107 protein-coding genes (1 of these 107 running past the window's edge) are annotated in these 112,157 nt (G+C 70.7%); 44 read left to right on the top strand and 63 right to left on the bottom strand.

Annotation, left to right across the window (positions count from 1 at the left end; genetic code table 11):
* Positions 1–135, top strand: partial view of a DUF192 domain-containing protein gene (locus ACFWZ2_RS19545; RefSeq protein ID WP_384547233.1) — the end only. The gene continues 216 nt to the left of window position 1, outside the view; the window shows 135 of its 351 coding nt (coding positions 217–351); its start codon lies off the left edge, out of view; it ends in the stop codon at positions 133–135.
* Between the two features lie 264 nt (positions 136–399).
* On the opposite strand, the gene ACFWZ2_RS19540 is transcribed toward ACFWZ2_RS19545, so the two are convergent.
* The 3 genes from ACFWZ2_RS19540 to ACFWZ2_RS19530 form a co-directional block, all read right to left on the bottom strand.
* Entirely contained in the window at positions 400–783 is a 384-nt protein-coding gene (locus tag ACFWZ2_RS19540) for a winged helix-turn-helix transcriptional regulator (protein ID WP_384547231.1), read from the bottom strand.
* A gap of 51 nt (positions 784–834) precedes the next feature.
* Entirely contained in the window at positions 835–1,659 is an 825-nt protein-coding gene (locus ACFWZ2_RS19535) for a class I SAM-dependent methyltransferase (RefSeq protein ID WP_384547229.1), read from the bottom strand.
* A 118-nt stretch (positions 1,660–1,777) separates the two neighbouring features.
* Positions 1,778–2,476 (bottom strand): hypothetical protein, encoded by a 699-nt coding sequence (locus ACFWZ2_RS19530; protein WP_384547227.1) that lies wholly within the window; start codon positions 2,474–2,476, stop codon positions 1,778–1,780.
* Between the two features lie 95 nt (positions 2,477–2,571).
* On the opposite strand from ACFWZ2_RS19530, the gene ACFWZ2_RS19525 reads away from it, so the two are divergent.
* Positions 2,572–3,039, top strand: coding sequence for a nuclear transport factor 2 family protein (locus ACFWZ2_RS19525; RefSeq protein ID WP_384547225.1), 468 nt, complete (start codon positions 2,572–2,574; stop codon positions 3,037–3,039).
* Here ACFWZ2_RS19525 and ACFWZ2_RS19520 read toward each other — a convergent pair.
* From ACFWZ2_RS19520 to ACFWZ2_RS19470, 11 genes are all read right to left on the bottom strand, one after another.
* Positions 3,029–3,721 (bottom strand): OmpA family protein, encoded by a 693-nt coding sequence (locus tag ACFWZ2_RS19520; protein ID WP_384547223.1) that lies wholly within the window; start codon positions 3,719–3,721, stop codon positions 3,029–3,031. The two genes, ACFWZ2_RS19525 and ACFWZ2_RS19520, sit on opposite strands and share 11 nt — an antisense overlap.
* 3 nt (positions 3,722–3,724) lie before the next feature.
* Complete coding sequence (locus ACFWZ2_RS19515) at positions 3,725–4,324, bottom strand: hypothetical protein (RefSeq protein WP_384547222.1); 600 nt, start codon at positions 4,322–4,324, stop codon at positions 3,725–3,727.
* Positions 4,325–4,356: 32 nt separating this feature from the next.
* Positions 4,357–4,965 carry a pilus assembly protein TadG-related protein gene (locus ACFWZ2_RS19510; protein ID WP_384547287.1) on the bottom strand — a complete coding sequence of 203 codons (609 nt, stop codon included), beginning with the start codon at positions 4,963–4,965 and terminating at the stop codon, positions 4,357–4,359.
* A complete protein-coding gene (locus ACFWZ2_RS19505) occupies positions 4,962–5,168 on the bottom strand; it encodes a hypothetical protein (protein ID WP_384547285.1) in 207 nt (68 codons plus the stop codon). Before ACFWZ2_RS19505 ends, ACFWZ2_RS19510 begins: the two co-directional genes overlap by 4 nt.
* Positions 5,169–5,455: 287 nt before the next feature.
* A complete protein-coding gene (locus ACFWZ2_RS19500) occupies positions 5,456–6,346 on the bottom strand; it encodes a DUF5936 domain-containing protein (protein WP_384547220.1) in 891 nt (296 codons plus the stop codon).
* 72 nt (positions 6,347–6,418) lie between these two features.
* The gene (locus ACFWZ2_RS19495; protein WP_384547218.1) at positions 6,419–7,366 is read right to left on the bottom strand and encodes a type II secretion system F family protein; all 948 of its coding nucleotides are present in this window, start codon (positions 7,364–7,366) and stop codon (positions 6,419–6,421) included.
* On the bottom strand, positions 7,363–8,700 hold the full coding sequence (locus tag ACFWZ2_RS19490) for a CpaF family protein (protein ID WP_384547216.1): 1,338 nt from the start codon (positions 8,698–8,700) through the stop codon (positions 7,363–7,365). The genes ACFWZ2_RS19495 and ACFWZ2_RS19490 overlap by 4 nt, the downstream gene beginning before the upstream one ends.
* 82 nt (positions 8,701–8,782) lie before the next feature.
* Positions 8,783–9,103: a TadE/TadG family type IV pilus assembly protein gene (locus ACFWZ2_RS19485; RefSeq protein WP_384547215.1), complete on the bottom strand. Its 321-nt coding sequence runs from the start codon at positions 9,101–9,103 to the stop codon at positions 8,783–8,785.
* Between the two features lie 176 nt (positions 9,104–9,279).
* A complete protein-coding gene (locus tag ACFWZ2_RS19480; protein ID WP_384547213.1) occupies positions 9,280–10,896 on the bottom strand; it encodes a CpaE family protein in 1,617 nt (538 codons plus the stop codon).
* Between the two features lie 10 nt (positions 10,897–10,906).
* Positions 10,907–11,617 carry a Flp pilus assembly protein CpaB gene (gene cpaB, locus ACFWZ2_RS19475; RefSeq protein ID WP_384547211.1) on the bottom strand — a complete coding sequence of 237 codons (711 nt, stop codon included), beginning with the start codon at positions 11,615–11,617 and terminating at the stop codon, positions 10,907–10,909.
* A gap of 105 nt (positions 11,618–11,722) precedes the next feature.
* Complete coding sequence (locus ACFWZ2_RS19470; protein ID WP_384547210.1) at positions 11,723–12,643, bottom strand: hypothetical protein; 921 nt, start codon at positions 12,641–12,643, stop codon at positions 11,723–11,725.
* Between the two features lie 265 nt (positions 12,644–12,908).
* Between ACFWZ2_RS19470 and ACFWZ2_RS19465 the strand changes: the two genes are divergently transcribed.
* Complete coding sequence (locus tag ACFWZ2_RS19465) at positions 12,909–13,910, top strand: chitinase (protein ID WP_384547209.1); 1,002 nt, start codon at positions 12,909–12,911, stop codon at positions 13,908–13,910.
* 300 nt (positions 13,911–14,210) lie between these two features.
* Here ACFWZ2_RS19465 and ACFWZ2_RS19460 read toward each other — a convergent pair whose 3' ends face one another.
* Entirely contained in the window at positions 14,211–15,530 is a 1,320-nt protein-coding gene (locus ACFWZ2_RS19460) for an Nramp family divalent metal transporter (RefSeq protein WP_384547208.1), read from the bottom strand.
* A 249-nt stretch (positions 15,531–15,779) separates the two neighbouring features.
* Here ACFWZ2_RS19460 and ACFWZ2_RS19455 point away from each other — a divergent pair, with 249 nt between their 5' ends.
* Positions 15,780–17,120, top strand: coding sequence for a M14 family metallopeptidase (locus ACFWZ2_RS19455; protein ID WP_384547207.1), 1,341 nt, complete (start codon positions 15,780–15,782; stop codon positions 17,118–17,120).
* Between the two features lie 66 nt (positions 17,121–17,186).
* Here the strand turns inward: ACFWZ2_RS19455 and ACFWZ2_RS19450 are convergent, their stop codons facing one another.
* Positions 17,187–17,597: a hypothetical protein gene (locus tag ACFWZ2_RS19450; protein ID WP_384547206.1), complete on the bottom strand. Its 411-nt coding sequence runs from the start codon at positions 17,595–17,597 to the stop codon at positions 17,187–17,189.
* A gap of 390 nt (positions 17,598–17,987) precedes the next feature.
* On the opposite strand from ACFWZ2_RS19450, the gene ACFWZ2_RS19445 reads away from it, so the two are divergent.
* Positions 17,988–19,547, top strand: a complete 1,560-nt coding sequence (locus ACFWZ2_RS19445; protein WP_384547204.1) for an alpha/beta hydrolase — start codon at positions 17,988–17,990, stop codon at positions 19,545–19,547.
* A gap of 9 nt (positions 19,548–19,556) precedes the next feature.
* Here ACFWZ2_RS19445 and ACFWZ2_RS19440 read toward each other — a convergent pair whose 3' ends face one another.
* From ACFWZ2_RS19440 to ACFWZ2_RS19425, 4 genes are all read right to left on the bottom strand, one after another.
* Positions 19,557–21,086 carry a GntP family permease gene (locus tag ACFWZ2_RS19440; protein WP_384547202.1) on the bottom strand — a complete coding sequence of 510 codons (1,530 nt, stop codon included), beginning with the start codon at positions 21,084–21,086 and terminating at the stop codon, positions 19,557–19,559.
* A 142-nt stretch (positions 21,087–21,228) separates the two neighbouring features.
* Positions 21,229–21,639 carry a RidA family protein gene (locus ACFWZ2_RS19435; protein ID WP_384547200.1) on the bottom strand — a complete coding sequence of 137 codons (411 nt, stop codon included), beginning with the start codon at positions 21,637–21,639 and terminating at the stop codon, positions 21,229–21,231.
* A 7-nt stretch (positions 21,640–21,646) separates the two neighbouring features.
* Positions 21,647–22,423, bottom strand: a complete 777-nt coding sequence (locus ACFWZ2_RS19430) for an IclR family transcriptional regulator (protein WP_384547198.1) — start codon at positions 22,421–22,423, stop codon at positions 21,647–21,649.
* Positions 22,420–23,532: a sugar kinase gene (locus tag ACFWZ2_RS19425; protein WP_384547195.1), complete on the bottom strand. Its 1,113-nt coding sequence runs from the start codon at positions 23,530–23,532 to the stop codon at positions 22,420–22,422. The genes ACFWZ2_RS19430 and ACFWZ2_RS19425 overlap by 4 nt, the downstream gene beginning before the upstream one ends.
* 129 nt (positions 23,533–23,661) lie before the next feature.
* Here ACFWZ2_RS19425 and ACFWZ2_RS19420 point away from each other — a divergent pair, with 129 nt between their 5' ends.
* Both ACFWZ2_RS19420 and ACFWZ2_RS19415 read left to right on the top strand, forming a co-directional pair.
* Positions 23,662–24,969, top strand: a complete 1,308-nt coding sequence (locus ACFWZ2_RS19420; protein ID WP_384547194.1) for an amino acid deaminase — start codon at positions 23,662–23,664, stop codon at positions 24,967–24,969.
* An 81-nt stretch (positions 24,970–25,050) separates the two neighbouring features.
* On the top strand, positions 25,051–26,667 hold the full coding sequence (locus ACFWZ2_RS19415) for an amidohydrolase family protein (protein WP_384547192.1): 1,617 nt from the start codon (positions 25,051–25,053) through the stop codon (positions 26,665–26,667).
* A 13-nt stretch (positions 26,668–26,680) separates the two neighbouring features.
* Here the strand turns inward: ACFWZ2_RS19415 and ACFWZ2_RS19410 are convergent, their stop codons facing one another.
* On the bottom strand, positions 26,681–27,541 hold the full coding sequence (locus ACFWZ2_RS19410) for a trypsin-like serine peptidase (protein WP_384547283.1): 861 nt from the start codon (positions 27,539–27,541) through the stop codon (positions 26,681–26,683).
* A gap of 107 nt (positions 27,542–27,648) precedes the next feature.
* Entirely contained in the window at positions 27,649–29,091 is a 1,443-nt protein-coding gene (locus ACFWZ2_RS19405) for a cellulase family glycosylhydrolase (protein ID WP_384547190.1), read from the bottom strand.
* A 111-nt stretch (positions 29,092–29,202) separates the two neighbouring features.
* Here ACFWZ2_RS19405 and ACFWZ2_RS19400 point away from each other — a divergent pair, with 111 nt between their 5' ends.
* Positions 29,203–29,739, top strand: a complete 537-nt coding sequence (locus ACFWZ2_RS19400) for a hypothetical protein (protein WP_384547188.1) — start codon at positions 29,203–29,205, stop codon at positions 29,737–29,739.
* 65 nt (positions 29,740–29,804) lie between these two features.
* Here the strand turns inward: ACFWZ2_RS19400 and ACFWZ2_RS19395 are convergent, their stop codons facing one another.
* Positions 29,805–30,008, bottom strand: coding sequence for a cold-shock protein (locus ACFWZ2_RS19395; RefSeq protein WP_055568178.1), 204 nt, complete (start codon positions 30,006–30,008; stop codon positions 29,805–29,807).
* Between the two features lie 136 nt (positions 30,009–30,144).
* Entirely contained in the window at positions 30,145–30,996 is an 852-nt protein-coding gene (locus ACFWZ2_RS19390) for a serine protease (RefSeq protein ID WP_384547186.1), read from the bottom strand.
* A 262-nt stretch (positions 30,997–31,258) separates the two neighbouring features.
* Between ACFWZ2_RS19390 and ACFWZ2_RS19385 the strand changes: the two genes are divergently transcribed.
* On the top strand, positions 31,259–32,470 hold the full coding sequence (locus tag ACFWZ2_RS19385) for a pyridoxal phosphate-dependent aminotransferase (protein ID WP_384547184.1): 1,212 nt from the start codon (positions 31,259–31,261) through the stop codon (positions 32,468–32,470).
* 82 nt (positions 32,471–32,552) lie between these two features.
* Positions 32,553–32,963, top strand: coding sequence for a hypothetical protein (locus tag ACFWZ2_RS19380; RefSeq protein WP_384547182.1), 411 nt, complete (start codon positions 32,553–32,555; stop codon positions 32,961–32,963).
* A 91-nt stretch (positions 32,964–33,054) separates the two neighbouring features.
* Here ACFWZ2_RS19380 and ACFWZ2_RS19375 read toward each other — a convergent pair whose 3' ends face one another.
* Together ACFWZ2_RS19375 and ACFWZ2_RS19370 are read right to left on the bottom strand one after the other, a co-directional pair.
* Entirely contained in the window at positions 33,055–34,791 is a 1,737-nt protein-coding gene (locus ACFWZ2_RS19375; RefSeq protein ID WP_384547180.1) for an Ig-like domain repeat protein, read from the bottom strand.
* A 187-nt stretch (positions 34,792–34,978) separates the two neighbouring features.
* A complete protein-coding gene (locus ACFWZ2_RS19370) occupies positions 34,979–36,811 on the bottom strand; it encodes a phosphoenolpyruvate carboxykinase (GTP) (protein WP_384547178.1) in 1,833 nt (610 codons plus the stop codon).
* Positions 36,812–37,058: 247 nt separating this feature from the next.
* Between ACFWZ2_RS19370 and ACFWZ2_RS19365 the strand changes: the two genes are divergently transcribed.
* From ACFWZ2_RS19365 to ACFWZ2_RS19350, 4 genes are all read left to right on the top strand, one after another.
* Positions 37,059–37,775: a hemolysin III family protein gene (locus ACFWZ2_RS19365; RefSeq protein ID WP_384547177.1), complete on the top strand. Its 717-nt coding sequence runs from the start codon at positions 37,059–37,061 to the stop codon at positions 37,773–37,775.
* Positions 37,776–37,901: 126 nt separating this feature from the next.
* A complete protein-coding gene (locus tag ACFWZ2_RS19360; protein ID WP_384547175.1) occupies positions 37,902–39,461 on the top strand; it encodes an MFS transporter in 1,560 nt (519 codons plus the stop codon).
* A 4-nt stretch (positions 39,462–39,465) separates the two neighbouring features.
* Positions 39,466–40,113, top strand: a complete 648-nt coding sequence (locus ACFWZ2_RS19355) for a TetR/AcrR family transcriptional regulator (protein WP_384547173.1) — start codon at positions 39,466–39,468, stop codon at positions 40,111–40,113.
* Between the two features lie 30 nt (positions 40,114–40,143).
* A complete protein-coding gene (locus ACFWZ2_RS19350; protein WP_384547172.1) occupies positions 40,144–40,878 on the top strand; it encodes a Mut7-C RNAse domain-containing protein in 735 nt (244 codons plus the stop codon).
* Between the two features lie 71 nt (positions 40,879–40,949).
* Here ACFWZ2_RS19350 and ACFWZ2_RS19345 read toward each other — a convergent pair whose 3' ends face one another.
* From ACFWZ2_RS19345 to asnB, 7 genes are read right to left on the bottom strand one after another with little or no spacing between them, the layout of a single operon-like run.
* Positions 40,950–42,968 (bottom strand): thioredoxin domain-containing protein, encoded by a 2,019-nt coding sequence (locus ACFWZ2_RS19345; RefSeq protein ID WP_384547170.1) that lies wholly within the window; start codon positions 42,966–42,968, stop codon positions 40,950–40,952.
* 28 nt (positions 42,969–42,996) lie between these two features.
* Positions 42,997–43,911: an ArsR/SmtB family transcription factor gene (locus tag ACFWZ2_RS19340; protein ID WP_384547168.1), complete on the bottom strand. Its 915-nt coding sequence runs from the start codon at positions 43,909–43,911 to the stop codon at positions 42,997–42,999.
* A 38-nt stretch (positions 43,912–43,949) separates the two neighbouring features.
* On the bottom strand, positions 43,950–44,738 hold the full coding sequence (locus ACFWZ2_RS19335) for a nucleotidyltransferase domain-containing protein (protein WP_384547166.1): 789 nt from the start codon (positions 44,736–44,738) through the stop codon (positions 43,950–43,952).
* A gap of 21 nt (positions 44,739–44,759) precedes the next feature.
* Positions 44,760–45,038, bottom strand: a complete 279-nt coding sequence (locus ACFWZ2_RS19330; RefSeq protein ID WP_384547164.1) for a PqqD family protein — start codon at positions 45,036–45,038, stop codon at positions 44,760–44,762.
* The gene (locus ACFWZ2_RS19325; protein WP_384547162.1) at positions 45,031–46,278 is read right to left on the bottom strand and encodes an MFS transporter; all 1,248 of its coding nucleotides are present in this window, start codon (positions 46,276–46,278) and stop codon (positions 45,031–45,033) included. Before ACFWZ2_RS19325 ends, ACFWZ2_RS19330 begins: the two co-directional genes overlap by 8 nt.
* A complete protein-coding gene (locus tag ACFWZ2_RS19320) occupies positions 46,275–47,312 on the bottom strand; it encodes a diiron oxygenase (RefSeq protein ID WP_384547160.1) in 1,038 nt (345 codons plus the stop codon). The genes ACFWZ2_RS19325 and ACFWZ2_RS19320 overlap by 4 nt, the downstream gene beginning before the upstream one ends.
* A gap of 20 nt (positions 47,313–47,332) precedes the next feature.
* Positions 47,333–49,510 (bottom strand): asparagine synthase (glutamine-hydrolyzing), encoded by a 2,178-nt coding sequence (gene asnB / locus ACFWZ2_RS19315; protein WP_384547158.1) that lies wholly within the window; start codon positions 49,508–49,510, stop codon positions 47,333–47,335.
* A 568-nt stretch (positions 49,511–50,078) separates the two neighbouring features.
* On the opposite strand from asnB, the gene lanM reads away from it, so the two are divergent.
* The 3 genes from lanM to ACFWZ2_RS19300 all read left to right on the top strand — a co-directional run bounded on the left by lanM (position 50,079) and on the right by ACFWZ2_RS19300 (position 54,721).
* Entirely contained in the window at positions 50,079–53,033 is a 2,955-nt protein-coding gene (lanM, locus tag ACFWZ2_RS19310) for a type 2 lanthipeptide synthetase LanM (RefSeq protein ID WP_384547156.1), read from the top strand.
* A 127-nt stretch (positions 53,034–53,160) separates the two neighbouring features.
* Positions 53,161–54,009: a class I SAM-dependent methyltransferase gene (locus ACFWZ2_RS19305; protein WP_384547154.1), complete on the top strand. Its 849-nt coding sequence runs from the start codon at positions 53,161–53,163 to the stop codon at positions 54,007–54,009.
* 67 nt (positions 54,010–54,076) lie between these two features.
* Entirely contained in the window at positions 54,077–54,721 is a 645-nt protein-coding gene (locus ACFWZ2_RS19300) for an MSMEG_1061 family FMN-dependent PPOX-type flavoprotein (protein WP_384547152.1), read from the top strand.
* 162 nt (positions 54,722–54,883) lie between these two features.
* On the opposite strand, the gene ACFWZ2_RS19295 is transcribed toward ACFWZ2_RS19300, so the two are convergent.
* From ACFWZ2_RS19295 to ACFWZ2_RS19280, 4 genes are all read right to left on the bottom strand, one after another.
* Complete coding sequence (locus ACFWZ2_RS19295) at positions 54,884–55,747, bottom strand: NAD(P)-dependent oxidoreductase (RefSeq protein ID WP_384547150.1); 864 nt, start codon at positions 55,745–55,747, stop codon at positions 54,884–54,886.
* 67 nt (positions 55,748–55,814) lie between these two features.
* On the bottom strand, positions 55,815–56,651 hold the full coding sequence (locus tag ACFWZ2_RS19290; RefSeq protein ID WP_384547149.1) for a hypothetical protein: 837 nt from the start codon (positions 56,649–56,651) through the stop codon (positions 55,815–55,817).
* Positions 56,652–56,661: 10 nt separating this feature from the next.
* Positions 56,662–57,975 carry a phosphotransferase gene (locus tag ACFWZ2_RS19285; RefSeq protein WP_384547147.1) on the bottom strand — a complete coding sequence of 438 codons (1,314 nt, stop codon included), beginning with the start codon at positions 57,973–57,975 and terminating at the stop codon, positions 56,662–56,664.
* An 11-nt stretch (positions 57,976–57,986) separates the two neighbouring features.
* A complete protein-coding gene (locus ACFWZ2_RS19280; RefSeq protein ID WP_384547146.1) occupies positions 57,987–58,856 on the bottom strand; it encodes a hypothetical protein in 870 nt (289 codons plus the stop codon).
* Between the two features lie 289 nt (positions 58,857–59,145).
* Here ACFWZ2_RS19280 and ACFWZ2_RS19275 point away from each other — a divergent pair, with 289 nt between their 5' ends.
* The 5 genes from ACFWZ2_RS19275 (at position 59,146) to ACFWZ2_RS19255 (ending at position 65,675) form a co-directional block, all read left to right on the top strand.
* Complete coding sequence (locus ACFWZ2_RS19275) at positions 59,146–60,159, top strand: phytanoyl-CoA dioxygenase family protein (RefSeq protein WP_384547144.1); 1,014 nt, start codon at positions 59,146–59,148, stop codon at positions 60,157–60,159.
* The gene (locus tag ACFWZ2_RS19270) at positions 60,156–61,223 is read left to right on the top strand and encodes an SGNH/GDSL hydrolase family protein (RefSeq protein ID WP_384547142.1); all 1,068 of its coding nucleotides are present in this window, start codon (positions 60,156–60,158) and stop codon (positions 61,221–61,223) included. The genes ACFWZ2_RS19275 and ACFWZ2_RS19270 overlap by 4 nt, the downstream gene beginning before the upstream one ends.
* A 222-nt stretch (positions 61,224–61,445) precedes the next feature.
* Positions 61,446–63,665 (top strand): iron-containing redox enzyme family protein, encoded by a 2,220-nt coding sequence (locus ACFWZ2_RS19265; RefSeq protein ID WP_384547140.1) that lies wholly within the window; start codon positions 61,446–61,448, stop codon positions 63,663–63,665.
* Complete coding sequence (locus ACFWZ2_RS19260; protein WP_384547138.1) at positions 63,658–65,496, top strand: carbamoyltransferase; 1,839 nt, start codon at positions 63,658–63,660, stop codon at positions 65,494–65,496. Before ACFWZ2_RS19265 ends, ACFWZ2_RS19260 begins: the two co-directional genes overlap by 8 nt.
* 38 nt (positions 65,497–65,534) lie before the next feature.
* Positions 65,535–65,675 carry a hypothetical protein gene (locus tag ACFWZ2_RS19255; RefSeq protein ID WP_384547136.1) on the top strand — a complete coding sequence of 47 codons (141 nt, stop codon included), beginning with the start codon at positions 65,535–65,537 and terminating at the stop codon, positions 65,673–65,675.
* A 7-nt stretch (positions 65,676–65,682) separates the two neighbouring features.
* Here ACFWZ2_RS19255 and ACFWZ2_RS19250 read toward each other — a convergent pair whose 3' ends face one another.
* From ACFWZ2_RS19250 to ACFWZ2_RS19240, 3 genes are all read right to left on the bottom strand, one after another.
* A complete protein-coding gene (locus ACFWZ2_RS19250; protein WP_384547134.1) occupies positions 65,683–66,582 on the bottom strand; it encodes a transporter substrate-binding domain-containing protein in 900 nt (299 codons plus the stop codon).
* A 98-nt stretch (positions 66,583–66,680) separates the two neighbouring features.
* Positions 66,681–67,409: a hypothetical protein gene (locus tag ACFWZ2_RS19245; protein WP_384547133.1), complete on the bottom strand. Its 729-nt coding sequence runs from the start codon at positions 67,407–67,409 to the stop codon at positions 66,681–66,683.
* 32 nt (positions 67,410–67,441) lie between these two features.
* Positions 67,442–67,939: a hypothetical protein gene (locus tag ACFWZ2_RS19240; RefSeq protein ID WP_384547131.1), complete on the bottom strand. Its 498-nt coding sequence runs from the start codon at positions 67,937–67,939 to the stop codon at positions 67,442–67,444.
* Between the two features lie 198 nt (positions 67,940–68,137).
* Between ACFWZ2_RS19240 and ACFWZ2_RS19235 the strand changes: the two genes are divergently transcribed.
* Positions 68,138–71,347: a tetratricopeptide repeat protein gene (locus ACFWZ2_RS19235; RefSeq protein WP_384547129.1), complete on the top strand. Its 3,210-nt coding sequence runs from the start codon at positions 68,138–68,140 to the stop codon at positions 71,345–71,347.
* A 40-nt stretch (positions 71,348–71,387) separates the two neighbouring features.
* On the opposite strand, the gene ACFWZ2_RS19230 is transcribed toward ACFWZ2_RS19235, so the two are convergent.
* The 3 genes from ACFWZ2_RS19230 to mca form a co-directional block, all read right to left on the bottom strand.
* Complete coding sequence (locus ACFWZ2_RS19230; protein ID WP_384547128.1) at positions 71,388–72,086, bottom strand: alpha/beta hydrolase; 699 nt, start codon at positions 72,084–72,086, stop codon at positions 71,388–71,390.
* Between the two features lie 150 nt (positions 72,087–72,236).
* On the bottom strand, positions 72,237–72,488 hold the full coding sequence (locus tag ACFWZ2_RS19225; RefSeq protein ID WP_384547126.1) for a hypothetical protein: 252 nt from the start codon (positions 72,486–72,488) through the stop codon (positions 72,237–72,239).
* Positions 72,481–73,362 (bottom strand): mycothiol conjugate amidase Mca, encoded by an 882-nt coding sequence (gene mca, locus ACFWZ2_RS19220; RefSeq protein WP_384547124.1) that lies wholly within the window; start codon positions 73,360–73,362, stop codon positions 72,481–72,483. Before mca ends, ACFWZ2_RS19225 begins: the two co-directional genes overlap by 8 nt.
* Positions 73,363–73,530: 168 nt before the next feature.
* Here mca and ACFWZ2_RS19215 point away from each other — a divergent pair, with 168 nt between their 5' ends.
* Positions 73,531–73,938, top strand: coding sequence for a DUF4307 domain-containing protein (locus ACFWZ2_RS19215; RefSeq protein ID WP_384547122.1), 408 nt, complete (start codon positions 73,531–73,533; stop codon positions 73,936–73,938).
* A gap of 166 nt (positions 73,939–74,104) precedes the next feature.
* On the top strand, positions 74,105–74,602 hold the full coding sequence (greA, locus tag ACFWZ2_RS19210) for a transcription elongation factor GreA (RefSeq protein ID WP_384547120.1): 498 nt from the start codon (positions 74,105–74,107) through the stop codon (positions 74,600–74,602).
* Positions 74,603–74,685: 83 nt separating this feature from the next.
* Here the strand turns inward: greA and ACFWZ2_RS19205 are convergent, their stop codons facing one another.
* From ACFWZ2_RS19205 to ilvA, 3 genes are all read right to left on the bottom strand, one after another.
* Positions 74,686–75,537, bottom strand: coding sequence for an ABC transporter permease (locus tag ACFWZ2_RS19205; RefSeq protein ID WP_384547119.1), 852 nt, complete (start codon positions 75,535–75,537; stop codon positions 74,686–74,688).
* Positions 75,534–76,541: an ATP-binding cassette domain-containing protein gene (locus tag ACFWZ2_RS19200; protein WP_384547117.1), complete on the bottom strand. Its 1,008-nt coding sequence runs from the start codon at positions 76,539–76,541 to the stop codon at positions 75,534–75,536. The genes ACFWZ2_RS19205 and ACFWZ2_RS19200 overlap by 4 nt, the downstream gene beginning before the upstream one ends.
* 148 nt (positions 76,542–76,689) lie before the next feature.
* Positions 76,690–77,919: a threonine ammonia-lyase gene (gene ilvA, locus ACFWZ2_RS19195; protein ID WP_384547115.1), complete on the bottom strand. Its 1,230-nt coding sequence runs from the start codon at positions 77,917–77,919 to the stop codon at positions 76,690–76,692.
* A gap of 157 nt (positions 77,920–78,076) precedes the next feature.
* Between ilvA and ACFWZ2_RS19190 the strand changes: the two genes are divergently transcribed.
* The 3 genes from ACFWZ2_RS19190 to ACFWZ2_RS19180 all read left to right on the top strand — a co-directional run bounded on the left by ACFWZ2_RS19190 (position 78,077) and on the right by ACFWZ2_RS19180 (position 79,410).
* Entirely contained in the window at positions 78,077–78,595 is a 519-nt protein-coding gene (locus tag ACFWZ2_RS19190) for a MarR family winged helix-turn-helix transcriptional regulator (protein ID WP_384547113.1), read from the top strand.
* 64 nt (positions 78,596–78,659) lie between these two features.
* Positions 78,660–79,142, top strand: coding sequence for a sigma factor-like helix-turn-helix DNA-binding protein (locus ACFWZ2_RS19185; protein ID WP_384547112.1), 483 nt, complete (start codon positions 78,660–78,662; stop codon positions 79,140–79,142).
* Positions 79,143–79,158: 16 nt separating this feature from the next.
* Complete coding sequence (locus ACFWZ2_RS19180; RefSeq protein ID WP_384547110.1) at positions 79,159–79,410, top strand: hypothetical protein; 252 nt, start codon at positions 79,159–79,161, stop codon at positions 79,408–79,410.
* A gap of 3 nt (positions 79,411–79,413) precedes the next feature.
* Here the strand turns inward: ACFWZ2_RS19180 and ACFWZ2_RS19175 are convergent, their stop codons facing one another.
* Positions 79,414–80,568, bottom strand: a complete 1,155-nt coding sequence (locus ACFWZ2_RS19175) for a cystathionine gamma-synthase (protein ID WP_384547109.1) — start codon at positions 80,566–80,568, stop codon at positions 79,414–79,416.
* A 101-nt stretch (positions 80,569–80,669) separates the two neighbouring features.
* Here ACFWZ2_RS19175 and ACFWZ2_RS19170 point away from each other — a divergent pair, with 101 nt between their 5' ends.
* The 5 genes from ACFWZ2_RS19170 (at position 80,670) to ACFWZ2_RS19150 (ending at position 85,007) form a co-directional block, all read left to right on the top strand.
* Positions 80,670–81,788, top strand: coding sequence for a hypothetical protein (locus tag ACFWZ2_RS19170; RefSeq protein ID WP_384547107.1), 1,119 nt, complete (start codon positions 80,670–80,672; stop codon positions 81,786–81,788).
* A gap of 102 nt (positions 81,789–81,890) precedes the next feature.
* Complete coding sequence (gene msrA / locus ACFWZ2_RS19165) at positions 81,891–82,598, top strand: peptide-methionine (S)-S-oxide reductase MsrA (protein WP_384547105.1); 708 nt, start codon at positions 81,891–81,893, stop codon at positions 82,596–82,598.
* 65 nt (positions 82,599–82,663) lie between these two features.
* Entirely contained in the window at positions 82,664–83,596 is a 933-nt protein-coding gene (locus ACFWZ2_RS19160) for a DUF5829 family protein (protein WP_384547103.1), read from the top strand.
* 131 nt (positions 83,597–83,727) lie between these two features.
* Positions 83,728–84,384 carry a ClpP family protease gene (locus tag ACFWZ2_RS19155; protein ID WP_384547102.1) on the top strand — a complete coding sequence of 219 codons (657 nt, stop codon included), beginning with the start codon at positions 83,728–83,730 and terminating at the stop codon, positions 84,382–84,384.
* Between the two features lie 14 nt (positions 84,385–84,398).
* Positions 84,399–85,007, top strand: a complete 609-nt coding sequence (locus tag ACFWZ2_RS19150) for a ClpP family protease (protein ID WP_384547100.1) — start codon at positions 84,399–84,401, stop codon at positions 85,005–85,007.
* A 23-nt stretch (positions 85,008–85,030) separates the two neighbouring features.
* Here the strand turns inward: ACFWZ2_RS19150 and ACFWZ2_RS19145 are convergent, their stop codons facing one another.
* Both ACFWZ2_RS19145 and ACFWZ2_RS19140 read right to left on the bottom strand, forming a co-directional pair.
* Positions 85,031–85,360, bottom strand: coding sequence for a helix-turn-helix domain-containing protein (locus tag ACFWZ2_RS19145; protein WP_384547281.1), 330 nt, complete (start codon positions 85,358–85,360; stop codon positions 85,031–85,033).
* A gap of 195 nt (positions 85,361–85,555) precedes the next feature.
* Positions 85,556–86,446: a helix-turn-helix transcriptional regulator gene (locus ACFWZ2_RS19140; protein WP_384547099.1), complete on the bottom strand. Its 891-nt coding sequence runs from the start codon at positions 86,444–86,446 to the stop codon at positions 85,556–85,558.
* Positions 86,447–86,564: 118 nt separating this feature from the next.
* Between ACFWZ2_RS19140 and ACFWZ2_RS19135 the strand changes: the two genes are divergently transcribed.
* Entirely contained in the window at positions 86,565–87,617 is a 1,053-nt protein-coding gene (locus tag ACFWZ2_RS19135; RefSeq protein ID WP_384547280.1) for an NAD(P)-dependent alcohol dehydrogenase, read from the top strand.
* Positions 87,618–87,791: 174 nt separating this feature from the next.
* Entirely contained in the window at positions 87,792–88,178 is a 387-nt protein-coding gene (locus tag ACFWZ2_RS19130; protein ID WP_384547097.1) for a VOC family protein, read from the top strand.
* Here the strand turns inward: ACFWZ2_RS19130 and ACFWZ2_RS19125 are convergent.
* From ACFWZ2_RS19125 to ACFWZ2_RS19115, 3 genes are read right to left on the bottom strand one after another with little or no spacing between them, the layout of a single operon-like run.
* Positions 88,160–88,966 carry an alpha/beta fold hydrolase gene (locus tag ACFWZ2_RS19125; RefSeq protein ID WP_384547095.1) on the bottom strand — a complete coding sequence of 269 codons (807 nt, stop codon included), beginning with the start codon at positions 88,964–88,966 and terminating at the stop codon, positions 88,160–88,162. The genes ACFWZ2_RS19130 and ACFWZ2_RS19125 overlap by 19 nt on opposite strands.
* A gap of 5 nt (positions 88,967–88,971) precedes the next feature.
* Entirely contained in the window at positions 88,972–89,418 is a 447-nt protein-coding gene (locus ACFWZ2_RS19120) for an ASCH domain-containing protein (protein WP_384547093.1), read from the bottom strand.
* Positions 89,415–89,780 carry a winged helix-turn-helix transcriptional regulator gene (locus tag ACFWZ2_RS19115; protein WP_384547091.1) on the bottom strand — a complete coding sequence of 122 codons (366 nt, stop codon included), beginning with the start codon at positions 89,778–89,780 and terminating at the stop codon, positions 89,415–89,417. The genes ACFWZ2_RS19120 and ACFWZ2_RS19115 overlap by 4 nt, the downstream gene beginning before the upstream one ends.
* A gap of 24 nt (positions 89,781–89,804) precedes the next feature.
* On the opposite strand from ACFWZ2_RS19115, the gene ACFWZ2_RS19110 reads away from it, so the two are divergent.
* On the top strand, positions 89,805–90,200 hold the full coding sequence (locus ACFWZ2_RS19110; protein WP_384547090.1) for a YybH family protein: 396 nt from the start codon (positions 89,805–89,807) through the stop codon (positions 90,198–90,200).
* Between the two features lie 63 nt (positions 90,201–90,263).
* Here the strand turns inward: ACFWZ2_RS19110 and ACFWZ2_RS19105 are convergent, their stop codons facing one another.
* The 4 genes from ACFWZ2_RS19105 to ACFWZ2_RS19090 all read right to left on the bottom strand — a co-directional run bounded on the left by ACFWZ2_RS19105 (position 90,264) and on the right by ACFWZ2_RS19090 (position 96,517).
* Positions 90,264–93,596 carry a S8 family serine peptidase gene (locus ACFWZ2_RS19105; protein ID WP_384547088.1) on the bottom strand — a complete coding sequence of 1,111 codons (3,333 nt, stop codon included), beginning with the start codon at positions 93,594–93,596 and terminating at the stop codon, positions 90,264–90,266.
* Between the two features lie 190 nt (positions 93,597–93,786).
* Complete coding sequence (locus ACFWZ2_RS19100) at positions 93,787–94,473, bottom strand: ABC transporter ATP-binding protein (protein ID WP_384547086.1); 687 nt, start codon at positions 94,471–94,473, stop codon at positions 93,787–93,789.
* A gap of 183 nt (positions 94,474–94,656) precedes the next feature.
* Positions 94,657–95,919 carry an Ig-like domain-containing protein gene (locus tag ACFWZ2_RS19095; RefSeq protein ID WP_384547084.1) on the bottom strand — a complete coding sequence of 421 codons (1,263 nt, stop codon included), beginning with the start codon at positions 95,917–95,919 and terminating at the stop codon, positions 94,657–94,659.
* A 265-nt stretch (positions 95,920–96,184) separates the two neighbouring features.
* The gene (locus ACFWZ2_RS19090) at positions 96,185–96,517 is read right to left on the bottom strand and encodes a hypothetical protein (protein WP_384547083.1); all 333 of its coding nucleotides are present in this window, start codon (positions 96,515–96,517) and stop codon (positions 96,185–96,187) included.
* Between the two features lie 110 nt (positions 96,518–96,627).
* Here ACFWZ2_RS19090 and ACFWZ2_RS19085 point away from each other — a divergent pair, with 110 nt between their 5' ends.
* The gene (locus tag ACFWZ2_RS19085) at positions 96,628–96,957 is read left to right on the top strand and encodes a hypothetical protein (RefSeq protein ID WP_384547081.1); all 330 of its coding nucleotides are present in this window, start codon (positions 96,628–96,630) and stop codon (positions 96,955–96,957) included.
* A gap of 22 nt (positions 96,958–96,979) precedes the next feature.
* Here ACFWZ2_RS19085 and ACFWZ2_RS19080 read toward each other — a convergent pair whose 3' ends face one another.
* Positions 96,980–98,284: an MFS transporter gene (locus ACFWZ2_RS19080; protein WP_384547080.1), complete on the bottom strand. Its 1,305-nt coding sequence runs from the start codon at positions 98,282–98,284 to the stop codon at positions 96,980–96,982.
* Positions 98,285–98,421: 137 nt separating this feature from the next.
* Between ACFWZ2_RS19080 and ACFWZ2_RS19075 the strand changes: the two genes are divergently transcribed.
* Both ACFWZ2_RS19075 and ACFWZ2_RS19070 read left to right on the top strand, forming a co-directional pair.
* Positions 98,422–99,150: a TetR/AcrR family transcriptional regulator gene (locus ACFWZ2_RS19075; protein ID WP_384547079.1), complete on the top strand. Its 729-nt coding sequence runs from the start codon at positions 98,422–98,424 to the stop codon at positions 99,148–99,150.
* 115 nt (positions 99,151–99,265) lie between these two features.
* Positions 99,266–100,795 (top strand): APC family permease, encoded by a 1,530-nt coding sequence (locus tag ACFWZ2_RS19070; protein WP_384547077.1) that lies wholly within the window; start codon positions 99,266–99,268, stop codon positions 100,793–100,795.
* On the opposite strand, the gene hutH is transcribed toward ACFWZ2_RS19070, so the two are convergent.
* The 5 genes from hutH to ACFWZ2_RS19045 form a co-directional block, all read right to left on the bottom strand.
* Positions 100,776–102,323, bottom strand: coding sequence for a histidine ammonia-lyase (hutH, locus tag ACFWZ2_RS19065; RefSeq protein WP_384547279.1), 1,548 nt, complete (start codon positions 102,321–102,323; stop codon positions 100,776–100,778). The genes ACFWZ2_RS19070 and hutH overlap by 20 nt on opposite strands.
* A gap of 288 nt (positions 102,324–102,611) precedes the next feature.
* A complete protein-coding gene (locus ACFWZ2_RS19060) occupies positions 102,612–103,784 on the bottom strand; it encodes a diguanylate cyclase domain-containing protein (RefSeq protein WP_384547075.1) in 1,173 nt (390 codons plus the stop codon).
* A gap of 41 nt (positions 103,785–103,825) precedes the next feature.
* On the bottom strand, positions 103,826–104,623 hold the full coding sequence (locus ACFWZ2_RS19055; RefSeq protein ID WP_384547073.1) for an enoyl-CoA hydratase/isomerase family protein: 798 nt from the start codon (positions 104,621–104,623) through the stop codon (positions 103,826–103,828).
* A gap of 84 nt (positions 104,624–104,707) precedes the next feature.
* On the bottom strand, positions 104,708–105,838 hold the full coding sequence (locus ACFWZ2_RS19050) for an adenylate/guanylate cyclase domain-containing protein (protein WP_384547072.1): 1,131 nt from the start codon (positions 105,836–105,838) through the stop codon (positions 104,708–104,710).
* A 356-nt stretch (positions 105,839–106,194) separates the two neighbouring features.
* Complete coding sequence (locus tag ACFWZ2_RS19045; RefSeq protein ID WP_384547070.1) at positions 106,195–107,058, bottom strand: biotin--[acetyl-CoA-carboxylase] ligase; 864 nt, start codon at positions 107,056–107,058, stop codon at positions 106,195–106,197.
* 129 nt (positions 107,059–107,187) lie between these two features.
* On the opposite strand from ACFWZ2_RS19045, the gene ACFWZ2_RS19040 reads away from it, so the two are divergent.
* From ACFWZ2_RS19040 to ACFWZ2_RS19025, 4 genes are all read left to right on the top strand, one after another.
* The gene (locus tag ACFWZ2_RS19040; protein ID WP_384547069.1) at positions 107,188–108,771 is read left to right on the top strand and encodes an acyl-CoA carboxylase subunit beta; all 1,584 of its coding nucleotides are present in this window, start codon (positions 107,188–107,190) and stop codon (positions 108,769–108,771) included.
* A 17-nt stretch (positions 108,772–108,788) separates the two neighbouring features.
* Complete coding sequence (locus tag ACFWZ2_RS19035) at positions 108,789–108,995, top strand: acyl-CoA carboxylase subunit epsilon (protein ID WP_384547067.1); 207 nt, start codon at positions 108,789–108,791, stop codon at positions 108,993–108,995.
* An 83-nt stretch (positions 108,996–109,078) separates the two neighbouring features.
* Positions 109,079–109,213 (top strand): morphogenic membrane protein MmpB, encoded by a 135-nt coding sequence (gene mmpB / locus ACFWZ2_RS19030; RefSeq protein WP_384547065.1) that lies wholly within the window; start codon positions 109,079–109,081, stop codon positions 109,211–109,213.
* A gap of 41 nt (positions 109,214–109,254) precedes the next feature.
* Entirely contained in the window at positions 109,255–109,872 is a 618-nt protein-coding gene (locus ACFWZ2_RS19025; protein WP_384547063.1) for a Maf family protein, read from the top strand.
* Positions 109,873–109,875: 3 nt separating this feature from the next.
* Here the strand turns inward: ACFWZ2_RS19025 and ACFWZ2_RS19020 are convergent, their stop codons facing one another.
* Positions 109,876–110,358, bottom strand: coding sequence for a hypothetical protein (locus ACFWZ2_RS19020; RefSeq protein WP_384547061.1), 483 nt, complete (start codon positions 110,356–110,358; stop codon positions 109,876–109,878).
* 355 nt (positions 110,359–110,713) lie between these two features.
* Between ACFWZ2_RS19020 and ACFWZ2_RS19015 the strand changes: the two genes are divergently transcribed.
* A partial coding sequence (locus tag ACFWZ2_RS19015) for an acetyl/propionyl/methylcrotonyl-CoA carboxylase subunit alpha (protein WP_384547059.1) occupies positions 110,714–112,157 on the top strand: 1,444 nt, incomplete at its 3' end.

The raw sequence follows: 112,157 nt of genomic DNA, 5'->3' as shown, positions 1-112,157 counted from the left end.
GTACGCACGATGCGGCCGGGGCGGATCGGCCTGCCGCGGATGCGGGCCCGGCACGTCCTGGAGGCGGAGGCCGGGGCGATGACGCGGTGGGGCGTACGCCGGGGCACGCGGATCCTCGTGCACGGTGCCGGGTGAGGGCTCGCGGTGCCGCGCGGCCCCCTCCACCGCACGGCACCGCACGCGTAGCTTTGCTCACGCGAATTAGCCTTGGTCTGAACTTACGTGACACTTAGGGGCGGATCGAGCCAGTCTTCATAACGATGCGGAATCGAGGCTCCGGTTCCGGGACTTACCTCACCATGTAGGCGCCATGCGAAGGTCATGCGCTATGTGAGGTTCGTTCTGTATGTCGTACATGCCGTATGCCGCACACGTCCCTTAAGCGGCGCCACACGTCCCTTAAGCGGCGCAGTGATCACTGCCCGCCGCCCCGGAGGCGGCACCCGCCTTGTTCGCCACCACCTGCTGCATGTGCTCGTCGCCCCACACCCCGAGGGGAATCAGTGCGGCGTTGAGGGAGTCGCCGAGCGCGGTCAGCGAGTACTCGACCTTCGGCGGCACCTCCCGGTACACCTCGCGGTGCACGATCCCGTCCGACTCCAGCTCCCGCAGCTGCTGGATCAGCATCTTCTCGCTGACCCCGGCGATGAGCCGTCTGAGCTCGCCGAAGCGCAGCGTCTTCTCCGCGTGCAACGCCCACAGGATCATGGGCTTCCACTTGCCGCCGACGACATCCACCGCGGCGTCGAGCCCGCAGGAGTACGGCTCGTTGTCCTTCCGCATGGTCAACTCCTCTGATCCGGCCGGTCACTTGTCTGATCGACAGTACCGAAGCTACGGCTTGCGCAGCTCGAAGAGGTGCCGGGTGCTGTGGGCCACGAACGGGCCTTCCGCCTCGATCCGCTCGTGCAGTTCACGCAGCCGCGGCCGGTACGTCTCCACGTCGAAACCGGGCACCATCCAGATCACCTTGCGCAGGAAGTGCACGACGGCCCCCACGTCGAAGAACTCCATCCGCAGCCGCTCGGCCCGCAGGTCGACCACCTCGAGACCGGCCGCCTCCGCCTCGGCGCGCTCCAGGTCCGGGTGCCTGCTGTTCCTGGTCTCCGCCGACTGCGGCCCGAGGAAGTACTCCACGACCTCGAAGACGCTGGCGGGCCCCACGTGCTGCGCGAAGTACGTCCCCCCGGGGCGCAGCACGCGCGCGATCTCGTCGAAGTGGGCCTTCACCGGATGCCTACTGGTGACCAGGTCGAACGCCTCGCCCGCGAACGGCAGCGGGGCGTCCTCGGGCGACGCGACGACCACGACGCCCCGCGGATGCAGCAGCGCGGTGGCCTTGGCGACGTTCGCGGGCCAGCCTTCCGTGGCGACGGCCAGCGGCGGCAGCGCGGCGGCGGAGGCGAGGACCTCACCGCCGCCGGTCTGGATGTCGAGCGACGCCTGCGCGTGGGCGAGCCGCCGCGCCATGGACTCGGCGTACCGCCATGAGGGCCGCGCCTCGGTGGCCCTGCCGTCGAACCAGGAGAAGTCCCATCCGGCGGTGGGGGCGGCGACGGCCTCTTCGAGCAGGTCGTCGAAGGGGCGGGAGGTGCCGGGGGTGTGGGTGGGGCTGGCGGGTCCGGTGGGGTCGGTGGGGTCGGTGGGGTCGGTGCTCATGGGGCAATCCTGGCATTTGCGGTGCGGGAGGCACATCCGGGTTTCCGGGGTGCAGGGTTCCAGGGCTTTGCGCGGTGCGGCCCGATCCGGAGCGGCCCGCACCGGCCCGGCGGGTGCCTCACAGGTCCTGCCAGACGTGGCCCTCCAGGTAGGAGGACTCGCCGCGGAAGAACCAGTCCGCGAGGTCGCCGATGCGTTCGAGGCAGGCCTCGTAGTAGGTGTCGGGCGTGGGCCTCGGGAAGTCCGGATGCGCGGTCCAGGACGGGACGGCCGTCGCCATCTCGTAGAACCCGTCGGCGAGCCAGCGGTCGACCTTGTCGCTCGACTGCCAGTACGCACAGGCGACCCGCATGGCGCGCTCCAGGCGGGTGAAGGCCGCGCGGTCCCACGTCAGTTCGCAGCGCAGCGCGAGCAGGAAGCTGCCCTCCTGCGCGGCGAACTCCCGGCGCAGGACGTCCATGGCCTTCTCCACGTGGTCGATGGGGAGCCCGACGAAGCTGAGCCGACTGGGCATGAACTCCGCGGCGAACTCGGCGAAGTCGTCGCGCAGATGGGTGGGATCGGCCGGTTTCAGCCGGATCTGCTGCCGGTCCGGGTCCGCCCACCACACCTCGAACTCCGCGACGGTCCCCTCCACCGGCCAGCGCTCCTCGGCCCGGGCGAGAAACACCACGTCCACGAACCCGCCCACCGGCAGCCCGACATCCACGAAGACGCCGATCATCCCTGGGCGGGGGACGCCGACGACGGTGCCGGTCAGGCGCTGCCCGAAACGCAGTTCGCCCCGTAGCGCGGCCCACGCGTCCTGACTGATCACGGCCGCATTCTCACTTCGGGCGTGGCGCCTCCGCTCGGCAACAGGGACACTCCCCCACAGTCGCGCATACCGTCCCGGACCGGGAGGACCGCACCATGGCATTGACCCGCCAGACCATGACCGACGAACAGCGCAAGTCGGTGGCGCTCGCGTACCTCAAGGCATTCGACCGGGGCGGCAAGACGCCCGGCGGCACCCCGCTCATCGACCTCTTCGCGGACGACGCGCAGGTCTACTTCCCCAAGTGGGGCCTGGCCGACGGCAAGCCGCGGATCGAGCGGCTGCTCGGTGACGTGGGCGGCACGATCCGGTCCATCACACACCACTACGCCGAGTTCAACTGGATCTTCTCCGGCACGGACGTCGTCGTCTGCGAGGGCACCAGCCACGGTGAACACCGGGACGGGGGCTGGCGCGCGGGGGTGCCCGAGTGGGGCGCCGGCCGGTTCTGCGACGTCTTCGAGATACGGGACTGGCTGATCCACCGGTGCTTCATCTACCTGGATCCGGATTACGCGGGCGGGGACGCGGGGCGGTACCCGTGGCTGGGGCTCAGCCGCTAGTCCCGTCGGCTCCACCGGTCCCACCGGTCCCACCGGCCCCATCGGTCCCGGACGACCCTCGTGGGAACGACACCTCGACCCTGCGGTTCTTCTTGCGGCCCTCCTCCGAGCCGTTGTCCGCGATCGGGTAGTCCTCGCTGTAGCCGCGTACGGCGTACGTGACCTCGGGGCCCAGATAGCCCGCCAGCTTGTCGTGCACGGCTTCCGCGCGCTCGCGGGAGAGTTTCTTGCCGTGGCCGTAGGAACCGAGATTGTCCGTGAAGCCGAACACCCTTACGTCCGTGGCCTTCTGATTCTTCGCCTCCTCCGCGATCGCCTTGATACGGGCATTCGCCTCCGGGTTCAGCTTCGCGCTGTCCTTCGGAAACAGCACCTCCGCCTGCAACGCGAACTTCACGTCCGTATTCGTGTCCTCCCGACGCTCCTCACCACCGAGGTCCTCGACGACGGACTTGATGTCCAGCACCTTGGCCGGCGCGAGAGTCGCCCCGTCGGCCAGCTTCAGCCCCGGGCTGTTGGAGTCGACTTCGGGGGGCGGGGAGCTGGTGGTACTGCCCGGCGGGGAGCTGGGGTCGCCGCCATCCGCCCAGGAGGGGGTGGGGGTGGCGAGGAGGATCAGGGTAGTGAGGGCGGTGAGGGTGGCGATGCCGGTCGTGCGGGTGAGGGGGTGGCGGGTGGTCATGGGTCACTCGCCCTCGGAGATCTCTATGGGGGCGGGGGGCATGGCGCCTACTTGGAAGTTGACTTTGCTGGTGCCCTCGGGAGGGGCCGGGAACTGGGCGAACCAACTGGCCGATTCCCCTTGCCTCACACGGCCGTTGAACTTGGTGCAGAGGCAGCGCCCGGATGTATCCCTGAGGACGAGGTACTTCTTCTTACCCTCCGCGTCGACCAGACTGGCCCCGGAAAGGGAACCGCCGTTTGACCTCAGCTCCCTTTCATCACTGGCCCAGTTGGCACCCATCCACGATTGGCTGCCGTTGTTCGTCACCGTGCCGGAAACCGTGATGAAGCCACCGCCGTCACGCTGGGCCGAAGTGATCGCGACGCTGATGTCACCGTCCTTCGACTCCGCCAATATCTTGTCGGCAGAGGGCGCGTCGCTCTGCTTCCGCTCGTCATCACCCCCGTCCTTCTTGTCGGACGGAGCCGAGGGTTTGGACTTGTCGGGCTTTCCTTCCCCGCCATCCCCGCCGCCGCAACCAGCGACCGTGAGAACCAGTCCCGTCGTGACCGCCACAGCGGTCATTGCCCTGCGGGCCATCATGGTGCGCCACCTACTCATGGCTACGGCTTCCTTCCTTCGTCGATCGCCGGTCAGTCGGCCAGATGGACAGAGAAGAGGACGGACGCGTCCGGGAGATCGTCCTGATCGAAGTCGTCCGGATCGATCTCGATGGATTCGCCGCCGTCGCACCTGAGTTCCACGGCCTTCTCCGGGTCGGACGATGGAGCGGCGTCGCAGCGCGGCTTGATGATGGCGGTGGCGTGAGCCTTGGCATGCTTGGATTCCGTGCCCGGGATGATCGAATCGCCGACGGTGTACTTGGTCTCGATCTCCGCCCGGAAGCCCGGATAGCCGTTCACTTCGGCCGGGCCGAAGGCGATGACGGTCGAGTCGTTGTCGGCGGCCAATGCGTCCGCCGCCCCTCGGGCCCCGTCGCCGGTGAACATGTCGCCCGCGATCCAGTCGAGCCAGTCGTCGCCCTCGCCCATGGACAGCTCTAATCCATCGATGAGTTCGTCCCTGGCATCCTGAGCTGCGGCCAATGCCGCTGCGTCAGCGGCCGACTGGGCCCCATTGCGCGCCGATGCCGCTTGGGCGAACGCGAAGAAGGCGAACGCAACAAAGAGCAGAATCCCCGTCATCCAGATATAGATGGGAAGAGTCTGCCCTCGATCGCCGCCCGGGCGGCCAGCGGTCAGCCACCACCGACCACGTCGTCGACGGCGTCCCCAATGGCACCGGAGATCGTCCCGTCCAGCCCCAACTGGTCGATCAACGTGAAGATCCCCGCAATAAGAATCATGAGCCCCGCATACTCCACGAACCCCGCCCCCGCGTCCCGCCGCCCCCCTCGGACCCGGGACGCCACGGCGACCGTCCAGTCGACCCAGACTCTGAGCACGCGTTCCTTCAGCACGACGGCCTCTTCTCTCCCACCCGATACCGCGCCCTTTGTGGTCAGAGGCAACGTACGCCACCACGCGTACATCGGCAGCAACTCTGCGCAACCGATTGGCCAACAAGCGCGCGCTCTCCGCAAGTTGGCGGATTCCCTTCCCCCTCGGTGAGATCACCATGCACGACGCCCCCTCCGGCGAACCGTGAACTCAGCCCTGACTGTCCCACATCGAGTTGCATCCGCGAAGGGCTTTCGCGGAGTCGATGTTCGTGCGGTGGCCCGGCGCATTCTCAGCGGCCCAGGATGGAGCCGAAGTCGGAGCCCGAGCCGAGGAACATGCCTGCCGCGATGAGGATCATCGTGGCGGGGAGCATGAAGACGAGGGTGACCATCGTCGCCTTGGGGATTGTTTTCGCGGCGCGGCGGCGGGAGTTCTGGGCGTCGGTGCGGCGCATGTCGGTGGCGAGCTGGATGAGGGTGTCGGCGATGGGGGAGCCCAGTTCTTCGCCCTGTTGGAGGGCGGAGACGAACTGGGCGACCTGTTCGGAGGCGTTGCGGCGGCGGAGGTCGTCGAAGGCCTGGCGGCGACTGACGCCCATGTCCATCTGGCGGAGGGTGATGCGGAGTTCGTCGGCCCAGGGGCCCTCGTACTTCTCGGCGACGCGGTCGAGCGCCTGACGGAAGCCGAGGCCTGCGGAGACGACCACGGCGAGGACGTCGAGGAAGTCGGGCAGGGTGCGGTCGATGACTTCTTTGCGTTCTCTGATCGCCTGCCAGATCAGCGCGTCCGCCGCCGTCGCGCCGAAGGCGAGGGTCAGCAGGCCGAAGAGCGGGGAGCCGTTCACGAAGAATACGAGGCCGAGGACGATGCCGAAGACGCCGTAGACCGCACGGCGGGCCGCGTACCGGTCGATGGTGAGGCCGCCGGGGTTGCCCGCCATGTCGATCCTGCGGCGCTTGGCGTCGACGCGCCTCTGGCCCATCAGGCGCAGGACGAGAGGGGCGAAGCGCATGCCCAGGCGGTCCACCGCGGAGCCCGCCACGGAGACGCGGGTGGCGCCGACCTCCAGGGCGACCGCCAGGTCGGAGGGCAGCTTCGCGTCCGCGCGGTACATGCGGATGCCTTGGCAGACACCCGCCACGGCCAGGCCCATCACCGCCGCCAGCACCAGCGCGATCAACACAACTCCCTTGATTTTCCGTCGGTTTACTCGGACTTCAGTGGATTCTTCTCGATCTCGATCAGACCTCGATCAGACCTCGATCTTGCCCAGGCGTCTGATCACGAAGAAGCCGATGCCGTACAGGCCCAGCGAGATCAGGATCAGTGTCTGGCCCACCGGTGAGCCGGTCACCCGCTCCAGTGCGCCCTCGTTCGACGAGTTGATCAGGAGCAGGGAGCCGAGGCCGAGGAGCGGGACGGTGAAGGCCGTCGCGTGGACCTCGGAGAGCATCGTGCGGACCTCGCGCCGGGTCTCCTTGCGGTCCTCCAGGGTCTGGGTGAGGTTGCGCAGGGAGTTGACCACCGTGCCGCCCGCCTTGTTGGACAGGACCAACGTGGTGACCAGGACTATCAGTTCGCGGGACGGGAGGCGTTCGGCCAGTTCGCCCAGGGTGTCGTCGACGGAGCGGCCGAGCGTCAACTGGTCGGCGACGTGCGAGAGTTCCTCGCCCGCCGGGGCTTCGAGCTCCTCCGCGGCCATCGCCAGCGAGGTGCGCAGGGCGAGGCCCGCGGCCGTCGCGTTGGCCAGGATGCGGGCGACGTCGGGGAGTTGGTTGATGAACGCCTCGATGCGTTTCTGCCGCTGCCAGTTGAGGAAGGCGACCGCGCCCCACACCGCGACGACGCCCGCGATCGGGCCGAAGAAGGGGGCGAGGGTCGCGGCCGCGATCAGCCAGAGTGCGGCGACGACCGCCACGACGTACGTGAAGAACTCGCCCGCCGTCAGGTCGAGCCCCGTCGAGGCGAGCCGCAGCTGGATCTGGCGGCCGAGGCGGGTGCGGCGCAGCCTGCGGTCGACGGCGGCGAAGCGGCGGGCGCGGCCGGGCGGGCCGCCGTCGCCGGTGCCGGGGCCGAGCGCCAACCGGTCGACCAGGGCCTGCCGTTGGGCCCGTCCCGACGCGTACGTATGGACGCCTGCGACCGCGAGCGTGCCCGTCAGGATCGTGGCGCCCAGCGCGAGGAGGGCAGGGTTGTTCATCCGATGGCTTCCCTCGTGTTCAGTACGTCGATGGCCTCGGCCACCCCGAACGCCGGTGGCACCGGTTCGTTCGCGACGTACAGCTTGTCGGCGATCTCGCGCGGCAGCGGCAGATGTTCGAAGTAGCCGTGCACGACGCGGTCGGGGCCGAGCGGCCGTGGCACGAAGCGGGTGACCGGCACGATGCGGAACTGCTGGCGGCCGTGCGAGACGAGGAGGACGATCTCGGAGACCTTGCGGGAGCCGTCGCCGTGCCGGGTCAGCTGGACGACCACGTCCACCGCGGAGTTGATCTGGTCCCGCAGCGCCTCGAAGGGGATCTGGACCTCCGACATCGAGCCGAGGGTCTGCAGCCGCATCAGGGCGTCCTCCGCCGCGTTCGCGTGGACGGTCGCCAGCGAGCCGTCGTGGCCGGTCGACATCGCCTGGAGCATGTCGAGGGTCTCGCCGCCGCGTACCTCGCCGACGATGATGCGGTCGGGGCGCATCCGCAGGGCGTTCCTGACCAGGTCGCGGATGGTGATCTGGCCCTTGCCCTCGACGTTCGGGGGGCGGGATTCGAGGCGGATGACGTGCTCCTGCTGGAGCTGGAGCTCCGCCGAGTCCTCGATGGTGATGATGCGCTCGTGCGAAGGGAGCAGGCCGGAGAGGGCGTTGAGGAGGGTCGTCTTGCCGGAGCCGGTGCCGCCGCTGACGATGACGTTGAAGCGGGCCCGTACGAACGCGGCGAGCAGCATCAGCATGTGCTCGTCGAGCGAGCCGAGGCCGATGAGTTCCGGCAGCGTGTAGGCGCGCGGGAAGCGGCGGATGGTGAGGGTCGCGCCGGTGAGGGCGAGCGGCGGGATGATGACGTTGACGCGTTCGCCGGTGGGCAGGCGGGCGTCGACCATCGGGCTCGACTCGTCCACGCGGCGGTTGACGGTCGACACGATGCGTTCGATGGTCTGCATCAGCTGGTCGTTCGAGGCGAAGCGGAGCGGGAGCTGTTCCACGCGGCCGTTGCGTTCGACGAAGATCGAGTCGGGGCCGTTCACCATGATCTCGGTGATGGACGCGTCGGCGAGCAGCGGTTCGAGTACGCCGAGTCCGAGTGCCTCGTCGACGACGCGGCGGATCAGCTGGGCGCGCTCGGAGGTGGAGAGGACGGGGCCCTCGCGGCTGATGATGTGGCCGAGCACGCGCTCCAGGCGGACGCGGCGGTCGGCCGCGGCGAGCGAGGACATCTCGGCGAGGTCTATCTCTTCGAGGAGCTTGGAGCGGTAGACGGCGACGAGGCCGTCGTCGCGGCTCGGCTCGGTCTGGTGCGTGGGGGCCACGCGGTCCCGCAGGCTCATGTCGTCCTTCGACCTCCTTCGTCCGTGGGTCTGTTCGTCCGTGGGTCTGTTAGTCCGTGGGTCTGTTCGTCCGTGGGCCTGTTCAGCCGTCGTCGTCGTTGGGCATCGTGGCCTTCTTGGTGACGCTCCAGTCCGTGTCCACGAAGGGGAGCAGGGTGGGGACCTGGACCTCGACGGTGGCGGTCGTCGTGGTGCCGGTTCGGCTGACGCCTACGTCCGCGTCCAGGCTGCCGTCCATGGCCGCCCGGCCCGCGGCCTCGCCGGAGTCGCCCTGGGAGGCGGCGCGGGACGCTGCGCGGGCGGCTGATCCGGCCTGGTTCGCGGCGTAGCCGACCAGGCCCAGCTGGATCGCGGCGAGGCCCACCAGGAGGAGGATCGGGAGGAAGCCCGCGAATTCCAGCATGGAGACGCCGTGGTCGCCCCATCGGCGCCGGCGGGACGCCTCCGTTCCGGCGCCCCGCACCGTGGGCTGTGCCCGCCTTTCCCCCAGCTCTCGGCTTCGCTCGAGCAGGGGAGACCCCACTCGCCCTGCGGAACGATTGCCCACAGCAGTAACGGCACGCCTGCTCACAGTGGGACTCACCCCTCCCCCTCCTTCGCCGCCCCCGCCTCCCCCTCCACCGTCCAGCCCGCGTCGAAGCCGGGGAGGAAGACGGGGACGTTCAGGGAGACGTGGGCTTTCCAGACGGGGCCCTCGTCGGTGCAGGAGATCGAGGCGTTCTGCCAGGCGTCGGGGAGGTGTTCCCTGGCGGCGTTGGAGCAGGCGCCCGCCGCGCCGGTGCCTGCCGCGTGGGCGGCTGTCGCGGCGCGGGCCGCCTCGTCGGCGGCGTTTCCCGCGAGGGAGTACGAGTAGCCGTAGAGCGCGCACTGCCAGAGGATCGTCATGACGACGAGCAGCAGCGGGAACATCCCGGCGAATTCCAGGGTGACCGCGCCCCGGTCGCCGGTCGCGGTCTTCTTGCGCAGGGTGAGGCCGGTGCGCCTGCCGTTGCCCGTGGCGGCCTGGTCGACGAGGCCGAGTTCGCCGGCGAGGCCCCACAGGGCCTGTTTCACGGAGGAGCGGCTGTCGAGGTCCTGCATGCGGCCCGCGTCGACGGCGGCCTGGAGTTCCTTGAAGGCGGCGGGCACGGTGATCCGGGCCACCTTCGTGCCGGTGACGCGTTCCACCAGGGAGGGCTGGATCTCCGCGCCCTTGCCGTGCCGGTTGACGACGGTGACGGTCTCCTCGGCCTTGCGGATCTGGAGGCGGTCCCAGAGCCGCACCATGCGTTTGGCGGCGCGTACGGCGACGACGTCGGGGGTGACGAGGAGCAGGGCCTGGTCGGCGAGTTCGACGGCGACGGCGCCGGCCGCGGTGACGTAGGCGCCGCAGTCGACGATGACGACGTCGTAGCGGGCGCGCAGGGCGCCGAGGGTCTGGCGGGCGACGCGGTCGGTGACTTCTTCGCCGCGTTCGCCGTCGGCGGGGGCGAGGAGGAGGCCGATGCCGGTCTCGTGGGTGTAGACGGCATCCTGGAGGACGCGGGGCGTGATGTCGGTGATGGCGGCGAGGTCGGCGACGGAGCGCCGGAACTGCACGTCGAGGTAGGAGGCGACGTCGCCGGACTGGAGGTCGAGGTCGAGGAGGGCGACGGAGCGGCCGGACGCCTGGGCGGCAAGGGCGAGTTGGACGGCGGTGAGGGTCGCCCCGACGCCGCCCTTGGCCCCGCTGACCGTGACGACGGTGCCCGCGCCGGGCGCGCCGGGGGCACCGCCGCCCGCGTACAGCTCCAGGCTCCCGCTGCCCAGGTGGCGTCGCATTCCGGTGGACCAGGCCGCGGCCGCCTGGACGCGTTCGGCGAGGGCGTCGTAGGCGAGGGGGAAGTTCACGATGCCGCGTGCGCCGGAGTCCATGGCGGCGGTGAGGAGGCCGGGGCTGGTGTCGGCGGTGATCAGGACGACGCCGACGGCGGGGAAGCGCAGGACGAGGTCGCGGATGAGGTCGAGGGCGGGGACGGGGCCGATGCGCTCGTGCACGAGGACGACTTCGGGCAGTTCGTCGAGCGATTCGGCGGCGAGCCCGGCGAGGGTGTCGAGCAGGGCGGTGGAGTCGCCGACGGGCAGGGCGGGTTCGGCCTCGGGGAGCTGTCCGACGAGCGTGGACAGGGCCCGGGCGGCGTCGATGTCGCCGACGGCGGGGAGGATCCGCGTGGTCATACGAGACCTCCTACTTGTCCTCGTCGAGGGTGTACGTCCGGTCGCGCGGCGGCACGGTGGCGTCGCCGCCCGCACCGACGAGGGCGAGCCGGACGTGGGTCGCGAACGACTCGGCGTACGCGACGCGCTGGGCGTCCGCCGTGCCGAGGGCGAAGGTGATCGGCACGGCCTCCGTCGCCTTGCGGCGGGTGCGGTCGTCCTGGTTCGGTTCGAGCGGGGTCAGCTTGCCGACGTCGAGCACCTTGGCGCCCTCCACGATGACTTTGGACTGGTCCTTCGCCTTGTCGGTCTCGCCCTTGAAGGTGGCGTAGATGTTGACCGTCGAGCCGGGGGTGATCTTGCCCGCGACGCCGGTGGCGGCGTCGATCATGATGGCGATCTCCTGCTGGCCCGGGCCGAGTTCGGGCCGTTTGACGATCATGTCGGACTGGAGCAGGGAGCCCTTGCGCAGCTGGGTCACCGCGATCTTGCCGCGGATCTCGCCGAGGTCGGTGACGGCGTTGTCGGACAGCCACCGCTCGGGCATCTCGACCTTCTCGAACTGTCCCGCGGTCAGTTCCTTGTAGGGCGCGATGTCCCCTTTGAGCTTGTACGCCGCGACCTCGGGGCCCACCTTCGAGTTGACGTCGCGGATCACGGAGAGGACGCCCGCGAACGCGCCGAACGCGCACAGGACCGACAGAACCAGCAGGATGACGCCGCGGCGCTGGCGTGAGTTCATGGGCCGTACTACCTCGATCGGGTGCGGTTGGCTACGGACGGTGAGCGGGGTGGTGCGCGTGCGGTCGTCGGTCGCGTACGAGGTGCGAGGGCGGTGCGGTGCGGTCTAGGTCGCGCCCCTGGGCAGGGCGTTGACACTGCGGGGCGGCAGGGCGCGGGCCCCCGGCGAGGGGCGTTCGCCGGGCGGGGGCAGCGGTGCGGCGCAGAACGCGCAGCGGTCGCCGATGAGTTCGAGCCCGCACCAGTGGCAGTCGTCGCGGCGCACGGACGACACGAGCTGGTAGAGCACGGAGATGTCCGGGATGGCCGCGGCGAACTCGACGAGCTTGCCGGTCGCCCACCAGCGCGCGGACTCCGCGGGCAGCCGCACCTCTTCGACCCCCTGGCAGTGCCAGACGGGGGCGAGTGCCGTGGTGACCCAGTCGGGGGCGATGCGGCCCGGTGCGTACAGCATCTTCGTGCCGAATCCCGGTCCCGGCAGGTGCGCGTCGCCGTCGGCGGTGACCTTGGCCAGCTCGGGGCGCGGCGTGGCGAGCACGGCGAACTGGGTGCCGGGCACCCAGGACTTGGCGTGCGACTGGAGGGTGACGGGCACGCGGTCGAGCCGGGCGACGGAGCCGAGCAGGGCGCCCGCGTAGATGTAGTGGGAGAGCAGCCGCGCGGCGGACGCGAGCACGCCGGGGCTGAAGTCGCAGACGGACAACTGCCGCAGCTGCAGGGCGAGTACGGCGATGCCGAGGGGCGGCAGGTCCGAGCGCAGGATCGCGATGCGGTCGCTCTCCAGGACCGAGCGGATCGCGTGCAGGCGGTGTCTGACGGACGCGGGCGCGGAGGCGGGGCACAGGACCACCACATAGCCGTGGTGCTCGATGAGCGTGTGCATCTCGGTGAGGGACTGGTCCAGCGAGTACGTCCGCGGGGACTGCACGGCCGACTGCAGGACGGCGGCCGACGGGGTGTGCCGGTCGGGTGACGGCAGCACGAGATCGGGGCCGGTGACGGCTATGGCGGTCGGCAACGCGTACACCCCCGGTCCTCGTGCACTCCTGCCTCAGCACCATATCCACGTCATGGTCGCCCCAACACCCAACTTCCCACTGTTCATGTGGAGGTGGGCCCCTGTCGGCGCGAACCGAGTGGTGCTTGAGGGCTTGACAACTCAATTGGTCTGGACCAGCTTGTACGACCAAGCCAGGAGACACCATGCCGAGCGGGCACGACCCTGGCGGACGACGGTGGCCACCGTTCCCGAACACCTCCCCCCTCTTCACTTCCCCCCACCGGAGGCAGCAGTGGACCGCACACGCAGCAGAACGGGAGCAGTACTCGGGTCGCTCACGGCCCTGGCCCTCGCCCTCACCGGCCTGTTCACCGGCGGCGCGGGCACCGCGGGCGCGCAGACCCGCGCCGTGCCCCAGCACGCGGTGACCGGCTACTGGCAGAACTTCAACAACGGCGCCCAGGTGCAGAAGCTGGCCGACGTGCAGGACGAGTACGACATCGTCGCCGTGGCCTTCGCCGATGCCACCGCCACACCGGGCGAGATCACCTTCAACCTGGACTCGGCCGGGCTCGGCGGCTACACCGTCGACCAGTTCAAGGCCGACATCAAGGCCAAGCAGGCGGCCGGCAAGTCCGTGATCATATCCGTCGGCGGCGAGAAGGGCGCGGTCTCCGTCAACGACCCGGCATCGGCGAACGCGTTCGCGGACTCCACGTACAAGCTGATGCAGGAGTACGGCTTCGACGGCGTCGACATCGACCTGGAGAACGGCCTCAACTCCACGTACATGACGCAGGCACTCAAGTCCCTCGCGGGCAAGGCCGGTTCGGGATTCGTCCTGACGATGGCGCCGCAGACCATCGACATGCAGTCCCCGTCGAACGAGTACTTCAAGACCGCGCTCGCCGTGAAGGACATCCTCACGGTGGTCAACATGCAGTACTACAACAGCGGTTCGATGCTGGGCTGCGACGGCAAGGTCTACAGCCAGGGCACCGTCGACTTCCTCACCGGGCTCGCCTGCATCCAGCTGGAGAACGGCCTCGCGCCGTCGCAGGTCGGTCTCGGCGTGCCCGCGTCGAGCCGTGCGGCGGGCGGCGGCTACGTCTCCCCCGACGTCGTGAACAACGCCCTGGACTGCCTCGCCAAGGGCACCGGCTGCGGCTCCTTCAAGCCGTCCAGGACCTACCCGGACATCCGGGGCGCGATGACCTGGTCCACCAACTGGGACGCCACGGCCGGCAGCGCCTGGTCCAAGGCGGTCGGCGCGCACGTCCACGGCATGCCGTAACCCCCGGTTCCCCCCTCAAGACCGCAGCGCCGCCGCTCCCCCGGCGGCGCTGTCATGTGTACGCACCCGGGCAAAGTCCCAGGTCATGAGCACGTCCACCCTTCCACGCATATCCCGCCGCAGAAGGCGGACCTGGACGGCACGGCCTTCGACCCCGCCACGGGCGCGGCACGCCAAGCGCTCCGCGGGAGGTGGAGTGCGTCATCCGCGGGCCGGTGGGGGCTGGTCGCGCAGTTCCCCGCGCCCCTGCGGGGCACGACCCCGCGTCGGACACGGTGCGGTCCCTGAAGCTGTGGCGCGTCACCACGGCAGGTCGCGCACCTGCTGCACGCACAGGATCAGGAAGAGCAGCCCCGCGCCCGCCAGCATCACATTGCTCAGGATGCCGTTGCGCCACTGCTTGGGCGTACGGGAGGAGTTGAGCAGCCAGAGCAGGGTCAGGGCCAGGAACGGCATGAAGAACGCGCCGAGCACGCCGTAGGCGATGACGAGGCCGAAGGGCTGGTCGAGGAAGAGCAGGCCCATCGGCGGGAAGGTCAGCCAGAGCAGATACGCGCGGAACGGCACCGACTTCTCGCGCTTGCCCGCGGCGACCTCCTCGACCATGTCCTCTCCGCCGGAGGCGCCAGCGGCCCCGCGCTCGCGCCGCAGCCGCTCCACGAAGTCCGCGAACATCAGGCTCACGCCGTGCCACACGCCCATCAGGGCGCCGAAGGACGTGGCGAAGAAGCCGATGAGGAAGAGGTTCGCGGTGACCGCGCCGAACTTGTCCTCAAGGACCTTGCCGAGGTCGATCAGGCCGCGGTCGCCCGAGGTGAGGGCGATGTTCGTGGAGTGCAGGAGCTCGGCACCGATGATCATCATCGCGACGACGAAGACGCCGGTGGTGAGGTACGCGACGCGGTTGTCGAGCCGCATCACCTTGAGCCAGCTGATGTCGGTCCAGCCCTTGGAGTTCACCCAATACCCGTACGCGGCCATGGTGATGGTGCCGCCGACGCCGCCGATCAGGCCGAGCGTGTAGAGCAGCGAACCGTCGGGCAGGGCGGGCGCGAGGCCCTTGACGGCGTTGCCGAGGTCGGGGGCGACGCGGATCGCGACGTACACGACGATCAGGAACTTCATGCCGATGACGACCGTCATGGCCTTCTCGAAGACGGCGTACCGGTTGAACCAGACGAAGGCGAGCCCCAGCAGCCCGCAGATGACCGCCCAGGTCTTCAGGCTCGGCCCGTCGGGGAAGAGCGCGACGAGCGGCAGGGCGCTGGACGACATGGCCGTCGCGCCGTACACGAAGCCCCAGATGACCACGTAGACCGCGAAGTAGTAGGTGGTCCACTGGCCGAGGCTGCGCCAGCCCTCGAAGAGGGTGCGCCCGGTGGCCAGATGCCAGCGCCCCGTCGCCTCGGCGAGCGAGATCTTCACCAGACAGCCGATGATCGCGGCCCACAGCAGCGTGTAGCCGAACTTGCTGCCCGCGATGAGCGTCGCGACCAGGTCACCGGCGCCGACGCCGGTCGCCGCGACGACGATGCCGGGGCCGACGTACTTCCAGCTCGCCTTGCGGAGCCGGACGGCGCCCTCGCCCGTGTCGGTCCCGCCACCCGTGGTTTCAGCCATGCGATCAAGAAACCGCAAAGACAGCTGGTGCACAAGGGGTTGGGTCGAGCCGCCGCTCCCGGTGGGCGGCACGGCGGATTGGCCAAAGACCGCGTTGACGGGAGCATGCCACGCACCCACGATGGGCCCGCACAGCGCAACAACAGCTCGCGCACAGCACACGCACAGCGCTCGCACAGCACGCGGGTACGTGCGTCACCCCGCACCGCACGCGTCGCACTGAACCGCCCCCACCCCCGAGGAGACTTCATGCGACTTCGGATACGCGGCAGAAGATCCGCCGCACTCGCAGCCCTTCTCGCCCTCGCCGTCGCGGCACCCATCACCGCCAACGCCTCACCCGGTCCGGCCGACCAGGCCCCCCGGAAGACGGCGGCGGCGGACGACGACGAGACGCGCCAGTACCAGATCCCGCTGCGCGACGACCGCGCCGCGCGCACCGCGCTCGCCCGCACCGGCGTCTCGATCGACGAGATCGACGCCCGCGCGGTGGTCGTCTCGGCCGACGGCAGGGAGGCCGCGAAACTCCGGGAGTTGGGCTACACGCTCAAGGCCCTCGCCGGTCCCCCGAAGCGTACGGACGGGCAGGCGATCGAGCCCAAGGACTTCCCGCCCGCCGACGCGAAGTACCACAACTACGCCGAGATGAACGCGGAGATCGACCAGCGCATCGCGGCCTACCCGAACCTGATGACGAAGAAGGTCATCGGCAAGTCGTACTCCGGCAGGGACATCGTCGCCATCAAGATCAGCGACAACGTCGGCACCGACGAGGCCGAGCCCGAGGTGCTCTTCACCCACCACCAGCACGCCCGCGAGCACCTGACCGTCGAGATGGCGCTGTACCTGCTGCGCGAACTCGGCGCGGGCTACGGCTCCGACGCGCGCATCAAGAAGATGGTGGACTCGCGCGAGATCTGGATCGTCCCCGACATGAACCCGGACGGCGGCGAGTACGACATCGCGACCGGCTCCTACCGCAGCTGGCGGCTGAACCGGCAGCCCAACCCCGGCGGCCGCACCGGCACCGACCTGAACCGCAACTGGGGCTACAAGTGGGGCTGCTGCGGCGGCTCTTCGAGCACCCCCGGCTCCGAGACCTACCGGGGTTCGGCCGCCGAGTCGGCGCCCGAGGTGAAGGTCGTCGCCGACTTCGTCCGCAGCCGGGTCGTCGGCGGCAAGCAGCAGATCAAGGCGGCCATCGACTTCCACACGTACAGCGAACTGGTCCTGTGGCCGTACGGCTACACGTACAACGACACGGCCCCCGGCCTCACCCAGGACGACCGCGACGCCCACGCCGCCGTCGGCAAGAAGATGGCCGCGAGCAACGGCTACACGCCCGAGCAGTCCAGTGACCTCTACATCACGGACGGCACGATCGACGACTGGCTGTGGGGCAACCAGAAGATCTTCAGCTACACCTTCGAGATGTACCCGACGTCCGCGGGCGGCGGCGGCTTCTACCCGCCCGACGAGGTCATCGAGCGCGAGACCTCACGCAACCGCGACGCGGTCCTGCAGCTCCTGGAGAACTCGGACTGCATGTACCGGTCCATCGGCAAGGAACAGCAGTACTGCACGAGTTGACGCACCCGCACGCGGTGGCCCCGGACCCGCACGGGCCCGGGGCCACCGACTGCCGTCGTCCCCAGGTCAGCCCCAGAAGGACATGGACGTGGGCCACCACCAGGGCTGGAGCGGCTCCTTGGGGCGTGGCTCCTCCTTGGGACGTGGCTCCTCCTTGGGGCGCGTCGCGATGATGTACTCCGTGGGCCGGTCCTTGGGCCCGCGGAAGAGCGAGACGCCGGTGACCCGCCCCGCGGACCAGGTCTGGCACTCCTGGACCTCGCCGTGGAGGGTGCCGCCGTCCCTGCCGGTGAGGACGAGCAGCCGCCGGCCGTACTGGTTGCCGCCGTTCTCGTGCGCCTGCCAGTCGAGGTACTTCCAGGTCCCTGCGATGTCCATGCCGTGGCCCGTGATGGTGAAGGTGTTCGGCCTGCCGAAGGTGACCCGGTGCTTGTCGGGCCGCTTCTTCTCCGAGAGCGACAACCCCGGGTCGACCACGCCGGGACGGATCCTTTGGAACGTCCCCCGAACGTCCCGTAGTAGTCGCCGCGCGCCGCACCGCACGTGGGCGGCACATTGCCCGCGTACGCCTCCCCGGGCAGAACGGCGACCGCCAGCAAGGCGGTCAGGACGGTGGCACAGGCTTTGCTTCGTACGTTGCGGACGCGCATGAGGCGGCTCCAGACGCGGCGGAGTGTGCCCGACGGTCGCCGGGCGCCCCCATGCTGGGCGTCGCGCACACACCCCGACGGCCAACACGCGGCCGCCTCACTCGCCCGGTCCCTGCCAGATCGTTTCGCCGCGTCCCCGACCCGGGGGCAGCCCCCATCGGGGTTGGGGGGACAGCCGTAGTGAGTGGGAGTCACTGTTCCGCTTAGCGTCTGGCGTATGAGACATATACGGAACGTCGGCCTCGTCCTCGCCGCCTGCCTCGGCGCGGCCCCCGCCGCGGTCGCCGCGTCCACCACGGCGACCGCCGCACCGGCCAAGTCCGCGTCCGGGCTCGACCGTTACTACGACCAGCGTCTTGCCTGGGGCGGCTGCTCCACGGGCCCGGCCGACCCCATGGGCCGCGACCTGGACAAGGCAGGCGTGCAGTGCGCGGACGTCACCGTGCCGCTCGACTACTCCAAGCCCCGGGGCCGTACGATCACCGTCGCCGTGTCCCGGCTGAAGGCCACCGACACCCGCCACCGCATCGGCTCGATCCTGCTCAACAACGGCGGCCCCGGGAACGGCGCCGTCCAGTCCCCGCCGGAGTTCCACGCGTGGATGAAGAGGACGGGCCCGCGGTACGACATCGTCGGCTTCGACCCGCGCTTCGTCGGCCGCAGCACCCCGCTGGACTGCGGCTGGAACGTCGGCACCACGCTCTTCTCGGCCGGTCTGGGCCGGGCGAGTTTCGAGCGCCAGGTCGACCTCCAGAAGGACCTGGCCGCCAAGTGCCGCGCCACCAACGCCGACGTGCTGCCGCATGTGAGCACCCGCAACACGGCCCGCGACATGGACGTCATCCGCGGCGCGCTCGGCGAGAAGAAGATCTCCTACTTCGGCTACTCGTACGGCACTTACCTCGGCACCGTCTACACCCAGATGTTCCCAGGGCGCACCGACCGCATGGTCCTGGACGGCGCCATCGACCCGCGCAAGTTCGGCCCCCGGCTGCTGAAGGAGGCCGTCGGCGAGAACGAGCGGGCGCTCGCCGACTGGGCCACCTGGGCCGCCGCCCGGAACGACACCTACCACCTCGGCCACACCCGCGCCCAGGTCCTCGCCACCATCGACCGCGTCATAAGGAAGTCCTCGCGCGGCCCGCTGACCGTCGGCACCGCCCCGGAGCGCTTCCGACTCGACGACACGCAGGTCCCGTTCGTCCTCCTCGCCGGGCTCGACAGCGACACCGACGCCTCGCGGGCGTCCCTCGGCGAGATGGTGTCCGTGCTGAACAAGGCCGCGGCCGGACGGCCGACCACGCTCTCGCCGCAGTTCGCCGGACTGCTGCGGCTCGCGACGACCGGCGACCAGTCGAACATGGGCAGCGCGCAGACCGCGGTCATCTGCGGGGACAAGGCGGCCCCGCGCGACCCGGAGGTCTACTGGCGGGACATCCGGCGCAGCCGCGCCGCGTACCCGCACTTCGGCGCGGTGAACAACAACATCGGCCCGTGCGCCTTCTGGGACCGGCCCAAGGAGCGGCCCACCGAGGTCGAGCACGACGCCAAGGCGCTGATCGTGTCCGCCACCGGCGACCCGCGCACCCCGCACAAGGGTGCCGTCGCCCTGCACGGCCTGCTGCCGAGCTCCCGGCTGATCACCGTCAAGGGTGCCAACCGGCACGCGGTCTACGGCCTCTACGAGAACGCCTGCGTGGACAACCAGGTCAACCGCTACCTGGCCACCGGCAAGCTGCCCGCCAAGGACCGGACCTGCTCGCAGCAGACCGGCTAGGGCGAGCCCCTACACGAACAGGCTCACCGCACCCGCGACCGCGAACCCGGCCACGGACAGCACCGACTCCAGCACCGTCCACGTCTTGAGCGTGTCCCGCTCGGAGATGCCGAAGTACTTCGCGACCATCCAGAAGCCCCCGTCGTTGACGTGCGACGCGAAGATCGAGCCCGCCGAGATGGCCATGATGACGAGGGCCACGAACGCCTGGGAGTAGTCGCCCTCGGAGAGGAGGGGGGCGACGATGCCCGCCGTCGTGACGATGGCGACCGTCGCGGAGCCCTGGGCCACGCGCAGGATCAGGGAGAGCAGGTAGGCGAGGACGATGATCGGCAGGCCCACGTCCTGGAAGGTGTCCGAGATGGCCGTGGCGACGCCGCTGGCCTTGAGGACCGCGCCGAAGATGCCGCCCGCGCCGACGACCAGGAGGATGTTGCCGACCGGCTTGAGGGACGAAGTCGACACGGTCTCAAGGGACTTGCGGGACCAGCCGCGCCGGATGCCGAGCAGGTAGTAGGCCATCAGGAGCGCGATCGTCAGGGCGACGAAGGGGCTGCCGAAGAACTCGATGACCGACCGGAGGGAATGGGGTATCCCCTGCTCGGAGCTTGTCGAAGAGCTTGGGGAAGGGTCGAAGGCGATCGAGGAGAAGGTGGCCAGGAGGATCAGGACCAGCGGCGTACCGATGATGGTGAAGACGATGCCCAGCGGCACCGGCTTCTCGCGCGGCTCGACGCCTGCGGCGCGCTGCTCGGCGACGACCGCGGCCTTCGCCTCGTCGGCGGCCTCGACCATGTCCTGCGGGACGGGCACGAAGATGCGCTTGCCGATCCAGGCGGAGAAGACCCAGGCGGCGAGGACGGCAGGGATGCCGCAGACGATGCCCATGAGGATGACCCAGCCGAGGTCCACCTTCAGGAGTCCCGCCGCGGCCACCGGGCCGGGGTGCGGGGGCAGGAACGCGTGGGTCATCGACAGACCCGCGAGCAGCGGGAGGCAGTAGAGGAGGATCGACTTGCCGCTGCGCTTGGCCGCCGCGTACACGATCGGCGCGAGGACGAAGATGCCGACGTCGAAGAAGACGGGGATGCCGAAGATCAGACCCGTCAGGCCCATCGCGAGCGGAGCGCGCTTCTCACCGAAGAGGCCGAGCAGCCGGGACGCCAACACCTCGGCGCCGCCGGAGACTTCGAGGATCGCGCCGAGCATCGTGCCGAGGCCGATGATGATCGCCACATGGCCGAGGATGCCGCCCATGCCGGACTCGATGACCGAGACGGCGTCGGACTTCTGGACGGTGCCGAAGAGTTCGGTGACGGAGAGGCCGGCCGAGAGGCCGACGACTATGGAGACCGCGAGCAGCGCCACGAAGGGCTGCAGTCTGACCTTGATGATCAGGAAGAGCAGCAGGACGATGCCGAGCGCGGCGACGGTCAGGAGACCTGCCGTGCCGTCGATCAGGGTGAGGATTCCGCCGGTGTGCGGTGGCGGCTCGGTGGCGGGGGCGGCCGCGAGCGCGGTGAAGGGAGACGGGGACATCGTTGACCTCGTAAGTGCATGGGACGGGGGTTTGGGGGCCGCCCCCAAAAGACACAGCCGGGGCAGGGGGGATCGCGGTGCGGCGCCCCGGGGTGGGGCGCCGCACCGTGACGACGTACGGCTTGCTGGGGGTTGATGCGTCTCAGCCGAGCACGGCGAGCGCGTCGATCTCGATGAGCAGGCCCTTGGGCAGCCCCACGTAGACCGTGGTGCGGGCGGAGGCCGGGGCCTTCAGGCCCTGCTCCTCGAAGTAGGAGTTGTAGATCTCGTTCATCTCCGCGAAGTGGTCGACGTCCGTGAGGTAGACGCGCATCATCATCACGTCGTCCCAGGTCGCGCCGCCCTCTTCGAGGATGGCCTTGACGTTGGCGAAGGTCTGGAGGGTCTGCTCGCGCAGGGTCGGGCCCGCGGGGGTGGGGGCCTTGCCCTCCTCGGCGGGGAGGAAGCCGACCTGCCCGGCGACCTGAAGGATGTTGCCCTTCTTCACGCCGTGGGAGAACTTCGCGGGCGGGGTGGTGTGGGTGGCCGGGGTGAGGGCGGTCTTCTCGGTCATTCGCTGATCAGGCTTCCTTGAGAGGGGCGGTTTTCGACTCGGGCGCGGCGCCTGAGTACTCCCTGCTGATGGCGTCCGCCGTGCGGCGCACCAGCGGGAGCAGGGTGAGGAGTTCCTCGGCCGTGACGACGACGTTCGGCGCGGACACCGACATGGCGGCGACGACGCGGCCGTCCGCACCGCGGATGGGGGCCCCGATGCAGTTGATGGACTCCTCGTGGCCACCGAGGTCGGTGGCCCAGCCCTGTTCGCGCACGGCCGCGAGTTCCTTGAGGAACGCCGCGGCGTTGGGCGTCGAACGGGACGTGTAGGTGGGGTAGTCGAGCTTCTCCGCGATGGCGCGGCGCTCGGCCTCCGGGAAGTCGGCGAGCAGCAGCTTGGCGACGGCGGCGACGGTGATGGCCACCGGCTTGCCGATGCGGGAGTACATCCGCACCGGGTAGCGGCTCTCGACCTTGTCGATGTACAGGACCTCCTGCTCCTCGTACACGGCGAGGTGGACCGTGTGGCCGCACTTCTCGTTGAGGGCCAGGAGGTGGGGGTGGGCGATCTCGCGTACGTCGAGGTTCTCGACGGCCTCCTGGGCGAGCGCGAAGAGGCGGGCGCCCAGGCGGTAACGCTGGTCGGACTGGCGGAAGACCAGGCCGTGTTCGTGGAGGGTGCGCAGCAGCCTGAGCGCGGTGGACTTGTGGACGCCGAGCCGGTCGGCGACCTGGCCCAGGTCGGCGGGGCCCTCGGCGAGCAGCGGCAGGATCGAGAGCGCGCGGTCGACGGTCTGGCTCATGGGGTACGTACCTCCTCCTCGGCCTCGGTGTCCTCAGGAACGTCCGCCGTCCAGCCGGGGCCGAGACGCAGTCTCCCCCAGTCGGCGTCGTCCAGGGCGGCGAGGCGGTCGGCGTGTGCGATCCAAGAGGGGCGCTGCGCAGCAGCTCCTTGGGGGGCGGTGGTCGGGCGACGGGCGGGCGGTGGGGTGGCGAGGTCACCGGGGACGGTGAGTGCGGCGGCGGCCGTCAGGTGGCCGTGCCGCAGACGGTGCGCGGCGGGCAGGCCGCGCAGGGTGGCGGAGAGGAATCCGGCGGCGAAGGCGTCCCCCGCGCCGACCGGCGCGACGACGTCCACGCGCAGGGCGGCCTGGAAGACGGGTTCCTCGCCGTGGCCGAAGAGGGTGGCGCCGCGGCTGCCCTGCTTGACGACGAGCGTGGCGGGTTCGGGCAGGGCGGCGCGGATCACTTCGGGGCCGCCGGTCACGCCCCAGGCCGCGGCGGCCTCGTCCTCGCCGACGAAGACGAGGTCGGCGCCGCGGGCGAGGTCGAGCAGGACGTCCGCGCCCGCGGCCGCGCCCTGCCACAGGCCGGGGCGGTGGTTGACGTCGAAGGAGACGAGGTGGCCGCGGTCGGCGCGCCGGGCGCACAGATGCCGTACGAGGTCCAGGCAGTCGGCGGAGAGCGCGGGCGTGATGCCCGACAGGTGCAGGACGCGGCCCGAGGTGAGCGCGTCCTCGTCGACGGAGCCCGTCGACATGGCGGAGGCGGCGGAGCCCGCGCGGTAGTAGACGACTTCGTGGGACGCGGTGTCGCGGTCGTCGGCCGTGCGGAAGTAGATGCCGGTGGGGCGGTGCGGGTCGCGCCCGACGGCGGAGGTGTCGACGCCGTACCGAGCGATCGTCTCGACGAGGTGGTCGCCGAATCCGTCGGTGCCGACGCGGCTGACCCAGCGGGCGGTGTGTCCCGCGGCGGCAAGGGCACAGGCGACGTTGGACTCGGCGCCGCCGATCCCGCGGTCGAAGGAGGGGACGTCGGCGAGGCGTCCGGGCCGGGCGGGCAGGAACGTGACCATGGACTCGCCGAGCGTTACGACGTCCACTGCTGCCCGTGCGGCTGCCTGTGCGGTCACGATCTCTTCAGCCCCTCAACCGACTCTCCGGATCCGTTGACCCGGCGTTGGCTCGGATGTTAGACAGCAGTAAGCGACATACGCAATGACTGTTGCACATAGTGCAACGCACTCCTGGAGGAGGCGCCCATGGCCGCCGACAACGCCGTCGACCGTCCCGCCGAGTCACCGGACGACAGGCTCGCCCGGCTCGCCGACGAGCGGGTGGACCACCGCTTCAAGGGCCTGCCGCCGGACGCCGAAGGACTCACCGTCGGCGAGCTCGCCGCCCAGCGCAGGAACCTCTTCACCGGCGGCTTCAGCACGCCGGTCCTCGCGCTCTCCGCCGAACGCCTGGAACACAACCTCGCCCTCATGGAGACCTACGCCGAGCGGCACGGCCTCGCCTTCGCCCCGCATGGCAAGACGTCCATGGCCCCCCAGCTCTTCCGGCGCCAACTGGAGCGCGGCGCCTGGGGCATCACCCTCGCCGTCCCCCACCAGGTGCGCGTGGCACGGGCGTTCGGCGTCCCGCGGATCTTCCTCGCCAACGAACTCGTCGACGCGGCGGCGCTGCGCTGGCTCGCCGGCGAACTCGCCGCCGACCCCGGCTTCCGCTTCATCTGTTACGTCGATTCCGTACGCGGAGTCGACCTCATGCACGCCGCGCTCAGCGAGGCGGGCGCCACCCGGCCCGTCGACGTCGTCGTCGAACTCGCGGCGGGCGACGGGGCGCGCACCGGCGTACGGACCGAGGCCGAGTGCTTCGAGATCGCCAACGCCGTCGCGGGCGCGGACACGCTGCGGCTCGTGGGCGTCGCCGGATACGAGGGCGAGGTGCCGGACGCCTCCAGCGAGCGGGTCACCGCGTGGCTGCGGCGGCTCGTCGCGCTGCTCGTCGAATGCGACAGGACGGGGCACTTCGCCGACCTGCCGGAGGTCGTCGTCAGCGCGGGCGGCAGCGCGTGGTTCGACGCGGTCGCGGAGGTCTTCGCCGAGATCCCCGAACTGTCGCTCCCCGTCCTGAAGTTGCTGCGCTCCGGCGCGTACGTCTCGCACGACGACGGGCACTACCGGCATCTGACGCCGTTCAACCGCGTCCCCGATGAGGGCGCGCTCGAACCCGCCTTCCGGCTCTGGGCCCAGGTGGTGTCCCGCCCCTGTGCCGAGCAGGCGTTCACCAACGCGGGCAAGCGGGACGCGGCGTACGACCTGGACCTGCCGGAGGCGCAGGTCGTACGCAGGGACGGGGTGGAGCGGCCCGCGACGGGCGTCTCGGTGACCGGGCTCTCCGACCAGCACGGATGGGTCCGTACGTCCCCCGAGGCGGACCTCGCGGTCGGCGACTGGCTCGGCATGGGTCTTTCGCACCCGTGCACGGCGTTCGACAAGTGGCAGCTGATTCCCCTGGTCGAGGGCGACGGAACGGTCACGGACTACATCCGCACGTACTTCTGACCCGGGGGTCTTGGGCAGAGCACTCCCACCCGCCCGATTGCCCCGCACCGCACACAGCCGAACGCAGAGGAGAGGCACCCCATGGACCTGGTGATCCGAGACGCACATGTCATAGACGGCACCGGAGGTGCCTCCTACCGCGCCGACGTCGGCGTACACGAGGGCAGGATCACCACGATCCACAGGGAGGGGGAAGCGAGGGGCCCCCGCCCGACAGGGCGGAGCACCCTGGATGCGGAGGGCCTGGCCCTCGCCCCCGGTTTCATCGACATGCACGCGCACAGCGACCTCGCCCTGCTGAGGGACCCGGACCACAGCGCGAAGGCGGCCCAGGGCGTCACCCTGGAGGTCATCGGCCAGGACGGCCTGTCGTACGCGCCCGTGGACGACAGGACGCTCGCCCAGGTCCGCCAGGCCATCACGGGCTGGAACGGCGACGGCGGCGACATCGACTTCACGTGGCGCACGGTGGGCGGCTATCTGGACGCCCTCGACTCCGCGCACGACGGCCGCGGCATCGCGGTGAACGCCGCGTATCTGATTCCTCAGGGCACGGTCCGGATGTACGCGGTGGGCTGGGACGACCGTCCGGCGACGCCCGCGGAGACCGACCGCATGAAGGAGCTGGTCGCCGAGGGGATGCGGGAGGGCGCCGTCGGCATGTCGTCGGGCCTCACGTACACCCCGGGCATGTACGCGGACGACTCCGAACTGACCGAGCTCTGCAAGGTGGTGGCGGCCCACCAGGGCTACTACTGCCCGCATCACCGCAGTTACGGCGCGGGCGCCCTCCAGGCGTACGAGGAGATGGTGAACCTCACCCGTACCGCGGACTGCCCGCTCCACCTCGCCCACGCCACCATGAACTTCGGCGTGAACAAGGGGAAGGCGCCGGACCTGCTCGCCCTCCTCGACGACGCCCTCGCGCGGGGCGCGGACATCACCCTGGACACGTACCCCTACACCCCGGGCTGTACGACGCTCGTGGCGATGCTGCCCAGTTGGGCCAGCGAGGGCGGGCCCGACGCGATCCTCGCCCGTCTTCAGGACGACGCGACGGCCGAGAAGATCCGCCATCACATGGAGGTCATCGGCGCCGACGGCTGTCACGGCGTACCGATCGAGTGGGACACGATCGAGATCTCGGGCGTGAGCGACCCGGGGCTCGCCTCGTGCGTGGGCAAGACGATCGCGCAGTCCGCCGCGCAGCGCGGCGAGGAGCCCTGGATCACCGCCCGCCGTCTCCTCGTCAACGACAGGCTCGGTTCGACGATCCTGCAGCACGTCGGCCACGAGGAGAACGTCCAGGCGATCATGCGGCACCGTGTGCACACGGGCGGCAGCGACGGCATCCTTCAGGGCTTCAAGCCGCACCCGCGCGCGTACGGCACCTTCCCGCAGTATCTCGGGCGCTACGCACGGGAGTTGGGCGTGCTGTCGCTGGAGGAGACGGTCGCGCACCTCACCTCGCGCCCGGCCGCCCGGCTGCGGCTGCCCGACCGAGGTGTCGTCCGCGAGGGCTACCGTGCCGACCTCGTCCTCTTCGACCCGGAGACGGTCGCGGCGGGGTCCACCTTCGAGGCCCCCCGCACACTGCCGACCGGCATCCCGCACGTCCTGATCGACGGCAGGTTCGTGATGCGGGACGGCCGGCGCACGGACGTCCTCGCGGGACGCGCCGTACGCCGGACTCCCTGACGCTGCTCGGCAGTTACTGAACGGCCGCCGGTCGGGGCAGCTTGCACCCCGGCCGGGCCAGGTCGATCTTGCTGCCCTTGCCGACGCACGGCACGATCCCGTACGTCTGTTGCGCGTAGTTGATGCCCTTGCGCACGGTCACGTTGCCGTTCCGGTCGACCTCACAGGGATTGTTGAGCGTGCACCGCTCGCCGTCCTCGTTCCCGGTGTTGTTGATGGCGGTGACCTTGCCGGTCTTGTGGTCGATGACGGGCGATCCGGACGTGCCGCCGATGGTCTGACACTCGGGGGTGTAGCGGACCGAGTCCTTCCAGGTCCACTCGCCCTCCTTGAGGCGGTACACGAAGCCGTCGATGCTGCAGCTGTAGGTCTTCTTCCAGTAGCCGGAGACGACCGTGATGGCCCGCCCCTTCACCGGGTGGTCCGCGTCGAGCTCCAGCGGCTTGATGCCGTACTTCTTCGTGATGTCGCGGTAGCTGGTGGTGAGTTGGTAGATCGTGATGTCGGTGTCCGTCATCGTCGCGTACGACACCTTGGTGGCCTTGAGCGTGGCGACCTCGTTGGCCTTCGCGTCGAGCAGCTTGAAGGTGCGGGTGGACGGCTGGTCGACGATGACCTCACCCGCGGCGGGGAATCCCGACTCGATGCAGTGGCCGTTGGTGAGGACGAGCGCCGGGTCGTCCGGTGCGGCCTGGGGCGTGCGGACGACCGAGCCCGAGCAGTTGCTGAGCGCCACCGTCCCCGCGAAGTCCACGGCCTTGGCCTTGGACTGTGCCGCGTGCCGGTCCTGCTGGGTGTGGCCCGCGAACGCGGGTGTCGCGCCCGCGCCGGCCAGCGCGAGCGCGAGCAGTCCGCCCGCGAGCGCCTTGCTCATCTTTCCCATCTGTGGAGCCCCCCTCGTGACGTACGCCTGTCGTGCGGTTGTCAGGGGCATTCTTGGGGTCCCTGTGCAGCCGGACAAGGGGCGGGAACTCTTCCGTTTCACCCACGCGGCGTGATGCGGACAACGTGCTCGCCGGGCCCCGAACCGACCGTGAGCGTACGGGACTTGGCGTCCCAGGAGATCACCTCGCCGCCCGTCACCCGCCCGCCGCGGGGGAAGTGCCGCGCGGGCAGCCGGACCTCCGTGCCGCCCCGCACCCCCGCCCCGCCCCGCCAGCTCACCGTCAGCTCCTTGTCCGCGGCGTCCCACCGATAGGCGACGGGGTCCCCCGCGATGGCCTTCGGGTAGGGCCGGTCGAGTACGGGAAGGAGCGGCGTCGGCTTCATCTTCGCGTCCCAAGGCGCCCAGGAACCGGGGTCGTTGGACCAGTACGCGATGCCCGCACCCATCTCGTCGGCCATCCGCTGCACCTTCTCGACGTACTCCATGGCGCCCGGCAGCCCCACGTCGAGCCCGAACTCCCCGATGACGACGGGCGCCCCGAGCCGCCGCGCGGTCTTCTCGGTCTGCTCGCGCCAGGCCCGCAGCGATGCGTCGACCCGCCCCTTGGTGTCCCCGGTGTAGCCGCCGCCGAGGTCCATGGGGAGGGGGTAGAGATGGGGCGCGTACGCGATGCGCGCCGCCTCGCCGTCGCCGCGCGGGTCGTCCAGGCGGGGAAGTCCGGTGGCGAAGCCCCAGTTGGCGCCGATGGCGGACGGTTCGACGAAGAGCCAGTGGTCGCGGTCGACGGTGCGGATGGCGTCGATGCCGTCCTGGTAGAGCCGGGCGAGCGGCCCCGACTCGAACGCGGGGCCCTGCACGCTGCCGCCCCAGGGCTCGTTCATCAGGTCGTACCCGACGACGGTGTCGTCGTCGGCGAAGTACCTGGCCACCTCCCGCAGGGCGCCCACGTAGTGCCCCCGCAGATCGCGCCCGCCGCCTTCGACCGTCCCCCAGAAACGGTCGAAGGCGCGGACGGTCCCCGGCTCGGCATAGCCGAGTTCCCAGGGGTCGGTGGGGGCCGACGTCAGACCGTCGGTCTCGGTGGCCCACCGGGGCGCGCCGTTGCCGCCGACCCCCGGCCCGTACAGGTCCTGGTGCATGTCGAGCAGCACGTGATAGCCCCGCTCGCCGTACCACCGCACCCGCTCGGCGACCCGCTTCAGATACGTCCTGTCGTACGTCCCCGGCGCGGGCTCGACGTTGCGCCACTGGACGAGGAAGCGGACGAAGTTCGTGCCGAGGTCGCGCCGTTCGCGCGCGACGTCCTTCTCCTCGATCCACGGCATGCCGTCGGCGGCCTGTTTGGCGCTGCTGGCCGTCGACAGGCCGCGCAGCACCAGGGCGCGGCCCTGCCGGTCGGTGATCCACCGGTGGCCGCTCGCGGTGTCGGCGCGTGTGGCACCCGCGCCCTCGGGACCGACCGCGACGAGGAGGGCGGCCGCGACGGCGAGCACGACACCGCCGACCGCCCAAGTCCGCCACGCCACAGGGGGTTTCATGGCCCGGATGGTAGATCGCGGACACCCCACCGCAATAGACCTGAGCAATGTTCACTTCTCTTCGGCCGGAACCCTGTCGGCGCCACCCCGCGCGGCCTACAGTGACGCGCCATGCGGACGACGATCGACGCGCTGCGGGCGCACACGGACGGCACGGCCGTGGTGGGCTGCGCCTGCCTGCTGCTCGTCCTGCTGCACGGCAGCGCCACCCTGCTCACCGCGTTCACCGCGCGGGCGGGCCTGTCGGTGGTGCCGAGCGCGCTCGGCGTGCCCTTCGCCCTGCCGGGCCTGCGGGCGACACCGCTGGGCGCGACGGACTGGTCCTGGCAGCTCTGCGAGAACTTCGCCGCGCTGCTCCTGATCGCCACGGCCGCCGCACGGATGCGCCGCCATCTGCGCCTGCGCCCGGACGCGGGCAAGGGGCGCCGGCTGCTCGCGGGCTGGACCGCACTGATCGCGGGCGCGGCGCTCGCGGGCGTCTGGCGGGGCATGGTCGCGGCCCGCATGGTCGAGTCGGGGATCTGGGGCTGGCTGGCCCTGCCGTCGGCCGGGGCCCTGTTCGGTGCGCTGTGGGGCGTGGCGCTCGGCTGGCTGCCGGGCGCGGCGGCGGCCCTCGCCCCCACGCAACGGGCCGGTGCCCGCACCTGAGTGCGGACACCGGCCGTGACGTACGTGTCGACGTCAGAAATGCGCTGCAGTCAGGCAGGAAAGTGTCAGGCGGGAACGATGTTCTCGGCCTGCGGACCCTTCTGGCCCTGCGTGACGTCGAAGGTCACCTTCTGGCCCTCCTGCAGCTCACGGAAACCCTGGGTGGCGATGTTCGAGTAGTGCGCGAAGACGTCGGCGCCGCCGCCCTCCTGCTCGATGAAGCCGAATCCCTTTTCCGAGTTGAACCACTTCACGGTGCCAGTAGCCATGTCATATCTCCTTCGGGGCCCACAAGACAAAGTGCCCCGCGGCACGGATCGCCGAGCGGAGCACCTGAGGTCACAGGGAACCACAACCGCACCGCAAGACCGGGGACCGGCGCGACGGGCGCCGGTCCCCGGGGGACTACTTGACCCCTGCGGGCTTCGGCAGCTCACAGCCCGGACGGCTCAGGTCGATCTTGTTGCCGGCGCCGACGCACGGCACGATCCAGTAGGTCTGCTGCGCGTAGTTGATGCCTTCGCGGACCGTGACCTTGCCGTTCTCGTCGACCTCGCACGGGTTGTTGTCCGTGCACTCCTCGCCGTTCTCGTTGCCGGTGTTGTTGACGGCGACGACCTTGCCGGTCTCGTCGTCGATCACCGGGGAGCCCGAGGTGCCGCCGATCGTCTTGCAGTCGGGGGTGTAGCGGACCGAGTCCTTCCAGGTCCAGTTCCCCTCCTTGAGGCGGTACGCGAAGCCGTCGACGCTGCACTTGTACAGCTTCTTCCAGTAGCCGGAGGCGACGGTGATCGCCCGCCCCTGCTCGGGCCGCGCCGAGTTCAGCTCCAGGGCCTTGATCCCGTACTTGCTCTCGATGTCGCTGTAGGTGCTGGTGAGTTGGTAGAGCGACACGTCGGTGTCGGTCATCGTGGCGTACGCGACCTTGCTCGCCCTGACCGTGCCCGCGTCGCCGCCCGACGCGTCGAGCAGCGTGAAGCTCCTGGACGACGGCTTGTCGACGACGACCTCGCCCGGCGCGGGGAAGCCGCTCTCCAGGCAGTGTCCGTTGGACAGGACGAGCGCGGGGTCGCCGGGCTGCGAGTCGGGCACGCGGACGACGGAGCCGGAACAGTTGCTGAGCGCCACGGTCCCGGCGAAGTCGACGGCCTTGGCCTTCGGCTTCGCGGGGGCCTCATTGCTCACGGCCGTCGCGGGCGCCGCCGTCGCTCCGATCAGCAGAGCGGCGAAGCACGCACCGACGAGAGGCTTGTTCATGTGGGGGGTCCCCTCTGAGTGACTGTGTGACCGAAGTGACTTCGGTTTTGTCATGCGCATTGTTGAGGTCCGATGCCCCGAGGACAAGACCACAAACGGACACAACTGACCGCTGACAGAACACGGGCGGCCCGTAAGGGGCGCGGGGCTGTGCCATGCGCGGCTCCGCCGCGTGGGCGCGCCCGGCCCGTACGAACCCGCACCCGCGCACCGGGAATCAATCCGCTCCCCCGATGCCGGAACACCACGTACCCTCACGGACATGCAGGTCATCCAGTCCACCAAGCTCGCCAACGTCTGCTACGAGATCCGCGGCCCCGTGCTAGAGGAGGCGATGCGCCTGGAGGCCGCAGGCCACCGCATCCTCAAGCTCAACACCGGCAACCCCGCCGCCTTCGGCTTCGAGTGCCCGCCGGAGATCCTGGAGGACATCCTCCGCAACGTCGGCGACGCGCACGGCTACGGCGACGCGAAGGGCCTGCTCGCGGCCCGCCGCGCGGTGGTCATGCACAACCAGACGCTCGGCATCGAGACCGACGTGGAGCACGTCTTCATCGGCAACGGCGTCTCCGAACTCATCGTGATGGCCATGCAGGGCCTGCTCGACGACGGCGACGAGGTCCTCGTACCGGCGCCCGACTACCCCCTGTGGACCGCCGCCGTGTCCCTGTCCGGCGGCACCGCCGTGCACTACCGCTGCGACGAGCAGGCGGACTGGATGCCGGACCTCGCCGACATCGAGCGCAAGATCACCGACCGCACCAAGGCGCTCGTGATCATCAACCCGAACAACCCGACCGGCGCCGTCTACAGCGAGGACATGCTGCGCGCCCTCACCGACATCGCGCGCCGCCACAACCTCCTGGTCTGCTCGGACGAGATCTACGACAAGATCCTCTACGACGGCGCGACGCACACGCCGACCGCCGCGATCGCCCCCGACCTGCTGACACTCACCTTCAACGGCATGTCGAAGGCGTACCGCGTGGCGGGGTACCGGGTCGGCTGGGTGGCGATCTCAGGACCGAAGGCGCATGCCTCCTCGTACATCGAGGGCCTGACGATCCTCGCCAATATGCGCCTGTGCGCGAACATGCCGGGTCAGCACGGCGTGGTCGCGGCGCTGAGCGGGCGGCAGACGATCAACGACCTCGTCCTGCCGGGCGGCCGCCTCCTGGAGCAGCGCGACACCGCGTACGACCTGCTGACGCAGATCCCCGGCGTGAGCTGTGTGAAGCCGAAGGGGTCGCTGTATCTCTTCCCGCGGCTCGACCCGAAGGTCTTCAAGATCAAGGACGACCGGCAGATGGTCCTCGACCTGCTCAGGGCCGAGAAGATCATGGTCGTGCACGGCACGGGCTTCAACTGGCCCGAGCCCGATCACTTCCGCGTCGTGACGCTGCCGACCGCGACGGATCTCGCCGAGGCCGTCACCCGGATCGGGAACTTCCTGGACGGCTACGGCCAGCCGTAAAGACCCGTCGCTGGGCCCGGCTCAACTTTAGACAGAATCTAAGCTAGGATGGCTTTCAAGCAACCGCTTGGAGGCCATCCCCATGTACGAGCCGATCCGCACCAAGTCGGTCCACTCGATGGCCGACGACGCGAGCTTCCCGCACCGTTCCCGCGAGGAGGAGCTGGACATCCAGCTCGCCGGGCACCTCGCGGCGCTGCTCGCCGTCACCGACGAGCTGCGCGCCCTCGCCCCGTCCGCCGAACTGGACGAGGCGGCCGAGCAGTTGGCGTTCCAGGTCGCCCGCCTGCGCCGCGGCGCACAGCCCCCGCGGTCCTCCGTGGCGGGCGCCATCCACGAACCGCACCTCGCCGCCCTGCACCAGCGCGCGCACGCCCTCGCGGGCCGCGCCCTGGTCGTCGCGGCGTCGCGCGCCGACACCGCGGCCGCGATCCTCTCCGCCGGGCGCATGGACGCCCACGCGGACGCCACGCGCCTGGTCGGCGCCTCCTGAACGGCCCCGGTCCGCGGCCGGGGAGGCCGCGGACCGGGAGCCACCCACGGCGACGACCGGGGGTTCGCGTCGCCGGGCCGGTGGACCCCCGCTAGCCGGTGATCCGCACCGTGGCCTGGGCGGACGAGCCGCTGTGCAGGGCGTCGCCCTCGTAGCTCACCGCGTAGACCGTCCTGCCGCGCTTGTTCGGCAGGTCCTTGATCCGGAACGTGCCGTCGGCCGCGACCGACGCCGAGGTCAGCTCGCCCGTCGTGCCGAACCGGTCCGTGCGGGTCACCTTCAGGCCGATCCCGGACGGCAGCGCACGCCCCTGCCCGGTCAGCCTGCCGGTGATCTCCACGCCGCCCGCACGGGTCGCCTCCGCGGGCGCGGTCAGCTCGATCGCCGTCGGCGCCTTCGCCACGTCCACCGTGACCGTGACGTCCTCGGCGGGACGGTGCGTGACGTCGCCGAGGAAGCGCAGCGTGTACGTCGCCTCGCCGAGGCGGTCCGGCACGTCCAGGACGGTGAAGCTGCCGTCGGCCGCGACCTTGGCGGCCGCCACCTCCTGCGTGCCGTCGGCGTCCTTGCGGACCGCGGCGACCTTCACGGGCTCGGCGGGCGCGGGCCCGTCGAGCTCCAACTTGCCCCGGATGCCGAGCGGTTCACCGACAACGGGCTTCGACGGCGTGGTGCCGAGCGTGCCCGTGAAGCGCGCGTCGTACTGCGCGGCCGGCGGCTTGATGACGTGCAGCCAGTGCTGGCTCCCGCTGGCCGTCACGGCGAAGAGCCGCGAGCCGTCCTTGGCCCAGCCGAGGCCCTGCGGCACCACCCGGGCGCCGTCGAGCTCGCTCTCGAAGGCGAACTCGAGGGGCGTCGTGCCGTCCGCCGGGTCGGCGGGCTGTATCAGCAGGTCGGGCGTGCTGCCGGAGGCGGCGGCGCCGCGCGCCACGTACTTCCCGTCGCCGCTGAACGCCACCGCCGACGCCTTCGCGCCCTCGGGCAGCGGCTGGTAGGCGGCCGGGGCGTCCGACAGGTCGGAGGCGTCGAGCAGCCGGGTGCCGTACGCCGCGTCGGCGACGGCGATGCGCTTGCCGTCGGCGCTCTGGGCGATGTCCTTCAGGTCGAGCGCGCCCTTGCCCTCGGCGTCGGCGAAGCGCCGCTGGGGCCCGCGCACCAGGGTCTCGCCGCTCGCGTCGAACGTGGTGAGGAACGGATTGGCGTCGGCGGGCGCGGCCGCCTGCCCCATCACGAGCCGGTCGGGCGCCTGCGGGCCCGCGGCCAGCTTCAGCCGCCCCTGGGTGCTCCAGCCGGTGCCGACGGGGTAGGGGTCGCCCACCTGGTTGAGCGACGTGTTGTTGTCGGCCCTGTCGCAGTACGAGTCGCTGTACGGCGTCTCCGTGAACCACGTCTTGCCGCCCGCCACCGCGACGTCCCGGCCGCAGTACACGTCGTACGAAGTGAACTTGGCGCCGCTCCTGGCCTGCGTCGCCGTGTCGAAGGTCAGGATCCGGTCGGACTGCGACACGGTCAGCGTCGCGCCGTCCGCGCTGAGCGCCATGCCGGAGACCGCCTTGTCGGTGGGGAGCGAACCCACCTTCTGGCCCTGGAAGTTGTAGACGAGCACCTGGCTCGCCCCACTGGCCTTGGTGGCGTCGGTGAGATAGACGCGCTCGTGCGCGTCGTCGACCACCATCGCCCCGAACGACCCGAAGGGCAGCTTCGCCACCTCGTCCGAGGGCGTCGCCGCGTACGCGGCGGGCGCCCCCACGGCGACCAGACCCGCCGAGCCGATGACCGCCGCGAGCGCGGCGCCCGTCGCACGTCTTAAGCGCTGGGACTTCTTCAACTTGGCCCCCCACAGGCTCTTTTCAGGGCCCGTGTCGATCAACGGGTCCCGTGTGGGGTCATTGAAACATGTAAGAGGTATGTGAAGGCAAGGTGCACAAGATGCGGATATGCGGGGGCGGGGTCCGCGTGCGGACGCGGATAGGCCCCGCACGCCGTTGTGCGGGGCCCATCCGGAATGCGGGGCGTCAGCCGAGACGCTGCACCAGCGCGCGGTACTCGTCCCACAGCTCCTTGGGCGTGTGGTCGCCGAAGGTGTTCAGGTGCTCGGGGACGAGCGAGGCCTCCTCGCGCCAGACCTCCTTGTCGACCGTGAGCAGGAACTCCAGGTCGGAGGCGGACAGTTCGAGGCCATCGGTGTCCAGCGAGTCGACCGTCGGCAGGATGCCGATGGGGGTCTCGACACCCTCGGCCCTGCCGTCGAGGCGGTCCACGATCCACTTCAGGACGCGGGAGTTCTCGCCGAATCCGGGCCACACGAACTTGCCGTCCGCGTTCTTCCGGAACCAGTTGACGTAGTAGATCTTCGGCAGCTTCGACTGGTCCTTGTCTGCGCCGACCTTGACCCAGTGGTTCATGTAGTCGCCCATGTTGTAGCCGCAGAACGGCAGCATGGCGAACGGGTCGCGGCGCAGCTCGCCGACCTTGCCCTCGGCGGCGGCGGTCTTCTCGGAGGCGACGTTCGCGCCGAGGAAGACGCCGTGCTGCCAGTCGAAGGACTCGGTCACCAGCGGCACGGCCGAGGCGCGGCGGCCGCCGAAGAGGATCGCCGAGATCGGCACGCCCTTGGGGTCCTCCCACTCGGGCGCGATGATCGGGCACTGCGAGGCGGGCGTGGTGAAGCGGGCGTTGGGGTGCGCGGCGGGGACGCCGGACTCGGAGGTCCAGTCGTTGCCCTTCCAGTCGGTGAGGTGCTTCGGAGTCTCCTCCGTCATGCCCTCCCACCAGACGTCGCCGTCGTCGGTGAGCGCGACGTTCGTGAAGACGGAGTTGCCCCACAGCGTCTTCATGGCGTTGGCGTTGGTGTGCTCGCCGGTGCCGGGCGCGACGCCGAAGAAACCCGCCTCGGGGTTGATCGCGTAGAGGCGGCCGTCCTCGCCGAACCGCATCCAGGCGATGTCGTCACCGATGGTCTCCACGGTCCAGCCTGAGATCGTGGGCTCCAGCATGGCGAGGTTCGTCTTGCCGCAGGCGCTCGGGAAGGCGGCGGCGACGTACTTCGACTCGCCCTGCGGCGGGGTGAGCTTGAGGATGAGCATGTGCTCGGCCAGCCAGCCTTCGTCGCGCGCCATCACGGAGGCGATGCGCAGCGCGTAGCACTTCTTGCCGAGCAGAGCGTTGCCGCCGTACCCGGAGCCGTACGACCAGATCTCGCGGTCCTCGGGGAAGTGCGAGATGTACTTGGTGGAGTTGCAGGGCCACGGCACGTCGGCCTCGCCGTCGGCGAGCGGGGCGCCGAGCGTGTGCACGGCCTTCACGAAGAAGCCGTCGTCGCCCAGCTCGTCCAGGACGGCCTGCCCCATGCGGGTCATGGTGCGCATGGAGACGGCGACGTACGCGGAGTCGGTGATCTCGACGCCGATCGCGGACAGCGGGGAGCCGACGGGGCCCATGCAGAAGGGCACGACGTACATGGTGCGGCCGCGCATGGAGCCGCGGAAGACGCCCTTCTCACCGGCGAAGATCTCCCGCATCTCGGCGGGGGCCTTCCAGTGGTTGGTCGGGCCCGCGTCCTCCTCCTTCTCGGAGCAGATGAAGGTGCGGTCCTCGACGCGCGCGACATCGGTCGGGTCGGAGGCCGCGTAGTACGAGTTGGGGCGCTTGATCGGGTCGAGCTTCTTGAACGTGCCCTTGGCCACGAGCTCCTCGCAGAGGCGCTCGTACTCGGCCTCGGAGCCGTCACACCAGACCACCCTGTCCGGCTGCGTCAGTTCGGCGATCTCGTTGACCCAGGAGGCGAGCTCCTGGTGGTTGGTCGGGACAGTGTCCAAGGACACGGGAGCCGCGATGTCGCGCGCCACGATTGCTCCTAATCGAGGGGTTTTTGAGGATGTATGCCCCGTGGGGGCTGCGACCCGGACGCTTCACGTGTAGTTCCCTCTGGCGCTCATCCGGTGCCGACCGCACTCATTTGATCATCCGACGCAACCGCGCATCTGTCCAGAGGGCCCTACACCTGAGCGGCGTGAGCATCGCCACTTGTACGAGGACGTGGGGGTTGCGTCCGATTGATGTCCGGCTTACGGCCCCGTAGGTACCATGCGGCTCATGACCGCCCCCGTCCCCGAAGCGATCCCGGAGCCCGCGGGCGCCGGTTCCCTCGCTGCGTCCGCGCCGCCCCTGCCGCTCCCGGCGAAGCCGAAGATGCGCGGCTGGCTGCACGCCGGCATGTTCCCCGCGGTACTGATCGCCGGTCTGGTGCTGACCGCACTCGCGGACTCCACCCGCGGCCGGATCGCCTGCGGCATCTTCGCCCTGACCGCCTGTCTGCTCTTCGGCGTGAGCGCGCTCTACCACCGGGGCAACTGGGGCCCGCGGGCGGACGGCGTCCTGCGCAGACTCGACCACTCCAACATCTTCCTGATCATCGCGGGCACCTACACCCCGCTGACGATGCTGCTGCTCCCCGAGGCGAAGGGGCAGTGGCTGCTCTGGGGCGTCTGGGGAGCGGCCGTCGCGGGCATCGCCTTCCGCGTCTTCTGGGTCGGCGCCCCGCGCTGGCTCTACACCCCGTGCTACATCGCGATGGGCTGGGCGGCGGTCTTCTTCCTGCCGGACTTCCTGCGCACGGGCGGCATCGCGGTGCTCGTCCTGGTGATCGTCGGCGGGCTGCTCTACAGCGCGGGCGGCGTGATCTACGGCATCAAGCGCCCCAACCCCTCCCCCCGCTTCTTCGGCTTCCACGAGGTCTTCCACTCGCTGACCCTGGCGGCCTTCGTCACGCACTACGTCGGCATCTCACTGGTGGCCTACCAGCACGCCTGACGCACCCCCCTCTCCCCTTCAGTGGCCGCGGCTCCCCAGCCGCGGCCACTTTTTTCATGCCCGCGCGCACCTCCCGGGGAGGACCATTATTGACAGTAGCCATCTTTTGAGAGCTACTCTCATTTCATGGCCACTGTCACTAACGCCGCCGCCGTGCGGCAGGACCCCCGTCGCTGGTGGGCGCTCGGCGCCCTGGTCGCGAGCATGCTGGTGCTCGGCTTCGACATGACGATCCTCAACGTCGCACTGCCGACGATGGCCGGACAGCTCGGCGCGAGCACGGGCGAGCAGCAATGGATGGCCGACGCGTACGTCGTCGTCTTCGCCGCGCTGATGCTCCCGGCCGGACTCCTCGGCGACCGGTTCGGACGGCGCAGGATGCTGATGACGGGGCTCGGGATCTTCCTCGTCGGCTCACTGATCGGCACCCTCGCCGACGACGTCTCCCTCGTCGTCGTGGCCCGCGCCGTCATGGGCATGGGCGCGGCGCTCGTCATGCCGCTCGCGATGGCCGTGCTGCCCGCGCTGTTCGGGCCCGGCGAGCGGACCAAGGCCGTCGGCATCGTCTCGGCCGCCTCCGCGCTCGGCGCGCCGCTCGGTCCCATCGTCGGCGGCTGGCTGCTCGACCACTTCTGGTGGGGGTCGATCTTCCTGATCAACATCCCGATGGTCGCGATCGGCATCACCGCCTGCCTGTTCCTGCTGCCCGAGACCAGCGACCCCGCGTCCCCCAAGGTCGACGTCGCCTCCACGGCCCTGACCGCCGCCGGGCTCGGCGCCCTCATCTACGGCATCATCGAGGCGCCCGGGCGCGGCTGGGGCGACCCCCTGGTCCTCGGCATGCTCGCCGGTGCCGCCCTGCTGCTCACCGGGCTCGTCCTGCGCGAACGCCGGATGACACGGCCGATGCTCGACATGTCGCTGCTGCGCAACCGCGGGTTCTTCCTGAACACGATGGCGGCGACGCTGGTGATGTTCGTGCTCTCGGGCCTGATGTTCGTGCTGCCGCAGTACCTCCAGGCCGTCCTCGGCAACGACGCCTTCGGCACCGGCGTGCGCATGCTGCCGATGATGGGCGGGCTCCTGGTCGCGGCGAAGGGCGCCGAGCCCGTGGTGCGGAGCTTCGGGGCCCGCCCGGTGATCAGCGGCGGGCTCGTGGTGCTCGCGTTCGCCGCGATCCTCGGCAGCCGCACCGACGTCGACAGCGGCTACGGCTTCACCGCGCTCTGGCTCTCCGTGGCCGGTCTCGGCTTCGGCTTCGCGATCGTGCCGTCCATGGACTCGGCGCTCGGCGCGCTGCCCGTGGAGCGCGCGGGTTCCGGCACGGGCCTCCTCATGACCGTACGGCAGGTGGGCGGCGCCCTCGGGATCGCGCTGCTCGGCTCGCTGCTCGCCGGTGCGTACGCCGACCGCCTCGACACCGGCGGCCTGCCGGGGCCCGCGGCCGACGCCGCGGGCGACTCGGTGGTCGCCGCGCACGGGGTCGCCGAACGGCTCGGCGCACCGGGGCTCGTGGAGTCCGCGAACTCCGCGTATCTGCACGGCATGAGCATCGTCCTGCTGGTCAGTGGCATCGCCGCGCTGGTGACGGCGCTGTTCGTCGCCGCGCTGCTGCCCCGGCGGGAGGACGGTGCCGCGGAGCGGGCCGAGGACCGGGGCAGGGTTCCGGTGGATGCCGGACAATGACGTCATGACGGCCGTACGAACCTCCGCCCCCGCGAACGCCCCCCAGCTGGGCCTTCGCGAGCGCAAGAAGCTCAAGACCCGCGTCGCGATCCGTGAGGCGACGTACCGGCTGATCCAGGAACAGGGGTACGAGGCGACGACGGTCGAGCAGATCGCGGAGGCGGCGGAGGTCTCCCCCTCGACCGTCTTCCGCTACTTCCCCACCAAGGAGGACATCGTCCTCACCGACGAGTACGACCCGCTCCTGGAGACCGAGCTGCGGGAGCGGCCCGCCGACGAGCCGATCGTGGAGTCGCTGCGGCACGTGCTGCGCCGGGCCGTCGGCCTCGGCTTCGTGGAGGAACCCGAGGTGTCCAGGCTGCGGACGAAGCTGATGGTCGAGGTGCCCGCCGTGCGCTCCCGGATGCTGGAGAGCATGTCGGTCACCGGCGCCATCCTGTGCCGCGTCATCGCGGAGCGCACCGGCCGCGACCCCGGCGACCTGGAGGTGCGGACGTTCTCCATGGGCCTGATCGGCGCGCTCACCGAGACCGCGGCGTACTGGGCGGAGCACGACCACGAGGACGATCTGACCGTCCTGGTCGACCGGACCCTCGACATGCTGGCGAGCGGCTTCGCCGGGCCGGTGGCCGGGCCGGAAAATCCTCGGTGACGCCCGGCCGCGCCATGCCATCCTGACCGCATGAACGGTCCGGAGATCCTCGTCAGCTTCGCCCCCGAACTGGGTGTGTTCGTCCCGCACGAGCGAAGGGGCGGCCCCACCAAGGCCGTTACGGACGGCGTGTCCACGCTCGGCCACGTCGTCGAGTCGCTCGGCGTGCCGCTGACGGAGGTCGGCGCGCTCGTGGTGGACGGCCGCGAGGTCACCACGGGGCACATCCCCGCGGCGGGCGAGACCGTCACCGTGCGCGCGGTGACGCGCCCCCAGGCCGTGCCCGGCGCCCCGCTCCGCTTCCTGCTCGACGTCCATCTCGGCACGCTGGCCCGCCGGTTGCGGCTCCTCGGCGTCGACGCGGCGTACGAGAGCACGGACATCGGCGACCCGGCCCTCGCCGCGCTCTCGGCCGCCGAGCGGCGCGTCCTGCTCAGCCGCGACCGGGGTCTGCTGCGCCGCCGCGAACTCTGGGCGGGCGGCTACGTCTACAGCGACCGCCCCGACGACCAACTCCGCGACGTCCTGGGCCGGTTCGCCCCCGCCCTGGCCCCCTGGACCCGCTGCAGCGCCTGCAACGGCACGCTCCGTTCCGCGACGAAGGAGGAGGTCGCGGAGCGCCTGGAGGGCGGCACGAAGGGGTCGTACGACGTGTTCGCCGAGTGCGGGTCCTGCGCCCGCGTGTTCTGGCGGGGCGCCCACCACGATCGGCTCGAGGCGATCGTGGAGCGGGCGGTGGGGGAGTTCGGCGGGGCCCGAACCTGACCCCTCCCGGGGCTCCGCCCCAGACCCCGCTCCTCAAACGCCGGAGGGGCTGAATTTCTCTCTCCCGCCGCCTAGGAGAGCAGTCGGGCCAGCTCGGCCGGGTCGGTCGTCGGCGCGTCGCAGACGAAGGAACGGCAGACGTACGCCGCGGGGCGCCCCTCGACCAGGGGCCGGTCCGCGAGCAGCGGGAGTTCGCCGGAGCCGGGCGGCCCCGCCGCGACCACCGCACCCGGCGCCGTGCCGAGCAGCGCCGTGCGGTGCAGGTCACCCAGGACCTCGCCCACGACCGCCACTTCGCGGGGCCCGTCCAGCGCCGCCTCGGCGACCGCGAGGCCGTGCCCGATGAAGCGGGGGACGCGCGGGCCGAGCGCCTTGACGATGCCGAGCGCCCGCTCCGCCGCGGTGCGGTGCGGCTCGGCGCCGGTGTGGGCCGCGTACGACAGGAGGGCGCCCGCCGCCGCCGTCCACCCGGAGGGCGCCGCGTTGTCCGTGGGGTCCTGCGGGCGGCGGATCAGCTGTTCCGCGTCCGCCGCCGTGTCGAAGAGCGCCCCGCTCTCCGCGTCCACGAACTGTGCGAGGACGTGGTCGAGGAGGAAGCCCGCGAACTCCAGCCAGACCCCCTCCCCCGTGACGGACGCCAGCGCGAGGAAGCCCTCGGCCACATCCGCGTAGTCCTCCAACACGCCTGCGTTGTCGCCGACCTGGCCGTCCTTGGAGGTGCGGGCGAGGCGGGCGCGGGCGTCCATGTGGAGTCGTACGAGAAGGTCTCCCGCGCCCACGGCCGCCGCGACCAGGTCCGGCCGGTCGAAGTACGCGCCGACCTCGGCGAGCGCGGCGATCGCCAGGCCGTTCCAGGCGGCGACCACCTTGTCGTCACGGCCGGGCGCGGGCCGCCCGGCACGCGCCGCGAGGAGCCGCTCGCGGATCGCGTCGAGCCGCGCGGCGTCCGCCACGGGCCCTTCCGCCTGCGGGAGTCGGAGGACGGACGCGCCCTTCTCGAAGGTGCCTTCCTCCGTCACGCCGAAGCAGGTCATGGCGAGTTCCGCGTCGGCGTCGCCCAGAACCTCCCTCAACTGCCCGGCCGTCCACACGTAGTACGCGCCCTCGACATGCGCACCCGTCGCCGGGTCCTCGCTGTCCGCGTCGAGCGCGGAGGCGAACCCGCCCTCGTTCGTGCGCAGTTCACGGACCATGAAGTCCGCGGCCTCCAGGGCGACCCGGCGCGCCAGGTCCGATCCCGTGGCCCGCCAAAGATGGGCGTACACGCGGCACAGCAGCGCGTTGTCGTACAGCATCTTCTCGAAGTGCGGCACGACCCACTCGCGGTCGACGGAGTAGCGGGCGAAGCCGCCGCCGAGCTGGTCGTAGATGCCGCCGCGCGCCATCCGCTCGCAGGTGTCGGCGGCCATCTGCAGCGCGCCCACGGCGCCGGTGCGGGCGTAGTGCCGCAGCAGGAACTCGACCGCCATGGACGGCGGGAACTTGGGGGCGCCGCCGAATCCGCCGTGCTGCGCGTCGAAGTCGCGGGTCAGGCCGAGCAGCGCCTGCGCCAGTTCGCCCTCGTCGGGCTTCTCGTCGGCGTTGTGCGTGAGCTGCCGCTCGCCGAGGTCCCGCACGATCTTGCCCGCGACCTCGGCGACCTCGCCGCGCCGGTCCGCCCACGCCCGGTGCACGCCGTCGAGGACCTGCGGGAAGGACGGCATGCCGTGCCGCGGCTCCGGCGGGAAGTACGTGCCGAAGTAGAAGGGTTCGGCGTCGGGCGTGAGGAAGACGGTCATGGGCCAGCCGCCCTGGCCCGTCGCGGCCTGCACGGCCTCCATGTAGACGGCGTCGACGTCGGGCCGCTCCTCGCGGTCGACCTTGATGTTCACGAACTTCTCGTTCATGAGCGCGGCCGTCGCCTCGTCCTCGAAGGACTCGTGCGCCATGACGTGGCACCAGTGGCACGCCGAGTAGCCCACCGACAGCAGGACGGGCACGTCCCGCCGCCGCGCCTCCTCGAAGGCCTCCGGCGTCCAGGGCCACCAGTCGACCGGATTGTCCGCGTGCTGCAGCAGATAAGGCGAGGTCACACCAGCCAGCCGGTTCATGCGCCCCAGCCTCTCACAATGCTCCGGATCAGCCGATCTGCCGCAGCAGTGCGAGGCCGCTCTGATCGAGCTGGTAGAAGACGCTGCCGCCGATGCGCTGCTTCCATACGATGCCGCTCCCGGTCAGCACCGAGAGGTGCTGGGAGACCGTGCTCTTGGCAAGCCCCAGGGTCTCGGCCACCGCTGTGGTCGTCATCGGCAGTTCGAGGGTGCGGACCACCTGCGCACGGCCCTTGCCCAGCAGCAGTGCGAGCCGGTCCTCGGCGTGGTGGCCGTCGGCGCCCGCGGTCAGGACGCGCAGGCGGCCGGTGGCGCGCGCCTGATACGACATGGCAACCCCGTCGCGGTCCTCGACGAGCAGCCGCAGGCCGCCGGAGAACACGGTGGGGACCAGGAGCAGCCGTGACTTCTTGATCTCCAGGTCGAGATCCTGGTGGTAGGGCACGGTGAGACGGGGCCTGGACCAGAGCACCCGGCCGCCGAGTTCGCCGAGCATCGCCTCGGGGCCCTCGACGGCGAGGGTGCGGCCACGGAGCAGGATCTCCTCCTCCAGGGAGGCGCGTATGCGGCTCCAGTACGGGGCGACCGCGCAGTCCCAGTACCGCATCAGCAGGGAGTGGAGGTTCTCCCTTCCCGGCATGCCGCCCTTGGTCTCGCGCAGGCGGTCGAGTTCGGCCGTGAAGGTGTCCAGTGCGGGGTCGGGCAGCGGCACGAACCCCTGGAAGAAGCGGGACACCCCGGCTTCGCGCAGCACCCCGACCAGGTTCCGTGCCAGGCCCGCGGGCATGGTGCGGCGCACCGCCCGCGCCCAGTCCGTGTACGGCGCGGGCACCTCGCCGCGGTACCGGGCGAGAATTCCGAGACTTCCGAAGGTCTCCCACAGCGGGCTGAAGGTGAGCCGCACGGTGTGGAGGGTCTCCTCGTCGACGTCAATCTTGATCACGATGCCGAATACCAGCCGCCTCCCGGTCTGAAGGAACGTCAGGACACGTCCACCCGCATGGCGATGTCCTGGCAGCGGGCGAGCACGTCCCTGATCCACGGGCGCGGGTCGACGGGGTCGTACGCCTGCATCGTCTCCACCGCCCAGTACTCGTCGTACGAAAGGACCTTGGGGGAAGCGGCCTTGAATCGGTTGGCACGCCACTTCGGCTGGTGGCTGCCGAACTCCCCCTCGCCTTCGAGGAGCGCGTCGACGGCGTGGCCGAAGGCCAGTCGGGCCGAGAGCGTCGCGCTCGCCAGGTCGCCCGCCTCCATCTGGCCGAGCGCGTCCTCGACGAACATGTCGGCCTCCCCCAGGGAGCGGGCGATGACGAACGAACGGAACGCCGTCTCGGCGAGGCGGCGCTGCCGGTCGTCGACCCAGTCGGCGCCGATCAGCGGGAGGCAGTTGCCGATGCGGGCGAGGGTGAGTTCCTCGATGGGGGCGAGGACGTTGCCCGCGACCGTGCCCCGCTCGTACGCCTCCCAGGAGACTTTGGCGAACATCTGGTCGATGTGGGCTTCGAGCCAGTACTTCACCTCCCACCGCTTTTCGTGCGCGTAGAAGACCTCGACGCTCACGGTCGGCGGCTCCAACGGCACCGGCAGGTCTTCGCTCGTCCCGGCCTCGTACGGGGAGTTCGAGACGAGGTAGATGTCGTAGTCGCTGCGCGGGTTGTTCCAGCCGCGGGCGGCGGAGCCGACGACGAACGCGGCCAGTGTGTCGTCAGGAATCAGCAGCCGCTCCCGCAGCGGGGCCAGCCAGTCGTCCTCGGTCATCTTCTGCATGCCGCACGCCCTTCTCGTTGGTCACCACTCGACGATCTTCTTCTCCACCAGATCGCCGAGGAATTCGAGTACGTCCTCAAGGGCCTGCTCCTCGTCGACCCCGTACTCGTCGGCCACAAGGCGTGCCACCGCGGCCGTGCTCCGGCGGCCGTCGAGCGACACGAAGATGAAGGCGGCGATGTCCTCAAGAAGCAGCGCCTTGTCCTCGTCCCCGATCAGGAAGTCGCCCTTCACCCGGCGGATTCTCGTTCCGAGCACGCGACGCGGCACCGCGTCGGCGCCCGCGACGGCATCATCCATGGGACTCCTCACTCAGATTGCGCCTGTTCCGCACAGGGCTCATGACGAGTACGAACGGTGTGAACACAAAGCCCGCGCAGACGATCCACAGAGCGGCGCGCAGCCCGAACGCGTCGGCGAGCACGCCGCTGACGAGGGCGCCCAGCGGAAGGACGCCCCACGAGATGAAGCGCACCGTGGCCATGACCCGGGAGAGGAGTTCCGGGGGCGACTCCACCTGCCGGTGCGTCCTGGTGATGATGCTGCCGATCACCACGGCCATCGCCGCTCCCGCGTTGCCGATGACGAAGAAGTGGACGTTGTCGGGCGTGGTCGTCAGCGGCATGACCAGGGCGAGGGCGCCGCCGGCGAACCCCGCCACGATCATGGCGCGCGCCGTTCCCAGGCGGGCCGCGAGCCGGGTCGCCAGCAGCGAGCCGATCAGGGACCCCAGGCCGTCCGCGGCGAGCACGAGCCCGACCACGGTGGCCGAAGCCCCGGCCTCCCGCACGAGGTAGAGGGGGGTCAGCGCCAGCAGTGCCGCGGTGCAGAAGTTGCTCGCCGTGGCCCAGAACATGCAGGGCCTCATCACCGGATGCCGCACCACGAAGGCGCATCCCTCGCGGATGAGGCGCCACGCCGATTCGTGGGTCCCCGCCGTGGGCCTGCGCTCGGGGAGGGTCCACAGCGTCAGGGCCGACAGCAGATAGCTGACGCTGTCGATCAGGAGGACGTTGGCGGCGCCCACGGCCTTGATGAGCAGGCCGCCCAGGGACGGCGCGCCGGTCTGGCTGACCGCCTCGGTGCCCGAGATCAGGCTGTTGCGCGCGGCGAGTTCGTCCTTGGAGACGAGGGCGGGCAGGAAGGTGGAGTTGCCGATGTCGAAGAGCACGGTCGCCAGGCTCGTGATCAGGGCCGTGAGCAGCAGATGCGGGAACGTGAGCCGGTCCAGCCACCAGGCGACCGGCACGGAGCCCATGGCCACCGCGCGGATCAGGTCCATCGTCACCTGCGTGGTGCGCAGCGGGAACCGCTGCACGATGACCCCGGCGGGCAGGCCGAGGAACAGCCATGCGGCCTGGGTCGCGGCGGCCAGCAGCGTGACCTGGAAGGTCGTGGCGTGCAGGCCGGTGAGTGCGACGAGGGGCAGGGCCACCGACGTCATGTTGGATCCGGTGCGGCTCACCGTGGAGGCGAACCAGAAGCGCCAGAACGTCCGCGCCGCGGTCGGGGTGCGGACGGCGGCCGGGCTCGTCGTCATCCGGCGAACTCCTTTGCCGCGCCGCCGCGTTCCTGGTGGCCGGGCCCGAGCAGTCCGGCCTCCTCGAACGCCGCGAGGGTGCGGGCGTCCGCGAGCGCATCGGCCTCGGTGAGGTAGCGCGTCAGCTGTGACGCCGCCGCCGCGACGTCGCCGCGGACCTGGTGGGCGGGCCAGCTCTCCGTGACGACCTGGTCGATCTGTTCGCCGGTCAGGCCCAGCTCCCCGAGGTGGCGCGCCGTCTGTGCGTAGTCCGGCTCCAGGAAGGCGTAGACGACCGCGGGGACGAGCGGGCCGACGGCCTGTCGTTCGGCGCGCGTCAGGGCCGGCCACAGGTGTCCGAGGACGGATCTGAAGTAGACGTGGTGGCGGCCCTCGTCCTCCGCGTGGTCACGGATGACGTTCCGCACGGACTGCGGCAGCCGGCCGTCGCGCGGAATCTGCGACAGCATCCCGGAGATCAGGGTCTCGCTCACGATGGCGAACAGCAGGCCCTCCACGCCCCGCATCCGGTGCGGCAGCCGTCCGCGCACCTCGTCGAGGCGCGACAGGAACGCGGGCGGCGTACGGTCCCGCGCCCGCAGCCACGGCACACGGGTCTCCGCCTCGATCTCGCCCGCGAATTCGTGCGAGAACTGGGCGTGCCAGGCCTCGTCCGTGACGATCTTGTACGCGTCGGACCTCATGCGCCCGGGGAGGTCGAGCCCCGACCGGCCGCGGCTGATCTTCGTGGCGACGGGGATGACCGCGAGGCTCTCCAGTTCGGTCGTGAACTCCAGGTAGTCGTAGAGGCGTTGCAGGAGCAGCCCCTTCACGGCCGCGCTCCCCCGGGCCGCGACCAGGGGGTGCAGCGCCACCGGGTACAGCTCGGGCGGGAAGTAGAGGTCGGGCTCTCCGGCGGCGAAGCGGCGACGCGGACGGCGGCGCACGCTCGCCAGGTCGTCCCAGCGCTCGAATCGGCTCACGTACTCCGGGCCGCGGGGCCGCTCCGTGGCGGCTCCGCGTATCAGCTGTTCCCCGAACCGCTGCACATACATGCGCGCTCCCCTTGTGCGGCTCAAACGACGAACGCGATGAGCCGCTGGTCGAGAAGTGCGTCCAACTCCTCTTCCACCGCCGACAGTTCGACGCCCGCGCCGTCGAGCACCGCGGCGAGCGTGGCCGTCCCGTCGATCCGTTGCAGTACGTCGACGATCGGGCTGCCCGGTTCGAGTACGAACTCGATCTGCCCGTCGTTCGCGAGGTACCAGTCACCACTGGCGTGGGAGAGGAGCAGGAGCCCCTTGGCGGGGACGGGCACCGCGTCAAGGCGGTGGCTCCGCCCCGGCGCGAAGAGCTGCCGGGTGTCGGCCACCGGATCGTCCTTGACGCGGAGCGCGGACCGGACGGCGCCCGCGTCCATGGACTCCAGCTGTGTCGGGGACTCCACCATCTCGGCGAGCAGACCCATGTTCACGACCCGCATCAGGAGTTCCACGGAGGGCGAGTCGGACGCCGCGTCCGCGAAGGTGCGCAGCCGTCGCCGGATCGCCGCCGCGTCCAGGTAGGCGTCGGCGCCGGGGGCCGCGAGGGCCCGTTCGACGAGTTCCTGCCCGTCGGCGTGCATCAGCCGCACCAGCATGTCGTACGCGTGGTGGGTGCCGCTGCCGTAGAAGAAGGGGACCTTGGGCCGCTCGGCGATGCGGTGCGGGAGGCGCGACTTCACGGCGTCGCGGAGGATGCGTTTGTCCCACAGCAGACGCGGCCTGAGGCGTTCCGGGATGGCCGCGGTGAGGTCCACAAGGCGGTGGTCGAGGAACGGCACGCGCGCCTCGACACCGCTGCCCGCCGCGGTGCGGTCCTCGTGCCAGACGTTGTACTGCTGCACCTTGCGGTACTCGGACAGGACGTACGAACGGTAGACGTCGGCGTCGCGGGTGCCGTCAGCGCCGCCCAGGGCATGCAGTGCGTCGTCGGAGAGGAACGACTCGCCGTCGCCCCACCAGTGCCGCAGGCCGGGGTGCCGGTCGAAGAGCGTGGCGCGGTTCATCCCGGTGAGACCGGCGGTGAAGGACGTCCAGTCGTCGCCCATGTCGTGGGAGTAGCCGCCGTTGAACTCGTCGCTCGCGGCGCCGAGGAGCATGCCGCGCAGCTCAGGGCGTATCTGGCGGGCGAACCGGTGGAGTTCGTGCTTGTAGTACACCTCCGGGCCGACCATGGGGCTCTCGGTGAGCCAGACCAGGCGCCGCCACTCCTCGGGCGTGGGGGTGAGGTCGGGTCCGAAGAGGACCTGGTGGTTGTGGACGCCCCAGGTGCGGGCGAGCCAACTGGCGTGCTCGGCGTCGCCGTTGGCGCGGGTGCCGCCGCTGAGCGCGGTGAACGTATGGATCTCGTCCAGCTGCGTCCTGGCCAGGGCGAGGACGGCCGACGAGTCGATGCCTCCGGACAGGAAGAGGCCCAACTCGGTGTCGGCGGTGGCGCATTCCCGTACGGACGCCTCAAGGAGGTCTCCGTACGTCTCGATGAACGCCTCCGCGTCGAGCGACTCGTCCGCCTCGGTGGGCAGCTCCCAGTAGCGGTGCTCGGTGGTCCTGCCGTCACGGAGGTCCACGCGGAGGACCGAGGCCGCAGGAACGCTCTCCACGCCGTCGAACCAGGTGCACAGCTGTGCCCCGCCGAACCGCGGCGCGGCGGCGACGGTGGGTACGGCGAGTGCCTTGTCCCAGGCGAACCTGCGGGGTGTCGCCGGATCGACGAAGAGGGCCTTGATCTCCGAGGAGAGGACGATGCGCTCGTCGGTGCGGTGGTAGTAGAGGGGCTTGATGCCGAAACGGTCGCGGGCCAGGACGAGTTGGCCGCGGGCCCGGTCCCAGAGAATGATCGCGAACATGCCGCGCACGTCACGCAGGAAGTCCAGGCCGTGCTGCCGGTAGAGGTAGAGGAGCACCTCGCAGTCCGAGCCCGTCTTCAGGCGCACGTCCGAAGGGAGGCCTGCGGCAAGCTCCTTGTGGTTGTACACCTCGCCGTTGGCGATCAGGACGAGATTGCCGTCGTCACTGACGAGCGGCTGCGTGCCGTCCTGCGGGTCCACCAGGGACAGCCGGGTGAAGGCGAGACCCACGGGGCCGGTGCGCAGCAACTCGCGCTCGTCCGGGCCCCGGTGGTGCAGCAGGTCGGCGAAGTCGTTCAGAACGGCGTCGTACTCCGGCCCGATGTCCTGTCCGTCGAGCCGGGCGATGCCTGCGAGTCCACACATGAATCGTCCTTCGGAGGCGCGTTTCCCGGAGTTCCGGATGGGGAAGTGGGTGCGCCTCCCATAAGGAGGCGCACCCACTGAGAGCCATGATCAGGACGTACCGCGCAGAACGGTACCCTGGGTCACGGGCTTGGCGGCGGGCTTCGTGTACTTACGCATGCAAATCCCTCCTCTCGTAATGAAGTACCGGCTCGACCCAACGGCCTTTGAGGCCACTGGTGTCCGTTGCACCGGTCGTCGGAGTGAAGCACGGGATCGGCGCCCTCGACCAGGTATTCGCCCCTGACCGAATCACCCCCCAATTTGCCCAGGTCACCGGCGAATTGCCGGGAGTGCACGGGCGTTCCTCGCGCATGGCCCGCCGATTCCGAGTTTCCGCGACGGCCGGGCGGAGCAGGGATATACAGCCGGAGTGGGACGGCCGGAATCCGCAGGGTCACCGCCGGAATCCGCAGGGCCACTGCCGGAATCCGCCGAGCCGTCGGCCGGGTAGTTTCACCCTGCACCTGGCCACTCCCCCTCATCGGGACATGAACCCCGACCAATCCCTTGCTCTCGGAGTGCGATTGTGAAGCACAGCCAGGATCACCATTCCACGGGCCCCGCGGATACGACGGAGGAACTCCAGGACGCGTGGCGGCGCTTCCCCGGCCACCCCTGGCCGGGCGAGGCCGCCGACGAGGACCGGGCGCTCCTGGGCTGGCTCGGCCCGCTAGCCGCGGCGGCGCAGGAGAACCTGCTCCGACGCCTGGGGGAAGCGCTTCCCGAGGCACGCCGCCTTGACCGCTCGCACGCGCTCCTCTCCCTCCCGTCCGCCCGCTTCCTGGGGCTGGTGAAGCCGCTGCTGGTCGAGGAGTTGAGGGCGGCACGCACGGAACGCGAGCCGCGGGGGGAGGACTCGGGGGTCGAGGGATCCGAGGGATCCGAGGGTTCCGAGGGTTCCGAGGGTTCCGAGGGATCCGAAGGCTTCGAGCGCTTCACCGCGGCCCTGCGCGACCCGGGGGCCGCCGTCGACCTCCTCGGGAGATTTCCCGCACTGGCCCGGGAACTGATCGCGGAGTTCGAGCGCTGGGCGGCCTTCCGGCTGGGGTTCGCGACGGATCTGGCGGCGGATCTTCCGTTGCTCCGCGAGGAGTTGGCCGTGACGGCGGAGTCCCCGGCCGATGTCACGGCCGTCGAGTTCGGCGCGGGCGACTCCCACAACGGAGGCAGGACGGTGGGCGTCGTCTCCTTCCGCGAGGGCCCCAAGGTCGTCTACAAACCGCGCTCCCTCGCCTGCGACGTGGCGTTCGCGGGGTTCGTCGGCTGGCTCAACGACCGGGGTCTGCCCCACCGCCTGCGCACCACGCGCGTCATCGACCGCGGTACGCACGGCTGGTCCGCGCACTACGCGCCCGCCCCCTGCCCCGACACCCCGTCGGTGCGGCGCTTCTACTGGCGCCAAGGCGCCTTCCTCGCCGTGTTCCACCTGCTGCGCGGCTACGACATGCACCTGGAGAACGCGGTGGCGGTCGGCGAGGACCCCGTCTACTTCGACCTGGAGGCGCTGTTCCACGCGGAGCCATCGGACCCGGCGCTGCTCGACGACGCCACGGACCCGGTGGCGCGGCGGATCCGCGACTCCGTGCTTGCGGTGGGCCTCCTCCCGCACCGGCTCATCAGGACGGACGAGCACGGCGTCCGGGGCATGGAGATGAGCGCCCTGGCCGGCGGGGCGGCGCCCGGCGAGTTCTGGGCCCACCCCCGCACCGGATACAGCAACCCGGGCACGGACCGCATGGCACCCGTCGTGACCTTCCACCCGGTCGGGGAGTACGGCAACCGCCCCGTCCTCGCGGGCCGTCATCCCGCGCCCGAGGACATGGCCGACGACCTGATCGCGGGCTTCACCCACTGCTACCGGCTGCTGCTCGCCGAGCGCCCGACGCTGCTGAAGGGCGACGGGCCGCTGGCTCGGTTCTCCCGTGCCCCGGTGCGCGCGGTGCTGCGCGACACCTTCCAGTACCGCGACGTACTCATCGGATCCTGGGACCCCGCCCTGCTCGCGGACCCCGCCCTGCGCCACGCCCACCTCGGGAGCCTCGCGCGGAACGACACCCTCCATGCGGTCGAGGACAGCGAGTGGCGCCAGCTCGCGTGCGGCGACATCCCCAGCTTCCACACCTTCCCCGACAGCACCGACCTCGGGGACCATTCCGGTGTCCTGCAGCGGGACTTCTTCTCCCGCAGCGGCGCGGACGGCGTGCGGGAACGCCTCGCGTCCTTCTCGGAGAGCGACCTGCCGCAGCAGATCTGGTTCATCGAGACGTCGCTCGCCACGCGCCAGGAAGGCGGCCATCTCTGCCGGCCGGTCCCCCGGCCCGCGGTCCCGGCCCTCCGGCCCGCGGCCGGGGCCGAGGCCGAGTCCGGCGGTCTCGACGCCGACCTCGCCGTCTCCGCCGCCCGCCGCATCGGGGACCGGATCTGCGACTCCGCGATCCAGGGCGACGACGGCCTGATCGAATGGCCTTCCCTCCAACTGGCGGGCGACCGCTACTGGTTCCTGGATGCCGCCGGAATGGGGCTCTACCGGGGCGTCAGCGGTATCGCGCTCTTCCTCGCCGAGCTGGGCCGGTTCACCGGCACCGACCGCTACCGCGCGCTGGCCCAGGACATCCTCGCCGCCCTCATGGACCCCGACGACATGCCCGAGCCCGACGAGCTGTCGGGTCTCGGCATCGGGGCGTACGACGAACTGGGCGGCGTCCTCTACCTGTTGACCCGGACGGGCACGATCTGGGACGCCCCGGAACTCCACCGCTCCGCGCGTCGGCTCGTCCCCGCGTTCACCGCGGCCCTCGACGCACCGCAGCCTTCGGACGTACTCACCGGAGTGGCCGGGGCGGCCCTGGCACTTGCCGCCCTCCACCGGGCCGACCCCGACGCCCGGACCCTGGCGGCCGCCCGTGCCGCCGGGGAGCGGCTTGCCGACGCGGCGGAGCCGGACACTCCGGGATTCGCCCACGGCCAGGAGGGCAGGGCCCACGCGCTGACGGCCGTCGCGGCCCTGACGGGCGACACGGCGCTCCACGACAAGGCGGCCTCGGCACGCAAACGCAGCGACGGTGTGCGTCTCGACGCCGTCTCCTGGTGCCGCGGGAACGCCGGTCTCGTCATGGCCGACGCGGCACAGCAGCGGCTCATCGGCGGCCTCGGGCATCAGCGGCATCGCGGGCTCGAACTCGTCGAATCAGCCGTAATCCAAGGGGTCGACAACGATTCGCTCTGTCACGGCACACTCGGCCTCGTCGAAGCGCTCCTCACCACGGCAGCGCACATGGACAGCGAGGAAATGCTGCGCACCGCACAGGACGCGGCATCCGGGGTCGCCCGAAGGGTCCTCGCCGACCAGGTGATCACCGGTGTTCCCCGGGGCACATGGACGCCCGGCCTTCTGGACGGGGCCGCCGGAATCGGATATGGCCTCCTGCGAACTGCGGCACCACAGCAAGTGCCGAACGTTCTGCTGCTGTCCGCCCCATGAATTCAGCGAGCCCTCATAACCAACACATCGGACCTGCTCGACAACTGCCTTCCACGGCCGCCGAATTGCCCGAAAAGACCGCCGGACATCGCTTACTCGCGCATTGACAGCGGGACGGCGCCCGATCATGCTGTCCCGCATGCCTGCTCTTTCACGGAAGGGTAAGCCCTTCACGTATTTCAGCGGCGACGCGGCCCTTTACGACCAGTCGAGGCCCACGTATCCGGAAGCGCTGATTTCTCGTATCGTCGCCGCCATGCCCGGGCGCGCACTCGTGAATGCCGGGTGCGGCACGGGCATCGAGGCCCGGCAGTTCCAGGCGGCGGGATGCACCGTGCTCGGCGTCGACCCCGACGCGCGGATGGCGGAGTACGCCCGCGGCACCGGTGTCGAGGTCGAGGTCACCGAGTTCGAGACCTGGGCGACGGCGGGCCGCACGTTCGACGCGGTCGTCGCGGGGACGGCCTGGCACTGGGTGGACCCGGAGGCCGGAGCGGCCAAGGCTGCGGAAGCACTGCGGCCCGGCGGCGTGCTCGCACCCTTCCACCACTCCTCCCACACCCCGCACGAGCTGGTCGAAGCCGTCGGCGGGACGACGCTGCCCGCCTGGACGACGCGCTCCGCAGAGGCGTACCAACGAGTCGCCCCCGAGAGCGAGTTCGACTCCGCGGGCCGTCGCAGGACCGCCATGGACCTCTACCAGCCGATGTTCGACAAGATGGCTGACGGGATCCGGCGGACGGGCAGCTTCAGCGAACCCGAGGAGTGGCGGTTCGACTGGGAGCGGACGTACTCCCGGGACGAGTGGCTCGCCCTGGTCCCCACCCAGACCGCCCTGGCCAAACTCTCGCCGGACGAACTCGCCGAGGTGCTGAAGGCCACCGCGGACGTGCTCGACAGGATGGGCGGCGGCTTCACCATGCACTACACCACCGTCGCCGTGACCGCGGTGCGCACGGACACCGAAGGCGTCTGAGCCCTCGTCGCCGCTCGTGTGCGACCTCGGTCGACGCCCGCCACAACCCCGCAACCGTTAGGGCCCCATGACACTCAGTCAGCAGCACGCAGGGTACACAGAGGTTGGTTCCGCCGATGAACTGCGCGGGCTGCTGGGCGAGCCCAACCAGCGCGCGTTGAACCGGGGGCGTCCCCGGCTGCACGCGTACGACAAGCAGTGGCTCGCCGCCTCGCCGTACTGCGTCCTTGCCACCTCGGACGTACACGGCAGGTGCACGGCGTCCGGAAGGGGCGACCCGGCGGGGCAGCTCTTCCACGTGCTCGACGACACGACGATCGCCCTCCCCGAGCGGCCCGGCAACAAGCGGGGCGACAGCCTCTTCAACGTGCTGGCCAATCCGCACATCGGGATCATCTCCCTGGTGCCCGGCTCCACTTCGGTGCTGCTCATCAATGGGCGGGCCCGGGTCGTGCGGGACGCGCCGTTCTTCGACGCGATGACGCATCGCGGGAACCGACCGGTGGTCGCGCTCGTGGTCGACCTTGAGGAAGTCGCCTACAACTGCCCCAAGTCGCTGATCCGGTCCGGGCTCTGGCAGCCGGAGACCTGGCAGGCGGACACGCTTCCCTCGATCGCCACGGTGATCAAGGCGGTGCAGGAAACCCCGGAGACCGTGCAGGAACTGGAGGAGCACTACGCGCCGCGGAATTACGCCAAGCGCCTCTACTGAGCGCTCCGCGGGAAGTGGCGTGCGTCATCCGCGGGCCGGTGGGGGCTGGTCGCTCCCCCAAGCTCTCAACTTCGTTCGAGCAGGGGGACCCCCTTTGCGGCGGAGCCGCATATCGAAACAGCCCCGCGCCCCCGCGGGGCACGATCCCTGGCCGAGCCGACTTCACGGCAGCTTCTGCCCGCGCACATGCCCCGTCAGCGCCGAGTAGTCCAGATCGCCGCAGCCCGCGGCCATGGCCTCCGCGGCCAGGAGTCGCGCCTCGCGCGCGAGCCGCAGCCGGGCCCCGGAGGCCGCGGCGGTCGCCTCCGCGACCTCCATGTCCTTGGCGAAGAGCCGCAGCCGCGAGTCCGCGGGGAACGCGCCGCTCTCGATCATCGCCCGCTTGCGGACGACGAGCGGGCCGACCCGGGTGCGTTCGAGTTCGTCGAGGAGCAGCTCTTCGTCAAGGCCCAACTTGTCGCCCAGCGCGAGGCCTTCTGCGAGCAGCGCCATCATGGGCGAGACGCAGGCGTTCAGGACGCACTTGAGCGCTGACGCCGCACCCAGGGGGCCGCAGGGCACCACCGTCCCCAGGGCTTCAAGTACCGGAAGGGCAGCGGCAGATGCCGTGTCGTCGCCGCCGGTCAGGACCCGGAGCCGGCCGGTGGCCGCCTGCGGGACGCTGCCGGTGACCGGCGAGTCGAGCAACTGGACGTCCGGCGGCAGCTGTTCGGCGAGGGCGCGGGTCTCCTGCGGTGCGATCGTCGACATCTGCGCGATCACCTGCGGCCGACCCGCCGCGATCCCCTCCGGCCCGCCCACCACCGTACGTACGGCGTCGAAGTCGCTCAGCAGCACGACGGCCACCCGCGCGCCCGATGAGGCCGCGGCCGGGGTCGGCGCCACGGTCACCCCGCCGCCGCCCGCGAAGGCGGCGGCCTTGGCCGGGGTCCTGTCCCACACCCTGACCCGGAATCCGGCCTCGGCCAGCCGGGTCGCGACCGGCACGCCCATCAGGCCGAGGCCGCACACGGCCACGTCGGTCATGCGGTCTCCCTGCGGCACTGGACGGTCACCGTGTGTCCGGTTGCCGGGACACCGAGGAGCAATGAACTCACCGTGCCAGCACAGTGGTCGGCGTGGGCCTCGCGTCGGAGAGCGTGCCCCCCAGGGCCAGCAGCGCGTCGAGATCGGCGTCCGATCCGGACACGTGCAGGTCGGTCAGGAGACCGCTCGGCGGCATGTGCGCGTCGAGCCACGTCGGGCACGACACCTCTATCGGGTCGCCGCACGCCTCGCGCCACTTCGCCGACAGGGCGATGTCGAACCCCGTGCCGGAGCGGGTGGCCGTGACCTCGGCCGGTCCACGGTGCGAGCGGTACTTCGAGAACGTGCTGTACGCGGCGGCATCGGTGCCCGTCCCGCCACCGGCGACGTCGGCGGGACCCGAGTAGATGTTGAACACCATGGCAGGACCGTCGAGCACATACGTCAGATGCCAGGCGCCGAACGGCACCACCGCCAACTCCCCTGCCCCGCACTCCTGATAGCTCACGTACGACTGGTCGCCCGACTCGTCGAGCACACTGGTCAGCATGAGGACGCGCCCGCTGAACACCTGGAAGATCTCCAGCTGGTCGGCGGGGTTCCAGTGCCCGGTCGAGCGGAACGGCTCACCGCCGGGCAGCGTGCCGCCCTCGTAGGTCACCAGGTCGGCGGACCACAGCGTGGCCCCGAACCCCTGCCCGAGCCGCCCTCCCCGGCCGGGCTTGGTCACCCGGGGCGCGAGCGCGTCACGGGCCGCGGAGTAGAGCCGCGGATCGGATCCGTCCGCGACCGCGGCGGCCACCGCCGCCGGGTCCGCGAAGAGTGCCTCGGGACCGCTCCCCTCTGCCTTGTGGAAGAAATCTGAAAGACGTCGCTCTGCCAGCTGGTTGACGGTCAGTTCCACGGAAAACCTCTCATCGCTTCAGGAATGAGGAAGCCCTGGCCGGCCGGTTGATCGTGGCCAGGCAGCCCAGATGGGCCGCGGGGTCGTCTTCGGGTTCGGCGGGCCCGGACAACAGGTCGTCGAGCAGGAGCAGTCCGCTGAGGTAGAGGCCCAGGGCGAGTTCGCGCCGGGCGGCCCAGCCGTGCACACCGGGAAATGCACGGACCGTTCGGTCGGAGAGCCTGCAGGCCGCCTCCGACAGGACATGGAAGGCGTGCGAGTACAGCAGCCTGCGGGGCCACAACGGGTCGCCGGAGCCGAGGCCGCGGAAGAACTCCACCGTCGACAGGGTGGCGGGCACGCCCTCCGCGGCACTGCTGTACGCCGGGTTCGGGCCGCGCAGTCGGACCTCGAAGTCAGCGGAAGCGTCCCCGCTCCCGGAACCGCGGCTGAACCCGGAACCGCCGCTGATCCCGGATCCCCCGCTGATCTCGAATCCGCCGCTCATCGCGGCGTCGAAGAGGGTCAGGCTGAACAGCGACTTGGCCGCGTCGTACACCGGATCCCAGTGCTCTTCGATGCCTCGCGGGTCCAGCACGGTGAAGTGCGGGCCGCTCGTGCCGTCGGACGTGCCGTCGGGTCCGTCACCGGCGCGCACCATGAGGTTGCCCAAGTTCAGGTCGCCGTGCACCGGGTAGTGGAGGCGGGCCGGTTCGACCGTGGCGAGCACGTCCGGCCGGGCGGCGGCGCGGCGGAGCAACTCGCGCGCGGCAGGCACCGGTTGGCCGTTCACTCGCAGGTCCCTGTCGACCAATGGCCCCAAGTGCCGTCGCAGCAGCGGGAGTCGGCGTTCCAGACGGCCCATGTGGGTGCCGCTGCCGTGCCCGGGCGGCGTCGGCACCGTGTCGGCCGCGTAGCCGTGCGCGCCGAGCACCGTGTACACCGACCGCAGTGTCGCGAGGAACCGCCGCTCGCCCTGATGCTCGTCGTCCAGCAGCGTGGTGGGCGGGACGCCGTCGACCCACGGCATGGCGTACGCACCCCAGCCGGGCCCCTGCCAGCGCCCGATGAGCGGTACGTAGTAGGGCGACAGGCCCGGGAGTTCCCGGTGGATCCGGGCTATCTGCGCGGGCTTGAGCAGGAAGGAGTCCAGGTCGTGGCCGTCCACCGTGCCCGCTCCCGCGTGCAGGACCTTGACCACCGAGGCCTTCCGGTCCTCACCCTCGCACACATACACGTGCGCGGGAGTGCCGCCACCGCTGAGCGGGCGCGCCCGGCGCAGCCCCAGTTCATCGCGTACGACCCCGGGGACGTGATCCAGCGGTTCCCCCGTCCTGGCGCGCACGCCGGGGTGGCTCATCGAGGGTGCTGCGCCGACGCGACTTCGGCGACCACGATGTCGTTGACGGCGTCAAGAACTTCCGCGGGAGAGGCGTCGTTGACGTCGACGGTGTGCCAGCCCCACTGGGTGGCCATCGCCTCGTACTCCGCGAACAGACCGCTCTGCAGCTCCATGAAGGACTCCCGGCCGGCCCGGCCCGCGAATCCCATGTCCTCGACCGGCCCGACGCCGCCGCGCTGCGCGGTGATGCGCCGGTAGCACTCTTCCGGCGTGATCTTCAGGAAGATGCCGATATCGGGCTGCATGAACCGGGTGGAATAGGCGTCGGCGATGAAGTCGCGCATCTTGGCGATGACATCCCGCGCGAGGTCGTCACGCGGGACCTCTTCGGCAACCCTCAGCACCTTCATCACATTCTTGTAGCCGAAGCTTTCCGTGACGACGATCCGGCCGCTGGACACGCTCTCGTTGATGAACTCCGCCTGGATCAACATGTCGGCGACGAATTCGAGCATCGCGGATGCCGCCATGCCGGAGCGGTGGACGTCGACCGGTTCGTTGGAGCCTGCTTGTTCCAGTTTGTCGCGGGTGAAATCCTCATAAACGGCCGAGCCGTGCTGGACGCGGAGCGAGGGTGCGTCCATCGCGCCGCCGTAGCGCGACCGCCAGGTCTCCACGAGAAGTTGACGCAGGGTACGGGATGGAAAGTCGATTCTATCGACTTGGGCGGCAATGTCTCGCCATCGGATGAACTCGGACTTATATCCCTGGTCCGCGAGGCGCCCCGTCAAGGCACGGGCAACCGTGGTCTTGCCTGCCCCGTCGAGCCCCAGGACCCCGATGTACATGCCTCGGCTCATCCCAGCCGCATCCGTCATCGCCATGTGAAAGGGCTCATTTCAGTTAACATCCATCCGCTCTCTGATGTTTCTTCCTGTCCGTACCACTGCGTCCGTTCTTCCGGCAGGAACGCAGACCCGGAAAAGCTAGCGGGCCGCTTGGTGCACGGCAAGGGCAGGACGGGAATGGGCGACGGGGCGCTGTCGGGGTGTTGACGCACTCCCGGCCCGGTGTTTAGCTTTTCGTTCAACGAAGCGCGATGTCCGGCTGCCTCCAGAACATTATCTCGTGGTTATGAAACTCCTTGACGACAGGGTTTGAACGGGGTACGTGGTGACCAAGATTGACCGTGACTGGCATGGGCTCAGCGATGAGGAACTCTCGCAGTACGCGACGCAGGGATACCTCCATCTACGCGGATTGTTCAACGAGGCCGAGGTCGACTTCGGGCGGGAGATCGTCGACCGCGCGGTGCATGCCCTCACCGCCGCCGATGAAGATGTGGTTCCGTATCACCCCAGCTACTTCAACGAGGGCAGCAGAAAAGACCTCGTACGGGTACGGAACGCAATAGCCCAGGAACGCGCACTCGCCTATTTCCTCGACCACCCACGCCTGGTCGGGCCGATGGTCTCGCTGCTCGGCGAGGGCCTGCACGTGCTGGGCAGCGAGGTCTTCCACCGCGACATCGACCTCGCGCCCCACGAGCCCTGGCACGTCGACGGCGGCCCCGCGATGCACGGCGTGAAGGTCGACCACTCGGGCCCCAGCCTGCAGGCCAAGGCGCAGATCTTCCTCACCGAGGTGTCCGAACCCCGGTCCGGGAACTTCCTGTTGCTCCCGGGCAGCCACACCTGGCCCGCGCCCACCCTCACCGACATCGAGCGGATGAACGAGCAGCAGCGCGCGGGCGGCGTCCCCGGGGCCCTGACCGTCCGCGCACAGCCCGGTGACGTACTGCTGTTCCCGTACTCGCTGTGGCACGCCGTCGACTGCAACGTCCGCGCGCCGCGCAAGAGCTTCATCCTGCGCTTCGGGCACCTGTGGCACCGCTCGCACGACTACCACGCACAGCCGCGCGAGGTCCTCGACGACCTCTCGCCGCGCCTGCGCCGGATGTTCGGCGACTTCGGGGCGGATCCGCATCCGATGGACTACTACAAACCGACGGACCAGGAGGCGGTGATGCGCCGCGGCGGCGACTACACCTCGCTGGTGCCCGCCCCGCTGCTCGAACGGCACGGCGCCGACGCGTACGGGCCCGCGTCCTGGTCGGCGCGCGCCCCCTGGACGGTCTGCAACGACGCCCCCGCGTCGCACGGCGTCCCGGTGCCGGTCGCGCGATGAGCGACCGGTCGAAACGAGCGCCCGCGCCGCTCAAACGGTATGAACTGACGCCGCAGATGCGGGATTACGACGAATTCAACGACGCCGCCCAGCGCCGCTACCTGCCGTACCTCATGTACTTCGGACGCGGTGATTTCTCCTCTCAGGCGATCCGTACCGACCGGGCCGGGTTCAGGATCAGCACCGGTCCCGACGGAATCCAGGCGTCCGCCGCGGGGCACGTCCCGCCGGGTCCGGTACGCATTCTCACGGGCGGCTCGACCGCACTCGGCGTGGGCGCCACCGGCGACGCGAGCACGCTGTCCTCTCTGCTGTGGAGCCGGTACGCGCCTTCGGAGCCCTGGCTCAACTTCGCGGGCCACTGCTTCAACCCGACGCAGGAAGCCCTGCTTTTCACGCTGTACCGGCATCTGCTCGGGAATGTCAGCGAGGTCGTCATCTACTCGGGCGTCAATGCCATGATGCTCGCGCGACTTCCCGAGTGGCAGCAGGGCGATCACGGAGCCTTCTTTTTCTGCGGCGAGTACTTCGAGAAGATGGAAGAGCTGCGGGAGCAGAACCGCGGCCCGGCCAAGCGCTTCGGCCGCCGGACGAAATCGGGCTCCGGCACTCCCGCGGTCGCGACGTTCGACGACGTACGCCGCGACATCACCACGGTCATCGGCTCCGCCACGGAAATGACACTTCGTCAGCTCGACGTCTGGCGGCGCATGGCCGGGCCCGAAACGCGCATCACCTACGTTCTCCAGCCGATGTCGCGGTGGATGCGCCAGACCTCCACGCCGCAGGAGACGGTCCTCTTCGAGGAGAGGGACCGGATTTACCAGCGGGGCGTCTGGGAGGAACTCTACGGAGACGTCGCGACACCGGAGGTCGCCAAGTCCTTCGCCGCGGAACTCCGGGCCGGCTGCGAAAAGCAGGGAGTCCGGTTCTTCGACCTGAACCCCGTCTTCGCCGATGCGACCACCGAGGACGACTGGCTCTTCGTCGACCGCGTGCATTACAACGACATGGGCCATGACATCGCCGCCCGCATCATGGCGGAAGAACTAGAGCTCTCCTAGGTTCCGGCTTCCACGAATACGCAGTGCGTGCGCCGCTCTTACGCCGTGCGTGCGCTGCTCTAGCGAGGGGCAAGACATGTCTTTCCTGCGCAAAATCATCAACAAGGTGTTCCGGCGCACCAAGCGCAAGGGCCGCAAGGGCGACGCGTCGATCTACCCGATGTTCTGAAAGTGCGCGACTCCGCCCGACCCGTGTACTAGGTCCACCACCAGGGAGCGCCCATGCACGATGACGCACGACGCAGCGGCGTCATCCCGCCCGCCTCGCCCGCGCGAGGCGCCGACGCCGACTCCACCTTCCGACGGCTCTACGCCCGCGCCGCCGACCCCGAAGTCCTCGTCCCCGGCGGCGAGTTGACCGACCTGGTCCGCGGGGAGCTGCGCCAGTCCGCCATCGACACCGACCGGCCGCTCGACGACCTGATCCGGGAGGCCGCCGCGTGGTCGTCCGCGGCGGCGGACGCGTTCCGGGCGGTGGGAGACCTCGCCGACCGCGACGGGCACCGGCGCCTCGCCCGCAGGGCGGCCCTTGGCTGGGCGCCGCTCGGTCTGGCGTCCGGGGCCTGGCTCCAGTGGCTGACCGCCCCGGGCACCGCGGACGCCCCGACGTCCCTGCGCATCCTCGCGCTCTACGCCTCCGACGTCGGCGTCGGCCACCCGGGCGCCGCAAGGGGCAGCGCCTGTCTCGGCCTGCTCCGGCTGCTGCGGGTCTCGGAGAACGCCGTACCGCTCGCCCGCCTCGCCGGTGACCCGCGGATCACGGACACGGCGTTCCGCCTCCCGGCCCTCCTTCTCCTGATGAGCCGACGGCCCGACGACTTCCGCGAGGAGCTCATCGGCGCGGACCTGTGCCTGCGCGCCGTGGGGCCGCCCCCGCCGCTCGCCCTGGTCGACAGGGAACTGCCCGCCGACTGGGCGGCGCTCGACTGCTCGCGGGCCCGGGACGACGGTCCTTCGCCGACGGAGCGGTGCCGCGCCCTCGCGGACACCCTGGTGCGGGCCGGTCCCGAAGCGGCGGCCCGCGTATACGCGGGCTTCGGCTGGGCGCTGGCCACCCTGAGAGGCCAAGTCGAGGCGTTGCAGGTCGAGTTGCGCGCTTCGCTCGACCCCGAGTTCGACATGGCCGAGCTGATGCGTCAGCGCGCCAGGGAAGGCTCGGTCTATCACCATGACGTATCCCTCGCAGACCGGCCGCTGTCGGAGTGGCTGAAGGACTGCCGGGACGACCCGAAACCGTTCCTCGACGTCCTGGCGCGCAGCAGGCTCGTCAGACCCGGACGTTCCGGTGCCAGCCCCCTGGTCACGACGCTGGTCGGCGAACGCGGCCCGATGTTCCGGGTCTTCTCGCCCGACGACCTCACCGTCATCAGCCGGTGGATCGACGCGCTCGACGGACCCGGCCCCCGGAAGACCGACGAAGACACCAGCTCCCCGGCCCCCGCCGTACGGCACCTCGCGAAGCTGCCCGCCCTCCTGGAGACCGCACCCCCCTCCGGCGACGGCCCACGCGATCTGCGCGAGGCGTACCGGACGCTCATGGTGCGCACCTGCAGCCCGGCGGTCGACGCCTGGTGCCTGCGGTACGTACGGAGATGGCTGGCACGCGCCCGGTACCGCATGGACGCCCGTTCCGTACCGCTCCCCGAACGATGGACGACCGACGGCCTGCGACCCTGGCTCCAGGCCCAACACGACCGGCACGGAACGCAGTTCGAGGAGAGCGCGGACACCCCGCTGCCGTCGCGGGAGGCCGTGGTGGACGACGCCGTGCAGACGGCGCCGCTCACCCTGATCGACGGAAGCTGGCTGCAGGGCTTCACCGACTACGAACTGGCGTCGTCCGACATCGGCCACTCCCTCTTCGCGACCTACTGGGACGAACTCGGCAACGGCGAGACCGGACTCAACCATCCCCTGATCTACCGCCAGGTCCTTGAGGAGATGGACGTCGTCCTGCCGCCGACGGCGTCACCGGAGTTCGCGCACTGGCCGGGCTTTCGCGACGCGTCGTTCGAACTGCCCGTCTACTGGCTGTGCGTCGGGCGCTTTCCGCGCACGTTCCTGCCCGAGGTGCTCGGCCTCAATCTGGCCATGGAGCTGTCCGGCGTGGGCGGCACCTACCGGCGGGCCGGGCTCGCCCTGCGGAAGTACGGCTTCAGCACCCGCTTCGTGGACATCCACAACACCATCGACAACGTCGCCACCGGGCATTCCGCATGGGCGGCCGACGCCGTCGACACCCTCATGGCCCGGCTCTCCGACCCGCTCGGGCCGGGCAGCCGGGCGGAGGTCTGGGAACGGGTGCGGGTCGGCTACCGCTCCCTCAACCCGCCGTCCGGCTTCCTGGCCCGCAGGGCCGCGCGCGGCGGACGGCCCGCGGGAAGCCGGTGGCGGGGCGCCACCACGGTCATGCCAGGGGCGGAGGAACACAGCGGTGTCTGACTTGGTGCTCGGAATCTCGTCCTTCTACCACGACAGCGCGGCCGCGCTCGTACGCGACGGAGTCCCCGTCGCGGCGGCGCAGGAAGAGCGCTTCAGCAGGAAACGGCACGACCCCTCGTTCCCCGCCCAGGCGGTCGGCTACTGCCTCGACGAGCTGGGGGCGTCCCTCGGCGACGTCTCCGCGGTCGCCTATTACGAAGACCCGCGGCTGAAGTTCCGCAGGGTGCTCGCCACCTTGATCGGTGCCGCGCCCACCGGTCTCGCCTCCTTCCGGGAGACGCTGCCGGGCTGGCTGCGGCCCGGCGGCAAGCTCAGGACGCTCGACGTCGTACGGCGCGAGCTCGCGTCACTGGGCCGCGGGCGGGTGCCGGACATCGTGGCGCGGCGCCACCACGAGTCGCACGCGGCCTCGGCCTTCTACCCCAGTCCGTACCGGTCGGCCGCCGTGCTGTGCGTGGACGGCGTGGGCGAATGGGCCACCACCACGTTGTGGCACGGCAGGGACACCGGGCTCAGGCCGCTGGCCGAGATCCGCTTCCCGCACTCGCTGGGACTGCTGTACTCCGCCCTCACGTACTTCTGCGGCTTCAAAGTCGACTCCGGCGAGTACAAGTTGATGGGCCTGGCCCCGTACGGCAGGCCCCGGTACGCGGACCTGATGAAGGAACGGCTGATCGACATCAAGCCGGACGGTTCGTTCCACATGGACATGCGGTACTTCGCGTATCTGCGGGGGCAGGTGATGACGGGCCGGGCGTTCGAGAAGCTCTTCGACGGCCCGCGGCGCACCCCCGAAGGGCCGCTCACCCAGCGCGAGTTCGATCTGGCCGCGTCCGTCCAGAGCGTCACCGAGGAGGTGATGCTCCGCCTGGCGCGCACCGCGCGGGAGCGCACCGGGGAGTCCACGCTCTGTCTGGCCGGCGGCGTGGCGCTGAACTGCGTCGCCAACGGAGAGATCGTCAGGAGCGGGATCTTCGACGAGGTGTGGATCCAGCCCGCCGCCGGAGACGCGGGCGGGGCGCTGGGGGCGGCGACGGCGGTGGCGATGGAGCGCGGAGCCGCGCGCGACCACGTCGGCGGTGGTGGGGACGCGATGTCCGGCTCGCTGCTCGGCCCCGCCTTCAGCGACGCGCAGATCGCCGAGTACCTGCGGGGCCACGGGATTCCGCACCACCGCCTCGACCCCGGCAGCCTGGCCGACGATGTCGCCGCGGCGCTGGCCGACGGCAAGATCGTCGGGTGGTTCCAGGGCCGCATGGAGTTCGGGCCCCGGGCGCTCGGCGCCCGCTCCATCCTGGGCGATCCCCGCGATCCCGCGATGCAGTCCGCGATGAACCTCAAGATCAAGTTCCGGGAGTCGTTCCGCCCGTTCGCACCCGCCGTGCTCGCCGACGACGCGAAGGACTACTTCGACCTCCGCCAGGAGAGCCCGTACATGCTGGTGGTGGCGCCGGTGGCGGCGGCCCGGCAGCTCCCGGTGACCGAGACCGGCGCGACCGGCATCGACCTGCTGCGCGTGCAGCGGTCCACGATCCCCGCCGTCACTCATGTCGACCGCTCCGCGCGCGTGCAGACGGTCGGCTCCGGGAGCAACCCCGCGTATCACCGGCTGCTGACCGCCTTCAAGGCGCGGACGGGCTGCCCGGTCCTGGTCAACACGTCGTTCAACGTACGCGGCGAACCGATCGTGAACTCGCCGCACGACGCGTACACCTGCTTCATGCGCACGGACATCGACATGCTTGCGATGGGCAACTTCCTGCTGCACAAAAGCGAGCAGCCCGCCTGGTCCGAGGAGGGCGACTGGCGCGCGGACATTCCCCTCGACTGAACCGCCCCGCCCCGCCCACCGCACTCACCACGGAGGTCGTGCGAGACATCATGCTCGTCATCGTCTATTACGTGATCGCCACCCCGCTCGGCCTGGCGAGCCGGTTCCTGCACGACCCGCTGACGCGACGCCGCAGGCGACGGGCCCGGACCTACTGGATCGAATCGGCGGACCGCTGAGTCCCGCTCAGTCCTCGCCGCTGTTCGCCGGCTTGTCCCTGCACGACAGGTCGGAGATCTCCTGGGCGGTCGGCTTGGCCTCGTCCCGCTCGGCCCTCGGCATGGCGGGGAGGTTGTTCTGGACGTCGCGGTCCCAGTCGGCGCTGTCCACGTACGCCGTCAGGAGATCGCGCAGCTTCTCGCAGTCCTCGCGATGTCCCTTGGCCATGGCGATGCCGTAGTCGTTGGGCACGCTGTTGAACTTGATGCCGGGCACGACCTTCAGGGAGGGGTGCTCCTCCATGAACCCGTAGAGGATGAGCCGGTCCGTGGAGACCGCGTCGACCTCCTTGGCGAGGAGCGCCTTGACGCAGTACCCGGCGTCCTCCTCGGTCCGCACGGAGATCTTCCGGTACGCCTCGCGCTTCATCTCGGTGGCGGACGTGGTGCCCCGCCAGACGCAGACCTGCTTGCCGTTCAGATCGCCCAGGTTCCGCAGCTCGTCGGCGTCGGCGGAGCGGACGAGGACGCCCTGCTGCGTGGAGGCGTAGGGGCCGACGAAGTCGAGATCCTCGCCGCCCTCCTCCTCGGGCTTCATCCGGTCCGCCGTGATCGAGTAGGTGGCGGCCACCAGGTCGAGGTGCCCGTCGCGCAGGGCGCTCCCCCGGTTCTTGGACAGGACGCCGCTGAAGTACGGCGGTTCGACGCCCGCCCTGCCGAGGAGTTCACGGGTGACGGTCATGTCCAGGCCGTTGAACTCGCCGTCGTGCGGGGAGTAGCTGGTGCCCGGCTGGTCGCTCTTGGCGCCCACCCGCATGCCGTCCTTCAGGAACGGCGCCTCGTCGTCGCCCCCGCAGCCCGCGAGGGGCAGCCAGAGCAGGGCTGCGGTGGCCGTCGCCGTCCACCGGCGTCGTGCCGTTGCGGTCATCTGATCCCTCGCTCCTGGCCCGGCGGGCGGTTCGTTCGGTCGTCGTGTGCTGCGGTCGGCCGGTGCGGGGGCGGCCGTCGTACGTCCGGTCGGCGCGGTCAGCCGTTGTGCAGGGTGCCGATCGCCTTCTCCACCCGCATCGTGCAGCCCGGGTCGGTCCGCAGATAGATCTCGAACCGCACGTCGCCCTGCCGGCCGCCGAGGTCGTAGTCGACGGTGGAACGGGCGGCGACGTCGGACACCTGCGGGGTGACGTTCGCGGTGAGCGCGGTGAGGGTGGCTCTGGTCTTGTGGACGCAGGTCGGGGTGTCCGGCCTGTCGTCCCTGATGGTCAGCGAGAGCCGGAGCCGGTCGCGCCGCTCGTCGGCGGCGGGCGCGCGGACGGTCAGGGTCAGCTTCCGGTTGTCCTTGCCGTCGAGCGGCTGCTCGCCCTGGTACGTGACCGCCACGTCGACCTCGCTGTTGTCGACGAGGCGGATGAGGCTCCAGCCGGCCAGCGCGGCACAGACGACCGAGATGATCGGTACCCACACGAACCGGCGGGCGCTGCCGGGGGTGTCCGCGGTGCCGCTGCTCCTGACGATGTGGACGACCGCCCCGGCCGCGGCGGCGAGCAGCAGGCCGAGGAAGAGGGCGAAGGTGCCCGACTGGCCCGCCGCCCCGTTCTCCGGCCAGAGCAGCATGGCGATGACGGCGACCACGAGCACCGCGGCGAACAGCAGCCAGCCCGCCACGAGCGACGTGCCGATCCTGATGACCTTCTGGATCAGCGTCAGATTCCCGATGGTGTTCGCGGCCAGGCCCTGCGGCCCGGTCGCTCTCGCCATGTTGTGGGAGTCGGGGCCCGTACCCGGAACGGTCACCTCTCGCCCTCGGAGCCGCTCCGCCCCTGGGGTCCCCGGCCCTCGGCACCGCTGTCGCCCTGCACATGGATCGTGCCGATCGAGTTCGCCGCGATGGAGCCGGGGGCGTACGCATGGGCCGTGTTGTACGTGACCGGGGCGGCCTGGGGCTGCGCGATCCGTCGTACGTGGTGCAGGAGATGCCCCTCGTCGAGGTCCTGCCGCGGCCCGTCGAGCCACGCCCGCAACGCCTCGACGAGCTGCCGCCGTTCGTCGGGGCCGAGCCGCTCGATGAGGGCGTCCAGTTCGTCGGCCCGCTCCGCGTCATCCGTCGAAAGCCCGCCGCTCCCGCGGCCGTTGGCGGTGAAGAGGCGACGGAAGAAGCCCTCGCCCCGCGCGACCGACTGATCGGCGATGCGGTCGGACGCCGACCGCAGGACGGAGGCGCCGAGAAGGTTCGCGACATCGACGAAGGCGGGCGCGAGTTCCGTGGAAACACCGAACAGTTCGGACAACGCACACTCCCCGCCGCAGTGGATTTTCGTTCAACTCTTCGCTCAACAGACCGATGGTAAAGGCAAGTTGACAGAGGGGACAGAGTGTCCGCACGAGAGGGGTCACCTGCCCTGATCGGTGGACGCCCTCGCTTCCTCGCGCCGTACGCAGGACACTTGTGACCGCAGGCAACTGTTGCTCTCGGAGGGGGAACGCATATGCGGGACAGCCATCGGGCCGAGGCCGAGCGGCTGTTGGCACGGGCCGTCGAGGAGGAGGTCCGGCGTTCGGGCGGGCGCGTCGACGCGGGGTTGCTGCTCTCGCGGGCGCGCGGCGCGCTCGACGCCATGGGGCAGACGGCCGCGGAGGAGTACGGCGCGTACACCGCGGCCCTCGACGAGGCACAGGCGGGCCAGCTCACCTTCGGGCAGCGCTACGCACGCGAGGGGGCAGGCACCCCCCTGCTGGTCGCGGTCGTCGCCGCGCTCGCCGCGGGCGTCTCCGACCTGGCGTTCGGCACGAGCGCGGGCACGGCCATCGGCACCGGCGTGGCCGTCGCCGTCGCGGGCGCCGCCGCCACCGTCGTGAAGGTGACGGCATCGCACGTCCCCGCGGCCAGCCGCCGCGCCGGGGCGCTCAGCCAGCCCGGCGGGCCCGAACAGCTGCGGCTGCAGTGGCTGACGGCGCTCGAAGTCCGCGGCATCCGGCCCTTCCTCGACCAGCAGCGGGTCCTCGCCGCGTCGACCGGCACCCGGACACAGAAGAAGACGGCGCCCCAGCTGCGCGGCACGGACAAGAGCGCGGCGGCCCGCAGGCGCTCCGTCCTCGAACAGTCCTTCACCCAACTCCCGGAGAACATAGGTCCCTTCGCCGGCCGCAGGGGCGAACTCGCCCGCATCGCCCAGCACGTGCACGCGGCGCGCGCCAGCACGGACACCCGGCCCACGGTCGTCGTCCTGCACGGCGCGCCGGGCTCGGGGCGCACCTCGCTCGCGGTGCGGGCCGCGCACGAACTGCGCGACCAGTTCCGCGGCGCCTGCGTGGTGGACCTGCGCGGCGACAACCCGCAGGAGACCCCGCTGTCCACCCGCGACGCCCTGCTGCACCTCCTGAACCGCCTCGGCGCCCCCCGCGAACAGCTCCTCTTCCGCGAACGCTCCTCGCAGGAACAGCAGCTGAAGCGGCTCAGCGAGCTCTACCACCAGTACCTGACGGGCCTTCCTGTGACCATCGTGCTCGACGACGCGTCCGACGCCGAGCAGGTCCGCACCCTCATCCCCGAGCGCTCCGACAGCCTCGTCCTCGTCACCGCCCGCGAGCCCCTCGACCTCCCGCGCGACCTGCCCGCCTGGGTGCACCTGCTGCCGGTCGGCGCGCTGGACGAGGCGGGCGCCGAGGAACTCCTGCGGGAGTCCGCCGAAGACCTCTCCGGGCCCTACGACGCCGAATCGGCCGACGAGGTACGGAAGTTGTGCGGCGGCCTGCCGCTCGCCCTGCGCGCCGCCGGTTCCTCGCTCGGCCCGCGCACACCGCGCCAGCTGGCCGCCGACCTCGCCGCGTACGGCCCGGTGGACCCCGTGGAGCGCGTCCTGTGGCTGCGCTACACCGACCAGGCCGAACCCGCCCGGCGCCTGCTGCGCCGCCTCGCGCTCGCCGGCCGCGCCTCGCTCGGCGCGGCCGCGGCCGCCGCGCTGCTCGCCACCGACGAGAAGGAGGCCGGCCGCAGACTCACCGCGCTGGCCAGGGCCGGACTCGTCGACCATGTGCGCGGCGGCCGCTACCGCCTGCACGACCTCGTGCGCTCCTTCGCCCAGGCCCGCCTCCTTGACGAGGAGGAACCCGCCGAGCGCAGCGCGGCGCAGGAACGTCTCATCGTCAGCTACGGCGAGCTGGCCGACACCGTCATCCGCCTCGTCGACGGCAAGACGTCCACCCGCGCCGACCAGTTCGGGCCGCACGGCTTCGCCTCCCTCGACGCGGCACTGCGCTGGCTCGACGACGAGTCGACCTTCATCACGGCGGCGCTGCGGCACGCGGAGGGCGTCGACCAGCAGGCCGTACTCAGCCTGCTCGGCGCCCTGTGCGACTACTGCCTGCTGCGCGGCGACCTCTACCGCCTCGGCGAGATCAACGAACTCACCCAGGCCATCGACCAGGGCCTGCTCGGTCGCAGCGTGCAGTGGCGCACCGGCATCGCGGCCCGCCAGCTCGGCGAGCTCGACCAGTCCCGTACGACACTGAACTCCGTCGTCGACCTCTACTTCGAGGCCCACCAGGACGCGGCCGCCGCCCGCGCCCTCGGCTCGCTCGGCATCACGCTGCACCACCAGGGCAACCTCAAGGAGGCGGCCGCCCGCCTCAACGACGCCCTGGAGCTGCAGTCCGCCGACGAACTGGCCGGCGACCGCGCCTGGACGCTGCACGCGCTCGCCGCGGTGGAACGCGACCGCGCCCACCTCGCGCAGGCCCTCGACAAGCTGGAGAAGGCACTGGTCCTGCACCGCGCGAGCGGCTCCGTGCACGGCGAGGCATGGACGCACTTCCAGCTCGGCCAGCTCTGTCTGCGCATGGGCGACGTGCCGCGCGCGGAGAACGAGCTGCGCGACGCCCTCGATCTGTACGGCCGCACCCGCGACCCGCGCGGCGAGGCCTGGGCGATGACGCAGCTGGCGCGCGCCCGCCTGGTCGACGGCGACCCCTCGCCCGCGGTCGACGGCCTGCGCCAGGCGGTGTCCAGGCACCGCGACAACGAGGACGCGCGCGGCGAGGCCTGGTCCCTGTACTACCTGGGCCAGGCCCTGGAGGAGACCGGCAGCCTCGACCAGGCGGTGCGCGATCTGGAGCGGGCCCGCACGATGTTCTCGCGGATGCGGGACGTGTACGGCCTGGCCTGCGCGCGCCACCACTCCGCGCGCGTCACCCGCGACCAGCGCGCCGCCCAGACCGGCTCGCTGCGCAACTCCGGCTTCGCCCGCCAGCTCCTGGTGGACGCCCGCGCCGACTTCCAGCGGATCGGCGTCGCGCACGGCGAGGCGTGGACGTGTCTGGAACTGGTCGTCGTGGACGCCGGAAACGCCCGCACCCAGCAGGCGCTCGCCCTCTGCGACGAGGCGATCGGCCTCTTCACGTCCTACGGCGACCGGCGCGGCGAGGACTGGGCCCGCTTCCTGCGCTGCACCCTGCTGCCGTACGCGTCCCCGGGCGGCTGGGAGATCGGCACGGCCGTCGCCCAGGAGGAACTCGCCCAGCTGGCCCGCGCGGGCCACCCCGTCCGCGACGGCAAGCTCGACGAGTACATCCAGGCGTACGGCCTCCTCCTGGAGCGCGGCGCCGACCTCGAAACGGGCTGGCAGGCCTGGCGCCTCGGCATGGTGCCGAGCCGCCACGCACGGGAGGTGATGGGCGTCCCGGTGCCGCAGCCCGGCTGAGCGGGGGCCGCCCGCGCCCGGCGGTGCGGCGCCGTGCGGCTCAGCTGCCGCCCGTCTCCTGCGCGGCCGCCTCGATCAGGTCGCAGACGTCGCCGGGCCGCGATGCGAGCGAGGCGTGCGAGGCGTCCAGCTCGATGGTCTTGCGCGGGTTCATCCGCCGGGCCATGTCCCGCTCGTTGTCCGGGTGGATCATGCGGTCGGCGGTGGAGACCTGGTACCAGGACGGCTTGGCACGCCAGGCCGGTGCCGTGACCGGATCGCCGAAGGTCGACCCGAGGGGCGCCTTCTGCGTGACCGCCATGACCAGCGCCTCGTCGGCGGTCAGATCCTGGGCGAAGCTCTCCTGGAACGCGTCCTGCTTGATCCACAGATAGCCGTCGGAGTCCGGGGCGATGTTCTCGAAGGCCGCGGGCGGCCGCTCCTGGCTGATCTGCCCCGGGCTCTCCCCGGCGTCGGGCGCGAACGCCGCGATGTAGACGAGCCCCGCGACATTGGGCAGGTCGCCCGCCTCGGTGATGACCGCGCCACCGTAGGAGTGGCCGACGAGCAGCACGGGCCCCTCGATCTGCCGGACCATGGTCCGGGTGCGTTCGGCGTCGTCGGCCAGCGAGGTCAGCGGGTTCTCCACCGCGTGCAGGGCGCCGAAGCCCCGCCTGTGCAGTTCGACGATGACCTTGCCCCAGTGGGCGGCACCGCCCCAGAAACCATGCACCAGCACGATGCTCGGACTGTCTGCCATGACGTCGTACCCATCCGCTCGGCCCCCTGTGTCGGCAGACCTCACGCTAGGCCGATCGGCGGCAGGCCGCGACCCGGGCAGGGCGGCACGCGACAGCCCCTCTCGTCGTACAACAGACGATCAAGACGGGCGGCCGGCGCCGCCGGGACGCTAGCTGTCGCCGTCGGGGCGCTTCGACTCCGCGCCCGCTCCGGCACCCACCGGCTCCTTGTCGGAGGCCGACTCCTTGAAGTCGACCTTCCCCATGTGCCGGTTCATGGACTTCATCAGGCCCCAGACGGCCAGGGCCATCACCGCGAACACGATGAAGCCGAGGACACCGGGAGTCACCTTGTTCTCGTCGACCTCTTTGGCGAGAGGGACGAGCTGCGTCATTGCCAGATGTGCGTTCACGCTAGGCATTGTCGCGGATGCCCGCAAAGAGGTCGTCCTCGGGGAGGGAAGTATCGACGAGCGACTTCGCGAGCTCGTACTCCTCCGTGGGCCAGACCTTCTTCTGGATCTCCATGGGCACCCGGAACCAGCCGCCGTCGGGGTCGATCTGCGTGGCGTGGGCGATCAGGGCCTTGTCGCGGATCTCGTAGAAGTCGCCGCACGGCACATGCGTGGTCAGCGTGCGCTCGACCCGCTCGAACTCGTCCCAGCGCTTGAGCCAGTCCCCGTACGGCGACTCCAGGCCGTGGTCCAGCATCGCCTGGTGCAGCGCCTCGGTGCGCGGCCGGTTGAAGCCCTGGTTGTAGTAGAGCTTCTGCGGCTGGAAGACCGGGCCGAACTCCGACTCCGGGTACTTCTCGGCGTCCGCCGCACCCTCGAAGGCCACCATCGAGATCTTGTGGGTCATGATGTGGTCGGGGTGCGGATAGCCGCCGTTCTCGTCGTACGTCGTGATGACCTGCGGACGGAAGGAACGGATCTGGCGCACCAGCTCGCCGGAGGCCTTGTCGACGTCCTCCAGGGCGAAGCAGCCCTCGGGCAGCGGCGGCAGCGGGTCGCCCTCGGGCAGCCCGGAGTCGACGAAGCCGAGCCACTCCTGCTTGACGCCGAGGATCTCGCGTGCCTCGTCCATCTCCTTCTTGCGCACCTCGTGGATGTGCTCCTGGATGTAGGTGTCCCCCTGGAGCTTCGGGTTGAGGATGTCGCCGCGCTCCCCGCCCGTGCAGGTCACGACGAGCACGTCCACCCCCTCGGACACGTACTTGGCCATGGTGGCCGCGCCCTTGCTCGACTCGTCGTCGGGGTGGGCGTGCACGGCCATCAGTCGCAGCTGCTCAGTCAAGACTCGATCCTCAGATATCGGGCGCCCTCGTGAATACGGCGCGATGAACGGGTGCCGTCCCGCAGGAGCATCATGAGGGGCGGCGGTCGGGTGGCAGGTGGGCGGCTTCTATAGTGACGGAACCGGGGGGCGGAAAATTCCTGCATCCCCTGTTCCTGGAGGACGATCATGGCGGCGGTGGGCTCGAAGCTCCCCGAGGGCCGGTACGGCCGCTCGCGCACGGCCGACGAAGCCGCCGACCGCAAGCTCAAGACGGTCGGCGCCGTGCTCGGCGTCCTGCTCCTCGCGGTCGTCGGCTGGTTCGGCTACGACTACATCAACGGCACGAAGATCAGCGCCGAGGTCATCAAGTTCGACGTCGTCTCGGACAAGGCCGTCGAGGTGCACCTCGAGGTGCGCAAGGACACCGACGCCCGGGGCTACTGCACCCTGCGCTCGCAGTCCGAGGACGGCGCCGAGGTGGGCCGCGCGGACTTCCGCTTCGACCAGCGCAAGGACCGCGTCGACAAGGTCGTCACGCTGCGTACCACCGCGCGGGGCACCAACGCCGAGCTGCTCGGCTGCCACTCCGACTGAGGCCCGCCGCCTTCACGGCGCTCACCTGCACTGACGTATTTCTGACGGCTTATGTCCTCCCCCTGGCGCGCCTGAATTGTTAGGCTCGTGGTTTCGCCCACCCGTGAGGGAACATCCTTCTGGGTAGGGCGATGCTTTGTATTCCCAGTACCTACGAGGAGCACCTGTGACCCAGACGAGCGAGAACGTCACCTGGCTGACCCAGGAGGCGTACAACCAGCTCAAGGCCGAGCTGGAGTACCTGTCTGGTCCTGCGCGCACCGAGATCGCGGCCAAGATCGCGGCGGCGCGCGAGGAGGGCGACCTGCGCGAGAACGGCGGGTACCACGCGGCCAAGGAGGAGCAGGGCAAGCAGGAGCTCCGCGTCCGCCAGCTGACCCAGCTCCTGGAGACGGCCCGGGTCGGCGAGGCCCCCGCCGACGACGGCGTGGTGGAGCCCGGCATGGTCGTGACCATCGCCTTCGACGGCGACGAGGACGACACCCTGACCTTCCTGCTCGCCTCCCGTGAGTACGCGAGCGCCGACATCGAGACGTATTCGCCGCAGTCCCCGCTGGGTACCGGCGTGCACGGCAAGAAGATCGGCGAGGACGCGGAGTACGAACTGCCGAACGGCAAGTTCGCCTCCGTCAAGATCCTCGCGGCCAAGCCGTACCAGGGCTAGCGCTTCTTCCGAGCTCAGGACGAGACGGCTCAGGACACGACGAAGGCCCCCGGCACCTGAGTGCCGGGGGCCTTCGTCGTCGCTCAGGCGGTCGCCGAGCGGTACTTGCGGACGGCGAGGGTGCGGAAGATCAGGACGATCAGGACCGAGTAGATCACCGAGGCCCAGACCGGGTGCTGCATGGGCCAGGCCCCGGAGTCGGAGACGCCCGGATTGCCGAAGAGCTCACGGCAGGCCTGGACGGTCGCGCTGAACGGGTTCCAGTCGGCGACGTGCCGCAGCCACGGCGTCATCTGGCTGGAGTCCACGAACGCGTTCGAGATGAAGGTGACGGGAAAGAGCCAGATCAGGCCGCCCGACGTGGCCGCCTCCGGGGTGCGCACCGAGAGGCCGATGAGCGCGCCGACCCAGGTGAAGGCATAGCCGAGCAGGAGCAGCAGACCGAAGGCGCCGAGGGCCTTCGGGATGCCCTCGTGGACGCGCCAGCCGACGAGGAGGGCGACGATCGCGAGGACGAGCAGGGTCAGCGCGGTCTGTACGAGGTCGGCGATGGTGCGCCCGGTGAGGACGGCGCCGCGCGCCATGGGCAGCGAGCGGAACCGGTCGATGAGGCCCTTGTGCATGTCGTCGGCGATGCCGGCTCCCGCGCCGGCGGTGGCGAACGTGACGGTCTGCGCGAAGATGCCCGCCATCAGGAAGTTCCGGTAGACCTCCGGGTCGGTGCTGGCGCCGATCTTCATGGAGCCGCCGAAGACGTAGCTGAACAGCACCACGAACATGATCGGCTGGATCAGGCCGAAGATGACCATCTCCGGGATGCGTGACATCCGGATGAGATTGCGCTTGGCGACGACCAGGGAGTCCCTGATGGACTGGCCGATGCCGCCCGCGGGCCTGGGGCCCGTCGTGCGCACGGTGTCGGTGACGGCGCTCACTTGTCGGCCTCCTTCTTGCGCTTGCCCTTGGCGTCGGCCTCCGTGCCGCCGCCCTCGTCGCCCAGCTCGGCCACGTGGCCGGTGAGGGAGATGAAGACGTCGTCGAGGGTGGGGCGGCGCAGTCCGATGTCGTCGATCTCGATGCCGCGGGTGTCCAGCTCGCGGATGACCTCGGCGAGCAGCTTGGCGCCGCCGGTGACGGGCACGGTCATCTTGCGGGTGTGCTCGGCGACGGCGACCTCGCCCTTGCCGAAGCCGCGCAGGACCTCGGACGCGGTGGCGATGTGGTCGCGCTCGTGCACCACGACCTCGACGCGCTCGCCGCCGGTCTGGGCCTTGAGCTGGTCGGAGGTGCCACGCGCGATGACGCGGCCGTGGTCGACGACGCAGATGTCGTGCGCCAGGTGGTCGGCCTCTTCGAGGTACTGGGTGGTCAGCAGCAGTGTCGTACCGCCCGAGACCAGCTCCTGGATGACCTCCCAGAGCTGCTGGCGGTTGCGCGGGTCGAGGCCGGTGGTCGGCTCGTCCATGAACATCACGGGCGGCGAGACGACGAGCGCGGCGGCGAGGTCGAGTCGGCGGCGCATGCCTCCGGAGTACGTCTTGGAGGGCCGGTCCGCGGCGTCGGCGAGGTTGAACCTGTCGAGCAGCTCGCCCGCTCTGACCTTCGCCTCCTTGGCCTTCATCTGGTAGAGCTGGCCGACCATCTGGAGGTTCTCACGGCCCGTCAGATACTCGTCCACGGCGGCGAACTGGCCGGACAGGCCGATCGAACGGCGCACCTCGTTCGGGTGCTTGAGGACGTCGATGCCCGCGACGACGGCCTTTCCGCTGTCGGGTGTGAGGAGTGTCGTCAGGCAGCGAACCGCCGTGGTCTTCCCCGCGCCGTTCGGCCCGAGGAGGCCGAGCACGGTGCCTTCCGGGACATCCAGATCGACGCCGTCCAGAGCCCTTACGTCGCCGAAGGTCTTCACCAGGCCTTCGGCGTAGATGGCGCCTGGCATGTGGGTTCTCCCAGTGGTGTGGGTGACTTCCTACGGAAAAGCTTAGATATGCCGGACATCGTGCGCCCGGCGACCGGTGACGTAGGACACACCATAACGCGATACATCGCGTTCGCTCAGCCGTTTTTCGAAAGAGTCCCGGATCGGGTCAGGCGATCACCGTGTAGCCCGCGTCCCGCAGCGCCGCGCCCACCTCCACGCAGTGCGCGGGGCCCTTCGTCTCCAGGTGCAGCTCGACCTCCGCCTCGGTGAGCCCGAGCCGCGGATCGGTGCGCACGTGACTCACGTCCAGGACGTTGGCGTCGACCTCCGACAGCACCCCGAGCAGCGTCGCCAGGGCCCCCGGCCGGTCCGTCAGACGCAGCCGCAGCGACAGATAGCGGCCCGCCGCCGCCATGCCGTGCCGCAGGATCCGCTGCATCAGGAGCGGATCCACATTGCCGCCCGAAAGGAGCGCCACCACCGGGCCCTCGAACGCCTTCGGCGCGCTCAGCAGGGCCGCCACCGGGCTCGCGCCGGCCGGCTCGACGACCATCTTGGCCCGCTCCAGACAGAGCAGCAGGGCACTGGACAGCTCGTCCTCGGAGACCGTCACGATGTCGTCCACCAGGTCCTCGACCAGCCGGAACGGCACGTCCCCGGGGCGGCCGACCTTGATGCCGTCGGCCATCGTCGCCGGGTTCACGACCGACACCGGGTGCCCGGCGGCCAGCGAGGGCGGATAGGCCGCGGCCCCCGCCGCCTGCACGCCGACCAGACGCACGTCGGGGCGCAGCGACTTGACCGCGACCGCGATGCCCGCGGCGAGACCGCCGCCCCCGACGCCGACGACGACCGTGCGCACCTCCGGGCACTGCTCGAGGATCTCCAGGCCGACCGTGCCCTGCCCCGCGATGATGTCGGGGTGGTCGAAGGGGTGGATGAACACCGCGCCCGTCTCGCGCGCGTACTCCTGCGCGGCGGCCAGCGTCTCGTCGACCACCTGGCCGTGCAGCCGCACCTCCGCTCCGTAGTCCCGCGTCGCCGCGACCTTGGGCAGCGGCGCACCGGCGGGCATGAAGACGGTGGAGCGCACCCCGAGCAGCGAGGAGGCCAGGGCCACGCCCTGCGCGTGATTGCCCGCGCTGGCCGCGACCACACCGGCCGCGCGCTCCTCGGGGAGCAGTCCCGCGATGCGCACATAGGCGCCGCGCAGCTTGAAGGAGCCGGTCCGCTGGAGGTTCTCGCACTTGAGGTGCACCGGGGCGCCGACCAGCTGCGACAGGTGCCGACTGCCCTCCATCGCCGTCGCGCGGGCCACTCCGGAGAGCATCTTCTGCGCGCCGCGCACGTCGTCGAGAGTGACCGTCGGCAAGGAGTCAGGCGTGCGGTAGCTCATGACGGCAAGTCTTGCAGTCGGCGTCCGACTCCTCCTGCGATGACCAAGGGCCGAGACTGTTCTCCCCGTAGGTTTGCGCAGCGCAGGTACGGTCCGCCCTCCGGCCGCGTACCCTGTCCCCCAACCCACTGCCCTCGCATGAAGTGAGCCCCCGGCCATGCCCACAACTCCGGACATGACGACCGCCAGCGACCCCGGCCTTCTCGACAGCCTGCAGCACCAGGTGGCCGTCTTCGCCCGCCGCGCGGAGCAGACCCGCCTCGGCGGCGTAGGCCAGGTCCGCAACTCCATGGACCGCGCCGCGTATCTGCTGCTCAACCGCCTCGACAAGGAAGGCCCGATGGGCGTCAAGGCGCTCGCGGCGAGCATGGGCATCGACTCGTCGACGGTCACCCGCCAGGTCGCCCCGCTGGTCGACACCGGGCTCGTCAAGCGCACCTCGCACCCCGAGGACGGCCGTGCCGTGGTGCTCCAGCTGTCGCCGCGCGGGCAGGCCCGCCTCGACGAGGTGCGCTCCTCGCGGCGCGAGCTGATGGCCGAACTGACCCAGGACTGGGACCCGGCGGAGCGCGAGAGCTTCTGCGCGCTCCTCACGCGCTTCAATTCCGCCCTCTCGGCACGCCAGACGTCACAGGCGGCGCCCGGTGGAGAGGTTCCGGCCACTCCGGAGTCTTGACCCCGGCCCCGCGTCTGGCCTCATATGAGACCGGGATCCCCCTTCCCTGTGGCCGGGAGGTGCGGTGCGCGAACGGCAGGCGTTCCAGAACGCCCGCCGTGCCCGGGAGTTCGAGGCGTTCGTCGCGGGCGCGGCAGGGCGGCTGCTGCATGCCGCCACCCTGCTCACCGCCGAACCCGCCGACGACAACCCACGCGCGCGTGCCCTGCTGACGGCGGCCCTCGCGCACACCTACGCGATCTGGGACCGGCTGCGCGGCGAGGATCCCTACGACCGCACCCGGCAGCAGCTCGCCCTGCGCTTCGCGCGCGCCGCCTGGCGCCGCCACCGCGGGCACGGCGGCGTCCTGGAGCGGCTCAGCCCGCAGGAGCGGCTGATTCTCGTCCTGCGGATGTACGAGGGCGTGGCCGAGGAACAGACGGCGGCGCTCCTCGGTCTGCCCACCGACCGGGTCCACGCGATCTGCGCCCGCGCGATGGCGACGGTCCTGCACCCGCCGCGCGGCCCCGCGCCCACGCGCGCGCTGAGCGGGGCGGCACCCTCATGAGCGAGGCGGCACCGGCATGAGCCAGTACGAGCGCAAGGAATCGGCCGTACGACGCCTTCTGGAGAGCCGTCCGCCCGCGGTGCCGCCCGAGCTGTGCGCCGACGCGGTGCGGCGCGGCGGCCGGATGCTGCGGCGGCGGACCGCGCTGCGCCGGTTCTGCTGGCTGCTGCTCCTGGTGGCCGTCGTGACCTTCGCCGTCTGGGCGTCCGTCGCGCAGCCGTGGGTGGAGCCGCCGTCGCAGACGACTCCACCGCTCACCCGCTGGTAGCTCCTAGCCGAGCGCCTGCTGCAGGTCGGCGAGGAGGTCGTCCGCCGACTCGATGCCGACCGAGAGGCGCACGAGGTCCGCGGGGACCTCAAGGGCCGAGCCCGCCACCGAGGCGTGCGTCATGCGGCCCGGGTGCTCGATCAGGGACTCGACGCCGCCCAGGGACTCGCCCAGGGTGAACAGCTTGGCGCGGTTGCAGACCTCGACGGCCGCGTCCTCGCCGCCCTCGACCTGGAAGGACACCATGCCGCCGAACGCCTTCATCTGCTTGGCGGCGATCTCGTGGCCGGGGTGCTCCGGAAGGCCCGGGTAGAGAACGCGCGTCACGCGCGCGTGCCGGGTCAGCATCTCGGTGACCTTGGTGGCGTTCTCGCTGTGCCGGTCCATGCGCACCGCGAGGGTCTTGATGCCGCGCAGCACCAGCCAGGCGTCGAAGGGGCCGGCGACGGCACCCATCGCGTTCTGGTGGTACGCCAACTCCTCGCCGAGCTCCGGGTCGTTGACGACGAGGGCGCCGCCGACGACGTCCGAGTGGCCGCCCATGTACTTCGTCATGGAGTGCACGACGACGTCCGCGCCGAGCGCGAGCGGCTGCTGCAGGTAGGGGCTGGCGAAGGTGTTGTCGACGACGAGGCGGGCCCCGGCCTCGCGGGCGATCTGCGCGACCGCGGCGATGTCGGTGATGCCGAGCAGCGGGTTGGAGGGGGTCTCCACCCAGATCGCCTTCGTACGGTCGGTCAGCGCGGCCCGCACCGACTCCGGGTCGGAGGTGTCGGCCACCGACCACTCCACGCCCCACCGCGAGACGACCTTGGCGAACAGGCGGAAGGTGCCGCCGTACGCGTCGTTGGGGATGACCACGTGGTCGCCGGGGGCGAGCAGCGTACGGAGGAGGCAGTCCTCGGCGGCCAGGCCGGAGGCGAAGGCGAGGCCGCGGCGGCCGCCCTCGAGCGCGGCCAGGTTCTCCTCCAGGGCGGTCCGCGTCGGGTTGGCGCTGCGGCTGTACTCGTAGCCGCCGCGCAGGCCGCCGACGCCGTCCTGCTTGTAGGTGGAGACCTGGTAAATGGGCGGGACGACGGCGCCCGTGAGGGGATCGGCGGTGTTGCCCGCGTGGATCGCCACCGTCTCGAAATTCTGCGTGCTGTGCGAGTCACTCATGCGGCCTGAGCGTAATGCGCGCACGGGTCCTCGCGCCGGGTCGGTACGGCTGCGTCCCGCCAGGTTGGCCAATTGTCGGACGCGTCTGGTTCGCTTGAGTCATGGAGATTCTCTGGGTCCTGATGGCAGTGGTCATGATCGGTGCGGTGCTGGGGCCCGTGCTGCTGCGCAGGCGCGGCGGAATCCGGCAGGTCGCCCCCGGCGCCCCGGACGCCGCGGACCCGGCGAACTACGGCTTCCTGCGCCAGGAAGAGCTGGACATCCGCATGCCCGGGCCCGACGGCGATCTGCTCGACGTCCTCGACCTCGTGCAGCGCTCGCAGGAGTGGAAGGCCGCCTCGCAGCTCCTTGCGGGCACCGAGACGCACGGCGAGCGGCGCTGGCAGCGGGTGCAGGCGTTCGCGGGCGCGGCGTCCCTGGAGCTGCAGCAGCGGCCCGGCGGGGTCAGCGACAGCCCCGGCGGGCAGTGGCTGCGGGTGTGGCGGGCCGAGGCGCCCAAGGACGCGGGCGGCGCCGCGGTGCACGCGGAGTTCCTCGTCCAGCAGGCGTGGCGCACCTCGACGCAGGGCACGGACGAGTTCCGGATCATCCTGGAGGAGGCCAAGGAGGCGTGCGCGCAGGCGGCGCTGCTCTCCCCCGGCGACCCCGTTCCGTACATCATCGAGCTGTCCATCGCGCGCGGACTCGCCTACCCCCGCGAGGAGTTCGAGCAGCTGTGGCTGAAGATCCTGGACCGTGCGCCCGCGCACATGGGCGCGCACCTGGCGGCGCTGCACTACTGGTGCGAGAAGTGGCACGGCTCGCGCGACCTCGCGTACAACTTCGCGGAGGCCGCGGCGGCCCGCGCCCCGCGCGGCTCCCTGCTCGCCGCGCTCCCGCTCTTCGCGGTCCACGAGCACCTGCCCGAGGTCAATCTGGTCCGCGGCTTCTACCAGAGCGAGGTCGTCACCAAGGCCGTCGAGGGCGCGCTCTTCGCGGTGCACGCCGCGCGCCCGGACGACCCGATGCTGGCGCACGTACGGCATCTCCTGGTCTTCTTCCTGGTCCGCTGCGAGCGCTGGTCCGAGGCGATGAACCAGCTGGTGCACGTGGACGGGCACGTCGGCGCGCTGCCCTGGACCCTGTCCGCCGACCCGGCCGCGGACTACGCGGTGTACCGGGCGCTCGCGGTGGCGGGGTACGAGGCGAACGGCGGAAGCCCGGCGACGCTGTCGCACTGAGCACCGGGCCCGGCCGGGCGGCGCGGACCGGCCCCGAGGAATGCCCGAAGCCGGAGCCGCGTTCTTCTGAAGGACCCCTGTCACGCACGAGGAGAGACCCACATGATCTTCGGCCGCACGCCCGAGCTCCCCACCCCCGAGCAGGCCCTGAAGGGCCGGGCGACCCCGGAATTCGAGGTCCCCTCGCGTCACACGGTGCTCGGCAACGCCCTGCTCGGCCCCTACCCCGACGGCCTGGAGGTCGCCGACTTCGGCCTCGGCTGTTTCTGGGGCGCCGAGCGCAAGTTCTGGCAGACGCCCGGCGTATGGACGACCTACGTCGGCTACCAGGGCGGTTACACCGAAAACCCCTCCTACGAAGAGGTGTGCTCCGGCCTGACCGGCCACACCGAGGTCGTCCGCGTCGTCTTCGACCCGGCCGAGGTCTCGTACGCCTCGCTCCTGAAGCTGTTCTGGGAGTCGCACAACCCCACGCAGGGCTTCCGGCAGGGCAATGACGTCGGCACGCAGTACCGCTCGGCGATCTACACCCACTCCGCCGACCAGGAGGCGGTGGCCACCGCGTCCCGCGACGCCTACCAGCAGGTCCTGACGGCCGCCGGGCACGGCACGATCACCACGACGGTGCTGCCCGCCGAGGACCGGACGTTCTGGCCGGCCGAGGCGTACCACCAGCAGTACCTCGACAAGAACCCCGACGGGTACTGCGGGATCGGTGGCACGGGCGTCACGCTGGAGGAGCCGTTCGAGACGAACTGGGGCGCCTCCTGCCCGACCGGTGTCGCCACCGCGCCCGAGCCGACCGAGTAGGCCCTGCCGCCCCGGGTTGCGGGAACCCGGGGCGGACCGGTTCCGCGCCTCCTACGATGACGCGCATGCTGCTGAGACGAACGTTACGAGTCGTCATGGTTCTCGCGCTGGCCCTCCTGGGGGCCGTCCAGAGCGGCGCGACGGTGCAGGCCGTGGAGGGGAGGACACCCTCCGGCCGGCAGTTGCTCTTCTACAACCACGCCTACGGAGTGCTCGACCGGGAGACCGCCGACGCCATCGAACACTCCGCCTATCTGCGGAAGTTCGCCAACTTCCAGGTCCGCACCACGACCGGTTCCGGCGGACAGACCTGGACCGGCCGCTATCTGATGGGCCGCGAGACCTACCTCGAACTCTTCGGCGTCGGCGATCTGCCCGACCCGGACGGCAGGCTCGGCTCCGCCGGGATGGGCGTGTCCACCGAGCGCGCCGGTGACCTGGCGAAGGTCCTCGATCGACTACGGGACCTGGGGGTCGGCAAGCCCTTCGAGTTCCTCCAGACACGGGACTTCGGCGACGGCGTCCCCGTGCCGTGGTTCGACGCGGTCTTCACCACCGACCAGTACGACGCGTTCGGCGCCTGGGCCATGGAGTACCGCCCGGAGTACTTCGCCGACCCGCGCGGCAGGACCGAGCCGCCCAACTACCCCGGCGACGTGGGCCGCGAGCGCTATCTCCCCGACGCCTACCAGGAGCACCAGATGCGCGACGTGACCGGCGTCCACCTGGCCGTCACCGCACGCGACCTCGCCAACACGGTGCCGCTGCTGCGGGCCGGCGGCTTCGACGTGCGCCCCGCACCGGGCGACGGCATCGTCGCGCACCGCGGCGGCACCACGCTCCGCATCGACTCCGTCGCCCGCGGCCAAGTGGGCCTGCGCCAGGTCGAGATGGCCCTCAACCACCCCGTGCAGCGCCACGTCGAGCAGATCGGCCACTCCACTCTCACGGCCGGTCCCGGCGCCCACGCCACCTGGACCTTCGCCACCCCGGAGTAGCCCGCACTTCTCCCCTCCTCTGCCCTCAGCGAATCTGCCGCGGGCAGAGATCTCTGACAGCGGCGGTCCTCCCGGGCAACAGTGAAGTCACGGCGCGGCGTTCGGGAGCCGCGGGACTTCTGGGAGGACCGATGTCAGTACGCGACAGTGGGTGGGACGCGGCGCGGCCCCGGGGTGAGGACGGGGAGACCAGCCCGTCGCGCTTCGACGACCATCTCGCCGCGCAGTTGCTCAACCAGCGGATCGTGTTCCTGGGGACGCAGGTGGACGAGGTGTCCGCGAACCGCGTCTGCGCTCAGATGCTGCTGCTCTCCGCGGAGGACCCCAAGACGGACATCAGCCTGTACATCAACAGCCCCGGCGGGTCCGTGACCGCGGGGCTCGCCATCTACGACACCATGCGGCTGATCCCGAACGACGTGGCCACCCTCGCCATGGGATTCGCCGCCAGCATGGGGCAGTTCCTGCTCAGCGTGGGCACCCCGGGCAAGCGGTTCGCGCTGCCCAACGCGCGGATCATGATGCACCAGCCGTCGGCCGGCATCGGCGGCACGACCGCGGACATCGCCATCCAGGCCGAGAACCTGGAGTTCACGAAGAAGGCCATCGAGCGGATCACCGCCGAGCACACCGGGCAGAGCGAGGAGACGATCTCGCGCGACGGGGACCGCGACCGGTGGTTCACGGCCGAGCAGGCCAAGGAGTACGGCATGGTCGACCGGGTGGTCACCTCGCTGGAGGACGTGCGGCCCGCCGGGGCCAAGCGCCGTATCGGGCTCGGGATCTGAGAGGGGATCAGGGGATGAGTCAGTACACCATTCCGACCGTCGTCGAGCGCACCCCGCAGGGCGAACGGTCCTACGACGTCTACAGCAGGCTGCTCTCCGAGCGCATCATCTTCCTCGGCACGGAGATCGACGACGGGGTGGCCAATGTGGTCATCGCGCAGCTGCTCCACCTGGAGTCGTCCGCCCCCGACCGCGAGGTGTCCATCTACATCAACTCGCCCGGCGGATCCTTCACTTCACTCATGGCGATCTACGACACCATGAGCTTCATCACCGCGCCGATCTCGACGTTCTGCGTCGGGCAGGCCGCGTCCACCGCCGCCGTGCTGCTCGCGGGCGGCGACCCGGGGCGGCGGTTCGTGCTCGACCACGCGCGCGTGCTGCTCGGGCAGCCCGCGAGCCGGGGCCAGCAGGGGACGGTGTCCGACCTCAGCCTGCAGGCCAAGGAGATGGTGCGGATCCGCTCCCAGGTGGAGGAGGTCCTTTCCCGGCACACGGGGCACGACGTGGCGACGCTGCGTGCCGACATGGACCGGGACAAGTTCTTCACCGCGCAGGAGGCCGTCGCCTACGGGATCGCGGATCAGGTGCTCAGCAGGCGGGTCGTGCCTGCCGCCGCCTGAGCCGCGGCCCCACGGCCCTGCCGTCAGGCGGCCAGGCGCACATCGCCCTGGTAGGACGCCCTGGCCGGCCTCGCACGGGGGAGGCCGGCCAGCCGGGTCTGGGCCAGCGAGAGCAGGTCGGGCAGGCCGAGGCCGAGCGCGCGTGCGGCGGCCGCGAGGACCTCGGAGGAGGCCTCCTTGCGGCCCCGCTCCAGCTCGGAGAGGTAGGGCATGGAGATCCGTGCGGCGTCCGCCACGTCCTTCAGCGTGCGCTCCTGCGCGAGGCGCTCACGGCGCAGGACGTCCCCGACGAGGTCGCGCCAGAGCGGCTCCTTGGCCTCCGGCGCCCTGGTGCCCGGTGGGCGCAGCGGGATGACACGGGCTCCGGCCGGCCCGTGCGTCGGCTTCTGGTCCCGCCGGGGCTGCTGCTTCTGCTTGCGCTCCGGCGACTGCTGCGGCTCTCGTGCCTCGTGGCTGCTCACTCCCCCAGCCTAGGAGCGGTACGGCGGGGACGGCAGTACGAGGCGTTCTGCCGCCCGCGAAACCCCGCTGCGGCCCCGCCGGAACCCCTACTTCGTCCCCGACCCGACCGACGACGCGTCCCGCCCCCAGCTCGCGAGCAGCCGCAGCCCCTGCGCGGAGGCCGAGTCCGGCTCCGCGTGGTACATCAGCAGCGACTGGTCGCAGTCGTCCGGCAGGCGCAGCGTCTCGAACGACAGGGTCAGTTCGCCGACCAGGGGGTGGCGCATGCGCTTGCTGCCGTGGCCCTTCTCCCGCACGTCGTGCGTGGCCCACAGGCTCCTGAACTCCTCGCTCTTGACGGAGAGTTCACCGACGAGTCCGGACAGCTGCGGGTCGTTCGGATAGCAGCCCGCGTCCATGCGCAGATAGCTGACGATGTCCGACGCCTTCTGCTCCCAGTCCACGAAGAGTTCGCGCGAGCGCGGGTCGAGGAAGCAGATGCGCGCCCAGTTCCGGTCGGCGGGGGCGAGCTCGCTCCAGTCGCCGAAGAGCGCGGCGGCGAGCGCGTTCCAGCCGAGGATGTCGGAGCGGCGGCCGACCACGTACGCGGGCACGCTCTCGATGGAGTCGAGGAGCTGCTGCAGCTGGGGCCGCATGTACTGCTGCCGTACGGCCTTCTTCTTCTTGTGGGCCTTCGGCTTCGCGAGGTGCGTCAGATGCGCGCGCTCGGCGTCGGTCAGGCGCAGCGCGCGGGCGATGGCGTCGAGCACCTCCGCCGAGACGTTGCGGCCGTTGCCCTGTTCGAGACGCGTGTAGTAGGCGACGGAGACCCCGGCGAGCTGCGCCAGCTCCTCGCGGCGCAGTCCCGGCACCCTGCGGTGGCGCCCGAAGTGCGGCAGCCCGACGTCCTGCGGCTGCAGGCGCGCCCTGCGGGTGCGCAGGAACTCGCTCAGCTCGGCCCTGCTGTCCAGGGGGCGGCCCTCGGGGATCTCGTCCATGCACTCCAGTATCCAGGGTCGTACGACCCCGAGCCTGACCCCGTCAGTGGTAGGCACAGCGGTCGTAGGCAGAACAGGTGTCTGGGTGACCGCGCAGCTCAGCGGCATGCTCGAAGGCATGACGAAGCAGATCACCACCGTTTCCGCCTATGCCGCTCCCGCCCCCGGGGCGCCCCTGGAGCGCACCACCGTCCCCCGCCGTGTCGTCGGCGAGTTCGACGTCCTGATCGACATCAAGTACGCCGGTATCTGCCACTCGGACATCCACCAGGCCCGCGACGGCTGGGGCGAGGGCATCTATCCGATGGTGCCGGGCCACGAGATCGCCGGGGTCGTGACCGAGGTCGGTTCGGGTGTCACCAAGTTCACCGTCGGTGACCGCGTGGGCGTCGGCTGCATGGTCGACTCCTGCCGCGAGTGCGAGAACTGCAAGGCAGGCCTGGAGCAGTACTGCGCGCAGGGCAACATCGGCACGTACAACGCGCTCGACAAGAACGGCGAGCCGACGTACGGCGGCTACTCCACGCACATCGTCGTGGACGAGGCGTACACCCTCCGCATCCCCGACGGCCTCTCGCTCGACGTGGCCGCGCCGCTGCTGTGCGCCGGCATCACCACGTACTCCCCGCTCGCCCACTGGAACGCGGGCCCCGGCAAGAAGGTCGCCATCGTCGGCCTCGGCGGTCTCGGCCACATGGCCGTCAAGATCGCGAACGCCATGGGTGCCGAGGTGACCGTCCTCTCGCAGTCCCTGCGCAAGAAGGCCGACGGCCTGCACCTTGGCGCCGAGCACTACTACGCGACCAGTGACGACGCCACCTTCGAGGCGCTCGCCGGCACCTTCGACCTGATCGTCTCGACGGTCTCGGCGCCGCTGCCCCTGGACAAGTACCTGGGCCTGCTCCGCACGGATGGCGCCTTCGTGAACGTCGGCGCCCCCGAGGAGCCGGTCTCGCTCAACCTGTTCTCCGTGATCGGCGGCCGCAAGACCCTCGCGGGCTCCGGCATCGGCGGCATCCAGGAGACCCAGGAGATGCTGGACTTCTGCGCGGAGCACGGGCTCGGCGCGGAGATCGAGCTGATCCGCGCCGACCAGATCAACGAGGCGTACGAGCGGGTCCTCGCCAGCGACGTCCGCTACCGCTTCGTGATCGACACCGCGACGATCTGACGCCCCCGGCGGGGACGGTGCGTGTGGCCGGAACGCGTCTGGGCCCCGGGGCCTAGTCCGCAATGCTCAGCGCACCGGGGCCCTGTGACCGATACGGGGGCCGGGAGCGCGGACCTAACGTTGTCCATGTCACCGCGGAACAGCGGGAGTCACGGCAATCGAGGAGGTCGCACGATGTCCATCGAGTTGAACCACACGATCGTCACGGCCAAGGACAAGAAGGCGTCCGCACAGTTCCTCGCGGATCTTCTGGGCCTGGAAGTGGGCCCGCAGTACGGGCCGTTCTACCCCGTCACGATCCCCAACGGGGTCACCCTCGACTACTACGAGGGCGATGGCGGCCCGTTCACCCCGCAGCACTACGCCTTCCTCGTCTCCGAGGGCGAGTTCGACGCCATCTTCGGACGCATCAAGGAGCGCGGCCTGACCTACTGGGCCGACCCGTACCACAAGCGCGTCAACGAGATCAACACGAACGACGGCGGCCGCGGCGTCTACTGGGAGGACCCGAACGGCCACAACCTGGAGATCATCACCAGGCCCTACGGCAGCGAGGACTGACCCAGGAAGTCGAGCACCGGCTCCGTGGCCGCGTCCGCGAACTCCTCGAAGTAGGCGTGCCGGGCGCCGGGCACGAGCAGCGTCCTCGCGTCCGGGATGCGCCCGGCGAGCAGCGGGGCGTTGGCCGCCGGGTTGAACACGTCGTCCGTGCCGTGCACGACGAGCGTCGGCGCCTTGATCCGGGGCAGCGCGTCCCAGGCGTCGTGGCGGGCGCTGGCCCGCAGATGACGGCGCCGTGCGTACCCGGGCATGGTCGGGTCGCCCAGTGTGTGGAACTCCCGTCCGGGGGCGGTGAGTTCCTGCCCGGCCAGCCAGGCCGGGGTGTACATGAGTGTCAGCAGAGCGCGGCGCACGGCGTCCGGATCGGCCTGGGTCAGGGCCCGCCGGACCTCGGGCCCGCGCTCGACGCCGTGCGGGCCGCCGGGCGACGTACAGCCGAGTACGAGACGGTCGACGCGGTCCGGGTGGTCGGCCGCGAGCCACTGCGCGACGCGCCCGCCCATCGACGTGCCGTAGACGTGGGCGCACCCGATCCCCGCGTGGTCGAGGACCGCGAGCACGTCACGGGCGAAGCCGGGCGTGCTGTAGGTGTCGGTGTCGGGCCGGTCGCTCTCCCCCGTCCCCCGGTGATCGAGGACGACGACGGTGAAGCGCGCGGCGAAGTCGTCGCGCACCGGATCCCACCAGTGGTGATTGTTCGACTGCCCGGCGATCAGCACCAACGGCTCGCCGGATCCGTGCAGTTGATAGTGGAGGGCGACGCCGTCGTCCGCCGTGGCGAAGGGCATGTCGGTCACTTCTCCCGCAGGTCGGTCACGAGCCGGAAGCGCCACAGGACGAGTGCGGTCGCGTCGTTCACGGTGAAGCCGGGGTCGCCGAGCGCGGCACGCATCTCGTCGCCGTGCCAGAACCTCTCGTGCCCGGCCCGCCACTGCGCCACGGTCGTGCAGCCCTCGCCCTCGTCCACGGCATGGGCGAGATCCACGTCGGCGAGCGGCACGACCCGTACCCCGGTGACCTCGATGACGCCCACGGGCCGGTCGTCGGAGTCGACGACGACCGACCGGTCGCCCACCGCGGGCAGCGGATCACCGGCCAGTTCGTAGTCGACGACCAGGCCGGTCGTCGATGTCTTGGACCCGTCCAGGACGGCCGCCACCAGCTGGTCGCGCAGCGGTCCCGGAAAGGCGAACTCCGCCTTGGGCAGAGGTTCGGGAGCGTCCGGCGGAATCTTCGTCATGGGGCTCCCCAGTCCCAGAGCGCCTGCAGGACGGGGCCGAGTTCCCTGCCGTGCGGGGTGAGTTCATAGGAGACGGCCGGGGGCCATCCGGGGGTGCGGGTGCGGCGGACGACGCCCGCGGCGGCGAGCTGGGCGAGACGGTCCGTGAGCACCTTGTCCGACAACTCCGGGAGTGCGGCGGCGAGTTCGCTGTACGTGTGACGTGCGCCGCGCAGCAGCTCGCGGACCAGGAGCGTCGTCCAGCGGCCGCGCAGCGCGGCGAGGGTGATCTCGACGGGGCAGTCGGGGCTCGGGGCGGTGACCTCGGCCAGGGCGTCGGCGGGCAGGCCGGGGCGCACGCCGCTTACCGTTCGGTGAGTCACGAGGGGGCCTCCTACGGTGCTGCCATGACCACCACGACCATACCGGCCCCGTTCTCCCTGCCCACCCGCGCCGAGGACGTGCCCGCCGCGTTCGCCGAGCGCTTCAACAGCGGTGACGCCGACGCCGTGCGCGCGCTCTACGAGGAGCGGGCCGCGTTCGTGCCCGAGTCGGGGGACGCCGTGCACGGCAGCGCGGAGATCGCCGCCGCGAACGCGCCCTTCCTCGCAGTCGGCCTGCCGATCGCCGTACGGCCCCGGCATGTGCACGTCGCGGGGGACGTCGCGCTGCTCGTCGTCGACTGGGAGATCGAAGGGGTGGTGCGGTCCACGGCCACGGACGTGGCACGACGCGGCGCCGACGGGTTCTGGCGATACGTGATCGACAGTCCCTTCGGCGCCGCGCCGGTCGCACCGCGCTAGCTGCGCGTCAGAACGCGAGGTTCAGAGCGCGAGATTCAGCACGCGAGGTTCAGAACGGGAGACTCACTTCCCGTAGTACGCGTTGTAGATCGACAGCGTCGACTTGTTGCCCTTCTTGTCCGCGACCTTGGCATGGAAGGAGATGCCCTTGCCCTTGGCCGGGTTCTTCACGGAGATCTTTCCGTTGCTGACCTTGGTCTTCTCCCAGGTCTGCCCGTAGTCGTAGGAGACGTACACGGAAAGGGACTTGAGGTTGGCACCGGCCGCCGCGCCGAGGACCTTGACCGGCACGGACTGCTTCTTGTCGGCCTCCGCCCTGCTGCTCAGGTCGACCGCGGGGCTGAACCGCACCGTGGAGACCGGCAGCTTCGCGCTCTCGACCTTCTTGGAGCGGAAGGTGAAGCTCGCGTCGATGCGCGTGGAGGCCGCGGCCACCTTGACGCTGCGCTTCACGGACGTCGTCAGCTTGTACTCCGCGTCGGCGGACGGGACCTTGAACGGCTTCTCACCGGCCAGCGGGTCGTCGTTCTCACCGACCTTGGTGCCGTTGCGGTACAGCGTGGTCTTCACCGACGAGTACAGCGAGTAGCCCGCGTGCGCCTTGCCGTCGGCGAACAGCGGCAGATAGCCGGAGATCGCGTTGCCCTCGCGGAAGACGCCGTACTCGCCGCCGATCCGGGGGCCGAAGACGGCCGTGTTGAAGGTCTTCTCGTAGGTCTGGCCCGCCTTGAAGGTCTGCGGGGTGCCCAGCGAGTAGCCCACCTCGGTGGTCGGGAAGCCGTCCTGGTCCGGGGGACCCTCCTGCTCGAAGTCCAGGCCCCACTTCACCTTGTCCTCGGTGGACACGTACAGCGTGCGGACCCCGCCGAGCTTCGTCGGGACGGACACGGACCAGCCGCCGCTGCTGGAGGGCAGTTCGCCGTACGCGCGCAGCGAGCCCTTCTTGCCGCTCGTGGACGCGCCGAGACCGGCCTTCACCGTGGCCAGTTCGCTCGCCTTGTAGTTCTTGGTGTAGCCGGTCGCGAGCTGCTTGACCGGGCCGCCCGCGATGGTGTTGTACTCGGTGTCGTCGCCCTTGGTCCAGACGCCCGTCCACTGCTGGGCGAGCTTCACACCGGTCGGCGCGGCACCGACGGAGGCGGACCTGAAGTTCGTGTAGTCGTTGAGCAGCCAGCCGTAGCTGCTGCTGAAGTCCGCCGTCTCGACCGTGTAGTCGGGCGAGGCGAGGACGCCCTTGGCGGCCGCGTCCGGCACGGTGATGTCCACCGGCTTGGCGGTCCGCGCGTCGACGGTCACCGTGGTGTCCTTGGTGACGTCGAGCTTCGGCTGGGCGAGCCAGTCGATGCCCTTGGTCCCGTCGTCCGGGTCGACGACCACGTTCGAGTCGACGATGTAACCGCCCTTGGGCACCCGGACCTTGACGGTGCCGGACGCGTCGTACGGCGAGAGGTCCTTGCCGTCGGCGAGGCCGGTGATGCCCTGCAGGGAGACGTCGTAGTTCTTCGTCGGCTGACCGTCACGGCCGAGGTACTTCAGCGTGAGGGTGTACGACTCCACCTCGCGGTCGACCGCGGCCGCGGTGCGCACGGACTGGCCGCCGCCGTTGGCCACGACGTACGCGGAGTACGTGCCGTCGACGGTGCCGCCCAGCTTCGAGTCGGCGGTCAGGTCCACCGATGCGGTGCCGCCCGCGGGGACGGTGACCTTCTTCGCGCTCAGCGTGAAGAACCCGGCCGGGGCCGGACGGCCCTTGGGGTCGGTGGCATCCGTGGTGAGGTCGAGGGTGACGTCGTCCTTGCCGAGGTTGCGGTACGTCACCTTCTTGGTGACCGGCTTGTCGTCGGTGTGCGGCCACTCCTGCGTACCGAAGCTCACCGAGACCGGCTCGGCGATCACCGACTGCTTGATCGCCTTGTCCACGGCGATCCGGCCCGAACCCTGCTGGAACGGCGTGTACTTGCCGCCCTTGGTGGACGCGGTGAGGGCGCCCTTGAGTTCGGTGTACTTCCAGTCCGGGTGCTGCTGCTTGAGCAGGGCGGCGGCGCCCGCCACGTGCGGGGTCGCCATCGACGTGCCGGAGATCGTCAGATAGCCCTCGGGCTTCTGGCCGACCTCCTTCTCGATGACACTGCCCGGCGCGGCGGCCGCGGTGATGTCCACGCCCGGCGCGGTCACGTCGGGCTTGATGGCGCCGTCGCCGACCCGCGGGCCCTGGCTGGAGAAGTCCGCGAGCTTGTCGTTGTCGTCGACCGCGCCGACCGTAAGGGCCGCGTCCGCGCTGCCGGGCGAGCCGACCGAGCCGGGTTCGCCGTCGTTGCCCGCGGCGATCGCGAACAGGATGCCCTTGTCCGCGGAGAGCTTGTTCACGGTGGCTTCGAGCGGGTCGACACCGGGGGTGTCGCCGCCGCCCAGGCTGAGGTTGACGACGTCGGCGCCCTGGGCGGCCGCCCAGTCCATGCCCGCGATGATCTCGGAGTCCTCGCCGTAGCCCTCGTCGCTCAGGACCTTGCCGCTGAGCAGCTTGGCGCCGGGCGCGACGCCCTTGAACTTGCCGTTGGACTTGGCTCCGGTGCCGGCCGTGATGGAGGCGACGTGGGTGCCGTGGCCGTAGCGGTCCTTGGCGTCGGGCGAGGTGGAGAAGTTCTTCTCGGCGACGACCTGGTCCTTCAGGTCGGGGTGCGTGGCGTCGACGCCGGTGTCCAGGACGGCGATCTTCACACCCTTGCCGTCGTAGCCCGCGCTCCACGCCTTGTCGGCGCCGATCTGCTTGACGCTCTTGTCGAGGCTGGCCTTGCGGGTGCCGTCGAGCCAGACGTGGCCGATGCCGGACGCGGTGGTCCTGGCACTGCCCTGCTGGCTGGTCAGCGCCTTCCACAGGTCGGCCGCGTCCGCCTTCGGCGTGCTGACGGCGTCGGCGTTGAGGGTCTTCAGGGACCGGCGGACGGTGGTGTCACCGGCCGCGCGGACGTCGGCCTTGGCACCGGCGGCCGCGCCCTTGTAGCCGATGATCAGCTTGAGGCCCTTGGCCTGGGCCGTACGGATGCGCTTCTTGTTCAACTCCGTGACGTCGAACAGCCGTTGGTCGATCCGGCCGTCGGCTATCAGGCGTCGCGCGTCGGCGGGTATGAGCAGCGTGTGACCGCCGTCGCGCCGCACCTGTACGGGGATGTTCTCCCGCCCCTTGGCCCGGTCGAGGCCGACGACGCGGCCTGCGGCGTCGAGTGCCGCGCGGTCGCCGGTGATCAGCGTGACGTGGCGCTTGGCCGTCAGCTCACCCGCCGTCGTCCCTGTCTGCTGTCCCGCGGAGGCCGGGTTCGCGGTCGCCGGGCTGGTCATGCCCGCCGCGAGGGCCACGGCGACCGCCGTGGCCACAGTGGCCCCGCATGCTCTCTTCACTTGTCTGTGCAAGTCTCCCCCTGGAGGTTAAGGGGCTGCCGCCCCTCGGACGTCGAAGTATGCCGAGAGGCGAACACCTGCTCAATAGTGAGACAGAAGTGGGGAGTTGGGGCCGGGCGGAATTCATCGGGCCTTAACAGGGGCCGGACCTGGGACAAGAAAATGGTGGGGCCAGGATCAAGCCATTCCGCTACTCCGCCGCCGCATTCTCCGCGACCGAAATACGACCGCCCCTGATCGTGGCGAGCCGTCGCACCTTGCGGGCGACGGCGCGGTCATGCGTGGCCATCACGAACGTCAGGCCGTGCGCTTTCCAGAGCCCTTCGAGCAATTCCATGATCTCGTCGCGCACCGGCCCTTCGAGATCGCCGGTCGGCTCGTCGGCGAGCAGCACCTTGGGGCGTTTGACCAGGGCACGGGCGATGGCCACGCGCCGCAGCCCGCCGCGGCAGAGCCCGGTGGGCGGCCGCTCGCCGAGCGCGCCGAGGCCCACCGACTCCAGGGCGTCGGCGACGCGCGCACGGCGGGCCGCCGCACCGAACCCCAGGGGCACGAGCACCGACTCGACGTTCTCCCGGACGCTCAGCGCGGGATCCAGGTCGCAGGACCGGGAGACGAAACCGATCGACTCGGCGCGGAGCGCGGCACGCCGCGCCTCGGGCAGCGCGGCCAGATCGGTGCCGTCCAGCTCGACGCTGCCGGAGGTGGGCCTGCCGAGCCCGCCGAGCAGCTGGAGGAGCGTGGACTTGCCGCTGCCCGCGGGCCCTTGGACGACGAGCCGGTGGCCGTCGCCGATGACCAGGTCGACACCGGCGAGCGCGTCGACGGTCTCCCCGCCGCGCCAGTACCGCTTGGTGACGCCTCTGAGCTCGTACATGGTCGCGAAGGTAGATACGCCCCGTGATGAACGCATAAGGCGAAGTTGAGAGCCGTATGAGAAGCGCCCGAAGGGCCGACGTCACCGAGGCGCAGAGGCACAGAGGCACAGAGGCCCTCAACGGCGGTGGCCCGCACCCCCCATGGGGATGCGGGCCACCGTGTCGTACAGAAGGGGCCGGGGTCAGACGGCGGAGCCGGCCTTCCACTGCGCCCAGTCCATGTTCCAGCCGTTCAGGCCGTTGTCCGGGGCGATGACCTTGTCGCCGGTGTTGCGGACGTCGACGACGTCACCGGTGATCGAGTTGTTGTAGAACCACGCGCCGGGCTTGCTCTTGTCGCCCGCGCCCTTGGCGTCCTCGAGGCCGATGCAGCCGTGGCTGGTGTTGGCGCTGCCGAAGATGGACGGCGAGCCCCAGTAGTTGCCGTGGATGAAGGTGCCCGAGCTCGACAGGCGCATGGCGTGCGGGACGTCCTTGATGTCGTACTCGCCCTTGCCGTCGCCGTCGGTGAAGCCGACCGTGGCGCCGTCCATCCGGGTCTCCTTGAACATCTCGGAGATCACCATCTTGCCGTTGTACGTCTTGTTCTCGGGCGACCCGGCGGAGATCGGAATGGTCTTCACGACCTTGCCGTCCCGCGTCACCTTCATCGTCTTGGTCTTGGCGTCGACGATGGAGACCTGGTCGCGGCCGATCTTGAACTGGACGGTCTTCTGCTGCACGCCGTAGACCCCGTCGGCGCCCTCGACGCCGTCCAGGCTCATCTTCAGCGTGACGGTCGAGTTGCCCTTCCAGTAGTTCTCGGGCCGGAAGTCGAGGCGGTTCGCCCCGAACCAGTGGCCGACGACCTCCTGGCCGCTGCTGGACGACACCGTGATCGCGGACTGGACGTCCTTCTTGTTGGTGATCGCCTTGTCGAAGTTGATCGACACGGGCATGCCGACACCGACCGTGGAGCCGTCCTCGGGCGTGAAGTTCCCGATGAAGCTGTTGGCCCGCGAGACGGTCGTGAACGTCGAGTTCTCGTGCGCCTTGCGGCCCTCGGAGTCCTTGGCGGTGGCCGAGATCTGGTACTTCGTGGCGCGCTCGAGCTGGGCGCTGGGCTTCCAGCTCTTCTTGTCGGCAGATATCTGCCCGGCGACCGCCTTGCCCGCGTCGGTCTTCATGGTCACGTCCGAGAGGGTGCCCTCCTTGACGGTGACCTTGGCCGCGCTGTTGATGCTTGCGTTGTCGGAGCCGTTCTTCGGCGAGATCTTGATCTGGGCGGCGGAGGTCTTCTTGGCGGCTGCCTCGTCGACCTGGTTCTGCGACTCCTTGCCGCCCGACGCCTTGTCGCCGTCGTCGCTGCTGCAGGCCGAGAGCACAAGGACCCCGCCGACGAGGGCGGACACGGCCGCGAGGCCCTTGCGTCCACGCCCGGATCCGCGACGCCTACTGTCCGTCATCACACGCATCTCCATAGTTGCCGAATCCCCATAATCCAACCCCGAGAGTCCCCGTCATCCCGCCCGCATAACGCCTGCCCGGTTCGTCCCGTTCCACTTCCGCGGAGAATGTGGGGAACACCACGTCCACGGTGCTGGAATGACGACCGTCCACCACTGTGCGGCGTGTGACGACCACCCGCCGTGCACCGTGAGACGACGGAACCCCGGACGACGGTTGCCGTCCGGGGCCCCTGATTCCGCTCGGTTTCGTCGCCCGGGATCGCTACTCGTCGTCGTCCGCGCCGCCATCATCCTCGTCCGGGTCCCAGTCCGGCGCATCGGGGTCGTAGTCGATCATCTCGCTGCTCCACGACGCCTGGCTGAGCTCGACCCCGGGGACCTGGCTGACCAGGTCGAAGGGGTCCACGAGGTAGGCGAGCGCCTCCGCGACGTCCTCCTTGACCGCGGCCTCGGCGTGCGCGCGCTCCTCGCCGGGCATCTGCTCGTCCTCGGCGATACGGGCCAGCGCGGAGCCCGTCAGCTTCTCCGGGTCGCCGACCTCGACGACCATTTCGACCCTCAGACGTACAAACCGTGATGTCTCATCTGCACTCATACGACGGAGCGTAAGGCCCGCCTCCCCCGCGGCTTTCCCGCGACCCGCGGCTTTCATTACCATCGCCCCACACGGCCAATTCGCCAGCGCCACAAGGGGGATCCGATTCCGTGTCCGCACGCCGATCGTTGCTGACAGCCACCGCCGCCGGAGCTCTTCTCGGCGCCCTGTGGTTCGTTCCGTCAGCGAACGCGACGTCTCCCGCGTCGCACGCAACACCCCGCGAGGAGGGACCCCGGCAGCAGCCGGCCACCGCCACCGCCACCGCCCACCAGGAGACCGACGCGTACGCGGCGGCCGGAACAGGGCGCCTCGCCGATACGGGCGGCGGCTTCGACACCACTCCGTACGTGGTCGGCGGCACCGCGTTCCTGGGCCTCGGGGCGGGCTTCGTCGCCTTCTCCGTACGCAGGGAGCGCTCGGACGGTTCGGCCTGCTGAACGACGGGCGCCCCGCGCAGGATCATGACGGGGCGTCAGCACCCCGCGCGGCCGGTTCGCCCGCGGGCGGGGCCGGGTCCGCGGGGACGGGCGTGCCGAGACGTGCCCCGCGCAGCGCCGGGAACGCCGCGGCCACCGCGAGCGTGGCCACGACACACACCAGACCGCCCGTCACCACCGCACCCCGCGCCCCGCTCAGCTCCGCGAGGAAGCCGACCGCCGCGTTGCCGAGGGCGGGCGAGACCGTGGCCTGGACCATCCAGAGGCTGCTGACCCGGCCGCGCAGCGCGTCGGGCGTGCCGTGCTGGAGCAGTGCCGAGCGGAGCGTCTCCGAGATCAGATCGCCGAGTCCGGCCAGGGCGAGCAGGACGAGGGCCAGCGGCAGGATCGACGTCAGTCCGAAGCCGACGAGCGAGAGGCCCCACACGAGGACCGCCCCGATCAGCGCGTGCCCGCCGGCGCGTGCGGTCCAGCCGCTGGTGGCCGCGCCGACGAGCGCGCCGAGCGCGGGCGCGGCGTAGAGCAGCCCGACCACGCCGGGGCCGCCGCCGAACTGCTCGTCGGCGAGGACCGGATAGAGCGCCTGCGGCATCGTGAAGACCATCGCCGCCGCGTCGACGAGCAGCAGCCCGACGATGAGCCGGTGCCCCCGCACGAACCGGACGCCGTCCGCGACGGCCCCGAACGCCTGCCGCAGTCCCTTGCCCTGCGCGTCCGTCGCCGGGGCGGGCAGGGGGCGTACGAAGAGCAGCGCCACGGAGAAGACCAGGAATCCGGCCGCGTCGACCGCGAAGCAGGCGGCGAGTCCGGGGCCCGCGATGAGCACCCCGCCGAGCGCGGGGCCGACCAGGGCCGCGAGCTGGGTGGACGCCGCGGTCAACGCGCCCGCCGCGGCGAGGCGTTCGGTGCCGACGAGGGCCGGGATCGCGGCCATCATCGCCGGTCCGCCGAGCCCGGCGAAGAGCCCGGTGAGGCCGGTCGCCAGGTAGATCAGCCACAACTGCGGCTCCGGGAGCAGGGCGTTGACCATGAGGAGCGCGGCCACAAGCGTCAGCGGGAGGCGGGTGACGAGCATGAGCGTACGGCGGTCGCGGCGGTCGGCGAGCACGCCGCCGATCAGCACGCCGACGACGAGGGGGAACGCCCGCGCGAGGCTGACCAGGCCGATCTGCGCGGGCGATCCGGTGAGGTCGTAGACCTGCACGGCCACCGCGACGCTCGTCATGAGGGTGCCGAGCAGGGCGCCGAGGAATCCGGCGTAGAGCAGGCGGAAGTCGCGGCTCACCCGGAGCGGGGTGAGGTCCATGGCGAGGCCGGAACGGGGCATGAGCGCCTCCAGGCAAGGGAGTTAGGTCAGCCTTACTTGGATCACCCTGCCGATCGCACTCCTTAAAGTCAACACGTGTGAAGTTCAAGCGGCGCGGGGGACCCCCTCCACGCCACCCCTTGCTAACGTCGACGCCGATGAGCACCGACCCCGCACCGGCCAGGCGCCGCCCGACCCACCGCAAGGGCCGCGCCACCCTCACCCGCGCCTCCGTGGGACAGGCCGCGCTCGACTTCCTCGGACGGCACGGTCCCGCCGAACTGACCATGCGCGCCCTCGCGACGGAGCTCGGCGTCTCACCGCGCGCGCTCTACAACTACGTCGACGACAGACGGGACTTGATCACGGTCGCCGCCGAGATCTTCGAGTCGGCGTGGCAACCGCCCCCGCTCGACCCGGCCCCCGACCGGTGGCGCGACACCCTGCGCGCGTACTGCCGCGACCTGCGCGCGCACTACCGCCGCCACCCCGGCATGACCACGCTCGCCCTCACCGAGAACATCACGACGGCCCGCCACCCCACGATGCTGCGCAACGTGGACGCCCTGATCGGCTTCTTCACCGAGATCGACGGGACGGGCCTGCCGCCCCGCGAGGCCTACCTCGCCTGCATGGAGTCGATCCGCCAGGTCGTCGGCTTCGTGGAGTTCCAGGACCGCCCGCACGACCGGCCGCCCCCGCACCTCGACCCCGCGGAGCTGCGGCAGTCGCCCCCGCCCTGGCTGCGCGAAGGCATCGAGGACCTCCCCCACCTGCGCCGCGCCGCCGAGCACCCGCACCCCGAACTCCCGGACAGCGTCTTCGAGTTCACTCTCGACGTCCTGGTGGAGGGCATCGCGGCGGCGGCGGGGCGCCCGACCTCTTGACGTAGATGGTCAGCCCTCTTGACGTAGATGGTCAGCCCCCTCAACCATGTCGCCCGGTCGCGCCCGACAGGTCCGCCCCGGCCCTGCCCTCCCTCTCCCGCGGCCTGGAGGATCCGTGTCAGGAGCCCCGCCGCCCGCCCTCGACGACACCACCGGCAACGGCAGAGGCGGAAGGGGCTTCGTCCGCCGCGTCGGCCCCTTCCAGGCCACCGCCATCAACATGAGCCAGATGTGCGGCATCGGCCCCTTCGTCACGATCCCGCTGATGGTCGCCGCGTTCGGCGGGCCGCAGGCCGTCACCGGGTTCGTCGCGGGCGCGCTGCTCGCGCTCGCCGACGGGCTCATATGGGCCGAACTCGGCGCCGCGATGCCGGGATCCGGCGGGAGTTACGTCTATCTGCGCCAGGCCTTCCAGTACCGCACGGGACGCCTGATGCCGTTCCTGTTCGTATGGACGGCGATGCTGTTCATCCCGGTCGGCATGTCGACCGGGATCGTCGGCCTCGTCCAGTACCTCGGCTATCTCGCGCCCGGCATGGGGCAGACGACCGGCGACCTCGTCGGGCTCGGGATCATCGCGCTCGTGATCGCGCTCCTGTGGCGCGGCATCGAGCACATCGCCCGGATCACCGCGGTGATGTGGGTCGTCATGCTCGTCTCGGTCGGCGCCGTGATCCTCGCGTCGGCCACGCACTTCGACGCGGACATGGCCTTCACGTACCCCGCGAACGCCTTCGAGCTGACCAGCAATCACTTCTGGATCGGCTTCGCCGGGGGCCTGACCATCGGCATCTACGACTATCTCGGCTACAACACCGCCGCGTACATGGGCGCCGAGATCAAGAATCCGGGCCGCACCCTGCCCCGCGCCATCATCTTCTCGATCCTCGGCATCATGGTGATCTACCTGCTGCTGCAGATCGGCACGCTCGGCGTCATCGACTGGCACCGGATGACCGACCCGGCCGACATCGCCTCAACCTCCGTCGCCTCGGCGGTACTTGAGGAGACCTGGGGCAAGGGCGCGGCCGACGTCGTCACCGTCCTCATCCTCGTCACCGCGTTCGCCTCGGTCTTCGCGGGGCTGCTCGGCGGTTCACGCGTGCCGTACGACGCCGCACGCGACCGCGTCTTCTTCCGTCCCTACGCCAGGCTGCACCACCGGCACCGCTTCCCGACGCTCGGCCTCGCGACCATGGGCGTGGTCTGCGCCATCGGCTTCATGGTCGGCCGCCACACCGACCTCGCCACGCTCATCCAGCTCCTCACCACCGTGATGGTCCTGGTCCAGGCGCTCGCCCAGATCGCCGCCGTGACGGTGCTGCGCAGACGGCAGCCAGGGCTTCGGCGGCCCTACCGCATGTGGCTCTACCCCGTGCCGAGCCTGGTCGCGCTGGTCGGCTGGCTCGTCATCTACGGATACGCGGACAAGAACTCACCGGGGCGGCACCCCATCGAATGGTCGCTCGTCTGGCTGGCGCTCGGATGCGTGGCGTTCCTGGTGTGGGCGCGATGCGAGAAGGTATGGCCGTTCGGACCGAAGGAGATCTCGGAGGAGTATCTGGATGCTCCGGAAGGGGGCGCCGTCAGCAACGACAACGCCCCCGCACAACCGGACGGATCCGCTAGGCCAACGGCCCCGTGACGGGCTCAACCGCCGCCACCAGCGCACCCGTTCGCACGAACGCGTCCGCCGCCGCCAGGTCGGGGGCGAGGAACCGGTCGGGCCCGGGCCCCTCGACGCCCGCCTTGCGGATCGCTTCCACGACCGCCTGCGTCGCGGGCGCCGGGGTGAGACCCGCGCGGAGTTCGACGGCGCGCGTGGCGGCGTAGAGCTCGATCGCGACGATGCGGGTGAGGTTGTCCACGGCCGTACGGAGCTTGCGGGCGGCCGACCAGCCCATGGAGACGTGATCCTCCTGCATCGCGGAGGACGGGATCGAGTCGGCCGACGCCGGCACCGCGAGCCGCTTCATCTCACTCACCAGAGCGGCCTGCGTGTACTGGGCGATCATCAGCCCCGAGTCGACACCGGCGTCGTCCGCGAGGAACGGCGGCAGACCGTGCGACCGGTTCTTGTCGAGGAGCCGGTCGGTGCGGCGCTCGGCGATGGAGCCGAGATCCGCCGCGGCGATCGCGAGGAAGTCCAGGACGTACGCGACCGGGGCGCCGTGGAAGTTGCCGTTGGACTCCACCCGCCCGTCCGGCAGCACGACCGGATTGTCGACGGCGGCGGCCAGCTCACGCTCGGCGACGATCCGCGCATGCGCCATCGTGTCCCGCCCCGCGCCCGCGACCTGCGGGGCGCAGCGCACCGAGTACGCGTCCTGGACACGCGGCGCGTCGTCCTGGTGATGCCCCGTGAGCCCCGAACCGGCAAGAACGGCCAGCATGTTGGCCGCGGCGGCCGCCTGGCCCGGGTGCGGGCGGATGGCGTGCAGCTCGGGCGCGAGCACCTTGTCCGTACCGAGCAGCGCCTCCAGCGTCAGGGCGGCCGTGATGTCGGCGGACTTGTAGAGGGTGTCGAGATCGGCGAGGGCCATGACCAGCATGCCGAGCATGCCGTCCGTGCCGTTGAGAAGGGCGAGCCCCTCCTTCTCCCGCAGCTCGACCGGGGCGATGCCATGCGCGGCGAGCAGCTCGCCCGCGGGCTTCAACTCACCGTCGGGCCCCTCCGCTTCGCCCTCACCCATCAGCGTCAGCGCGCAGTGGCTGAGCGGCGCGAGGTCGCCGGAACAGCCGAGCGAGCCGTACTCGTGGACGACCGGCGTGATCCCGGCGTTCAGAACATCCGCCATCGTCTGCGCAACCTCGGGACGCACACCCGTGTGCCCCGAGCAGACCGTCTTCAGCCGCAGGAACATCAGCGCACGGACCACCTCACGCTCCACGCGCGGGCCCATCCCCGCCGCGTGCGAACGGACGATGTTGCGCTGCAGCTGGGCGCGGAGATCGGGCCCGATGTGCCGACTGGCGAGGGCGCCGAACCCGGTCGAGACGCCGTACACCGGGTCGGGCTTGGCCGCGAGGGCATCGACGATCTCGCGCGACGCGGCAAGGGCGGTCAGCGCCTCGGCAGTCAGTTCGATCCGCGCGTTCCCACGCGCGACGGCGATGACGTCCCCAGCGGTCGTCCCGGACGTCCCAAGGGCCACACTGCCCACGCTGTGCATATCCATATTCAGCAGCGTACGGACTGAATCGCCATGTGTCACGGGTGGATCCACGCCGGACCACTTACCGCGAGGTCAGCACCACACAGCGCACCCGAGAGAGTCGGAGAAACCCCCACAGCCCCGCACCCGCAAACGCTCGCGAGGGGACGCGGGGGTATGTGCGCACGGAGCACGGCGCCCCACCCTGACGGCAAACACTGACCGAGGCACAAGCCCCGGGATAGCGAGTACGCACATACCCCCGCGGCCCCGCCCCACAGCCGAAGCAAAGGCGAGAGGTCACCCCTACCGCTCCACCCCCCGCGGCTCCCGCCCCCGAAACCTCCGCCGCTCCCCCGCCTCCCCCTCCCCCACCCCGGAGGCCGAGTCCGCCAACCGCACCACCGGATCCTCCACCCCTCCCCGCCCGGCAACCACCGGCTTCACCGCCCGCGCAGCCTTCGCCCGATACTGCGCCGCGTCCGCAAGCCGAAAGAGACGACGAGCCGAACGCACCGCCCCGATCGGATCCCCGGTCGAGGCGACCCCGCAGGCAACCCCGTCCCCGAGCTCCAACTCCGCAGCCCGCACGCAGAGTTCATCGGCGACCCGCACCACATCGTCCGCGCTCGGCCCCACGGACAGCAGACAGAACTCGTCACCGCCGAGCCGCGCGGCAAGCGCCCCCGGCAGCATCGCGCCACAGAGCGAGAGGACGGACCCGAAGCGCTCCAGGAGGCGGTCGCCGACCGCGTGCCCCCGGGTGTCGTTGACCCGCTTGAGCCCGTTCACGTCGCAGACGACGAGGCTCACCACCGCACCGTCCGCACGGTGCCGCTCCACCGCCTCGTCGAGCCGCAGATCGACCGCGCGCCGATTGGCGAGCCCGGTCAGCGCGTCGGTGAAGGCGAGCCGCCGCGCCTCCTCCAGGCGCTCGGTCTGCGCGATCCCGGCGGCGACCACCGCCGCGAGGACCGTCGCGAAGTCGGCGTCCGCCCGGTCGAAGACCGGGACCCCCACCGGCCGTGCCACATACAGCTCGCCCCACGCACGCCCGTGCAGCACGATCGGCGCGACGACGCAGCAGCCGCGGCCGCGGCGGCGCAGCGCGGTGACGCGCTCGTGGCAGTAGCCCGCGGACCGGCCGCCCTCGGGCCCCTGCGCAGTCTCGACCCAGGCGTGCGGCTCGCCGCCACCGGCCCAGCGTTCGTGCAGGAACTCGGTGATCTCCGGGAACTGGTTGACGGGATACGCCTCCCGTTCCGGGAACTCCTCCTCGCCCTCGGCCCGTTCGCCCGCGTTCACGAGCACCCGCAGCCGTCCGAGGTCGCGCTCCCACACGGAGAGCGCCGCGAAACTCCCGTTCAGCGCGCGGCAGGCGCCGAGGGCTGCCGCCCGCCAGGACTCACGCGGAGCATGCGCCGCGGCCATCCCCTGCGCCAGCTCCACCACGGCCCGCAGCCGGACATCCTCACCCATTACCCCAGGTTAGGAGGTTTACGACATTTTGGAACTTCGGGCTACTCGCCGGGCCACTCCGGCTTCCGCTTCTCGTTGAACGCGGCGACACCCTCGGCACGGTCGCCGGAGAACGCCACATCGCGCCACGCCGCGTCCTCGACCTCAAGCCCCGCACGCAGGTCGAGCCCCTGCCCGAGCCGCAGGGCACGCTTGGCGGCGCGCAGCCCGACGGGCGAGTTGGCGGCCATGCGGGCACCGAGCGCGAGCGCCTCCGTACGGTCCTCGCCCGCCTCGACGAGCAGGTCCACGAGCCCCAACTCCCGCGCCTCGACGGCCTCCACGCGCCGCGCGGAGAAGATCAGCTCGGCGGCGCGGGCGGCACCCACGCGACGCGGCAGCAGCTGGGTGCCGCCGCCGCCCGGGATGACGCCGACCGACACCTCGGGAAGTCCGACCACCGCGGTCGCGTCGGCGACGATCACGTCGCAGGAGAGGGCGAGCTCGAACCCGCCGCCGAGCGCGAAGCCGTGCACGGCGGCGATCGTCGGCATGGGCAGTTCGAGGACACCGCCATAGGCGCCGCGCGAGGTGGGCCGCTGCCGACGCAACTCGGCGTCGCTGAAGGAGTTCCGCTCCTTGAGGTCGGCGCCGACGCAGAAGGCCCGCTCATGGGTGGACGTCACGACGACGACGCGGGCGTCGCGGTCGTCCGCGAGCGCGGCGCAGGCGGCGGCGATGGAGCGCCCCATCTCCGACGAGACGGCGTTCATGGCCTTGGGCCGGTCGAGGGCCAGCTCGACGACGTACCCGTGCCGCCTGACCGCCACGTACTCCCCGAACCGCTGCTCGTCACCCATGACGTCTCCTCCACCCGGTTAACGACCGTTACCGAGGGATCATGTCAGGCGGTCCCATCCCACGGAAGAGCAGTCGTACGACGGTCAGCCCCTGCGCGCAAGGAGCCAGGGCTCGACGACACCGAGCCCCCGCACCGGCCGCTGCCACATCGGCTGCAGCGCGAAGCGGTACGAGGGCGGCTCCTCGCCCTCCTTCTCCGCACGCTCGGCCAGCGCCGCCGCGTCCGCCTCGGAGGCCGGCGCGTCCCCGGTCCGCGTCAGCTCCTCGGCGAAGGCCCCGTCCACGAGGACGGCGTCCCGGGGAGCTATCGAGGTGAGACGACTGGCGAGGTTCACGGTCGTACCGAAGACATCGCCCATGCGCGTCGTCACGGTCCCGAAGGCGATGCCGACCCGCAGCTCCGGCATGGTCTCGTCATTGGCCATGGTCTCGATCAGCCGCAGCGCGATCTCGGCGGCGGTCCCTGCGTCATCGGCGGCGTACAGGACCTCGTCACCGAGCGTCTTGATGAGCCGCCCCCCATGCGCGGCCACGAGATCGGCGGCAGTGGTCTCGAAGGCCTCGACGAGCTCCCCGAGCTCCTCCTCCTCCATACGCCGGGTCAGCCGCGTGAAGCCGACGAGATCGGCGAAGCCCACCGCGAGCCGCCGGTCGACCATCTCCTCGTCGTCCGCGGCCTGCACGACGCGCCCGGTGGCGGCCGCGAGCTGCCGCCGCCACACGTACACGAGGAACTCCTCCAGCTCGGGCAGCAGCAGCTCGACGAGCGGATAGGTCACTTCCGTACGGGTCATGCCGGGCTCGGGAGGCTCCGTGAGCCCCTCCAGAAAGGAGTCGATCTGCCACTCGGCGAGACGCGCGGTGGTCTGTCCCGTGGACCGGGCCACCTGCACGGCCATCGCCTCGCTCAGCAGCCCCGCCTCGACGAGCCCGGCGAGCCGCCGCAGCGCCAGCACGTCGGCCTCGGTCAGCGCCTTGGCCTGCCCGATGTCCGGGAACCCCATGGCCCGCCAGAACCGGGACGCCAGCTCCATGGAGACACCGGCGCTGCGCGCGGCCTGAAACGGGGTGTACCGGCGATCGGCCCCCAGGATCAACTGCTCAAGCCGCAGAGCAAGCGGATCCTTCTCCGGATCCTCCGAGTTCTCGCCCACCTCGGGCACTTCCGGTACCGCGCCGCCCGCCTCACCGGAGCCCGTGTCGTCGACGGTCACGCCTGCTGCCCTTCCGATCTGCCGCGGTCAGGTATCGACCGGCGCCAACTTTACGGCAGGTGTGCCGCAGCTCACTCCCGACTCCCGTGACGTCCCTCTTGACCAAGCCCCGGACCGGTGAAACCGGGGCCAGCGGAGCACCCGCAGCGGAACCGGCACGGCCCACCGGCCCGCAGCCGCGACAGAGACCGGAGGGGACGCGGCGGTATGTCCGCCCGGAGCACGTGAGGCCACGTGCCGAGGTACATCCCGGTGGCGGCCCACCGGGATAGCGAGGACGGACATACCGCCGCGGCCCCGCCCCACGACGAACGGAGCGAACCCCCGCGCACCCGCACCGCCCCGCGCACCCGCACCTACCCCGCAACCCGCAAATGCACAATGTCCCCCGCCCCCACAGGCTCCTGCACCCCCTCCCCCGTGGCGAGCACCAGCCGCCCATCCCCATCGACCGCCACCGCCTCCCCCGTAAGCGACCGATCCCCGGGCAACTCAGCCCGCACAGTCCGCCCCAACGTCGCGCACCCCGCGGCATACGTCTCCTGCAGCCCGGACTCCCCCGGATCCCCGCCCACCGCACGCCAGTCCCCGTACCACTGCTCGAGCGCCCGCAGCACGGCCCGCAACAGCGGATCCCGGTCCGTGGTCACCGCCCCGGCCAGCGCCAGCGACCCCGCCGTCGGCACGGGCAGCTCGTCCTCGCGCAGCGTCACATTGAGCCCGACGCCCACCACGACCCCGCCCCCGTCGACCGGCCCCGCCCGCTCCGCGAGGATCCCCCCGGCCTTGCGCTCGGCACCTCCCACCGTCACCAGGAGGTCATTGGGCCACTTGAGTGCGGTGTCCACCCCGGCCGCCCGCGAGAGCCCCGTGGCGACGGCGACACCGGTGAGCAACGGCAGCCACCCCCACCGCTCGACGGGCACGTCGACGGGCTTGAGGAGCACGGAGAAGAAGAGCCCGGACCGGGCGGGAGCGGACCACTGCCGGTCGAGCCGCCCCCGCCCCGCGCTCTGTTCCTCGGCGACGAGGACGGCCCCTTCGGGAAGCTCACCGGCCCGCCCTGCGAGGTCACTGTTGGTGGAGCCGGTGGTGGTCACCACGTCCAGGGAGGTCCAGAGACCGCCCTCACGGACGAGAGCGCGCCGCAGGGAAGCGGCGTTGAGCGGCGGCCTGCCCAGGTCGGACCAGCGGTTGTCTTCAGCATCTGACGACGTCATGCAAGCCACCCTAGGTGTGGTAAACGCCGCACTGCCGAACCGTATCCGCGCCGATACGCTACGGGTCAGTAGCCAGCCGCACCGCAAGCCGCCAGAAGCCCCGATGAGCAGGCAGGGAGCCGCATCCCTATGTCCGAGATCGACATCCACACGACCGCAGGCAAGCTCGCCGATCTGCAGCGCCGCATCGAGGAGGCCAAACACGCGGGTTCGGCGCGCGCGGTCGAGAAGCAGCACGCCAAGGGGAAGCTGACGGCGCGCGAGCGGATCGAACTCCTCCTCGACGAGGGCTCGTTCGTCGAGTTCGACGAGTTCGCACAGCACCGCTCGACCAACTTCGGCCTGGAGCAGAACAGGCCGTACGGCGACGGCGTGGTGACCGGATACGGCACCGTGGACAGCCGCCCCGTGGCCGTGTTCTCGCAGGACTTCACGGTGTTCGGCGGCGCGCTCGGCGAGGTCTTCGGACAGAAGATCGTCAAGGTCATGGACTTCGCGCTGAAGACCGGCTGCCCGGTCATCGGCATCAACGACTCCGGCGGCGCCCGCATCCAGGAGGGCGTCATGGCCCTGGGGATGTACGGCGAGATCTTCCGCCGCAACACACACGCCTCCGGCGTGATCCCCCAGATCTCCCTCGTCGTCGGCCCGTGCGCGGGCGGCGCCGTCTACTCCCCCGCGATCACCGACTTCACGGTCATGGTCGACCAGACCTCGCACATGTTCATCACAGGACCCGACGTCATCAAGACGGTCACCGGCGAGGACGTCGGCTTCGAGGAGCTGGGCGGCGCACGCACCCACAACTCCACCTCGGGCGTGGCGCATCACATGGCGGGCGACGAGAAGGACGCGATCGAGTACGTCAAGTCCCTTCTGTCGTACCTGCCTTCGAACAACCTCAGCGAGCCGCCCGCCTTCCCCGAGGAGGCGGACCTGGAGCCGACGGACGAGGACCGCGACCTCGACACCCTCATCCCGGACAGCGCGAACCAGCCGTACGACATGCACACGGTGATCGAACACGTCCTGGACGACGCGGAGTTCTTCGAGACGCAGCCGCTGTTCGCGCCGAACATCGTCACCGGCTTCGGCCGGATCGAGGGCCGTCCGGTGGGCATCGTCGCCAACCAGCCGACCCAGTTCGCCGGTTGCCTGAACATCGACGCCTCCGAGAAGGGCGCCCGCTTCGTCCGCACCTGCGACGCGTTCAACGTCCCGGTCATCACCTTCGTGGACGTGCCGGGCTTCCTGCCGGGCGTCGAGCAGGAGCACACGGGCATCATCCGGCGCGGCGCGAAGCTGATCTACGCGTACGCGGAGGCGACGGTCCCGCTGATCACGATCATCACGCGCAAGGCGTTCGGCGGCGCGTACGACGTGATGGGCTCCAAGCACCTGGGCGCCGACCTGAACCTCGCCTGGCCGACCGCGCAGATCGCGGTGATGGGCGCGCAGGGCGCGGTGAACATCCTGCACCGGCGCACGATCGAGGCGGCCAAGGATGCGGACGAGGCGGCGGCGACGCGGGCGCAGCTGATCCAGGAGTACGAGGACACGCTGCTCAACCCGTACACGGCGGCGGAGCGCGGCTACATCGACGCGGTGATCATGCCGTCGGAGACCCGCGCCCACCTCGTCCGCGGCCTGCGTCAGCTGCGGACGAAGCGGGAATCCCTCCCTCCGAAGAAGCACGGCAACATCCCCCTCTAGTCCCCCAGGGAGCGGTCATGATCAAGGTCGTACGGGGCAACCCGACCCCGGAGGAGCTTGCCGCCGCCCTGGCGGTGGTCCAGGCGCGCGCCGCGGCGGTGGCGAACCAGCCGTCCGGCGCGCCCGCGCCGCCCGACGCGTGGGCCGACCCCGCGCGGGTGGGCCGCCACCGGCTGCCCGCGCCGGGGCCCACGGCATGGGGCCGTACCTATTGGCCCGGTTAGCGCCTGCCCCGGGCAGGCCCGGCCGGGGAACTTGAGTACGCGTACTCAGGCGCCCCGACCGGGCCGACCGCAGTATCGGTCCCATGCTGTGGTCGGATCCGGAGAACGATCCTCCGAAGGACATGCGGGACATGCAGGCCAAGATGCGCCGCGCGGGACTCGTCCTCGCCCTGGCCATGGTGGTGGCGATGTTCGTGCTCGGCCTCGGCATGCACTGAGCGCCGAGCGGGGCCTCCGGCGGAGCGCCTACGCTGGCCGCATGAGTGATCAGCGCCGCCGTCTCGTGCTCGCCTCCAAGTCCCCCGCGCGCCTCGGCCTGCTCCGGCAGGCGGGCCTCGCCCCCGAGGTGATCGTCAGCGGGGTCGACGAGGACGCGGTCTCCGCACCGACCCCCGCCGAGCTCGCCCTCGCCCTGGCCGAGGCCAAGGCGTCCGTGGTCGCCGCGCGCCCCGACGCCAAGGGCGCCCTGGTGATCGGCTGCGACTCGGTCCTCGAACTGGACGGGCAGGCGCTCGGCAAGCCCGCGGACGCCGAGGAGGCGACCGCCCGCTGGAAGTCCATGCGCGGCCGCGCGGGCGTCCTGCAGACGGGCCACTGCGTCTACGACACCGCCACGGGGCGGTACGCGTCGGGCACCGCGTCGACCGTGGTCCGGTTCGGCGAGCCGTCGGACGAGGAGATCGCCGCGTACGTCGCGAGCGGCGAACCGCTGCACGTGGCAGGGGCGTTCACGCTGGACGGCCGCTCGGCGCCGTTCATCGAGGGCATCGAGGGCGACCACGGCAACGTCATCGGCCTCTCGCTGCCGCTCCTTCGCCGTCTGCTCGCGCAACTGGGCGTGGGCATCACGGAGTTGTGGGCCACGCCAGGCCAGTAGGACTCAGGCGGGCTGCGGGGCGCCGTTCTCCGGCGTCCCGTTGCTCTCCGACGTGTCCTCGCGGTGCGCCGCGGCCGCGCCGTCGTCCTGCTGCGCCTTCTTGTCGTACGCCACGAGCGTCAGGACGATCAGGCCGAGCACGGCCATCATGAAGAGGAACGCGGGCCAGCCCACCAGGCCGACGGAGAACGCCCCGAGCAGGGCGTGCACGACGGCGCAGCTGATCAGGAGCAGTCGGCCGAAGCCGCCGGGGGCACGGTCGCGGGCGGCCGTGCGGGCCAGGACGATGCCGCAGAGCGCGAGATAGCCGCCGAAGAGGAGGCCCGCGATCCAGGTCGAGACGGTCATCGCGCGCGGGTCGAGGCCGGCCAGGGACATGTCCTGCTTGTCGACGACGAGTCCCAGGAACCAGTTGAGGAGCGCGATGCCGACCGCCTCCGCGAAGAGAACGATCGCGCCCACCCAGGCCACCGGTCTGCGCGCCACGGCGCCCCACCCACTTTCCGCTGCTGTTACCCCTAGTACGTTCGAGCCATCGCGAACGCTACTAACGGGTAAACCCCGGGACAAGGGCTGTGCCGAAGGCAAAGAATCGTTGGGCCATTCGTAGGGACTCCACAAAGAAAGCCGCCCCGCCGCAGCGCTGACTCACAGAGACCTTGACCACACCCGAGGGCTACGCTGCCGGGGAGGAACCCTGCGTACCGTGGTACGACAAGGGATTTCGCGGATCGAGCGGGCCTCGAGTCACACTCCGTGTGGGCAAGCTCACCATTGGGGACGGGTCGTAAGCCCGTGTCGGCAGTCCCTAAACTCGGCTTGTTTCAAGGAGGGAGCCATCGTGCGCAAGGTGCTCATCGCCAACCGTGGCGAAATCGCTGTCCGCGTTGCTCGGGCATGCCGGGATGCTGGGATCGCGAGTGTGGCCGTCTACGCGGACCCGGATCGGGATGCTCTGCATGTACGGGCGGCTGATGAGGCGTTCGCGCTGGGTGGTGACACTCCGGCCTCCAGTTACCTGGATATTTCCAAGGTGCTGGCCGCGGCCAAGGACGCGGGGGCGGACGCGGTCCACCCCGGTTACGGCTTCCTTTCGGAGAACGCCGACTTCGCGCAGGCCGTCATCGATGCGGGTCTGGTCTGGATCGGTCCGCCGCCGCAGGCCATCCGTGACCTGGGTGACAAGGTCGCCGCGCGGCATATCGCGCAGCGCGCCGGTGCCCCGCTGGTCGCGGGCACCCCCGACCCGGTGGCGGGCGCCGACGAGGTGGTGGCGTTCGCCCGGGAGCACGGGCTGCCGATCGCCATCAAGGCCGCCTTCGGGGGCGGCGGGCGGGGGCTGAAGGTGGCCCGCACACTCGAAGAGGTCCCCGAGCTGTACGAGTCGGCGGTGCGCGAGGCCGTGGCGGCCTTCGGCCGCGGGGAGTGCTTCGTGGAGCGCTACCTGGACAAGCCGCGGCACGTGGAGACCCAGTGCCTGGCGGACCGGCACGGCAATGTGGTCGTCGTCTCGACCCGGGACTGCTCGCTGCAGCGCCGCCACCAAAAGCTCGTCGAGGAGGCCCCCGCGCCGTTCCTGACGCCGGAGCAGAACGCGGAGCTGTATGCCGCGTCCAAGGCGATCCTCAAGGAGGCCGGCTATGTCGGCGCGGGCACCGTGGAGTTCCTCGTCGGTGTGGACGGCACGATCTCCTTCCTGGAGGTCAACACCCGTCTCCAGGTGGAGCACCCGGTCACCGAGGAGGTCGCGGGCATCGACCTGGTGCGCGAGATGTTCCGCATCGCCGACGGCGAGGAGATCGGCTATGGCGATCCGGAACTGCGCGGCCACTCCTTTGAGTTCCGTATCAACGGCGAGGACCCGGGCCGGGGTTTTCTGCCCGCGCCGGGCACCGTGACCGCCTTCGCGCCTCCCTCGGGCCCCGGTGTCCGGCTGGACGCGGGCGTGGAGTCCGGCAGTGTGATCGGTCCGGCCTGGGACTCGCTGCTGGCCAAGCTGATCGTGACCGGTGCGACCCGCGAGCAGGCGCTGCAGCGGGCCGCGCGTGCCCTGGAGGAGTTCACCGTGGAGGGCATGGCCACCGCGCTTCCCTTCCACCGTGCCGTGGTCAGGGATCCGGCGTTCGCGCCCGAACTGGCCGGTTCCGGTGAGCCGTTCACGATCTTCACGCGGTGGATCGAGACGGAGTTCGTCAACGAGATCCCGGCCTTCGCCGCGCCCGCCGCGGATGCGGAGAGCGAGGAGGAGCCGGGCCGTGAGACGGTCGTCGTCGAGGTCGGCGGCA

Source organism: Streptomyces sp. NPDC059002 (genome assembly GCF_042740435.1).
In the GTDB taxonomy this organism is placed as follows: Bacteria; Actinomycetota; Actinomycetes; order Streptomycetales; family Streptomycetaceae; genus Streptomyces.
Note: the sequence above shows the minus strand (reverse complement) of the source record. Positions and strands in the feature narration are given on the sequence as shown.

Excerpts from the sequence above, each read along its gene's own strand:
- ACFWZ2_RS19540 (WP_384547231.1), bottom strand. The coding sequence starts at position 783 with ATGCGGAAGGACAACGAGCCGTACTCCTGCGGGCTCGACGCCGCGGTG.
- ACFWZ2_RS19535 (WP_384547229.1), bottom strand. The coding sequence starts at position 1,659 with ATGAGCACCGACCCCACCGACCCCACCGACCCCACCGGACCCGCCAGC.
- ACFWZ2_RS19525 (WP_384547225.1), top strand. The coding sequence starts at position 2,572 with ATGGCATTGACCCGCCAGACCATGACCGACGAACAGCGCAAGTCGGTG.
- ACFWZ2_RS19520 (WP_384547223.1), bottom strand. The coding sequence starts at position 3,721 with ATGACCACCCGCCACCCCCTCACCCGCACGACCGGCATCGCCACCCTC.
- ACFWZ2_RS19515 (WP_384547222.1), bottom strand. The coding sequence starts at position 4,324 with ATGAGTAGGTGGCGCACCATGATGGCCCGCAGGGCAATGACCGCTGTG.
- ACFWZ2_RS19495 (WP_384547218.1), bottom strand. The coding sequence starts at position 7,366 with ATGAACAACCCTGCCCTCCTCGCGCTGGGCGCCACGATCCTGACGGGC.
- ACFWZ2_RS19490 (WP_384547216.1), bottom strand. The coding sequence starts at position 8,700 with ATGAGCCTGCGGGACCGCGTGGCCCCCACGCACCAGACCGAGCCGAGC.
- ACFWZ2_RS19485 (WP_384547215.1), bottom strand. The coding sequence starts at position 9,103 with ATGCTGGAATTCGCGGGCTTCCTCCCGATCCTCCTCCTGGTGGGCCTC.
- ACFWZ2_RS19480 (WP_384547213.1), bottom strand. The coding sequence starts at position 10,896 with ATGACCACGCGGATCCTCCCCGCCGTCGGCGACATCGACGCCGCCCGG.
- cpaB (WP_384547211.1), bottom strand. The coding sequence starts at position 11,617 with ATGAACTCACGCCAGCGCCGCGGCGTCATCCTGCTGGTTCTGTCGGTC.
- ACFWZ2_RS19460 (WP_384547208.1), bottom strand. The coding sequence starts at position 15,530 with ATGGCTGAAACCACGGGTGGCGGGACCGACACGGGCGAGGGCGCCGTC.
- ACFWZ2_RS19455 (WP_384547207.1), top strand. The coding sequence starts at position 15,780 with ATGCGACTTCGGATACGCGGCAGAAGATCCGCCGCACTCGCAGCCCTT.
- ACFWZ2_RS19445 (WP_384547204.1), top strand. The coding sequence starts at position 17,988 with ATGAGACATATACGGAACGTCGGCCTCGTCCTCGCCGCCTGCCTCGGC.
- ACFWZ2_RS19440 (WP_384547202.1), bottom strand. The coding sequence starts at position 21,086 with ATGTCCCCGTCTCCCTTCACCGCGCTCGCGGCCGCCCCCGCCACCGAG.
- ACFWZ2_RS19435 (WP_384547200.1), bottom strand. The coding sequence starts at position 21,639 with ATGACCGAGAAGACCGCCCTCACCCCGGCCACCCACACCACCCCGCCC.
- ACFWZ2_RS19430 (WP_384547198.1), bottom strand. The coding sequence starts at position 22,423 with ATGAGCCAGACCGTCGACCGCGCGCTCTCGATCCTGCCGCTGCTCGCC.
- ACFWZ2_RS19420 (WP_384547194.1), top strand. The coding sequence starts at position 23,662 with ATGGCCGCCGACAACGCCGTCGACCGTCCCGCCGAGTCACCGGACGAC.
- ACFWZ2_RS19415 (WP_384547192.1), top strand. The coding sequence starts at position 25,051 with ATGGACCTGGTGATCCGAGACGCACATGTCATAGACGGCACCGGAGGT.
- ACFWZ2_RS19410 (WP_384547283.1), bottom strand. The coding sequence starts at position 27,541 with ATGAGCAAGGCGCTCGCGGGCGGACTGCTCGCGCTCGCGCTGGCCGGC.
- ACFWZ2_RS19405 (WP_384547190.1), bottom strand. The coding sequence starts at position 29,091 with ATGAAACCCCCTGTGGCGTGGCGGACTTGGGCGGTCGGCGGTGTCGTG.
- ACFWZ2_RS19400 (WP_384547188.1), top strand. The coding sequence starts at position 29,203 with ATGCGGACGACGATCGACGCGCTGCGGGCGCACACGGACGGCACGGCC.
- ACFWZ2_RS19395 (WP_055568178.1), bottom strand. The coding sequence starts at position 30,008 with ATGGCTACTGGCACCGTGAAGTGGTTCAACTCGGAAAAGGGATTCGGC.
- ACFWZ2_RS19390 (WP_384547186.1), bottom strand. The coding sequence starts at position 30,996 with ATGAACAAGCCTCTCGTCGGTGCGTGCTTCGCCGCTCTGCTGATCGGA.
- ACFWZ2_RS19385 (WP_384547184.1), top strand. The coding sequence starts at position 31,259 with ATGCAGGTCATCCAGTCCACCAAGCTCGCCAACGTCTGCTACGAGATC.
- ACFWZ2_RS19380 (WP_384547182.1), top strand. The coding sequence starts at position 32,553 with ATGTACGAGCCGATCCGCACCAAGTCGGTCCACTCGATGGCCGACGAC.
- ACFWZ2_RS19365 (WP_384547177.1), top strand. The coding sequence starts at position 37,059 with ATGACCGCCCCCGTCCCCGAAGCGATCCCGGAGCCCGCGGGCGCCGGT.
- ACFWZ2_RS19360 (WP_384547175.1), top strand. The coding sequence starts at position 37,902 with ATGGCCACTGTCACTAACGCCGCCGCCGTGCGGCAGGACCCCCGTCGC.
- ACFWZ2_RS19355 (WP_384547173.1), top strand. The coding sequence starts at position 39,466 with ATGACGGCCGTACGAACCTCCGCCCCCGCGAACGCCCCCCAGCTGGGC.
- ACFWZ2_RS19350 (WP_384547172.1), top strand. The coding sequence starts at position 40,144 with ATGAACGGTCCGGAGATCCTCGTCAGCTTCGCCCCCGAACTGGGTGTG.
- ACFWZ2_RS19345 (WP_384547170.1), bottom strand. The coding sequence starts at position 42,968 with ATGAACCGGCTGGCTGGTGTGACCTCGCCTTATCTGCTGCAGCACGCG.
- ACFWZ2_RS19335 (WP_384547166.1), bottom strand. The coding sequence starts at position 44,738 with ATGCAGAAGATGACCGAGGACGACTGGCTGGCCCCGCTGCGGGAGCGG.
- ACFWZ2_RS19330 (WP_384547164.1), bottom strand. The coding sequence starts at position 45,038 with ATGGATGATGCCGTCGCGGGCGCCGACGCGGTGCCGCGTCGCGTGCTC.
- ACFWZ2_RS19325 (WP_384547162.1), bottom strand. The coding sequence starts at position 46,278 with ATGACGACGAGCCCGGCCGCCGTCCGCACCCCGACCGCGGCGCGGACG.
- ACFWZ2_RS19320 (WP_384547160.1), bottom strand. The coding sequence starts at position 47,312 with ATGTATGTGCAGCGGTTCGGGGAACAGCTGATACGCGGAGCCGCCACG.
- asnB (WP_384547158.1), bottom strand. The coding sequence starts at position 49,510 with ATGTGTGGACTCGCAGGCATCGCCCGGCTCGACGGACAGGACATCGGG.
- ACFWZ2_RS19305 (WP_384547154.1), top strand. The coding sequence starts at position 53,161 with ATGCTGTCCCGCATGCCTGCTCTTTCACGGAAGGGTAAGCCCTTCACG.
- ACFWZ2_RS19300 (WP_384547152.1), top strand. The coding sequence starts at position 54,077 with ATGACACTCAGTCAGCAGCACGCAGGGTACACAGAGGTTGGTTCCGCC.
- ACFWZ2_RS19295 (WP_384547150.1), bottom strand. The coding sequence starts at position 55,747 with ATGACCGACGTGGCCGTGTGCGGCCTCGGCCTGATGGGCGTGCCGGTC.
- ACFWZ2_RS19280 (WP_384547146.1), bottom strand. The coding sequence starts at position 58,856 with ATGGCGATGACGGATGCGGCTGGGATGAGCCGAGGCATGTACATCGGG.
- ACFWZ2_RS19270 (WP_384547142.1), top strand. The coding sequence starts at position 60,156 with ATGAGCGACCGGTCGAAACGAGCGCCCGCGCCGCTCAAACGGTATGAA.
- ACFWZ2_RS19265 (WP_384547140.1), top strand. The coding sequence starts at position 61,446 with ATGCACGATGACGCACGACGCAGCGGCGTCATCCCGCCCGCCTCGCCC.
- ACFWZ2_RS19250 (WP_384547134.1), bottom strand. The coding sequence starts at position 66,582 with ATGACCGCAACGGCACGACGCCGGTGGACGGCGACGGCCACCGCAGCC.
- ACFWZ2_RS19245 (WP_384547133.1), bottom strand. The coding sequence starts at position 67,409 with ATGGCGAGAGCGACCGGGCCGCAGGGCCTGGCCGCGAACACCATCGGG.
- ACFWZ2_RS19235 (WP_384547129.1), top strand. The coding sequence starts at position 68,138 with ATGCGGGACAGCCATCGGGCCGAGGCCGAGCGGCTGTTGGCACGGGCC.
- ACFWZ2_RS19230 (WP_384547128.1), bottom strand. The coding sequence starts at position 72,086 with ATGGCAGACAGTCCGAGCATCGTGCTGGTGCATGGTTTCTGGGGCGGT.
- ACFWZ2_RS19225 (WP_384547126.1), bottom strand. The coding sequence starts at position 72,488 with ATGCCTAGCGTGAACGCACATCTGGCAATGACGCAGCTCGTCCCTCTC.
- ACFWZ2_RS19215 (WP_384547122.1), top strand. The coding sequence starts at position 73,531 with ATGGCGGCGGTGGGCTCGAAGCTCCCCGAGGGCCGGTACGGCCGCTCG.
- ACFWZ2_RS19200 (WP_384547117.1), bottom strand. The coding sequence starts at position 76,541 with ATGCCAGGCGCCATCTACGCCGAAGGCCTGGTGAAGACCTTCGGCGAC.
- ilvA (WP_384547115.1), bottom strand. The coding sequence starts at position 77,919 with ATGAGCTACCGCACGCCTGACTCCTTGCCGACGGTCACTCTCGACGAC.
- ACFWZ2_RS19190 (WP_384547113.1), top strand. The coding sequence starts at position 78,077 with ATGCCCACAACTCCGGACATGACGACCGCCAGCGACCCCGGCCTTCTC.
- ACFWZ2_RS19180 (WP_384547110.1), top strand. The coding sequence starts at position 79,159 with ATGAGCCAGTACGAGCGCAAGGAATCGGCCGTACGACGCCTTCTGGAG.
- ACFWZ2_RS19175 (WP_384547109.1), bottom strand. The coding sequence starts at position 80,568 with ATGAGTGACTCGCACAGCACGCAGAATTTCGAGACGGTGGCGATCCAC.
- ACFWZ2_RS19170 (WP_384547107.1), top strand. The coding sequence starts at position 80,670 with ATGGAGATTCTCTGGGTCCTGATGGCAGTGGTCATGATCGGTGCGGTG.
- msrA (WP_384547105.1), top strand. The coding sequence starts at position 81,891 with ATGATCTTCGGCCGCACGCCCGAGCTCCCCACCCCCGAGCAGGCCCTG.
- ACFWZ2_RS19160 (WP_384547103.1), top strand. The coding sequence starts at position 82,664 with ATGCTGCTGAGACGAACGTTACGAGTCGTCATGGTTCTCGCGCTGGCC.
- ACFWZ2_RS19155 (WP_384547102.1), top strand. The coding sequence starts at position 83,728 with ATGTCAGTACGCGACAGTGGGTGGGACGCGGCGCGGCCCCGGGGTGAG.
- ACFWZ2_RS19150 (WP_384547100.1), top strand. The coding sequence starts at position 84,399 with ATGAGTCAGTACACCATTCCGACCGTCGTCGAGCGCACCCCGCAGGGC.
- ACFWZ2_RS19140 (WP_384547099.1), bottom strand. The coding sequence starts at position 86,446 with ATGGACGAGATCCCCGAGGGCCGCCCCCTGGACAGCAGGGCCGAGCTG.
- ACFWZ2_RS19135 (WP_384547280.1), top strand. The coding sequence starts at position 86,565 with ATGACGAAGCAGATCACCACCGTTTCCGCCTATGCCGCTCCCGCCCCC.
- ACFWZ2_RS19130 (WP_384547097.1), top strand. The coding sequence starts at position 87,792 with ATGTCCATCGAGTTGAACCACACGATCGTCACGGCCAAGGACAAGAAG.
- ACFWZ2_RS19125 (WP_384547095.1), bottom strand. The coding sequence starts at position 88,966 with ATGCCCTTCGCCACGGCGGACGACGGCGTCGCCCTCCACTATCAACTG.
- ACFWZ2_RS19120 (WP_384547093.1), bottom strand. The coding sequence starts at position 89,418 with ATGACGAAGATTCCGCCGGACGCTCCCGAACCTCTGCCCAAGGCGGAG.
- ACFWZ2_RS19110 (WP_384547090.1), top strand. The coding sequence starts at position 89,805 with ATGACCACCACGACCATACCGGCCCCGTTCTCCCTGCCCACCCGCGCC.
- ACFWZ2_RS19100 (WP_384547086.1), bottom strand. The coding sequence starts at position 94,473 with ATGTACGAGCTCAGAGGCGTCACCAAGCGGTACTGGCGCGGCGGGGAG.
- ACFWZ2_RS19095 (WP_384547084.1), bottom strand. The coding sequence starts at position 95,919 with ATGACGGACAGTAGGCGTCGCGGATCCGGGCGTGGACGCAAGGGCCTC.
- ACFWZ2_RS19090 (WP_384547083.1), bottom strand. The coding sequence starts at position 96,517 with ATGAGTGCAGATGAGACATCACGGTTTGTACGTCTGAGGGTCGAAATG.
- ACFWZ2_RS19080 (WP_384547080.1), bottom strand. The coding sequence starts at position 98,284 with ATGCCCCGTTCCGGCCTCGCCATGGACCTCACCCCGCTCCGGGTGAGC.
- ACFWZ2_RS19075 (WP_384547079.1), top strand. The coding sequence starts at position 98,422 with ATGAGCACCGACCCCGCACCGGCCAGGCGCCGCCCGACCCACCGCAAG.
- hutH (WP_384547279.1), bottom strand. The coding sequence starts at position 102,323 with ATGCACAGCGTGGGCAGTGTGGCCCTTGGGACGTCCGGGACGACCGCT.
- ACFWZ2_RS19060 (WP_384547075.1), bottom strand. The coding sequence starts at position 103,784 with ATGGGTGAGGATGTCCGGCTGCGGGCCGTGGTGGAGCTGGCGCAGGGG.
- ACFWZ2_RS19055 (WP_384547073.1), bottom strand. The coding sequence starts at position 104,623 with ATGGGTGACGAGCAGCGGTTCGGGGAGTACGTGGCGGTCAGGCGGCAC.
- ACFWZ2_RS19045 (WP_384547070.1), bottom strand. The coding sequence starts at position 107,058 with ATGACGTCGTCAGATGCTGAAGACAACCGCTGGTCCGACCTGGGCAGG.
- ACFWZ2_RS19040 (WP_384547069.1), top strand. The coding sequence starts at position 107,188 with ATGTCCGAGATCGACATCCACACGACCGCAGGCAAGCTCGCCGATCTG.
- ACFWZ2_RS19035 (WP_384547067.1), top strand. The coding sequence starts at position 108,789 with ATGATCAAGGTCGTACGGGGCAACCCGACCCCGGAGGAGCTTGCCGCC.
- mmpB (WP_384547065.1), top strand. The coding sequence starts at position 109,079 with ATGCTGTGGTCGGATCCGGAGAACGATCCTCCGAAGGACATGCGGGAC.
- ACFWZ2_RS19025 (WP_384547063.1), top strand. The coding sequence starts at position 109,255 with ATGAGTGATCAGCGCCGCCGTCTCGTGCTCGCCTCCAAGTCCCCCGCG.